Here is an 87,898-nt window from a genome sequence, read left to right as displayed (position 1 = left end):
CCATATGGTGAAGGTAGTTGTCCAGGGAGAATTGCTCTAATTCTCCCTTCCATTCTGGTCAGCTTGTCCGGCAATTTGCGGCCAATTAATGACGTCTACTGGTGGGCATTATGGGTTAGCAGTTACATTAGATTGCAAAGATATAGATAAAGAGCGTGACAGTATAGTAAACCCACACCGCCAGTTTAAAAGCTGTAGCGAAGGCGTAACCCACAAGCGAACCAAACGCAATTGAAGTGGCCTTCTGAAATTGCTGACCGTTTATCAGTTCACCCACCAAAGCTCCGGTGAAACAACCGATCAGCATACCGGGAATGTTAAAAAGCACCATTCCCCCAACCAGTCCAACAATAGTGCCGACCACTCCAAGAAAGCTGCCGCCTCTTTTTTTTACACCAACCAGGGTTGCCAGCTGGTCAATTATCAGTGTAGCTGCCGCCAGAACACTTAAAATAACCATTGATCCAGCTGCAAGGCCCAACCGGCCCAGCCACCAATAGTCAAGGGCCACCAGCAGCCAAAGCACCGGTATTCCGGGCAGTCCTGGAATAATCACTCCAACAAGTGCAAACAGCAGTGCCAACGCGGCAACAAAGGCGTTAACGACTAACTGCAGATTCAATCCCCTCTCCCCTTCTCGCTTATTGCTTAAGTGCAGCAAACGCCTCGGTCAGGGCCAAAAGCCCATGCTCGATGCCTAGACTGCCTTGGACGTAGACTATATACGGCGGACAAGCTGGACCATCAGCCGACAACTCAAGGCTGGCGCCCTGGATAAAGCTTCCTGCCGCCATCAAAACAGGTGAATTGTATCCTGGGATTAACCCCTCGGTGGGGGTGACAAATGAGTCAATGGGCGAACGGCTCTGAATCGTCGAACAAAATCTGGACATCAGATTGCGATCATTTAGAACGAGCGTCTGGACTATGTCATGTCGGGATGCTTTCCATTGCGGATAAACCTCGTAACTCAAAAGTTCGCCCATAATGGCTCCATAACGGGCCACAGTGAGCGCCTGTCCTACCCAGTGGGGAGCGAGGAAAAATCCCTGGAAGATCGAGCGCAGCATCGTGCCGGTTGCGCCCATATCAGTTAAACCCGGCGCCAGCAGTTTTTGCTCAGCATTGGCCACCAAATCAGCACGTCCTGCTATGTAGCCTCCGGTTTCGGCCAGGCCGCCACCGGGATTTTTTATCAGTGAGCCGGCGATTATATCTGCGCCGCATTGGCTTGGTTCAAGTATCTCCACAAACTCTCCATAGCAATTGTCCACCAGAACAACCGGCCGGTAAGTGCAACCATTGAGCCAGTTTGTAAATTCATCGATGGCGCCGCAGGATAATGGTGCACGCAGGGAATAGCCCCTGCTCTTTTGCACATAAATCACTGCTGTGTCCGCGTCAATCCAATCCTGGATTTTATTGTAGTCGAAATCACCGGTCTCAGTTAAATCAACAGCATCAAACTCTATCCCTATTTCCTTAAAGCTGCCTGGACCATCGGCGGCTAGCACCGACTTCATTGTCGGATAGGGTTCGCCGGTCACCGAGAGCACCTTCTGCCCGGGTTTTACATTGGCGCTCAGCGCCAGCCAAATTGCGTGGGTCCCCGAGACAATATTGGGACGCACCAAAGCCCTCTCAGTATCAAAAACCGTACAGAAAACCGCTTCCAGCTTCTCTCTGCCTAAATCATTGTACCCATAGCCTGTGCTGCCCCACAAATCATCAGCGCTGACTTTGTGGCGGCCGAAAGCTTTGAGCACTTTATCCTGATTGGCGAAGGATGTATCAGAATACTGTTGTGTGCTTAACCTTGTTGCGGCCTCTTCAATTTCTGTTCCCAGGACGGGATAATGTTGTTTAAGATACTTCGTGGGAAAAGGATGCATAGTTTTCCCCCTTTTAGATTCCTTCTGCTTGTGTGGCTTGAGACTGAAGGATATCGCATGATTCTAGTGTTTGCAGCTGATCTTTTGTAGGACTGGTCACATATTTGAGCCGTAGGGCGTGGCGACGGATTGCTAGTTCCAAAATGTTTCTGACCAGACGTGCATTGCTGAAGTCTTCAGTGCCGTACAAAAACCGCTGCTCCAAAATCTCTCTCAGCCGGGCAGTTGCCCGGGCTGTAAGTTTATATTCACGCTCAGCCAACATTAACTGAGAGATTTCCAATAGTTGTTTAATTGTATAGTCGGGAAAATTTAGTTGAATAGGAAACCGTGACTTTAAGCCGGGATTAAGACGCAGAAACTCTTCCATTGGCGCAGTGTAGCCAGCTAGGATTAAGACAAATTCATCTTTATGGTCCTCCATCGCCTTGACCATGGTGTCTACAGCTTCCTTGCCGAAATCTTTTTCGCCGCCCCGGGCCAAAGAGTATGCTTCGTCGACAAATAGAATTCCGCCCATTGCCCGCTTAATCTGTTCCCTGGTTTTCTGAGCGGTGTGCCCGATATACTCGCCAACCAAATCAGCGCGTTCAATCTCCACCAGATGCCCTTGGGGTAAAACTTGCAATTGAAGCAGGATTTGTCCTAGCAAGCGGGCAACGGTAGTCTTTCCGGTGCCGGGATTGCCTTTAAAGATCATATGCAAAACCAAGGGCTCATTTTTTAAGTTAAAGTTCTCCCGATGTTTCTTTATGTTGATATATGCTTCTAGTTCTGACACCAATTGTTTGACATTTCCGAGACCGATTAAATTCTTTAGGGTTGTCATTGGAGCAGAATCCTGACTAATCGAAACGTTCGTCAGCTGTTCTCCTCCTAATTTACCTTGGGTGAAAACCCGTTCTGCACCCGGTCCGTAACAGCTCTTGATGCCCACAGCAATCCCTCCCCTGATTAACTGTATGCATCAGTATATGCAGAATCCTTCCCTGTTGTCCGTACATACACCGACCCCGCAAGTAAATGCAGGGTCTGGCGCTGCTTACATACTGCTGTCAAGCTTGTCAGGATTCAGGCCAACTGCTTTCTGGGGAATGATGGTTGAAATGGCGTGCTTATAGATTAACTGCTGTTTTCCATCACTGTCCATAACAACTGTAAAGTTATCAAACCCGCGCACAAAACCCTTTATCTGGTAACCGTTAAGCAAGAAAATAGTAACGAGGATATTATCCTTTCTGATTTGGTTCAAAAACAAGTCCTGCAAATTAAGTTTGTTCAATTGTATCCCTCCGCGCTAATTTATCCTTATTTTTACTATTCGTGAAAGTTCCTGATTTTCCTGCTATCAGTACAGAAATAGTGTCTACAGTTTTGGCAGGATCTCTGTTATCCAGCCAGATAATATCCTGCATTGACCGAAACCAGGTGAGCTGCCGTTTAGCATAACGGCGGGTGTCCCGCTGCAGGTGTTCTAACATTTGTTGTTCAGACCAAATTCCCTTGATTAACATTCCAGCTTGTCGGTAGCCCAGGCCCAGCATCGAATTGGCGTCGGCAGCGAAGCCCATGGAAATTAACATAGAATACTCTTGTGGTAAACCTGCCGCCGCCATAGCCTGTGCTCGACGGTTTATTTTAGCGTACAGTGTTTTCCGGGGCATTGTCAACCCAATAAGTAACGGAACGAACGGTGATTTGGCCCGAGCCTCGGAATGTATCTCACTAGGAGCGCGGCCGGTGAGGCAATAAATCTCCAAAGCCCGCAGGACCCGGCGCTTGTCCCCGATATTAATGCGGCTGGCATCTTCGGGGGCAACCTGGGCAAGCCAGCTGTACATATGTTTTTCGCCCTTTTGTAACCACATTGACGCAAGTCGTTCCCGGGTTTGTGGGTCGTGGGGCAATTGATCTAAAGGATAATTCTCAATCAACGCCTTTATGTACAATCCCGTACCGCCGGCAAGGAGTGGCAGCTGTCCCCGGGCAGCTATTGCTTCAATAATGTCTCCGGCCTGTTTTTGGTACATGGCCAGACTGTAATTGACATCTGGAGTGACAATATCCAGCATGTGGTGGGGAACCCGGGCCCGGGTCTCCTTATCCACCTTGGCGGTTCCAATATCCATGAACTTGTATATCTGCATCGAATCTGCCGAGACAACTTCGCCATTAAAGCGCAAGGCAAGTTTTACAGCCACATCAGATTTGCCGGAAGCAGTGGGGCCGGCAATTACCGGCAGCAAAATCTTCTTCATAAACTCCCCCCTGGGGCGTAAATTCCATATGCTATTTTGCTCCCTTTCCCTCCGATTACCCTGTCCAGACCTAATTTTTCAAAGTCAAAAAACGAACGCTCCTTGACAACAACTACTCGCCGAGCCACCCGGGCCGCTTGTTCCAGAACAGCTTTTGTCAGCGTGTTATATTCGGCCAAGGGTCGGAGCGGCGTAAATGCTGAAGACTTCTGGACAGGAATGGCAAACATCGGGTCAAAGTAGACAATGTCATATGATTTTGCCGGTAATTGGTTGAGGAATGTCCTGTAATCAGCGTGAACCAGGTTAATTCTTTCCACAGCCGCCTGCAGACGCGACGGCGCCATTTTGGCACGGATACCTTCCCGCACAACAAGATAAATATACAGCGACGCTTCCAAGGCGGTAACCTGCCCGTGGTCGCCAACAACGAAGCTCGCGACAATACTGTCGGCGCAAAGGCCGGCGGTGCAGTCTAGGACCTGATCCCCTGGTTGCAGTTGCATAGCGGTACAGAGGAAATCCTCGGCGCCCTGACGCAGGTTTTTGATTCTAAGCGCCGAAAGATTTGGATGAAAGAACAGTTCGCCGGCAGTGGTGTGGCAGGCAAATTTTTGCTTTTCCACCAAGAGTACCTGTTCATATTCACTAATCAAAAGCTCAAGACTCAGATTGCCACGTTCTATAAACGGGATACCCGTCTCCAAACTGAGTCTATTCGCCCTTAGACGGGTGGAATTGTCTGGTTTGCGAGCGGTGGTTAAAATCGCCATTTTCATCTCCTGGCAAACATTTTCTCTAATTGCATGCGGTTAAATGCGACCTTGATGGGCCGGCCATGGGGACAAGTTGCGTTATTTTTGCAACGATTAAGTTCGTCAAGCAGCGCCCTGGCCTCATGAACACTAAGCTTTTGATTAGCTTTTAGGGCGGCCTTGCAAGCCATCAACATCAGCGCCGCGTCATTATGGGATTGCAATGAGGTCTCAACGCCGGAGTTCAATGTCTCAACAATTGTTAGTATATCCTCCGGCGACAGGACCTTTTTAAATAAAATCGGCACTTCCCTGACAATCAGGCCGGTCTCTGTAAGATTAAGTCGAAATCCCAATGCCGTTAAATCGCTCAAATGGCTGCGAACATATTGATACAGATGAGCAGGTAGTTCGGCTTCCACAGGAACTACCACCTGACTTGCTTTTTCGCCACTTGCCAGTTTTGCTATGAAATGTTCGTACATCACGCGCTCCTGGGCAGCGTGCTGATCAATCAACACCAGCTCCGTGCCGGTGGCTACCACCAAAAAAGAAGCAAAAACCTGACCGAGAATTTGCGTTTGTTCAGTAGCTGCCCCGGTTTCCCGGATCTCGATTGATAATTGAGTCGGCGCTGGAGCAGTTTGTTCTGGGGGGTGTCTGAATATCGGCGCACTTATATGTTCACTAGGCGTGGCCGGCGTACTAATTGGCGCTGTATATTCTTGCCGGCGATTGATTCCCGGCAGCGCAGAAGAACTTGCAGGTGTCAACGCTTCCAGACAGCTATTGAATAGCAACCGGAACAAGATATCTGGGCGGGCGAATTTTACCTCACGCTTTGTCGGATGCACATTCACATCCAATTGGTCGCTGGGCAGCGTGATATTAAGAAACACAACCGGATGGCGCTTGACAGGAAGCAGGGTATGGAACGCTTTTTCCACCGCTGCCGAGAGCAGTCGATTGACAATTGAGCGACCGTTAACCGTAAAGAACTGCATTTGGCGGTTGCTGCGATGCAACCGGGGGCTGCCGATGTATCCATCAACCTGGTACCCTTCCAAACAGCCGGTACAGGGCAAACAAGCTTCAGCAGTATCCAATCCGGCAATGCTTGCTATCGCCTCGGCTAATTTGCCTGCTCCCGGTGAACTGAGCAGTTGACGATTGTTATGTTGTAAACTGAAACGGATACCCGGGTGGGCGATTATTTGCTGCTGTACCGCTTCACTGATTAGCGCCAGCTCGGTGGCATCTTTCTTAAGGAACTTATTTCGTGCCGGAGTATTGGCAAACAAGTCCTCGACAGTAACAGTCGTCCCGCTGGGACAGCCCGCCGGTTTGACTGCACCGGGTTCGCCATATTCGACCCGTAGCTGGCTGCCTGTAACGTTTTCAGCCGTGCGGGTGATAATACTCAAACGTGAGACTGCTGCAATGCTGGCCAGAGCTTCTCCTCGGAATCCCAAGGTAGTCAGCGCCTCAAGGTCGCTGTCGCTTGTTATTTTGCTAGTGGCATGGGATTGGACCGCCAGTTCCAAATCGGCGGCCTCCATCCCCTCACCGTTATCGGCGACTTGAATCAGCTCTCGGCCGGCAGCTCTAACAATTATCGAAATCTGGGTACTGCCAGCATCAATAGCGTTCTCCATTAGCTCCTTGACTATCGATGCTGGACGTTCCACCACCTCGCCAGCGGCGATTCTGTTGACAATTTCCGGCGGCAGCAATCTAATCTTCATAGTTCACACCACTCCCCGGCAGCGAAGCCGCTTTTTGCTGTAACCAGGCAAGGATTTCCCAGGCCTGACGGGGCGAGATATCGTCGGGGTCTAAGGCAGATAATTGCCTGATTATCTCCTGAACACCAGGGTCAAGGGGCGCCCGGGTTGCGGCAGTTTCCCGCACAACCGGCGTCTCTGCAGAGCCTTCAGCAATCATAGTTTCTAAATACTGACCGGCAGCAGCAATTAATTGCTCCGGCAAACCGGCAAGTTTGGCAACATGGATGCCATAACTGCGATCACTGCCGCCAGCAATGATTTTATGCAAGAAGGTCACTTCTCCCATTGATTCTGCCACTTGAACCGAGCAATTTTCCACCCGTTCCAGCTCTTCCAGAGCAGTTAGTTGATGATAATGGGTGGCAAACAAAGTTTTGGCTGTTATCCCAGGAGTGTTGTGCAGATATTCGATGGTGGCCCGTGCAATGCTTAGGCCGTCGGTGGTTCCGGTGCCGCGTCCAATCTCGTCCAGCAGGATCAGGCTGTTGGCTGTGGCCCTGCGCAGTATGCGCGCCAGCTCAGACATTTCCACCATGAAGGTGCTCTGGCCTGATGCTAGGTCATCACTGGCACCAATACGGGTAAAGATGCCATCTAGGACGCCAATTCTGGCCGCTTCGGCCGGCACAAAAGAACCGACATGGGCCATGAGCGCAATCAGAGCCACCTGGCGCATGTACGTAGACTTTCCAGCCATATTCGGCCCGGTGATAATTAGAATCTGACTTTGGCCGGTATCCAGCGTGCAATCATTGGCGACAAACTGATGCTCGCCAAACTTCTCCACAACAGGATGCCGACCTTCTGTAATAACAAGACAGTCACTGCTGTTCACCTGCGGACGGCAATAGTTGTTGCTCACTGCCACTTCTGCAAGGGAGATAAAACAGTCGATGGTTGCCACCGCCCGAGAAGTGGCTTGTATCCGCGCCGAAAAAGTAGCAACATGTTCCCGCAGTTCACAAAACAATTGGTACTCCAAACTATGCTGGCGCTCATGGGCGGAAATAATCTTTTCCTCCCACTCCTTAAGTTCTGGCGTGATGAATCGCTCTGCGTTTACAAGAGTTTGTTTGCGAATAAAGAAATCGGGAATTGCGTTCAAATTGGCACGCGTCACTTCAATGTAATAACCAAAGACTTTGTTAAAACCCAACTTCAAGGACTTAATTGTTGTCTCTTCTTTTAGCTTTTGCTCATAGCGTTTTAACCACTCGCTGCCATCTGAAGCAAGCGCCCGGAGCGCGTCCAGTTCCTCTGAATATCCCGAGCGGATTATATTTCCCTCCCTGATGGTCAGCGGCGGGTCAGGTTGCAGCGCCTTGCCAATCAGGCCAGAAAGTGTTTCAAACCCTGTCAAACGGTCTCTGGCCGCTTGCAAAAGGGTCGGCAACTCCATGTCTTGAAGCAACTCAGAAAGCCCTGGCAGGGCATCCAGAGAGGTTTTAAGGGCATTAAGATCCCGGGCGTTGGCAGTATTATAACTGACCTTTGTTACGATGCGTTCCAAGTCGTACATATCCGCCAAAAGCCGTTGCAGCTTTTTACGGACTAGAAAATTGTCTGTCAGAACTTCAACAGCGTCCAGGCGCTCATTAATTCCCTGGGCATCGGCCAGGGGCGTAATCAACATCTGTCTCAACAGCCGCCCGCCCATGGCAGTGCTGGTGGCATCAAGAACTTTGAGGAGCGACGGGCCGCTGCGATCGCCGCTGAGGGCGCTAACCAGTTCCAGATTGCGCTGGCTGACTGCGTCCAGATAGAGATAGCGGTTAAAGTCCCGCCAGGAAAGTGTATTAAAATGCCTGGCCGAGAGCCGGTGCTTGTCCCCTAAATAGGCGAGAATCATTGTCGTTGCCCGGCGGGCCAGCGGATGAAGCCATACCGGGTTATCCTTCGGCGCAAAATCAGGGTCCGCCCCTGCCTCAGCTGCTGTTGTGACGAAGGGACCGCAAAACTGCCTGCTCAACTCCGGGGGCACAAGGATTTCTCCCGGCGCCAGGGCCGAAATAATGGCCTCGATTTGTTCCCGAGGCGCTTCCAGTTCCGAGCAGAAAAATTCACCGGTGGAGATATCCGCATAGGCCACTCCCCAATTACGCCCTTCCCGGCACAACGCCAACAGCCAATTGTTGCGTGTTGGGTCCAGAAAATTGTCCTCAATAATTGTTCCGGGAGTTATTACCCTGGTGACTTCACGACGCACCAGGCCCTTGGCGGCCTTGGGGTCCTCCACCTGGTCGCAAATAGCTATCTTATACCCCCGCTTCACCAGCCGACTCAAGTAGTTTTCCATGGCATGGTGGGGAACACCGGCCATGGGGATTCCGTCCTCTTTATTGCCGTCACGACTGGTCAGGGCAATATTAAGCTCCTTTGCCGCCTGCACGGCATCATCAAAAAACAACTCAAAGAAGTCGCCGACCCGAAAGAACAGCAGGCAATCGGGATACTTGTCCTTGGTGTCCCTGTATTGCTGCATCATGGGAGATAATTTAGTCATTTCCGTCCATCACCTGCCCCACTAAATTCCAGGTCTTGGCTTCTGTTATTGTAACCTGGGCCTGTTTACCCAGAAGATTGTTTGCACTGGCTGCAAAAACCAGCTTATTTCCTTCGGTGCGCCCCTTAAACATAGCTTCTGTTTTATCCTCAAAGAGGACGTTAACAGTTTGTCCGATAAGGGCCCGGTTGCGTTTGAGACTGATCTCGTTTTGCAGGGCAATGAGTTTTTGTAACCTCTCCCGCTTGACAGCGGTCTCCACCTGAGCCTCCATGCCCGCGGCGGGAGTACCTTTGCGGGGCGAGTACATAAACGTAAAGGCCGAATCAAATTCTACTTGCCGGAGTACAGCCATTGTCTCGGCAAAATCCGCCTCGGTTTCGCCAGGAAAGCCAACAATTATATCGGTAGTCAAGGCAATATCAGGAACTTTCGCCCGGATCTGCTCTACCAATAGTAAATAATGTTCCTGTGTATAACCCCGGTTCATTTCGGCAAGAATCCGGTCGCTCCCGGCCTGTATTGGCAAATGTAGATGTTTGCAGACTTTATCCAGGCCAGCGATGGCATCAATCAGTCGCGCCGAAACGTCCCGGGGGTGTGAAGTCATAAACCTAATCCGCCAAAGACCGCCGATTTGATTGACTGCTGCCAAAAGCTCAGCGAAATCAGGTTTGTCCGGGAGATCCTTGCCATAACTGTTGACATTTTGCCCAAGAAGCGTAACCTCCCGGTAACCTTCATTAACCAGGCCCTCAATTTCTGCAATAATATCTGCCTGGGAACGACTCTTCTCCCGCCCCCGGACAAATGGGACGATGCAATAGGTGCAGAAGTTATTGCAGCCCCAATTGATATTGACAAACGCCTTCAGCCCGGCGGAACGCCGGGCGGGAGCGTATAATTCTTGCTGCTGACGTTCCTCCCACACTTCAAGTATTTGTTTACGCTCCATCAGCACCTGTTCCAGGTAAGTGTCCAGCTGTTGAAGATTATGGGTGCCAATGATAATATCCATGAACGGAAACCGAGAGCGGATGCGCTTTGCCACCTGTTGTTGCTGGGGCATGCAACCGCATATTCCCAGAAGCATATCCGGGCGTTTTTCCTTTAGTTCCCTCAATTTGCCCAAAAGGCCAAAAACCTTTTGCTCCGCCTTGTCTCTCACAGTGCAGGTATTGACCATGACAATATCGGCAGTATCCATAGAATCGGCAGGTTTCATCCCCCGAGCGCTAAAGATTCCGGCAATTGTTTCACTGTCACGTTCATTCATCTGACAACCGTAGGTCCTTACAAAATATGTACGGGGTTTTATTGTCATTTCCAGTCCCTCCGCTTGGCTAATCACATATCTCTATTGTAATCAAAAATAGACAAAAAATAAAACCCCCTTAGCTGCATAATCAGCAGATCTATAAGCTGTAGTTTCCTTCCTAAAAAAATATTCCCTCGTAGTAAAACTGAGGGAACTTAATATTAGCATCATATTAAAACAAATAAATTACGGTAAAAAAGACCTTCTCCACTCATAGTTGAGATTTTTTCTTGCAAACATATCGTATAACACATAATCTAAAGTATTATTGAAGGTATAGCCAAAATTCCACTCAGGCTGCCATGGGTAATCACGATGATTTTGATGCTGCAGACCGGGATACCATAGATGTGTAGCGAAGCGCAAACTTCCACTATAACTAACCCTGTGGCGCATTCGTTGTAACGGCATCGCGCTATAGTTGTATGTGTTTGTTGAATATGTGTTCCACGACCAACCTACCTGCGGCCCAGCTCCGGATAAAGACAAATTTACTGTCTGATTGCTGCCTAGATTTGAACTAGGTGCATAATCGATTAAGTTATCGCCAGCCTGAATAACAATTGAACACTCGTCTCTATCTCGGACCCAGGGACTGCCGTGGGCTTCTCCCGCTGCAGATTCGTTTGTGAGCGTGAGGCTTACATACTGATACCACGGGTCGCTATGATTCTCTAGCAATCTCACTGTCCCATACTGAGTAAAAGAGCCAATGGTACTTAAGTAAGCTGTGAAAATTTTACTTACTATTCGGTGCGACCGGTTCTTTATAGACCAGGTTCCATCTGTAGGCATGTTTTGGACAGACTCGGAATAGTTATCTTCATCAGACAACTCATGTTCAAAGGTTGAGTCATAAAGTTTCGCTACATGGTTCATGATATTTTGGTCAAATTCAGGTGTGTCTGATAGTACATGAATCTGCGCAATGCCATAGTTGGTTTTTAAAACACCTGTTGCCAGTAAATAGTCTTCTTTGTCAAAGAGTATTTCTTCTGCATTGTCTAGTCCAATAGTTTGCTCGTACAGGACATCGTGGTGCTCAGGCTGAAGATCATTGCCAACGACATAAACTGCCTTTCCTGACTGGAAAAGTTCAACAAGGATTTCCGAATCTCTTGCGCAATTAACTAAATCATCCACATTGATTATAACTGAATTAAACCGATCGAACGAATGGTTGGGATTCGGCGCTGAAGAAAGCTACATTATCAGGAACATCTAGATCACAAAGAAAATGTCCTGATTTTGCGTGGTTGTCCGAGGATTCAAGAAGGCTTGGATTAACTGCAACAAGCAGACAAACGATTAGACCAAATACGATGGTTCTACTCATTTGAATTCTCCTCCATTTTTTTAGCCGAGGATTTCATTCCGCTGATAAATAGTTATAAATGGAACTTGTTAACAAAAGCTTGAAAAATGTTATGTTTTTATGTAACAATATAAACACATAGAGAGCTGTAAGGGGGCATAGAGATGTCAGGTTTAAGTCAATTACAACAAATATTCCTTTTAATTGTTGTTGGTTTGTTTGGTTACTGGATAATTGCTATTGCTTATGAAGTGTATCTGCGCTTCACTGAAAAGTGTGTAAACTGTATTGTAGAAGACCCCGGCCGACTGCGCTTTTTCAAACGTGTTTCATTGATTATTGCGGTGTTAATGGTCGGCGGAACGATCCTCAGCCTTGTCTACGACAGTTATCTGGTGTTTGTAACTTTTGTACTAGCCCTGTATTTCTTCCGTGTGTTCATGTTGGCCCGTAGCCGTTACACCAGTCTCGTCAATGACGAAGACGGCGAGTATGACCCGAACATGACCTTCGGCGAAGATTTGCGGGAAACAATGGGCCAGTTTAAACTATTGCTTACAAAACCCCGTCAATTCTTCAATCAGCATAAATAGTATGGACCAAAGCGGCAATTTCGGTTGCCGCTTTTTTTATTTCTCCCGAATCCACCGCGCCGATTACTTCCTTTCCAGGAAGCTGAAAATCATAAATTTTGTCATAATACTGGACAAGTACTTGCTTTACAAACTCAAAATAGTTGCCAGCATCCAAATATTGTTTTATAAGCTTATGGACATCATGGCCAAGTTTCGGTTGCAAACGTTCAAGGGCTCGGCCAAGATGTTCTTCCTCCTGATGTGTTTTTGGTGCATATTCTGCAACGATGCGTTGTATGCGGATTTCAAGTTTACAATTGACCTCAATCACGGGTGCTTTCTTCATTGCCAAATAGAAAAAATCCGGCAGATAGATATTACCGATCCGTTTGCTTTCGCCCTCCACGATTAAGAAACGGGCATGGTTATGTTCGTTTAGTGCGTTATACAATAAAGCATCAAATGTCTTCTGGGATCTTGGTTGTTGACGGCAGAAGCCGCCAAAAGCAGAACCTCTATGTTGAGCGAAACCCTCTAAATCCAGAGTAGGAATCCCCATGGACTGCAGTTCTTTGATAAGCTCAGTTTTGCCTGTACCACTCTTTCCTTTTAACACAATTAGCTGCGGTTTAAGCTGGAACTGCTCCAATGCATTGTGAATATGGCGACGGTATGCGCGGTAACCACCGGCTAGCTGCAAAGCCGGGACGCCTGCCATCCGCAGTAAATCCACAGTTGCCCGACTGCGCATTCCGCCCCGCCAACAGACAATCAGTGGTGTACGGCCACGGCTGAAACCGTGGATTCTGCGTAGGAACTTAGATAGTTTTGGCGCGAGAATGTCCAGGGCGACAAATTTTGCCGCCCTGGGGCTTCGCTTGTAAACCTTGCCGATGCGCTGCCGCTCTTCTGCGTTAAACACAGGCACATTTATGCTCCCAGGAATTGAACCATCCCAGTATTCAGCAGCAGTGCGGACATCGATCACGGTGTAATTATCGGGTTCTATGCTGTAAGTTTCAACATCAAGCAGGTTCATTGGTAACTACCATCCTTGCCATGCAAAAATTGTTTGTTTTACTGAAGTGTTTTCCGGGCAAAGCTAAAATTGTGAATGGTAGCGATAGCAGCGTTATAAATTTTCTGAGCTGAGCTGCGAGTTGCCATTCACTTATTTTTGTAGAATTTTGCCGAATAATAAGTACTTTCCTTATAAGAGGATGAAAATTATGATTACCCGGTAAATTTACTTGACCAACTCCACCAAGTCGCCATTGTTCAACATGGCTGCATTGGCCTCGTCAATATCGACATGAAACTCTAGGGCAAATTTATCGCTCACTCTCACCAGGACATTGTTGAACACCAGTGAGCGTTGACCACCACAAAAAACAGAAACCATTTGTTTGTCGGTTAAGTCGTGTTTTGTCGCTTCTTCCGGGGTGATATGAATATGCCTGTGGGCAATGATAACCCCTTCGCTTAATTCAACTTCGCCGGCAGGTCCGACAATCTTTATTGGCTCAGATTGCTTGAGGTCGCCGGAATCACGAACCGGTGGGTTTACGCCCAGCTTGATTGCATCTGTGCGGGAGACTTCAATTTGGGTTTTTGCGCGGCTGGGCCCCAAGACACGAACACCCTTAATCGTTCCTCTGGGGCCGACCAAATCCACTTTCTCCTCTGCTGCGTACTGCCCGGGTTGTTTGAGATCTTTAAAACGCTTGAGTTCATAGTCGGCTCCAAACAATGACTGCATATCCTGATCCGAAACATGCAAATGACGATTGGAAATTCCGGTGGGGATTTTTAACACTGTTAAATCCATTCCTTTCTGTATGCGTAATTTTTCTCTTTCTTATTATGGCATGAAAACTCCATCCTGACAAATAAAAAGACCCCTTCCGGGGTCTAAGATAGCAAGGACAAGAGAATTCCTGCTGCGACAGCAGAACCAATGACGCCAGCCACATTCGGTCCCATGGCATGCATCAGCAGGTAGTTTTGCGGGTTCTCTTCGCTTCCCACCATTTGAGCTACCCGGGCCGCCATGGGTACAGCCGAAACGCCAGCAGCGCCGATTAACGGGTTCACTTCTCCATTAGTCATGCGATGCATAAGCTTGCCAAACAGCACACCCACAGCTGTTCCGACCATAAATGCAAACAGACCCAGGGCAATGATTTTTAATGTGGCAACATTGAGAAACGCGCTGGAACTGGCAGTGGCGCCAACGGTTACCCCAAGAAAGATAACGACGATATTATTTAGTTCATTCTGTGCGCTCTTGGACAAGCGGTCGGTAACGCCGCATTCCTTAAGCAAATTGCCCAGCATCAACATGCCCAATAGAGGCAGGGCGGCCGGAATCAGGAGCCCGGTAAGCATGGTAACCATAATCGGGAAGATTATTCGTTCTTTTTTGCTTACTGGCCGCAACTGTTTCATCAAAACCATCCGCTCTTCTTTGGTAGTGAGCAGTTTCATGATTGGCGGCTGGATTATTGGCACCAAAGCCATATAAGAGTAAGCCGCGACGGCCACTGAACCAAGAATTTCCGGTGCTAGCAGACTGGTTAAATAAATAGCGGTGGGACCGTCTGCGCCGCCAATTATGCCAATCGGCCCTGCTTGTTCAATTGGAAACCCAAGAAAAATCGCGCCGATAAAAGTTACAAAAATTCCAATCTGAGCTGCAGCGCCCAATAACAATGTTTTCGGATTGGCAATCAAGGGTCCAAAATCTGTGAACGCGCCTACACCGAGGAAAATCAGGGGTGGATAAATCCCCAGCTTTACCCCTTCATAAAGATAGAACAGCAACCCGCCTGGTTGGCCATCTACCGGCGCAGCCATCAATGTATTGGCCGGCATATTGGCCAGCAGCATGCCAAAGCTGATGGGAACCAGTAGTAAGGGTTCATATTTTTTATAAATCGCCAGATAGAGAAGTACTAAGGCTACTGCCAGCATTACCAATTGAAGCGGTTCGTCCAACATGTTGGCGAAACCGGTGTTGGCCCAAAACTGCGCCAGTTTTTCCAGTAGCATGAGGCACCTCAGTCAATGCGCACCAGCAGCTGGCCGGTATCCACACTTTGCCCCTGACTGACGGCAATCTCACTAACTGTACCGGCGGCCGGTGCGGTTATTTTATTTTCCATCTTCATCGCTTCGAGGATCAGCAGGGGTTGACCGGCGGATACGGTATCACCTTCAGCGGCAATCACTTTCAAGACTGTCCCCGGCATTGGCGCAGTCACAGCGCCTTTCCCTGCAGCCGGTGCCACGGGGGCCTGCTTAGGGGCGGACTTAACTGCTGCCTGGGGCTGGGATGGTTTGGCGCTTGGACTTGGGGTTGGAGTCGGCTGGGCGCTTTCGAGTTCTTCAACTTCTACAACATAGGTCTTTCCGTCCACGGTTATACGATATTTTTTCATTTAATTTCCTCCTGTCAACGACGAAAATCTGTAAGACTGCTTTGCTGCCAATTGCTGTTTGGAGCTACCTTGATAGCGCGAATACGGTAACCGGGATTCTGCGCAGCTATAGCCCCAGCGATTATGGCCACATGCTCTGGGGGGATCGAATCAGCTTCAACAGAAGCTTCACTGGCGGTGAGGGGTTCATTCTTCTTCTCAGGGTCGGTTGCCAGTCTCTTAAGCACCCAGAGGGCGCAATTCAACATGAGTAAGGTCATAAATACAACGCCTACGCCGATAGCGGCAATTTGAAAGGCCAATTCCATCAGTTGCCCTCCTAAAGTGGGATATTACCGTGTTTTTTTCTGGGTTTGGAAACACGCTTGCCTTTCAACACAGTCAAAGCATTGATTAGGCTGGCGCGCGTGGCCTTTGGCGAAATCACGTCATCTACTAATCCCCGGCCAGCGGCCACATATGGATTGGCAAACCGTTCCTTATATTGTTCGGTTAACTCCGCCTTTTTGGAAACTGGATCCTCTGCTTGCTCCATTTCCTTACGATAGAGAATGTTTACCGCACCCTGGGGCCCCATAACAGCGACCTCAGCTGTAGGCCAGGCAAAAACCATGTCTGCGCCCAAAGACTTACTACCCAAGGCAACATATGCGCCACCATAGGCTTTGCGAAGAATGGTAGTCACCACAGGGACACTGGCTTCAGAATACGCGTATAAAATTTTGGCCCCGTGGCGGATGATTCCGCCGTGTTCCTGATTGCTGCCTGGCAGATAACCGGGCACATCGACAAAGGTCAGGACCGGAATATTGAAGCAGTCACAGAAGCGAATAAATCTAGAGATTTTATCTGAGGCATTGATGTCCAAGCATCCTGCCAGGTAGTTGGGTTGGTTTGCGACAATACCGACCGGGTTGCCGTCCAAACGGGCAAACCCGACTACGGCATTGGCTGCGTACAGTGCGTGAACTTCCATGAAAGAGTCACAATCAAAAATCGCTTCAATCACTGTGCGCACATCGTAAGCAGCGTTACTGGTGGGCGGAACCAACTGGTTGAAATCAACCGGCTTCGGTTCTACACTGGTGGCTGTCGGCGGCGCTTCAAGATTATTTGCCGGCAGGTAGCTGAGCAAAGCGCGCACCTGATTTAACGTGTCCTTTTCATCGGCGCCAATGAAATGGGCTACGCCGCTGGTCTGGTTATGGGTGGTGGCGCCGCCAAGATCCTCAGGGCTGATTGTTTCGCCAGTGACAGTTTTAATAACCTGGGGGCCGGTTATAAACATCTGACTGGTCTTGTCAGACATAAATACAAAATCGGTTATCGCAGGTGAATAAACTGCGCCGCCGGCACATGGGCCGAGGATGACAGAAATCTGAGGAAAAACACCGGAGTAAATAGTATTGCGATGAAAAATCTCGCCATATCCATGCAGAGAATCAATTCCTTCTTGGATACGGGCGCCCCCGGAATCATTAAGCCCTATTAACGGTGCTCCTGTTTTTGCGGCCAGGTCCATGACATTGCAAATTTTCTTGGCATGCATCTCGCCAAGACTGCCACCGATGACAGTGAAATCCTGGGCAAAAACATATACCAGACGTCCGTGGATAGTTCCATAGCCGACAACCACACCCTCGCCGGGCGCCTCCTTCTTGTCCATGCCCAAATCGGTGCAGCGATGCTTGACAAAGGTATTAAGTTCATTAAAAGAGCCCTTGTCCAGTAGTTGCTCAATTCTTTCCCGGGCAGTCAGCTTCCCTGCTTTATGCTGTTGTTCGATACGTTTGGGGCCGCCGCCGGCCTGGACTTTTTCCCGGTTGTCATCTAGTTGTTTTAATAATTCTTGCCAGTCGCTCATATTCTACTTCCTTTCACACAATTCCAGGAGCATGCCCGGGGTAGACTTGGGATGGACGAAGGCAATTTTGGCGCCGTGGGCGCCGGAACGGGGTTTTTCATCAATCATTTTCATGCCCGCTGCCTGCATTTGGGCAATTGCCGCTTCGATATCATCCACTGCCAGTGCTGTATGGTGAATGCCAGGCCCCTTTTTGGCCAGGAACTTGGCAATCGGGCTGTCATCTGTCGTTGGCTCCAAAAGTTCAATGGAGGATTCTCCCAGCGGGAAGAATGCAACCCGAACTTTTTGATCCGGCACTTCCTCAATGCCAGCGCAAGACATGGCCAGCTTTTCTTCGTAGAGCTTACAGGCCTCCTCTAAATTAGAAACTGCAATGCCAAGGTGGTCAATTTTTTTGAACAACTAAATCTCTCCAATCCGCTGTAGTAGTTGAGCGCAGGCCCGGTCTAAGTGGGCGCTGAGCTCAATTTTTCCACTGAGGAATTTATCGGTCAACTCTGGGGTTAAGGCCGACTCCAGCCGTTCGAGCAACAGCCAGGACGCCAATTCTTTAATTTCAAAGGTGGCCGCCCGGCGACGCTTGGCGGTCAATATTTCCGGGTTGTTGCCGAGAAACTGACCATGTTCCTGAATTGCAGTGATGATCTCGGTTACCCCCTCGCCCCGGTTGGCAATTGTCTGGAGCACAGGCGCTTTCCAACCCGGGTCTCGCTGGGGCAGCGCCTCGCTGATATCCCGGTCCAAAATGTTTGCTCCTGGCAGGTCCGCTTTGTTGATAATAAATATATCAGCAATCTCCATCATTCCTGCCTTACTTGCCTGAATGTCGTCTCCGAGATTGGGAACAGCAACAACCATGGTGGTGTCGGCAATTGATGCAATTTTGACTTCTGATTGTCCGGCGCCGATGGTTTCGATGAGGATATACTCGAATCCGTATTTCATTAACAAGCGGATAACGCTGACGATTGTCCTGTTGAGGCCGCCAGCGTTGCCCCGGTTACTTAGCGAACGAATAAAAACATTGGGCATGCCCGCCAGGGATTGCATGCGTATTCTGTCCCCAAGGATGCTGCCCCCGGAATACGGGCTGGCTGGATCGACCAGGATCGCTGCCACTCGGTAATTTGCGGCCAGTTTTGACACCAGATTATTACACATTGTACTTTTGCCACTGCCAGGGGGACCTGTGATGCCTATGATATGAGCGTTACCGGTCAACGGCAATTGCATCAGTTCGCTGACAATCTCACGGTCGCCATTTTCCAAGCGGCTGATAGTTCGGGCCAGCGTGCGCCAGTCAGTCATTCCTCGCTGGCACGCTTTCCCGAATGGTATTAATGATTTCTTCAAGGGGTGAACCGGGGGTAAAGACTGCAGCGACCCCTGCTGCTTTAAGACCAGGGATATCCGCTTCCGGGATGACGCCACCGCCAAAAACGACAATATCCTGAATATCTTTTTCCCGTAACAGGTTTATCACCCGGGGGAAAAGAGAATTATGGGCGCCAGATAAACAGCTGAGACCGATAACATTAACATCTTCCTGGATGGCGGCAGCGACAATCTGTTCCGGGGATTGTCGCAAGCCGGTGTAGATTACCTCCATTCCGGCATCACGCAACGCCCTGGCGACAACTTTGGCGCCGCGGTCGTGGCCATCGAGACCCGGTTTTGCTATTAACACTCTGATTGGTGCATTTTCCATAGTAATCTCTCCTTGTTAAAGGATATCTGATGCAGTGTATTCGCCGAACACCGAGCGCATCACGCCGCAAACCTCTCCCAGTGTCGCGTAGGCACGGACTGCGTCCAGCACAGGCGGGAACAGATTTTCACCTTGCTCGGCGGCCGCCTTTACAGCTTCCAGGGCCGCGGAGACAGCGTCATTGTCGCGATTTTGCTTCAAAACCCGCAGTTTGTCAATTTGTGCCTCTTGCACGCCGGGATCGACCTGCAGGAGCTCGGGCTGCACTTCCTCGCCGATGGCAAACTGATTGACGCCAACAATAATCTGCCGCTTTGCCTCTACATCCATCTGATAATGGTACGAGCTGTCTAGTATTTGCTTTTGGACAAAACCGCTGTTGATGGCTGCCACAGCTCCGCCGATCTCGTCAATTTTACTGAGCAAATCCCAAACTCTTTTTTCAATCTCGTCGGTTAGATGCTCCACGTAATAACTGCCGCCCATGGGGTCGGCCACATCCGCAGCCCCTGTTTCATGGGCAATTATCTGTTGGGTGCGCAGCGCAATGCGGACAGAATCTTCACTGGGAAGCGCCAGCGCTTCGTCTCGGGAATTGGTGTGCAAAGATTGGGTGCCGCCCAAGACTGCAGCCATCGCCTGCAAAGCTACCCGAACCACATTATTGTCGGGTTGTTGTGCGGTAAGGGTGGAGCCACCGGTTTGGGTGTGAAAACGTAGCAACATCGATTTTGGATTTTCGGCGCCAAATCTTTCCTTCATCAGCCTTGCCCACAGTCTGCGAGCGGCACGGAACTTGGCGATTTCCTCAAAGAAATTATTATGCGCATTAAAAAAGAACGATAATCTGGGTGCGAATTTATCCACTTCCAAACCTGTTTCAATTGCTTTCTCAACATAGCAAATCGCATTGGCCAGGGTGAAGGCAAGTTCTTCCACTGCGGTTGAACCGGCTTCCCTGATATGATAGCCGCTGATGCTGATTGTGTTCCAATTGGGCACATTGGCAGAGCAAAACTCAAAGATATCGGTGATAATCTTCAAGGAAGGCTCAGGTGGAAATATATAGGTTCCCCGGGCAACGTATTCTTTGAGTATGTCATTCTGGATGGTGCCTTTTAACTGGGTCCACTCTACACCCTGTTTTTCAGCAACGGCCAGGTACATTGCCAGGAGCACAATTGCCGGTGCGTTAATTGTCATTGAGGTGCTGACCTTGTCCAAAGGGATCTCGTCGAGCAGGGTCTCCATGTCTGCCAGAGAATCAATGGCAACTCCGACTTTACCCACTTCGCCGTCGGCAAGCGCGTTATCCGAGTCTAGACCAATTTGAGTGGGCAGATCAAACGCAACACTAAGCCCGGTCTGGCCCTGGGACAATAAGTATTTATAGCGGCGATTGGATTCACTGGCGCTGGCAAAACCGGCGTACTGGCGCATCGTCCATAAACGACCCCTGTACATATTGGGCTGGACGCCGCGGGTATATGGGTAATTGCCAGGCAGCTCAAAAACATCACTTTGGTCATAGTCTTCGGAGGTATAAACTGTTTTCACCGGAATACGGGAACTGGTTTCAAACTGCTCTTTTCGTTCCGGGAACCGGGCAGTGGTTTTATTTAACTTCTCCTGCCATTGTTCCAAAACTTTTTGACGATCTTCTTTCATAATTTACCACGCTCCAAAAGAATGTGTTCACCCCTCCCGAGGGAGGGGTGAGAATATAATTTATCCCAACCAGCCTCGAATTTCCATAGCGTCCGCCAATTGTTTTACCGCGACCATATAGGCAGCGGTGCGCATATCTACTGAGTACTCAACACTCATGTCATAAACTTTCGTAAACGCCGCAACCATCTTCTGTTCCAAACGCTGATTTACTTCTTCTTCTCCCCAGTAATAGTTTTGCAGGTTTTGCACCCATTCAAAATACGATACTGTGACGCCGCCGGCGCTGGCCAGGATATCCGGTATGACCAAGACATCGTTGGCATGAAGAATTTTGTCAGCTTCAGGAGTGGTTGGTCCATTGGCTGCTTCGCCGATAATCTTAGCTTTGACCTTGGTTGCATTATCTTCGGTTATCTGATTTTCCATGGCAGCGGGAATCAAGATATCGCACTCTAGGCTCAATAAATCATTATTGGAAATAGCTGTTGTGCCGGGAAACTTGCCAACGCTGCCGGTTTTCTGTTTGTATTCACAAACTTCATTAGGGTCAAACCCATTGGGCGCGTAAATACCGGTTTGGGAATCATTGACGGCGACGACCTTCGCCCCCATGTCGTACATCAACCTGGCGGCAATGCTGCCAGCGTTGCCAAAGCCTTGCACAGCAACCCGGGCAGACTTTATATTAATCCCTAACTTCTCTGCCGCCTCCCGGATAACAAAGGAACACCCCCGGGCGGTTGCTTCATTTCGACCGATGGATCCGCCAATGATCAAAGGTTTGCCGGTAATAACTCCAAAGGAATTATGGCCACGGATTTTGCTGAATTCATCCATCATCCAGGCCATGACCTGGGAGTTGGTATAGACATCCGGCGCCGGAATATCTTTGTCGGGGCCAATAATCGGCTCTATCGCCCGGATGAATCCCCTACTCAGCCTTTCCTTCTCCCCTTGGGACAACTCCTTGGGATCAACGGCTACGCCACCTTTGCCACCGCCATAAGGGAGCCCCACTACAGCACTTTTAAATGACATCCACATCGATAGTGCCTTTGCTTCGTCTAGGGTGACACTGGGATGAAACCTAAGTCCGCCCTTGGCCGGACCCAGGGCGTCATTGTGTTGCGAGCGATAGCCCTTAAAAACACGGATTGAACCGTCATCCATTTTCACAGGAATCGCAACTTCCAGTACCCGCAGCGGCTGCTTGAGTATCTCAAATACCGCTGGTTTTAGGCGCAGCCGGTCACATGCATCCTTAATCTGTTGTTGGGCAATTTCAAACACATTGAGGTTTTCGGACATCCAATACCCCTCCCAAAAAATAAAGTGATGGCCGACAGACAACAGAATTTAGGATTACTCTACCTACCCCTCCTTCCCGGCTGTAAGGTTATATCCGCTGTGTACAGCCCTTAGGTTCAAATCAATTGTCGGTTTAGGCACTCTGGCAGCGATGGCTGTTTCCAGGTGCTTCACATCCACAATTTTAGTCAAACCATTGAGTGCGCCCAGGGTCACAATATTTGCCACCAAGGGGCGCCCGATGGTCTGTACAGCATCGAAGATGGGAACCTTACATACGGAATGCCGGCTCTCATACTGACTTGTCTCTATATCTGTATCAGTAAGAATAACTCCATCCTTTTCCAGCAACGTAACGTATTTATCCAAGGCTTGCTGCGTCAAAGCCACCAACAAATTACAGGATTGTACTTTGGGAAAGGATAATTCCTGCTCGGAAATCAGAACCTCGGAACGACTGGCGCCGCCACGGGCTTCAGGGCCGTAGCTCTGGGTTTGAATAACATTTTTACCGTCTGCCAGGGCAGCAGAAGCGAGAATTATGCCCGCAAGAATTACCCCTTGGCCGCCGGAACCGCTGATGATAATTTGCCATTCTTTGCTCATCCTTATCCCTCCGTTTCCAATGACTGAGCCCGCTGGAAATACGTTTGGCTGAATTCCGGTCTTTCTTGATGGACAAAAACTCCCAACGGGATTTTACCGGGTTCCTCCCGGGTGGATGTGGATTGTTTTTGGTATTTTAACATATCCACTGCCGACCCCAGTTTGTTTTTGCGGCCATAATACGTGGGACACTGGGAGATAGCTTCGATGACACTGAAGCCCTTATGATCGAGCCCTTTGCCAATGATTGTTTCCAGTTGTTTTGGACCGGCAGCGGCACCTCTGGCGACAAAGGTGGCGCCGGCGCCTTCAGCCAGTGTCCGCAGATCAAAGGGATAATCATTGTTGCCATAGGGAGCAGTTGTTGCCAGATGGTCGTGGGGTGTTAGCGGTGAATATTGTCCGCTGGTCATTCCATAAATATTGTTATTAAACACGATTACCGTTAAATCCAGGTTACGCCTGGCGGCGTGAATGAAATGATTGCCACCAATAGCTGTGCAATCACCATCTCCGGTTAATACAATTACTTTCATATCCGGCCGGGCTAACTTCATACCGGTGGCAAATGCAATTGCCCGACCATGGGTTGTGTGCAGGGTGTTAAAATCCGCATACCCGGCAGCCCGTGAAGAACAACCAATGCCGGACACTACAGCAACGTTGTCTTTATCTACTTCCCGCTTCGCCATAGCCCGCAGAAATGCCGACAGAACAATACCGTGACCGCACCCGGGGCACCAGATATGCGGCAGTTTGTCTTTGCGCAAAAGCTCTTTGTAATCCACCTACAATACCCCCTTAAGTGCAGCTTCCAGTTCCTGTGGAGTTATTAATGCACCATCAACCCGCTGCACTGGAATTATCCGCTCCCGGTCAACAGACTTCTCCAGTTCGCCGGCCAGTTGACCAAGACTTAACTCTGGGACAACAAAACGGGCATTGGTCTCGCCGGCAATTTCCCGGAGTTTGTCATGGGGAAACGGCCACAGTGTTGTCAACTGAATCAGACCAACTTTTTTACCCTGGGCCTGAAGCTTATTTTTGACAAACCGGGCGGAACGAACCGGGGAACCGTATGCGAGAAAAATCACATCGGCGTCATTTGTATCCTCACAAGAAATATGAATGATATCATCGAGGTTATCGGTTAACTTAGCATGCATACGTTCGAGGGATGACTTTATAAGTTCATTATTATTTGTGGGAAAACCGGTTTCATCGTGATATAGGCCGGTAATGTGATATCGGTAACCGGTGCCATAGGGCGCCAAACGGGGTATGTTATCGGCACCCACTTGGTACGGACGATAAGTTTCCGGAGTTGCCGTAGGCCGCTGACGGGTTATAACCTCTTTTGGTGTCCGAAGCTCAATCCCTTCTCGCATATGGGCAACTACTTCATCCATCATTATTAACACCGGTGTCATGTATCTTTCTGCCATGTTCACGGCGGTAATTGTCAAATCATAAGCTTCCTGAACGCTGCTGGGCGCCAGCGCTATAATCGGATGGTCGCCATGGGTGCCCCATCGTGCCTGCATAAAATCTCCCTGACTGGGCATTGTGGGCGTTCCCGTACTGGGGCCTCCCCTCATCACGTTCACAACCACAACCGGAATTTCCGTCATGGCGGCAAAGCCAATATTCTCCTGCATTAATGAAAACCCAGGCCCGCTGGTCGCTGTCATTGATTTCGCGCCACCGATGGAGGCGCCAATAATTGCCGCCATACTGGCTATTTCATCTTCCATTTGAATGAATACGCCCTTAGTTTGGGGCAATTTCTCGGCCATCTTTTCTGCAATTTCTGTCGAAGGGGTAATTGGGTAGCCAGCAAAGAAACTAACTCCGGCCTGCAAAGCCCCTTCTACACACGCTTCGTTTCCTTGCAACAGAATCTTACTCATTTGTGGCTGCCTCCTTAACTGTAATGGCGAAATCAGGGCAATGCCATTCACATAAATTGCAACCGATACACTGTTCAGGAACGGCAACGGTTGCTTTTGCTTGAGCAGTCATCACCAATACATCCCGGGGACAGACTTCAACGCAAATTTCACAACCTTTACAAAGCCGACTGACTAACTCCACTGCATACTTGGCCATCGTCTCACTCCCACTTCTTCAGGTTTTTCTGTTTTAGCTCCAACACTGTTGACTTCAATAAGTCAATTGACGCTTGATCAGGAGAATAGATAAATTCTATAACCTCCCCCTTGCCCAATGCGCGGGCTGGTCCGGCAAGTTCTGTCTTACGGCTGGGTGAAGTGATTACATAGTCGACAGAAGCAACCTGCTCCTCGAGTTCTGAGGGATTCTCTGCTCCCAGGAACCGTTCAAACCGGAGGTGCGTGATGCCGGCATTGCGTAAAGAGGCAATCATTTTGTCTGCGAACAGATATGATGTGCAAAAAATCCCCACATTGCTTCCGTTGGGCAAACGGGCAATGCGGACTATAGAGTCCAGCAATGGACTGAGGGCCAGAGCGATAATCTCGGTATCGATTTTGCCGACGATTTCACGCACTGGCTGAAGGTGAAACAGTGTAGTAATTATAATATCAGCCTTTTGTAAAATCGACTGGAACTTATCCGGTTGTCGCTGCAATTCATTCAGAATGATTGGCTGAACAATCACGCCCACACTGTGCGCCAGTTCCCGTGCAAAATATTCGACCTGTTCCCTGTTACACTCAATCAGGACAATATTCACATTGGAGAGGATCTCCTGCTTTTCCCGGGCACGGACGTGGGTGATGGCCAGAAATTCATCGAGATTGAATCCAAGTGTTGTCGCTTCCTCCATTGCGATATCAATAATTTTCAGCAACCGTTCCTTACGGCTCTCACGGCGGACAGCTTCGTCGGATTCGGCGATAAACGTCCCCCGTCCCTGTTGGCATACCAGTATTCCCTCGGCTTCCAGTTCCCGAAACGCCATGCTTACAGTGTTGCGACTGATGTTCAATTCCTGGGCAAGACTGCGCTCTGTGGGAATTTTGCTGCCGGGAGTCCAGATACCCTGTTCGATATTTTCTTTAATCTGGTTTTTGACCTGAATATACAGGGGGACACCTGTCTCCCGTTTTAACTCGAACCTCATTCAACAACCCCCTTATGGGTCCACTTTTAAACAAAAAAGGTCCAATTTAAGCCATCACTAATCTATATTCGGTTAAAAAAAAATATTTCCTGCCCTAAACAGGAAATATTTCGTCGAAAACTAGTGATTGGCTTAGACCATTAGTCCTTTAATGCCCAGGGCCTAATCCAGTCCAGATCTACTTTTACAGAACCCAAAAGTCCGCTGCCGTGGCAGTCAGAACCCCCTGAGACCCAGAGCTTCGTTTGCTGGGCAAACCTGACGAACTCCGTCTCCTGCTCGACGCCATGCTCCGAATGGAATGCCTCTATTCCCTGCAAACCATGTTCTTGCAATTGGGCCGCAGTATTCAGGCCATTTTGCAACAGTCCGGGATGGGCCAGAAAAGGAACCCCGCCGGCATCTCTGATTAAGCTAATTGCAGTCGGAGCAGGTAATTTATACCTCTCGACAAATCCAGGCCGCCCTTGATTTAGGAGCTCGTCAAAACATTCGGCCACCGAAGTCATGTAGCCTTTTGCAACAAGCGCTCTGGCCACATGGGGACGACCTACACTGCTGCTCTCCCGAGCAAAGGCTTTTATCTCTTCAACCGTAATTGAATAGCCCAGATTGGTTAATTTATCGACGATGCACTCAATCCTTTGTGAACGGGCATTGCGCAAACGAATTAGTTCCTGGTTTAGCTTACGATCTCGATGGTCAAGCTTGTATCCGAGAATATGCACCTCCTCATCCTGCCAGATTGTGCTCAGTTCAATTCCCGGAATGAATTTCAGATTGTATTTTACCGCTGCTTCGCAGGCGGCATCAATGCCGCTGAAGGTGTCATGATCTGTTATTGCAAACACGGAAATTCCTTGTCTGGCGACATTCCTGACCATTTGCCAGGGAGTCATTTGCCCATCTGAGGCGGTGGTATGAAGATGCAGATCGGCGTAACTCATTATTTCACCCCAAATATGTCTTAATGAAGCGGCAAAGGTTTCGGTAACAGATAGCCTCTATCTCCCGCTTGTCAAACCCAGCTTGCTCCATTAAGTCAGGAAGCAATTGGACGCTAGACACATCGTCGGCGCCATTGGGAAGCGCTGGAATCCCATCGAGATCCAATCCCAAACAGACTGTCTCAACACCAGCGATTTCTGAAAGTACAACCATATGTTGAACCAGATGCTCCAAGTCCTGCCTGTTTTCAGTGTCTGCGATAAACGGCCTTGACATATTGACACCGATTAAACCTTTGTTTTGACCGATCTCCCTGATCTGAGCATCGGATAAATTTCGGGGGTGTGCGCAAAGCCGCTGGCTGTTGGAGTGGGAAGCGACAATCGGCCGGGTGCTATATTTGCAGACATCCCAGAACCCCTTTTCAGCAAGGTGGGAGACATCGACAATTATGTTCAGATTCTGCATGCGCTGAATTGCCGCCCTCCCCAACTGGGTTAATCCACCTGCGGTAGCGCGGACTCCGACTCCATCGGCCAATGTGTTGCGATGGTTCCATGTCAGGGTTATCAGACGGACTCCGAGGTTGTGGACCAAATCAATTAAAAACAAATCATCCCCGATAAAATCTGCACCTTCGATGGTAAGGATGCCACTGAGACCGTTATCTTCTAGTTGCTCGCCAGCGGTGACCAGATTCACTTCCTGGAATACCTGTTCCCGGGCTAAATTTAGCATCCGCAGGGTATTACGCAAAACCGATTCCTGCCCCCAGAGGGGATCACAAAAAATTGCAAAGCTCTGCAGGATAAAGTCATTTTGCTTAAGTCGCTTTAAGTCCAAATGTGTTTGTTTGTCGGTATCTGCAAACTGCAGTTGGTGATTATATAGCTTCAGTACAGTATCACAGTGAAAATCGGCAAATCGCATTATGTTTCCTCCCCCAATAGTTTAAACAAAAGAAAACCTGTTTATCTGCATAAACAGGTTAATGGATAAATATTATGAGTGCGGTTTAACGCGGCTCAACAATCAACTTAATCGCTGTCCGCTCTTCACCATCGATTTGAATGTCTGTAAATGCGGGGATGCAAATGAGATCGACACCACTGGGAGCTACGAATCCACGTGCGATGGCCACGGCCTTGACGGCCTGGTTCAGAGCACCGGCTCCGATTGCTTGCATTTCAGCGCCGCCCCGCTCACGGAGAACACCAGCCAGGGCGCCAGCAACAGAATTTGGATTGGACTTTGCTGATACTTTCAATATTTCCACGTAAAAAAGACCCCCTCTACCAGAATTGAGTACCTATAGTATGATATATTCGTCAGAGAGAAAAAAATTCCTTTTTTTACAGCAGTTTTTCTTATGGTCGCTGCAGCCTGATAATACGCTGAGCATCCAAATCAAGCCAGACAGCGTTGACCATTCCAGGACCGGAAGCTGCCTTGAAACGACGGGGCAGTTTTGTTGTAAAACGTTCCACCACCGGTGTTACTTCCATGCCCAATACAGAAATAAGCGCTCCCGTCATGCCTACATCGGTTATGTAGACTGTGCCATTGGGCAAAACACGTTCATCGGCGGTTTGGATATGGGTATGGGTGCCTAGAACAGCTCCCACCCGACCATCCAGGTAATAAGCCAGGGCCAGCTTTTCCGATGTGGCTTCGGCATGCATATCCACCAGATAATAGTCGCATACATCCATTTCCGCCAGCACTCGGTCCATCGCCGTAAATGGACAGTCCAGGGGATTCATGAACACCTGACCGGCCACATTGATTACACCTACCCGTTTACCGGAAACCTCTTTGACGATCCAACCTTGGCCGGGAGTGCCAACAGGGTAATTGCAGGGACGAATCAACCAGGGAGCGGAATCAATGAAACTAAAAATCTCCTTATTATCCCACGTGTGATTACCCATCGTCATTATATCAATCCCCAGATCCAAGAGATCATGGGCAACCGACTCGGTTAATCCTTTGCCGCCAGCAGCGTTTTCGCCATTGGCGATACACAGGTCCCAGTGATGATCTTTTCTCAGCTCAGGGAGGTAGCTGGCAAGTGCATCCCGTCCGCTTTTTCCGACGATATCACCAATAAACAATATCTTCATGGTTTGTTCCTCCTAATAAAAACCAGGTAAACCCCGGAGGGTTACCTGGCGTATTCCACTGCTCTTGTCTCGCGAATTACTGTAACTTTTATCTGACCAGGATAGTCTAACTCGCCTTCTATGCGCTTGACAATGTCTCTGGCCATTTGGGTGGCGAGCACATCATCAATTCGATCGGGCTTGACGAGTATTCGGATTTCACGTCCTGCCTGAATTGCGTAAGACTTATCGACACCATCGAAAGACTCGGCAATAGTTTCCAGCTTTTCAAGACGCTTAATATAAGATTCAAGCGTTTCTCTACGGGCGCCAGGCCGGGCAGCGGAGATGGCGTCGGCAGCTTGCACTAGCACTGCCTCAATAGTTTGGGCTTCTTCATCGCCATGGTGGGCAGCGATTCCATGAATAACTTCCGGGGTTTCCCTGTATTTGCGGGCCAGTTCTGCGCCAATCGCAACATGGGGGCCTTCCATTTCATGGTCTACTGCTTTACCAATGTCGTGAAGCAATCCGGCACGTTTAGCCAGCTTTATGTCCGCACCAAGTTCTGCTGCCATGATACCGGCTAAATGACAAACTTCCAAGGAATGTTTGAGCACATTTTGTCCATAACTTGTACGGAACTTAAGCCGTCCCAGCAACTTAACCAGTTCGGGATGAAGGCCGTGAACACCACTGTCGAAGGTGGCCTGTTCCCCTTCTTCACGAATTTGATTTTCCACTTCTTTCTGTGCGCGGTTGACCATCTCTTCAATCCTACCAGGATGAATCCTGCCATCGGAAATCAGTTTTTCCAGGGCAATCCGCGCAACTTCCCTCCGGACAGGATCAAATCCAGATACAATAACCGCCTCGGGTGTGTCATCGATGATCAGGTCAATCCCGGTCAGGGTTTCAAGTGCACGGATATTCCGACCCTCGCGACCGATAATCCTGCCCTTCATTTCGTCGTTGGGGAGATTAACCACCGACACAGTGGTCTCTGCCACGTGGTCAGCAGCGCAACGCTGAACAGCCTGGGACACAATTTCTCGGGCACGTTTTTCCGACTCGGTCTTGGCTTGAGTCTCAATGTCTTTAATCAATTGGGCAGTTTCATGCCGAATTTCTTTTTCGACGTTCTGCAGCAACAGTTCCCGAGCTTCTCCCGATGACAACCCGGAGAGACGTTCTAATTCCTGCACTTGCTGCTGATGGAGATTCTGTACCTTTTGCTCTAGACTCTTGATCTCGTTCTCTTTTTTCTGAATAAACTCTTCTTTGCGCTCGATGTTCTCAATCTTACGATCCAGTGATTCTTCTTTTTGGGTCAGGCGCTTGTCAATTCTCTGCTGTTCCTGACGCCGTTCTTTGATTTCATTGTCAAATTCTGTCCGTAACTTATGAACTTCCTCTTTCGCTTCGAGTATTACTTCGCGTTTTTTGGCATCGGCTTCCTTGATTGAATCATTGATGATATTTTTTGCCGCTTCTTCCGCAGAGGCAATTTTCGCTTCTGCAATATATTTGCGTATAAAATACCCAATGAAAATCGCCAGGGCCGAACTTGCCAAAACCAACATAATCCATGTTGGTGTATCCAAATCCATCACCTCCCAGCGGGAATAAAAATAAGCCAAGTGCCCCTGGCTTATAAAATATAAAAGGAATATCCAATTTATCCAATATATTTTATATAGTAAAAGCCTTAGGGGCTGAAAAGAAAAACAAAAATGGTTTTTGTAAAATTAGCCATCTATAATTTTAAACTTTTCTACCCCTTATGTCAAGTTTAATCATTTCTAGCAAATTCGTCCCGCCAGATTTTGGCAGCTTGTTCATAAGAAAAACCCCGATAGAGCAAGTACCTGGTTAATTTTTGCTGGGAAGTGAAATTCTTGTTTGCAATCGCTTGGCGGGCCAGTGCAAGCTCTTTTTCACCGTCAAACTCCGCCAACACTTCTTCAATGATTGCTTGAGTCACTCCCCGACTCTGCAATTCCCGCTTAAGCCGGAACCGCCCCATTGGTTTGGAACGCTCGCGGTATGCGACAAACTCCCGGGCAGTTCGGTGATCATCAAGATACTGATAGTGCTTTAGCTTTTCGATACATTGATTGATTTCAGCCTCATGATGGCCTTTATCCTTAAGGTAGGTTCTTATTTCTTGCTCAGTTCGGGAACGGCGGGCAAGATAATTTAATGCCCTGGAAACAGCATTCACAATTATTCTCCGGTATCTGGCGCCGGCTCACTGACAAGGCCGTAATGACTGCGGACCCGTTCTTCGATTTGCTGGGTAATTTCCGGATTTTCCACCAAAAACTGTTTGGCGTTTTCCCTTCCCTGCCCCAGTCTCTCTGCATCCAGCGAATACCAAGCGCCGCTCTTGCTGACAATGTCCAAATCAGCCGCTAAATCTAAAATTGAACCTTCACGGGAAATGCCCTCGCCGTACATAATGTCAAACTCAGCCAAACGAAACGGTGGCGCCACTTTATTCTTGACAACCTTTACTCGAGTTCTGTTGCCGACAACATCATTACCGCGCTTCAATGATTCGATACGTCGCACATCCAGGCGCACGGAAGCATAAAACTTTAAGGCCCGTCCCCCAGGGGTCACTTCCGGATTACCAAACATTACGCCAACTTTCTCCCGAATTTGGTTGATAAAGATAGCCGTGGTTTTTGATTTGCTGATGGCGCCAGACAGTTTTCGCAGTGCCTGAGACATTAGACGTGCCTGCAGTCCCACGTGGGAATCGCCCATTTCTCCTTCAATTTCCGCTTTGGGAACAAGTGCTGCAACCGAGTCCACCACCACCACGTCCACAGCGCCGCTGCGCACCAGGGCTTCTGCTATTTCCAGAGCCTGTTCGCCGGTATCTGGTTGTGAAACATAGAGGTCGTCCAAATTAACTCCCAGCTTACGGGCATAGGCGGGATCTAATGCATGTTCAGCATCGACAAATGCCGCGGTGCCCCCCATGCGTTGTGCTTCTGCAACCACATGCAGCGCAACTGTTGTTTTGCCCGATGACTCGGGTCCGAAAATTTCCACTACCCTGCCTCGGGGAAAACCGCCTGTTCCCAGGGCAATATCCAGAGCTAGACAACCACTGGAAATCACAGAAACATTGAGGGCGGCATTTTCGCCCAATTTCATAATTGACCCTTTGCCAAACTGTCGCTCTATTTGTTGAACGGCCATATCCAACGCCTTTTGCTTGTCCATAATTACCCCCTGTAATTTTGGTACATTATAGAACATCTATTCGCTTTTGGCAATACCTGCAAGCGCATAATCTTCCAGAACAGTGTATCGTGCTCCCGTCGGGGTCAGTTCACTGGCATAAAGGACGAACCGGTCAACAGTAAATTCCGCTAGCAGCGTCGCTTGCCGGGACAGTTCAACGGTGGCGGATTCCCCGGACCTGGCAACAGTCAGGTGGGGAGTGAGCTGTTCTTGTTGCTTACCACCGCCTACCTGAAGCAGTCGTGATAAGGTGATAATTTCCTCACGACCCTTGTGAATATCCGCATATAGCACTCTTGGCCGCCTTGAATTTGGGAAACAACCCCATCCCCCTACAACACAGGTAAAGGCGGGCACTTTGGTTGCCACTGCTGTCGCATGGGCTTTCAGTTTCTCTGCTTCTGCCGGGGTCGTATCGTCAATAAAATGCAAGGTCAGATGATAATTTTCCGCTGGCACCCAGCGGGGCATGGCATTTAGTTTGATATCTTTCCTGGCGGCAGCTATCCTCCGCTGGCAGGTCTCAGGAATGGAAATCGCAAAAAATATGCGCATCTCACTCCTCCTCATCGCCTAGTTCTACATCCGGTTGTTCCGGCGTCTCCTCTTGTTCTTCCTGAAGGATTTCCGGAAGTATGGGCCGCAGCAGGTGGCGTTCAAGGGTGAAGCCGGCATTTAGGTTGTTAACCCGGACGATATCGCCAGCAACCGGACGCCAACGTTCATTATACCTGTTCATGTGAAGCAGGACCATGCTGTATGGCATTTCCTCCCGGGTCATCAAACCACGGATTCCGGCACCACCTGTGGAACCAGCATCGATAAGGAATGTCTCTCCCGCAACCTCGATATCTGAGCGATGGCTGTGACCATGGAGCAGCAGTGAGGGCAAGTCGGTAAACTCATTTACTATCCAAGCATGATGAGCGGCAATAATATCCGGCGGCCGCTCCGCCTCTTCAACTAATTCCCGCAACCGTTCTGCCGCATGCAAGTACTCCTCATGAGGACGCACCGCCATTGCCGTGTCAGCTGCTGACGGATCGGCAATCCCAGCAATCAACAAATCAAGCTCCTCTAGATACAGCAAGTCTTCATTGAGGACATATACATTTTCCAGACGCCCAAAGCTGGATATCACCGCCGGGGAATCGTGGTTGCCGGGCACAAATACATAGGGAATCCCTACATTGTTAATCGCCCTTAACAATTCTGCTTCCAACGGAGTGCCATAATCGGTTATATCGCCGGTATCAATAATCAAGTCGACATCAAACGAAACCAGCATTTGTTCAATCAGGGCAACACTGATTAGATTGTTATGGATATCTGAGACATGTAGAATTTTTAAGTCTCCGTCAATAGTGCCCAGGGGCCGCAGAAAGTTCAAGGACTCAAAGAGCATGTAAAGATTGGAGGTGATTACCTGCATAGTAACATCGATGTCTTCCACCGCTGCCAACGCTTCTTCTGCAACACCCAGCAACCAGGGAGCGGCCTCAATCACCCCCTCGAACTCCGGTGCGATGAAGGCATTTTCATCATATGTGTACAGGGCCGAGCCAATTAGAACTGTGAACAAAAGCAGCCCAATTAATCCTGCCTGGGCAGATTTTTTTAGATTGCGAGAATACACATACCCGGCGCCAAAGCCACCAATAAAAGCGATTGCCAGCACCCGCAGCAAAAACTGCATAACTTGAGTGCGCAATGTTTCTTGGACCTGGTCAAACAAAATCTCCGGATGTTGACCGGCCACCATCTCCTCAAGCCGCTGCATATTAATATTACTCAAACTCAATCTGAACATTAATGGAAGCTGATGCGTCTGCGCGCGAACAGTCCCCAAAGGCGGCAAGTCGACAACAGTATAGCCCTTATCGAAAATCTGGATGCTGAGCACAAAATCAAAAGCATATACAGTTGCATCCTGCCGAGAAAGCACCGATACAAGCAGTAAGGCACCGAGAATTCCCACCAGGGCAATTTTAATAATCGGTGTCAATTTTGCCATTGAGTCCACCTCACAGAAAATGTAAATAAAAAGTTCAACGCTGCCCGAGCTGCCAGTTGTTTTATGGTTTCCCTGTTACCGGTGAAATTAAACCTGCGGCAGACTTGATGCTCATTACTACTGAGGGCAATATAAACCAGACCTGGGTTCAAGCCGGGCGCCGGACTCTGAGGACCCAGAACGCCAGTTGTTGCTAATCCCAAACTGGTCCGCGACCGCTGACGGACTCGGACCGCCATGTTAATAGTCAGGTCTTGTGATACTGCTCCGGCTGGAATATCCGCAGGGTTTAGCCGGAGATATTCCACCTTGGCCGCGGCGGAGTAGGTGCATAACCCGGCACTAAAAATCGCGCTGGCGCCCGGCACATCGGTAATTAAACTTGCTATCAGCCCGCCGGTGCATGACTCGACTGTAGCCAGACTTAGTTTATGTTTCAGCAGATAGCGGACAAGCGTGAAATTGTCCGCGTCCCCCATCTGCCAGTGGGGATAGAGCGTCCGCCACCAGGAACGAAGCTGATTTTTATCGTTAGGCAATTTTAACCTGACACCCGCAGGATCAACAATAACCTCCGCCTCCGGTAGCAACTTGCTAATTGTTTGCGGTGTTATCCCATAGAGCAAGGGCATTATTATCACTTCCCTGTTTCTATTGTACTGTACGCATTTCCAGAAATAAAGAAAAACCACTGATAAAAATCAGTGGCGCATCAGAGTCCTGAATTCTTCTCCAGTTAATCGCTCGCGTTCTGTTAAGTCAGCGGCAATTATATTCAATTGGTCACGGTTATCCAACAGCAGCTTGCGAACCCTGGCAGTACACCTTTCGATGATTTCTGTGCAGGCCGCCTGCAATTTAGACCGATCCAGTTTTTTTACGTCCACAACTCCAAGCTCCGACAAGCCGCAACCAATCATGTTTTCGCTGATTGATAGGGCACGTTGGAAGTCGTTGGCTGCGCCAGTACTTCGCTCGCCAAAGGTAATTTCTTCGGCAACGGCGCCGGCAAGCAATACAGAAATTTGTTTTTCCAGCCATGACTGGGTTTGCAGAGTCGGTTGTTTATCATCCTTTTGTCGGATAAACCCCAGTGTCTTTGCCCGTGGAACAATTGTTACCGCCGAGACAGAGCCCGGGAAGAACCATTCACTAATCAAGGCGTGACCGGTTTCATGAATCGCCACCCGTTTCTTTTCATCGGCAGCGAGAAGCCCCTCTTTGGTTTCACCCAGCTGAACCTTGTCAATGGATTCAAGAAAATCTGCCGCGGTAATTTCGGTGGCTTTTTTGCGCATTGCCTTAATCGCTGCTTCGTTGACCAGATTTGCCAAGTGGGCGCCGGAAAAGCCGTAGGTCTGCTGAGCTATTTCTTGCAGATCAACATCAACGGCCAAAGGCTTGTCCTGGGCATGAATTTTGAGTATCTCCAGGCGTCCGGCGCTGTCAGGCATGCCGATTTCGACAATGCGGTCAAAGCGACCGGGACGCATTAGGGCATCATCCAGGAGATCTGCTCTGTTGGTAGCACCCAACACAAATATTTTAATCTCCTGATTGTCTTCGATCCCATCCAGTTCAACCAGCAATTGGTTCAGTGTCTGATCATATTCCAGATGGCTTTCAACCTTCCCCCGCTTGCCACCGACTACATCAAGCTCATCAATAAAAATAACCGCCGATTGCTTTTTTTGCTGTTTGGCCTGTTTTCGGGCATCGGCAAACAATTGCCGAACCCGTTTTGCTCCAACACCGGCGTACATTTCAATAAATTCACTGCCGGCAGCTGAAACAAATACCGAATCGGTGTAGCTTGCAGCTGCCCTAGCCATCAAGGTTTTGCCCGTTCCCGGCGGACCTTCTAGCAGAATTCCGCCCAAAGGGCGCACACCCAGCTTATTGGCATGGGAGGCAACAAGCAACTCTAAGGCCTCGATAACTTCCCGCTTGGCAGAGTTTTGTCCGCCAATGCTGTCGAAAGAGGGTTGACTTGTGTTAACCGGTTTATTGGTCACACTGACCCCGCCCTGAATTCTGTCCATTAAGTCGAAGCGTTTAACAAAAATAAATCCAACCACCGACAGCAAAACCCAGGGCATGATGTTGACACCATTAACTGCAAGCAAAGTCAGCGCTGCTACAGCCATAGCGGCCAAAACTTCAATCAATTGCAGCACCTCCCTTGTTTAATTGCACCCTGCCGTAATATGCTCCGGAATCAGAATTTAACTCCATAAACAGCCAATTGCCCCATAGAAGGGTCTCAGCTGTCAAATCATATTCAACAGCAAGCTCTTCGAGAAGCAGACTGGCAGTATAATACTCTTTAGTTGCCTGAGCCTGCGCAGCTATCAAATCCACCTGACGGGTTATTTTCACAGGCAGCAGATGTTCAGACTTGGGTTCCATTCTTATATCCCTGACCCGGGACCAAACAGCGCTGTCAGCGTTCGCCTCCAACACTGAAATCACATCAGACACACGGTATCCTTCCGCCACAGTTATGGACATGACATCATGCTCCATTGTCACCTGCTGAATTGACTCACCGGTGAGCGCTGTAGCGTAAGCGCGGTCTGTATAGTTCATCCAGAAGTGATTGCCTGCCAGGGCGAAAACAGTCAACGCCAGGGCCAGGGGAATAAAAATTTTCCAACGCATTTTATCCCCTCCCTTAGTTTACATAATCAATTATAACATGGCTTGTCTTTGTTTTCGCTAACAAAAAAAGGATAGTTTGACAACTACCCCAAGTGAATCACATGCTTATTTTTTACAAAATAATCGACTCCCGATACAATTGTCATAATTATTGCCAAGTAAAGACTGATCATGGCAATTTCTAAGACGGGAAGAAATCCTAAAGCTGTGTGCAACCATGACAAAGACTTGTCCATGCCTGCATTAATTGTTAGCGCCGTGATGGCGATGATTTGCGTCAGGGTCTTGAATTTGCCCAATTTGCTGGCACTGATTACATGGCCTTCTGAGGCGGCAATAACACGCAGCCCGGTAACTGCAAATTCCCGACTGAGAATAACAAAGACCGGCAAGGGATGAATTTGCTGCATCCAAGCCAAGGTAATCAAAGCGGATGTGACAAGAAGTTTGTCAGCCAGCGGATCGAGGAATTTGCCAAAGTTCGTTACCATTTTGTGTTTGCGGGCGATATAGCCGTCTAAGCCATCGGTGCTGGCAGCAATCACAAAAACCAACGCCGCAATAAACTCTCCATAAGGCACCTTCACCAAAATCGGAATCATAAATAGCGGTGCCAAAAAAATACGAAAAATAGTTATTTTGTTTGCCAGGTTGTTCATCCAATCACCCCTCGTAGATTATAGCCATTGACCCCATTAACTCGCACATCGACGAAAGTGCCGGCTTTCAGGGAACTGGCTTCGATTACAATATTGTTGTCAATTTCCGGAGCCTGCCAGTAGCCGCGTCCCTGGGCAATCTGACGCCGGGAATCTACATAGTCAATTAAAACTCTGTGTACCGAATCAACCATACTCTGATTATTGGCCTGCACTAACCGCTGCTGCATCTGCATTAAGAAATTATAGCGGCGTTGCTTTTCTTCGTTTGGCACCTGGTCTGGCAAACGCGCTGCCCGGGTACCACGCTCCCGGGAATAGACAAACGCACCCAATTGCGCAAATTTCATGCGTTTTGCAAAATCGTAGAGATGTTGATAATGCGTTTCGGTCTCTCCGGGATAACCAACGATGAATGTTGTTCGCAGGGCAATGCCGGTAATCCGCTCCCGCAACTTGCCTACCAATTGTTCAACATCTGTATTGCGGTTACTGCGTCCCATGCTGGCCAAAATCTCCGGATGACTGTGTTGCAAAGGAATGTCAAGATAGCGCACGACTTTCTCAGACTGGGATAGAAAGTCTATCAAATCATCATTGATATGATCAGGATAACAGTATAACACGCGAACACGAAATTCCCCCGGCAAAGTTTCCAGAGCTTGCAAAACCGATACCAGCTGGCTGCGCCCGCTAGTGTCTAAACCATAGGCAGAACAATCCTGGGCAATCAGGACAATTTCTCTAATCCCGGCCTCCAACATCCGCTTGGCTTCATTGACAATCTGCTCCAAATTTTTGCTGCGCAGACGTCCACGTAAGCGGGGGATTACACAGTACGAACACCTGTTATTGCAGCCCTCGGCAATTTTTAGATAGCCGTAGGGCCATGTGGAAAACATTCTGTCGGTCTCAGCAACCCCAGCATAGTGCGAAGGGCGCCCAAGGCGGCTGGCATTGGACTCAACAACATCCAATATGTCTTCGATACTGCCGGTGCCAAGATAGGCATCAACCTCGGGCAAAAGCTCCGGCAATTGCTTCTGGTAGCGTTGGGATAAACAACCTGATACAATCAGCTGTCGGCAGCAACCATGTTTCTTGTGTTCCGCGACTTCTAAGATTTTATTAATCGATTCTTCTTTTGCCTGCTCAATGAATCCACAGGTGTTGACGATTATAACCTCTGCCTCCTCTAACCGGGTTGTAATTTCGTATCCGGCCCTGGCCATCAGGCCAAGCATTGTCTCAGCATCAATCTGGTTTTTAGGGCAACCCAGATTGACCACTACCACTGTTTTCATTATTCCTCCCCCTGATCTTCCTCTGGCTGCAAATTAATTTGGAGATTAAACGGAGTATCCGACTCTGGGACTTCAACTTCAATTCCGTTCACTATAACTTGCACGTTTTGCGGTGCTCCCAAGCGGATGAAGAATGTTTCCTCAGCACTCCACTCTTCCTCGTCGCCGCTGACGAAGGTCTCTTCAACATTACCTTCTCCATCGATATTTCTTCGGGTCCAGCAGGCGCCAGTGAATTCTATCTCTACCACTAAGGCTTCTGCGTTGAAGAGCGAGTAAACGGCACTGTTGTCATCGTCTTCAATTAACTCCAATTCCGAATCGGGATCTTCCGGCTCCGGATCTTCTACAATCGGATCTTCATCTTCCTCATCATCCGGTTCCTCGGTATCAATCGGCGGCAGGTCCGGCACTTGTGGGTCGGGCTGCATCCAGGTCAGCATCGCATCGCGGACTAAAAATACCACCAACGCTGCCACAGCAATGACAAATAAAAGCCTCAGCAGAGGAGCGAAGCTGAATTCCCGACGCCTGCGCGCCGGACGTCGCCGAGGCGATACCGGAGGCGCTTGCACTTCCTCATGAAATAATGTGTCGGGGTCCAGCCCAACCTCCTGTGCATAACGGCGAATAAACCCCCGAATATATACAGCGGGCCCGATTTGCTCCCATTCGCCATTTTCTAGGGCCTGTAATTGACGCAGGGAAATTTTTGTCCGCTGCTGAAGATCTTCCAGGCTCAGATTTGCCCGTTTGCGAGCTTCAATCAGTTGTTGAATAATTTGCTCCATTATAATCGCTCCTCAACTAATATCAAATGAAGAAAAGGATTGACTCACCAGCTCGTAGTTTATTTCCTCATCGGCATGACGCCTTAGTTCGACAGTGTAATCAAAAAATTCCGGTTCAAGATCCAGCTCACGCATAAAGATATCAGGGTGTTCGATTATCTTGGGAGCAGGTAGTTGTAGAACCTCCTGAACCAACGCTTTATGCCGGGCGGAACCGCGGATGCTGGAGACAATGCCATCGATTATATAGATGCAATCGTCGGTTCTCTCATCATCCAAGAGTGTGCTGCGCATAATTTGACGCATTAAAGTGGATGAAACCAGCACCCATTTCTTGTTGGCATGGACACAGGCTGCAATTGCTGCTTCGGATTTACCCACCCGGGGCATGCCACGCATCCCGACAACTGGGCGTTGCCTGCCCAAAAGCTCCCCCAGAAAATCCACAAGCATTCCCAATTCATCTCGGGTGAACATAAATGTATTATGCTTCTCGGGATCCTGGCGAAGAATCTTGCCGTGTTGAAGCGTAACTCTGTCGATAAAAGTTGGACGCCGAAAAGCGGTGAGTTCAATATTGGAGGCCTGGGTTAAAGTATTTTTCATCGTGACAATCCGCGCCGGATCGCTGCAGCGAAGCATCAAACCGCGTTTATGGCTGGCAATGCCATTAATCATCGTGATATTTACACCCATCAGCCCCAAAAATGTAGCCAAATCGCCCAATAACCCGGGACGGTCATTATGGATGATGTATTCCATATACCATTCCATTATTTCACCCCAAATTTCATTATAGCAAAGTCACTTACTCTTTGCACTGTTTTTGCCCATTACAAGTATTATAAATTAGATTGGGCAAAAGGAGCGAAAAAAATGAAGACATATCAATATTTTGCCGGTGCAAATACTGCCAGCGGTTTCTATTCATTTTATAACTTTCTGTCGCCAGACACCACCAACCGGGTGTTTATCCTCAAGGGCGGTCCCGGTGTCGGCAAATCGACGATGCTGAAGTCGCTTGCCAAAGAGTTAGGCAGGTTTCACCCAGTGGACTTGTATCACTGTTCCGCAGATGTTGGTTCCCTAGACGGGATTTTTATTCATGATGCTGAGGTTTCCGTGCTTGACGGCACTGCTCCCCATACAATTGACCCCCGTTTGCCGGGTGCCGTGCAAGAAATTGTAGATCTAGGGATTGCCTGGAATCGAGAAAACTTAATTACAAAACGTTCAGAAATCTTGAATCTGGCAGATTCAATTAGCAATTCCTACAGCGAGGCATACCGTTGGCTGTCCCTAGCTGCCCACTGGTTAAACACTGCGCGCCCCATTGTGGCATCGCCGGCATCTGAGCAAGCCGCCGCCAGCACTGCCCGGGAGATTATAGCTTCCCTGCCAAGCTTGCCAAAGGGGCGCAGCCAAAAGGCATTCGCAACTGCGATTACCAGTGCCGGGACGGTAAGTTACCTGGCCGAACTTGCTAAAGAGACTAATGATTTATATATTTTATCAGGCACTGACCGATTTTTTAAGACACAAGTTTTAGAAACAGTCGCCGCTCACCTATCTTCACAGGGGGCAGCTGTCCGCTACCTGTATTGCGGACTGCAGCCCGGCAATATTGAACACATCTATATTCCCGGGGTTCTTGGCATATTCTCCAGTCACCCGCCCCATCAACTTGCCCTGCCGGGCGCCAGAGAATTTAGTGCCGGCGCAATCAGTGATTCAATGCCGAAACCAGTTTCGGATACAATCGCAAAGGCGGTCAACTATCTGGTGCGGGCAAAAGATCTCCACGCCAAAATGGAGAAAATCTATGTCCCTAACACTGATTTTACTGTGGTAAATGCGAAGCAGGCGGAAATTCTAGAGTTTATAAATTCCCTCAACATTTGACAAGACCCAAAAAGAAAACCCGAAATGGGTTTTGAAATGGGTTTTCTTTTATTGATTGGTCTCATAAGGTATTCCAGATGCAGCAGGTGGCGTGCTGCGGCCGATAAAGCCCGCTAGAGCTAACATGGTAATGATATATGGCAGCATCGTATAGAATTGAGAAGGTACTGACTGAAGGAAAGGCACGTTTCGGAAAAGCACGCTGGCGCTGACTTCAAAGGAAGTCGACAGGCCAAATAACAGACACGCCCCCATGGCGCCAAAGGGAGTCCACTTACCGAAAATCATTGCCGCCAGAGCGATAAAACCACGCCCGGCAATCATGCCGACCACAAACCCGGACATCCCGGGGCTAATGGAGAGAATTGATCCGGCAAACCCAGCAAGCACACCGCTTATCAGCACACCCAGATAGCGCATACGGGGCACATTTACCCCCAAAGTATCAGCAGCACGGGGGTGTTCACCGACAGCCCGCAAACGTAATCCCAAAGGCGTCTTAAACAGAACGATATGGCCGACTATCACCGCAACAAAAGCAAGATAAACACCGGGAGCATGTTCGCCAAAAGCCCTGGTCATAAAAGGCGTATTCATAAAGTCGCCAAGAATAGGAACCGGCGCCAGGAGGTTTGAAAGCGACCAGCGGGGCAAGCTTGGTGAAGTTCCCAACAACAACTGTCCGCCGCTGCCATAAACAGCACGCATCATAAATGATGCGACCCCGACAGCCAATAGATTGATGGCAGTTCCGCTTACGACCTGATTGGCCTTAAATTTGATACTGACAACAGCATGCAGCCAGGATAGGATTGCTCCGGCAATTACTGCCGCCAGCACCCCGATCCAGGGATTGCCACTGGTCATGGCGAAAGCAGCGCCAAAAAACGCGCCGATGACCATTATTCCTTCCAGGGCAATATTGATTACGCCGCTGCGCTCGGTGAAGGTGCCGCCAATTGCCGCGAAAATCAAAGGCGCAGCGTTAAAGAGTGTGTAGTAAATTATCGTTGCAATTGCCATCGACTCAATCATTTACCACAACCTCCTTTTTGCGCCGTATAAACAACCAGTGGAAAATTTGTTCGGCAGCGACAAAGAAGATTACTGAAGCCTGAATGATTGCTACCACCTGCCTGGGAACATCTGCCTGAATTTGTATTGCAGCATCGGCGCGTAACAAAACTCCAAATAACAACGCTCCAAAGATAACACCTAGGGGATGATTTTTGCCAATCAAGGCGACAGCAATTCCATTGAATCCCAGGTTCGGAAAAGCAGACATCTGCAGCACTCTGCCCCGCACGCCCAAAGTCTGGATGCCACCGGCCAAACCTGCAAACAGTCCACTGATTAACATCGCCAGCAGGATATTTTTTGCGACACTGATACCGGCGTATTCAGCCGCATGCGGGTTGAGGCCGGTCGCCCTGACTTCAAAACCGGTGGTTGTTCGCCACAGTAAAAACCAACAAATGAATGCAGCCGCCAGGGCGATAAAAATACCTGTGTGCCCATCGGCAGCCGAAGTGCCAAAAATATCGCTGAGCCGAGTCAAGCGAATGTTAGCCGGAACCGCATCTGTCCCCTGCACGCCGCTCGCCTTGTAAGGCCCGGAAACCAACCAGTTCACCAGATAAAAGGCAATATGGTTCATCATGATTGTATTTACGACTTCGTGTACGCCAAGTTTTGCCTTTAAAAGACCCGGGATTCCTGCCCAAATAGCTCCGGCAACGGCGCCGCCCAAGATAGCACTGGGAAGCAAGATTATCGTCGGCAAGTCCGGCCAGGTAAAGCCAATGAACCCGGAAACAAACATCCCGACAATCACCTGTCCTTCGGCCCCGATATTGAACAACCCACAGCGGAAAGCAAAAGCGATTGCCAGTCCTGTCAGTATCAAGGGCGCCACATAGGCCATGGTCTCAAAGAACCCCTGGAGGCTGCCAAAAGAACTGGAATATACTGCCCGAAACACATCTACTGGGCTCCTGCCAATAGTGAGTACGATGATAGCGCCTACGAGCAGCCCAAACAGTACCGCGAAGATGGAGATCTTGGTCTCATTCCATAGCCGGGACAGGCCAGAAAATATGACACGCAGTGCTTTGGCCACGGGGGTAGGCAGTTTAGTGGCCATGTTTTGAATAAAGCTGTGAATCTTATTTTTCAAGTTAGCTAACTTCCCGGCCATCCTCTTCCCCCCTCTCCTGCTTCTTGGCGCCGGCCATCAACAGGCCAAGCTCTTGTTCACTTGCCTGAGCGCCGGTCAGCTCTCCAACAATTTCACCTTCATAAATAACCAGAATCCGATCAGCCAGCGCGAGGATTTCATCCAACTCCAACGAAACCAAGAGCACAGCTTTACCCTGGTCCCGTTGCTGAATCAATCGCTTATGCACAAATTCAATCGCGCCGACATCTAATCCTCGGGTAGGTTGAGCGGCAATCAATAAATCGGGATCCCGCTCCACTTCCCGGGCGATAATAAGTTTTTGTTGGTTGCCCCCAGATAAATTGTCGCCCTTTACATGGGGGCCTGGAGTCCTGACATCGAAATTTTTTATCAGTCTGCGGGCATAGGTGTCCATTTCCTGGCGCTGAAGGATTTTTGATTTTGCCAGAGGTGGCTTGTAATACAGCTGAAGAGCTGCGTTTTCCCGCAAATCAAAGTCCAGTACCAACCCTCGTTTATGACGGTCTTCCGGGATATGACCGACTCCCGTTTCGGTGACCTTGCGCGGAGATTTGTTGGTAATATCGCTGCCATTTAATTGGATTGAGCCTGACTGGGACTTCCTGAGCCCGGTGATTGCTTCCACCAATTCAGTCTGCCCGTTGCCGTCGACCCCGGCCAAACCGACAATCTCGCCGGCCCGGACCTGCATATCAATGCCCCGGACAACTTCGGTGTTCCGATAATCCCGTACATGCAGATTGCGGATATCCAGGATTACACGTTCCGGTTTTGCCGGGGGCTTGTCCACCGTCAATTTTACATCCCGGCCGACCATCAGTTTTGCCAATTGATCAATATTTGTGTCTGTTGTGTCCAGGGTTTCGATGGTCCGGCCCCTGCGAATGACAGTAACCCGGTGGCTGGCGGCCATAACTTCTTTTAGCTTATGGGTGATAAAAATTATCGTCTTCCCTTCCCGGACCAATGCCTCCATTATCTGGATCAGCTCGGTGGTTTCTTGGGGAGTGAGGACAGCAGTTGGCTCGTCCATAATCAGTATTTCCGCGCCACGATATAGCGCTTTCAGGATTTCCACCCGTTGCTGCATACCAACAGATATATCCCGCACCTTTGCCTGTGGGTCAACGGCCAAGCCGTATTGCTTTGACAAGTCACGGACAATCTTCTCTGCGTGCCCTTGATCGGTGAACCCAAACCTCTGCGGTTCGCTCCCTAAAATCAAATTTTCCGCCACGGTAAACGGCTCCACCAGCATAAAGTGCTGGTGCACCATGCCGATTCCCAGCTTAATTGCCTTCCGGGGTTCGTTAATCGTAACCTGTCTACCGCGAACGTTAATTTCTCCGCCATCGGGTTGATACAAGCCATATAATATATTCATCAACGTGGACTTGCCGGCGCCGTTTTCACCCAAAAGGGCATGAATCTCACCCTGGCGGACGCTTAAATTAACCTTATCATTGGCAATTACCCCAGGAAAAATTTTGGTAACGTTACACATTTCTATTATTGGCGGTTGACCAGTCATAACATCACCTCCCACTATAGAAAAGGGCCAGGCAGATACCTGGCCCTCGCTGGTTAGTTATTAGCTTTAAATTCGTCTACAGCGTCGCGAGTGAAAGGAACTTCCAACTCACCATTAATAATTTTTTGCTTTAAATCCTCAACCTGATCAATGACCTCGCTGGGGATGTGTTCAGACTGGACATAGCCAACGCCTTCTTCAGCAAGACCCAGGTCGCGAACGGTGCCACCAGGGAAGTTGCCCTCGGCAAGTTGTTTGCTGATTTCATAAGTGGCGGTGTCTACCCGCTTAATCATACTGGTCAAGGTGTACTCAGTAAGGTGGCTCTGATCCATGTCAACGCCGATAAACCATACTTCGTTATCGTCGCAGGCTTCGGCTACACCGATGCCAACGCCGCCAGCAGCGTGGTAGATAACATCGGCGCCCTGGCCAATCATATTGGTGGCAATCTGGTTGCCCCGGGCGGTGTCGCCCCAGGAATCAGCGTATTGAACCAACACTTCGGCGTCGGGATTAACAGCGTGAACACCGGCACGAAAACCGGATTCAAACTTGATAATCAAATCGCCTTCCATACCGCCAATGAAGCCGATGGTGTCCGATTCGGTCATCAAACCGGCAATCATGCCCACCAGGAACGAGCCTTCATGCTCTTTAAACACAACATAAGCGACATTGTCCAACAATTCTTCAGATGCGGAATCGATAATCGCAAAATTGCCATCGGGATTATCGGCGGCGACCGCATCAAGCTGCTCTGCCATCATGTAGCCGATGGCCCAGACCAACTCGGCGTCGGCACTGACTGCAGCCCGCAGGTTGGGAGTGTAGTCGTCCTCCTGATGGGATTCGATAACATCCGCTGTCCACCCGTCAATTTCATTTTTGAAACGGGTAAGACCTTCCCAGGCCGACTGGTTAAAGGACTCATCGTCCACACCGCCCATGTCGGTAACCATGTAAACTAGTTTGTCATCTTCCGGCGGCTGAACATCATTGCCGTTGTCTCCATTGTCGTCGGCAGGTTCTTCACCGCCGCCACAAGCAGCCAAGGCGAAAACCATGACTACAGCCATAAGTAAAGCAAAAAACTTTTTCAAAACAAAAACCTCCCCCAAGTTTTGTATTTCAAATGAATAATATCATCACGCAGGCAGGCAGTCAACATTTGTCCGCACTTTACGTGAACTTATTCAGAATCACCCAAGCCGTCGAACATACCCGCCAGTTGGCCGGGAGTTACTAGAATCTTTCGTGCCTTGCTCCCTTCAAATCCACCAACAATTCCCATTTGCTCCATATCGTCAATCAGCCGCGCTGCCCGGGTATAACCGATGCGCAGCCGTCGTTGTAGCATCGAAATAGACGCTTGTCCACTTTCCACAATCAATCTGGCAGCCTCGGGCAGCAGTTCATCAGTTTCTAGACTTGTGTCCTGTTCAACGCCGGTGGTGTCCAGGAAATCCTCCTGGGGTACAGGGGCAGCCTGAGCCAGGATATGGGTAATTATCTTCTCCACTTCTTCTTCCGAGATATAAGCGCTTTGAATCCGGTGGGGCTTAGCGGCGCCCACAGGCAGAAATAACATATCGCCCTTACCCAGAAGCTTCTCTGCTCCACTCATGTCAAGGATTGTCCGAGAATCTGCCTGACTGGAAACAGCAAAGGCGATTCTGGTTGTGATATTGGCTTTGATAACACCGGTGATAACATCAACCGAAGGTCGTTGGGTAGCCACCACCAAGTGAATGCCGGCAGCCCTGGATTTTTGCGCAATCCGGCAAATCACGTCTTCAATCTCGGTAGGAGCTGTCATCATCAAATCAGCCAGCTCATCGATTATAACAATGATATAGGGCAAACGTTGTTCCCCGCGGGAATCTGCCATTTCATTGAACCGATTTATGTCTCGGGCGGCGTTTGCTGCAAAGAGCTGGTAACGGCGCTCCATTTCCTTGATAACATTTTTCAGGGCCTGGGCGGCTTGTCGCGGATCGGTAACCACCGGGCATAAGAGATGGGGCAGACCGTTGTAGATGTTTAGCTCGACAACTTTAGGGTCAATAAGCAGCAATTTCAACTCATCCGGCTTCACCTTGAACAACAGACTGGCAATAAAGGTGTTGAGATAAACGCTTTTTCCGGCGCCGGTGGCGCCGGCAATCAGCAAATGGGGTATGTCCATAAGATCGGCAACAACCGGCTCGCCGGCAATGCCTTTCCCAAGAACCACGGTCAATTTGGAATCACTGCCAGCAAAGGCGTCTGATTCCAAGACTTCGCGAAAATAGACAGTTGCCTTGGCTTTATTGGCAACCTCAAGTCCAACGGCAGATTTGCCGGGTATTGGCGCTTCAATTCGGACACTGGTTGCCGCAAGACTTAATGCAAGGTCATCGGCCAAATTGACAATTTTACTGACCTTGACGCCGGCTGCCGGCTGAATTTCAAACCTTGTTATTGTGGGACCGCGATGAACATTGATAACTTTAGCCTCAATCCCAAAGCTGGCCAGGGTTTGCTCCAAAACATCGGCCTGAGATACAAGCTCTCTTCGACCCTGGGGATCTTTGAGTCGAATTGTTTTTTGAAGCAGATTCAGAGGTGGCAACTGGTAATCTGCGGTATATTTTTGCTCATAATCGTCTTGTTCCTGGGCTAAGTCAGGCACCGTCGGTGATGGTGCGGTTGGCTTTGCCGTTGGAACCGGCAACGGCCTTACCGGCTCCGGAGGTTCCGCTTCCGATTCCGGTTCCGAGTCGAACGGGGGTTGGCCGGTAGGAGCGGCCTCTTCACCGGGCGCCTGGTAGTCGTGAATAATTACGGTCGCCTCCCGCTGGCGTGTGCGCTTGTTTTGAGCAATCAAGGTTTTCAAGCGACGGCCGATATTGGTCAGATTGCTGACAATTCCCTTCAAAATCCCTGCAAACGCATTGCCAGCCATCGCCACAGCCTGTTTCAGCGATATATCCACCATGGTCAGGAAGGCAATTGTAAATGTTGAGACCAAAACTACCACGGAGCCCACCAGGCCAAAAGCCCGTAGTAAACCAATCGCCGCCAATGCGCCAAGAATTCCGCCACCTTGCTCTTGTCCAACCATATCCAATAATAATCTAGGCTCGTCCAATGTTGGCGCAGCATAGATATGGACGCTGGCCAACAAGCATAGAATGATGACCAATGTAGCGAATGCCTTGCGGCCAAAATTAACTGAGTTGGGGAAAAATAGCGCCCGTATGCCCCAAATCAACAAGGCAAATGGGAAAAACAGGGCATATCGGCCGGCGATATTTATCTGTAACTCGTTGAGGAAACGACCTGTAACACCGGTATGTTCCGTAAACAGCAGGCTTGCCGCGGCCAAGAGCGCCAAAGCGATTATAATCAGTCCGAATAGCTCGCTGTGCTGAGGATTTTGTTGTTTACGTTTACGACGTTTGCGTCTGGCCATACTTTCACCTCCGATCTTCTATAATATGAAGATTGCCACCAAAGCCATGGCCCAACAATAGAGCCCGAACCAGCGCAGCCGGTTTTTCACCAAGACACTGAGGAACACCCGGATTGCAAAAATTCCGGACAATGCCGCCACGAGAACGCCCGTTGCAAAAAACAACCAATTGCCGGCAAATGTTCCGTCTCTTAGTACTGTGATTAGCTCTAATACTGTTGCACCGCCAATCGCCGGCACCGACAGCAAAAAAGAATATTCTGCAGCGGTGCGTTTGTCTAGCCGGCGAAACAGGGCGCCACTGATAGTAGAACCTGAGCGGGAAATCCCAGGCAGCACTGCCAGCCCTTGAAACACACCAATGAGCAATACATCACTAACTCTGGTTTTGTTTATGTCCTTATTGCCCCCAGGGAGCACATCAGCCACCCATAGCAATGCGCCAGTGACAATCAAAGAATACCCCACCATGCGGGTGCTGGCAAATGCCTCCTCCACCATATCCCGAGCAAAAAGCGCAATAAGAGCCGTTGGTATACTGCCGACAATCAGCAGAAATAAAAACCGACGGTTTTCGCTGGTTTGGAAGCGGTCCCATTGTCGCGGTGAAAGCAGAGAGACTACACTCATAAAAATGGCAGCAATTCGCTCTCGAAACACCCAAAACACAGAAATAAGCGTGCCAAAATGTAAAAAGATCTCAAACGTAAGACCAGGCATTTCTACACCCAGTAAACGCTGAGCGATTACCAAATGCCCGGAACTGCTGACGGGCAGAAACTCGGTGAGCCCTTGAATTATGCCAATTATTATTGCGTTTAACAAGTCCATTTCCATCCCTCCTGCTACTGATGATAGCATAGCCCAGAAAAAAATGACAGAATAAAAGCCGGTCAGGGCATTTTTAGCACCTGGCCCGGCTGGTATTCGTTGAGTAGATAGGCGTTACAATTACCGCTGAGCACCCGCTCTATGCGCAAGCCGCCCTCCACCGGTTCTACCAATAAGGAAACACCATTGGCCAATGTCAGTTCTTTAAACGGCTGGCGCTCTTTGTCGAGATTCTCCAAAACCCTTTCGGCGTCAACCGGTGTATAGAGCAACATTTTACCCCTCCTGCACCGAACCGTCAGTTCCGATACTTTCTTTCAATTTGCTAATGGCTGCCCCTAATCCGCCTACCTCATCAATTAGGCGGGCTTTGACAGCGTCCGCGCCCACAAGCACAGTGCCAATGTCCCGGGCCAACTCACCGGTTCTGAACATAAGTTCCCGAAAGTACTCCCTGCTGATATCAGCATTGCGACAAACAAATTCTACCACCCTGTCTTGCATCTTATCCAAATACTCGTAAGTTTGAGGCACCCCAATAACGAGACCGGTGAGTCTGATTGGATGGATTGTCATTGTTGCTGTTTCCGCAATAACCGAATAATCGGTGGAAACAGCAATCGGCACTCCAATGCTGTGTCCGCCCCCCAAGACCAAAGAAACGCTGGGTTTGCTCAGGGTTTTAATCATTTCCGCGATGGCCAGCCCCGCTTCCACATCGCCGCCAACAGTGTTGAGAATAACCAACAATCCTTTAATCGCATCATTTTGTTCCACTGCCGCCAATTGGGGAATCACATGTTCATATTTGGTCGTTTTGTTTTGGGGCGGCAGCACCATATGTCCTTCCACTTGGCCGATAATACTCAACACATGGATATTGCTGGGACCGGGCGCCGGTAAATTATTTTGCCCCATTTGCTGTACGGTGTCCAGTTGCGCTTTGCCGCTCATAATCTGCTCCTTTGTCCTGTTCTCGTTCTAGCTTGCCCTAATATATCTACAAAATGTAAAACAGCGCCGGGGGCGCTGTTATACTTCCATTATAATCGGAATAATCATCGGGCTGCGACGGGTCTTTTCAAACAAGAATTTTCCCAAAGAGTCTCGAATCCCTGACTTCAGGACAGACCAATCCTGAGATCCGGTTTTGTCAAGGTATTTGCGAACAACCACCTTGGCATCATCCATCAGTTGTTCTGACTCACGAACGTAGACAAATCCTCTGGAGATAATATCAGGGCCGGCAAGTACGGCACCCTTGCCTTTATCAAGGGTGAGCACCACTACCAGAATTCCATCCAGGGACAACTGTTTGCGGTCGCGCAGAACAATATTTCCGACATCACCTATGCCGAGACCGTCCACCAATACTTGGCCGGCAGACACCGAACCAACATTGTCCACACTATTCTTGGATAACTCCCAAATCTCCCCGATTTTGATGATTGGGACATTTCCGGTGGCAATACCAAGACTAGCACAAAGCTTCTGGAAGCGGACACACATCCTGTATTCACCGTGAATAGGTATTGCATACCGGGGCTTTAGCAAGTTGAGAAATAATTTTAGTTCTTCCTGACTGGCGTGTCCGGAGACATGAGTACCGGACACCGACTCGTAAATCACGTCTGCCCCGCGGCGGAACAAATTGTCAATTGTTCGGGATACGAGTTTTTCGTTGCCGGGAATCGGCGTTGCAGAAAAAATAACTGTGTCCCCGGGGATAATTTCCACCCGCCTATGTTCGTTGTTGGCCATTCGTGTCAAGGCGCTCATCGGCTCACCCTGGCTTCCCGTGGTCAAAAGAACAACCTGATTCGGTTTCAACCGATTGGCCTCTTCCAAATCTATCATGGTTTTGGCCGGCACCTTGAGATAGCCCAATTCCATCGCCACATTAACCACATTTACCATGCTGCGTCCGTTAACCGCAACTTTGCGTTTATAGTGGGCAGCGGCATTTAAAACCTGCTGAATTCGGTGTACATTCGAGGCAAAAGTGGCAAGGATTATTCTGTCTTTAGCCTGGCGAAACACTTCCATAATCGTTTCGCCGACCTGGGACTCAGAATAAGTGTATCCTGGTCGTTCGGCATTGGTTGAATCGACCAAAGTCAGGAGAACACCTTCCTGGCCGAACTGGGCCAGGCGATGGAAATCAGTCGGTTTTCCATCAACAGGGGTTTGATCCAGTTTGAAGTCACCGGAATGAACAATCAGGCCGGCCGGGGTCCTGAGAGCGATTCCAACCGAGTCCGGTATGCTGTGATTGACTTTAAAAAACTCGGCCTCCATGTTGGGACTTAATCGCAAACGCATGCCGGGACGAATCTCTTTTAGCTCACAATCGGCCAGCATACCCTTTTCTTTAAGCTTTCCTTCCAGCAGACCAAGGGTGAGTTTGGTTCCGTACACAGGTTTATTAATTTGTTTCAAGATGTAAGGGAGTCCGCCTATATGGTCTTCATGGCCATGGGTCAGGAGAATTGCGGAAATTTTGTCCTGATTTTCCACCAGGTAACTGATGTCGGGAATGACGATATCAATCCCTAACATATCCTCCTCAGGGAATTTAAGGCCACCATCAATAACCACCATTTCCTGCTCATACTCAAAGATGAACATGTTCTTTCCGATTTCCCCTACGCCGCCCAGGGAAATCACACGCACCTTTTCAGCATTGGCAGGGGCGGATTTACGGTTTCTTTTTCTGTTGTTTGACAAATAATGCACCTCCTAAGTTATGAATGCCGACCACAGACACAGTTAAAAAAATTATAACCTAGTAGAGACAAATAAACAAGTAAAGGGAAGGATTTCTCCTTCCCTTTACTTGTTTATTTGGGTAAATTGCCTAGAACCTGAACCAGTTTCTGTTTTGTCCCCTCGTTAGCCTCCGCCAATGGCAGGCGCGGAGCTCCCACAGCCCAGCCGCTCAATTCAAGAGCTGCTTTTACCGGTACTGGATTCGTTTCCGCAAACAACGCGCGAAACAGCGGCAACAATTGCTGGTGTACGAGCCGTGCCTGACTGAAATCCTTAGTGACTTTGCCGACCAGTTTGCTCATCAGGCCTGGGACTATATTACCGGCCACACTTACCACACCCTGAAACCCTACCGCCATTTGCGGCAAAACTAAGTTATCATTGCCACTCAACAGCGTAATCTGCTCACCGAATTTTTCTACCAGTGTTGAAGCCTTGTCAAGGTCCGGGCTAGCCTCTTTTATGGCAGTTATCTGTGGACAGTTGGCGAACATTTGCTCATACAACGTAACGGGGATATCCTGCCCAGTTCTCGATGGGACATTATAAACCATTACCGGCCTGTCGGCAACAGCGTCGATAGCGCGATAATGAGCAAGCAAACCACTGGGATTAGGTTTATTATAATAAGGGCTCACTGCCATATAGCCATCAACTCCGGTGGCAGCTGCTGCCTCCAGCAACTCCAGTGTTGATTTGGTGTCATTGCCGCCAATCCCGGCTATTACCTGGCCGGAATCACCGATGGCATCTTTGACGAAGGCAAATAACTTCACTTTCTCCTTGCTGGTTAAAGTTGGGGACTCACCGGTTGTTCCTGCCACCACAACTCCGTCACACCCTTGGGCAATTAAATGCGAGCAAAACCGGGCTGCCATCAAATAGTTGACTTCTCCTTCCGCGTTAAAGGGCGTGACAACAGCAACCAATGTTTTACCCCAGGAAAACTCAGTCATTCCGCTCCCCTTCCTCAAATAAAACTTTATGCAAGCTGTTGACAGCTTCGCGTTCATGGTCTTGAGGGATTAATAACGCAATCTGGGTATATGAATCGGAGGACTGCAGCACAGGTATTTGCTTGTCGGACAAAGTCCTGAATACTTTGGTCATTATCCCTGCCAGCCCTCTGACCCCGGTGCCGATCAACGAAATTTTTGAACATCTGTCTACACGTGTGTATGCTAGTTTTTGGGTGTTCAACATCCGGCTGATTTTTTCCCCAGCAGTTTGTTTGACAGTAAAACTTTGTTGATTTTCCGACAAACTAATTAAGTCCATAGTTATTCCCTGCGTCGCTGCTTGATCCAACAACTCGGCAACCCGTTCCGGAGTCAGTTCGATTATAAATCGGGTCAAATCGCTGATATGAGTTATCGCCCTAATCCTCGGTTCGCCATTGAGTACACTGGCCCTTGGACCAATCTCTGTCTTGTGATTGCTGGTTTCAATCAAGGATGTTATAATAATTTTTAATTCCTTCGCCATGGCCATTTCCACGGCTCGCGGGTGAATTACCCGTGCTCCCTCAACTGCCATCTCCAAGACTTCCTGATAATTTAGGCTGTAGATAGGCAATGCTTTCGCTACAAGTTTGGGGTCGGCAGTACGCACAGCGGAGACATCGGTATAAATTGTAACTGTATCTGTCTCCAGCGCGGATGCAACCGCAACAGCTGAAATATCGCTGCCGCCCCGCCCCAGTGTAGTGATCTCGCCGTTCGCATTTACACCCTGATAACCGCAGATGACAGGCACTATTCGTTGCTTTGTTAATTCGGTTATCCGCGAAACATCTATTTTTATTATTTCAGCTGTGCCAAACTGGCTGTTGGTGCGTATACCGGCTTGGAAACCATTGAGGGCAACGGCGGGACAGTCCAATTTTTGCAAAGTCAGGGCAAGCAAAACAGATGCAATTACTTCGCCACAGGCCGCAAGCATATCTAATTCCCGTTGCGCCGGTTTGTCGTTCACCGAAAAAGCCTGATCCAGCAAGGTATCAGTGGCATAGGGATTGCCACGCCTGCCCATGGCCGACACAATTACCACGGGATCCCAGCCCTGCTGGCGAGTTTTCACAATGTTTTGGGCGCAGGTTAGCATTGCCACCCGATCCGCCAGTGAAGTTCCTCCATACTTTTGCACTGCCATTCCTTTTGTCATTTTACACCACACCAAGTCTCTACAATACTGAGCGCATTATGAGCGGCGCCTTTTCGCAGATTATCCGCAGATACCCAAATAGAAAACGATTTGTCTTGATGGTATTTATTTGCCCTGATTCGGCCAACGGAAACTGTGTTCCGTCCGCTGCACATGCCAGGATATAATTGGACAGGGTCATCGGTCACAACTATATTTTCGGCCTCTGCAAGCACAGTAGACAATCGCTCGACTGTACAATCCTTCTCGGTTACAAAAGTCACTGCCTGACAATGACTGCGGGGGACTCCTACCCTGGCTGTGGTCACTGCAATTGGCAACTCAGGCTGCTCTAAAATTTTGCGAGTTTCTTGAATTATTTTTAGCTCTTCTTGGCAGATTCCCTCTTGGTCACAGCCACCAATCAGCGGGCGCACGTTGAAAAAGTATTCATATTCAACATCAGCCTCCGCATCAGAAAAAGATTGCGCTTCAGCATACAATTGCTTCAGAGCTTCAAATCCTGCTCCGGAAACAGATTGATACGTACTAACAAAGACATTTTTTAACCCAAAGGCCTGATGAATAGGATTTAATGCTACAGTGAGCTGGGCGGTAGAGCAATTGGGATTGGCAATCAGCTGCGGCCGTGTTTCAAGAATCCGGCCATTCACTTCCGGAATCACAATCGGTACAGCTGCATTCATTCTATAAGCGCTGCTATTATCAACACATACCACGTTTTTGGCCAAAGCCCTGGGAATCCAATTTTGGCTGACCTGGGGCTCAACACAAAAGAAACAAAAATCCAGTTGGGAGAAAAACCTTTCAGATACCGATTCTACCTCCAGCCGACCCCAAGCGCTGTCAAGTTTTGCGCCTGCCGACTTGCTGGATGCGGCCAATTTTGGTGGTTTATCCGCAAATTTACTGTCGGAAATAAGCGCCAACAATTCCTGTCCGACGATTCCAGTTGCCCCGACTATTCCTAAACGCGGCATCACAAATTTTACCTTAGCAGAGGTTGGATTTGCTGTTCCGCCAGAGCGGCTTCCATGGCTTTCAACAACAAATCAAAATGGGCAACTACTGAAGTTGGCTTTCCAACAGGATCATCCTGGCCAAAGGGAACGAAGTAAACATGCTTTTTATCCATCAACAGACCAATATTCTTAGCATTTGCCGCCAGACCATCATTTGTTGCAATTGCCAGTAGAACCGGACGACGATTACGCAGTTGAGCTTTTGCCGCCATTGTAACAGCTGTATCAGTTATCCCTAAAGCCAGCTTGGCAATTGTATTCCCTGTGCAAGGGGCCAATACCATAATATCCAGATTCAATTTTGGCCCCACGGGTTCCGCAGTTACAATGTTTTCGATTACCGGACGTTGACAGATGGACTCAATCTGCTCCAACCAATGGCGCGCAGTGCCGAAACGGGTATCGCAATCACGAACACTGGGCGAAACAATCGGCCAAACCTCATTGCCGTCATCGATTAGTTTCTGCATCGGTCCAATAATCTTTTCTAATGTGCAATGGGAACCGGTGATACCAAAACCGATTCGTTTGTCTTTCATTGTGTCTACCTCCCCGAAACTCCATGTTCTTTCAACAGACGGGGGTAAACCTGTGTCAGTATCTTTCCGGCAGTAACCGGAGCAACTTTGCCCGGCAGTCCCGGGGCCAGAATCGCTTGCAGACCGAGTTCCCTGGCCGCTTCAAAATCAGTGCCGCCGCGACCGGAAGCAATGTCAACAATAACCTGGCAGTTCGTCGCCGCTTGCAGCAATTCTGCATCCAGCACCAGTTTTGGCACAGTGTTGAATATTAACTCTTGATTGCTGATAATCTGAGACAGATCACTGTAATGACAGTAGTTTAAGCCAGCTTCATAGGCTCGCGCCAGGTCGGCTGCCTTGCGGGCAACCACAGTCGTTTCAGCGCCAATCCCTTTCAACATACGAGCCAATGAAAAACCACAGCGGCCCATACCAAAAACCAGCGCCTGGCTGCCATGAACCGTAATCGCAGTATTTTCCATCGCAATGGCAATCGCCCCTTCAGCCGTGGGAATCGAATTGAGAATTGCCAACTCATCATCTTCGGCGATTTCAATCAGTTTACAGTTGGCGCGGGCGGCATCTTCACGCATCTCATCCCTGGCCCAGCCGACAAATACCGGCGCCTGCGCCGGAACACTGGCAAAGAACTCATGGTTAAGCTTAGGCGGACAAGCGCTGAACTTGGCTTTGGGTTCTAAAGCTTCTGTAGTTCCCGCCAATGGCAGGATTACCGCATCCACATCCGTCAATGCCAGTCTATAGTCTTCGATATTGCTTACAGGTGGTTCTGGAAACTGGTCAAAGCCGCAGAGGTTTATAAGATGTCCCTGGGATAAAAAATGACCAGCCAAATAAAGTTCCCGCAAATCACCGCCGACAATTGCAAGTTTATAACGTGACACAGGTATCCTCCTCTATCCTTTCTCTATCACTCTATGCAAAAGAATCAGGCAGCGGTCCTGTTTTCCGCTGCCTGGTGTAATTTAGTGAATTTCAGTTTCCCTTCCGCCGGTCTGATCCATGATCTCCCTGGCTTCCCGGGCCTTATCTTCATCAGTTTTTATAATCGCCAGCACCTTACCCTGGTGCAGTTTTTCTTCATATTGGCGACTCTTTTCTTCCGGAATGCCGTAATCAATCAAACCACCGGCCACTCCACCGGTCAGAGCACCGGTCAAAACCCCGGCCAACGGTCCCGCAGCAATAATCGGGCCAAAGCCGGGAATTAAAAGCGCACCTGCGCCCATGGCCAGCCCCGCTAAACCACCCAATGCACCACCGGTTATGGTTCCGTCTGCCAGGTTTTGGTCTTCATAACCCATCTCTGTACGTTCTCTTTCCTGGCTTTGCTCCTCGTCCTTGGCCAGAATCGAAATCTCATTGTCGCCGAAACCGCGCTCACGGAGGGACCGTACGCTGCGTTCAGCCTCATCTCTGTTTTCGTAATATGCCACAACTGTTCTTTCCACTGGGCAACCTCCTTATCTAAGCTATAACTAGTATACCCAGTGGTTTATTGAATATTATCAGCCAATCAGCCAGAGTTGCCGAGGGTAACGATAATTGTATCCACTCCGATACGAATCACCGATTCCCAGGGAATCACATGCGCGGGACCGCTACTCAGAAACAAGCTCACCCAACCGCTGCGACCTGTTAAAATTATCTCCAAAATTTTACCTGTTTTCGGGTCAATTCTTATATCACAATCGGCAAAAATCCCCATGCACTTTCCATTATCCACATTAATTACTTCCTTGTTAGCCAGTTCGGAAAATCGCATCAACTCCATAGTCAATGCCCTGTCCAGAGTATGCTGTACTTGGCCGGCCAATAGGTCGGATCCAATATTTGACCAACTGTGACCAGTTCTAAATCCTTCTGCTTGATGCCGGCGATAATTCGCCGGAGTGCGCCAGGAGTTTGTTCGGTAGGATGCATCAGAACAATCGCTCCATGATGCATATTGTCAAGAATTCTGCTTACAATTTGATCTTCTCCAGGCAGTGTCCAGTCAATTGTATCCAGCGACCATAAGACAGTATGCATATCCATGTCGGCAGCAGTTGCGAAAATTTTTGATTCTTTTTCGCCATAGGGCGGACTGAACCACTGCGGTATCCCACCAGTCATTTCAGTAATTATTTCGTTGGTCCGGCGGATTTCTTCCTGAATTGCCTCAGTAGACAGATCTTTCATATGTGGGTCAGAATAGCCATGGTTACCCAGTTCATGTCCCGCCTCAACGAGCATTGTCACCAGGTCGGGATTTTCCTCAGCCCAGCGACCGACCAGGAAAAAACTGGCGTTAACCGCTTCTTCTGCAAAAATATCTAACATTTCCAGCAAGTATTCGTTCCCCCAGGACACATTTACAACCAGCGCGACCTGGTTCCGAATCGGATTACCTGCATAAATCGGCAGCTCGGCAAAATCTCCGATTCGCTGTTCGGGAGCCGTTTCGCGCCAGACCGGAGTAACAGTACTCCCTTTCCGCGCTGACTTTATCCGCTCAACCGTTTCGTCCAATACTATCTCAAACCCGTTTATTTCCGGAATTACCGCTTCATTGACCTCATCATAGGCAGCAGACAGCGGCGGTTGGTCGAGACCGGCTGTCAACTCCCGCACCAGTTCCTCCAAGCCAGGTTCTTTTGGGTCAATGCTATGTCCCATGAAATAGACATTATTTCTTCCCCAGGGAAAAACTGTCTGGGCGGCTGTGTTCCACGAGTATAAAATCAAGAGCAACATAAAGGCCGCCATCAAGCCAAATAACAGGGTTTTAGCCCTGAGCACCCAAAACACCCGCATACTTCACACCTCCCCATATTATATGTACAGTTAGCTAATTAAACTTATGTCTTTTTTTCTCAAAATAAAAAAGCAGCCTGAGTGCTGCTTTTATTTATGGTCTTTCTTGTTTTGGCCGTCCTCGTTTTCTTCTGGAGGCAGCAAAACTTTATGGGAAAGATTGATTCTGCCTTTGTCGTCAATATCGGTGACCTTGACCTCGATAAAATCACCAACCTTGACAACGTCTTCGGTTTTTGCAACCCGTTTGCGTGCCAGTTGTGAAATGTGAACCAATCCCTCTTTGCCAGGAAGAACTTCGACAAAGGCACCGTACCGCTCCACTCGCGTTACCTTGCCCATGTAAACCTCGCCTGGTTCAACTTCCTTCACCAGTTCTTCGATGATCTCCTTAGCGCGGGCGCCAGCAGCTTGATCGACAGAGGCAATGTAAATGGTGCCGTCGTTTTCAATATCAATCTTGACGCCGGTCTCTTCAATGATCTTATTTACTGTTTTGCCACCAGGTCCGATTACCTCGCGTATCTTGTCGGCAGAAATCTTCAAGATAATAATTCTGGGAGCATACGGCGAAAGTTCTGCCCGGGGTTCGGAAATCACTGCGGTTATTTTGTCCAGTATTGAATTATAAGCTGCGACTGCCTGGCCAAGTGCCCGGGATAGGATCTCCCTGTTCAGACCGTGAACTTTGATATCCATTTGCAGGGCGGTGATGCCTTTACGGGTCCCAGCGACTTTGAAGTCCATATCACCCATAAAGTCTTCCATCCCCTGAATATCGGTGAGGATTTCATAGTCGTCATTCTCTTTAATCAACCCCATGGCGATACCTGCCACAGGTGCTTTCAGTGGAACGCCGGCGTCCATCATTGCCAATGTCCCGGCACATACGCTGGCCATTGATGTCGAGCCGTTGGATTCCAAAACCTCGGATACCAGTCGAATTGTGTAAGGGAAATCTTCTTCACTGGGAATCATCGGCTCCAAAGCTCGTTCCGCCAATGCGCCGTGTCCGATTTCCCGGCGGCCGGGACCACGCATAAAGCCGGCTTCACCGACGCTAAACGGCGGGAAATTATAGTGATGGATAAACCGTTTGGATTCTTCCAATCCCAAGCCGTCTAGAATCTGCACATCGCCCATCACACCTAAAGTGCATGCATTCAGTACCTGTGTCTGGCCGCGGGTGAATAGTCCCGAGCCATGGGTGCGGGGCAGAACAGCCACCTCGCTGGATATGGGACGAATTTCCTCAGGTCCACGACCATCGGGTCGCAGTTGCTGGGTGAGGATTCGTTTGCGCATTACAGACTTCAGGAAATTGTAAAACGCAGATTTGGCTAATGGGGCAACCTCAGGATCTTCTTCATACTGAGCCAGAAAATCAGCCTGGATTTCGTCGATCCTATTCTCCCGCGCTAACTTATCGTTGATGGTCAGCGCCTGATGCAACTCATCATGAGCGAACTCCTCAACAGCCTTGCTAATTTCTTCGGGAATCGCTTTCAATGTCACTTCCATTTTTGGCTTGCCGAATTCCGCAACCAGTTTGTTTTGAAACTCAACCAGTTTCTGAATTTCTTGATGAGCCAGCAGAAGCGCGTCAACGACAATTTCCTGACTGACCTCGTGGGCACCTGCTTCCACCATCATAATCGCATCGGCTGTACCGGCCACAATCAGGTTCAACTTGCTGGCTTCCCGCTGCTCTTGAGTAGGATTGACCACCAATTTGTCATCAACATAGCCAATCATCACTGCGCCAACCGGTCCGGCAAAGGGGATATCCGAAATGGAAAGGGCAATTGAAGCTCCATTAATCGCAGCAATTTCTGGTGGATTATCCTGGTCCACACTCATCACTGTGGCTACGATATGAACGGCATTCCTAAAGCCGTCAGGAAATAGCGGACGCAATGGCCTGTCAGTCAAGCGGGCTGCTAGAATCGCCTTCTCGGTAGGCCGGCCCTCCCTTTTGATAAACCCGCCGGGAATCTTACCCACCGAGTACATCCTTTCTTCGTAATCCACCGTTAAAGGAAAAAAGTCAATACCTTCCCGGGGCTGTTTTGAAGCTGTGGCGGTGACCACGGTGGTCGTCTCTCCATATCGGACCATGACAGCGCCATTGGCCTGTTTGGCATACTTATCGAGCTCGACAACTAAAGTCCGACCGGAAAAATCAAATTCTCTTCTCAAGCAATTTCCTCCTTTCAGGTTAATTCAAATAAAAGCGGGTCTCCCCGCTTTTATTTACGCAGATTAAGTTTGTCAAGAATTTCCCGATAACGATTTACATCAACTTTTTTCAGATAGTTGAGCAAAGAGCGCCTGCGCCCGACCATTTTCAACAGTCCGCGCCGGGAGTGGTGGTCTTTCTTGTGCTCTTTAAGGTGACCGGTTAAATGATTAATCCGTTCGGTAAGAAGGGCAATTTGCACTTCTGGAGAACCGGTATCACCGTCATGAGCTTTGAAAGAACCGATGATTTCCTGCTTGCGTTCGGTATTCAGCGACAAAATAAATTCACCTCCATTGTTTTGGAAACGCCAAAGGCCCAGAAACCGTCGAGGTCAGCGAATTTCAGAGCCAAAGGTTAATCCGTTGTCATTTTAGCATATTGTCATTTTTAAGTAAAGCTTTCGCAGTTTCTATGTCGGCAGCAATCTGCTGAATCAATTCTCGGGAATCAGAGAAAGAACGTTCTTCACGAATTTGCTTATAAAATTCCACGGTTAGCTTCTTGCCATAAAGATTACCGTCAAAGTTAAACAGATACGCTTCCAAGGATGTATTATCACCGGAAAAAGTAGGACGATGCCCGATATTTGCCACTCCCCAGTGGGGGGCAGTGGTTGCCCCGCTTATCCGGACCAAATAGACACCAAAGGCCGGCAAAGCTGAAAACTTTTTTGGATATATATTGGCTGTGGGGAAGCCCAGCCGTGTTCCCCGGCCGGCGCCAAACTCTACTTTACCCTCTAAAAAGTACGGTCTCCCCATATACCTGGCCACAATCTCCAACTCCCCGGCGGCCAAATATTTGCGGATTGCAGTGCTACTGATGATTTCATCATCGTATTTTATCGCGCTGACAACATCTGTAGCATAACCATACTTGCTGCCCTGTGCCGAAAACAACCGGTGATTGCCGCTACCCGACTTACCAAAACAATAGTCATACCCCACAATAACATGGCGAGTCTGGAGGTGGTCAACAAGCACGGTTTTGATAAAATCTTCCGGCGATAAAGCAGAAAATTGTTTTGTGAAGGGCTGCACCAACATAACATCTATCCCTGTCTGCTTAAACAGACGAATCTTGGACTCCAGAGGCGTAAGTAGCGAAAGATCTCCGGAGAATAATTGCCTGGGGTGGGGATGAAAAGTCATCGCCAAAGAACGTGTTTCATTTTTAAGCGCTGTTTCCACAGTGCGCTCTACGATTTCCTGATGCCCTTTGTGAAAGCCATCGAAGTTTCCCAGGGTAACAGTGCTGTCAGTTGCAGGAACCTGTCTGTAATCAAAATATATCTCCACCGCTACCACTCCTAAACCAAAACTTTAACCGGCCTTACCAAATAATTTTCTATATCACCGATTCCAATCAGCTGCTGATTACAGAACAAAGCAACCGGTCCGGCCTTGATAGATTCGTTTTTAAACTTCAGACCATGGGCGATACGTTGCCCGGTAGTTTCACCTACTTTCAATCGAGGAAGGTTTGTAACCGCCACAGCCATATCCAGCATGTTAGCCTGAATCGTCTCCCGGTCCAAATCGTCAAGTTCTACCGCCTGTGCCAATGAAATGCTACCAATTTTGGTACGCAAAAGACCGGCGAGATGAGCGGGACATTTGACGGCGTCCCCCAAATCATTAGCCAGCGAGCGAATATATGTGCCTTTGGAACACTCAATATCTAGAACAAGCTGAGGCGACTCAGGTTTAATCAATTTGGGAGCGCTGACAACTTGCAAATCATAGATTGTCACCTTCCGAGGGGGTAAATCAGGAGTCTGGCCGGAGCGAAATAGTTCGTATGCCCGCTTGCCCTGCACTTTTAGAGCAGAAGCGGCAGGTGGTTTCTGCATTATTTCCCCTTGAAACATTGAGAGTGCGGCGTTTATTTGAGCCCGCGAGAGCAGAAAATCGCTGACACTGCGTTGAACATTGCCCTCCCGGTCATAAGTATCTGTCGCCGAGCCAAAATGAACAACCGCCCGGTAGGCCTTTGTGCTATCAAGGAAATACTCACTGAGCCGTGTAGCCTTGCCAATGGCAACAAGTAGAAGGCCACCGGCGGCGGGGTCTAAAGTACCAGTATGCCCGACTTTTTTGACTCCGCAAAGCCGACGTATTCTGCCCACTGCCTGGTGGGAACTAATTCCTTCCGGTTTGTTTAGCGCCAAAAACCCATTCATCGCCCGTTGAGCTCCTTCAGCAAACAACTCTCCAACTGTTTTAGGGCACTGTCCATTGGCGGTTTCAAGCTGGCTCCGGCAGCATTGACATGACCGCCGCCACCAAAAACACCTGCGATTTTGGACACGTCAAAATCACCTTTGGATCGCAAGGACACCCGAATCCGATCGTCCTCTTCCCTGGCAACGACCGCTATCTCCACACCTTGAAGGCTGCGGGGATAGTCAATCAAATCATCATACTCCCAAGGCTGCAGTTGAAATTGGTGGATTAAGGTCTGAGGCAGTACCAAAATTGCCAGTCTTCCGTCAGACTGCAGACTAATCTTGTCCAAAACCACAGCCAAAAACTTATAATAACCGATACTTCTTGTTTCATAAACAGCCCGGTAAACAGAACTAGGATTGGCCCCTAAAGCAACCAGGCGGGCAGCGGCCGACAGCGCGCGGCTGTCGGTATTGGCATAACTAAAACGCCCGGTATCGGTGTAGAGAGCAGTGAACAACGCCGTTGCAATCGGCACGTCAAACATATTGAAATCAGCGAAGAGTTCAAAAACCAACAGACCGGTGGCAGCTGCTGTTGTGTCAATCAAGTTAAGATTGCCGAATTGCTGATTGTTTTGATGGTGATCGATATTAATCACAAAGTCAGTACCGGATAGCGACTAGCCGTGTTCAGCCAGTCGTGCGCAGTCACTGCTGTCAAGAACCACGACTTCTTTGCCAGTCACGTCAAGGGGACCTGGCAGCCAATGCAGTCCTGACAAAAGAAATAGAAATTTTTCAGGGACCGGCTGGGGAATAACCGGTATTGCCTCCACTCCGGCAGCCAATAACAAACGGCACAGGCCGACAGTGGAACCGATGCTGTCGCCATCAGGGTTAGGGTGACTTAAGACGTATACCTGACGACACCGCAGCAGGCGTTCCCTGATTGCCTGCATCTCCTCAATCCGAACGGTCATTTTCTGCTCCACTGTGCAACTTTTGCAGAAGTTCATTGATTTTTTCCTGGTGAGAAGCCGACTGGTCCAGAACAAACTTAATTTCCGGAACATGGCGCACCCGAATTCTGGCGCCAAGTTCACTGCGTATAAAACCAGTGGCCTTTTCCAGAGCCTTGAAAGAATTGGTCCTTTCAGTTTCTGAACCCAGGACGCTGACATAGAGCTTACAATACCGCAGGTCATTGGTTACATCAACACTGGTGATGGTTACAAACCCCAAATGCGGATCTTTCAGCTTTCCAGCGATAATTTCACTAACTTCTTCTTTGACGATTTCAGCCATTTTTTTGGCCCTGGTTCTATTCATCTTGAGCCCTCCGGTTATTTTTGTTTCATTACATAACCTTCAATGATGTCGCCTTCTTTAATATCCTGGAAATTTTCCAGGGTTATCCCGCACTCATAACCAGAGTTTACCTCTTTGACATCATCTTTGAATCGTTTCAGTGAAGACAATTTGCCTTCATAGATTACAACTCCGTCCCGAATCAGACGCACCAACGCCGAACTAACTAATTTGCCATCGGTAACGTAGCTGCCGGCAATGGTACCCAGTTTGGAAAACTTAAACAGGTTCCTGACCTCAGCCCTGCCGATTACAGATTCCTCAAATTCGGGGTCAAGTAATCCTTTGAGCGCAGCTTTGACATCTTCGATAACCTCATAGATAATTCGATATAGTCGAATTTCAATCTTTTCTTCTTCAGCCAGACGGGAGGCGGCCGCGTCCGGACGAACATTAAACCCGATGATAATGGCGTTGGATGCCGATGCCAACATAATATCAGATGAGTTTATGGCGCCGACGCCGTCATGAATAATGTTTACTTTAATATCTTCTTCCTGAATTTTGGACAGCGCCTGTTTCAGGGCTTCGGTTGTACCCTGAACATCACTTTTTATCAAAAGGTTCAGTTCTCGAACTTCTCCCTGCTCCATTTGTTTAAATACATCGTCGAGGGACATCGCAGATTTGGGAGCTAATTCTGCGTCCCGGGCCTGGGAACTTTGTTTTTCAGCGCATTGACGCGCGGTTTTTTCATCGGGAGCACACTCCAGCAAAGCGCCTGCTTCGGGCACGTCGGAAAGGCCCCAGATTTCAACCGGCATTGCAGGGCCGGCACTGATGACTCGTTGACCTTTGTCGTCAAACATCGCCCGAATCTTACCATATGCCGAGCCGCTGAAAACCGGGTCGCCTACCCGCAGCGTGCCGTGTTGCAAAAGCACTGTTGCAACCGGACCCCGACCTTTATCCAACTTAGCTTCGATGATAGTGCCCCTAGCTCTACATTCGCTGACCGCCTGGAGTTCAGACATTTCGGCCACCAGCAGGATCATTTCCAGGAGCTGATCAATTCCGTCGCCGGTCTGGGCCGAAACCTCAACATAAATTGTGTCGCCACCCCAGTCCTCAGGCGCCAAGTCATATTGTGACAGCTGCTGCTTGACCCGGTCAGGGTTTGCCCCTGGTTTATCCATTTTATTCAGAGCGACGATTACAGGAACGCCTGCGGCTTTTGCATGATTCAGAGCTTCGATTGTTTGGGGCTTAACCCCTTCATCTGCCGCGACAACCAATATCGCAATGTCGGTGACCTTAGCACCACGGGCCCGCATTGAAGTAAATGCCTCATGCCCGGGCGTATCAAGGAAGACAATTTTTTTGTCCTCATGCTCGACTTGATAGGCGCCAATATGCTGAGTGATTCCACCCGCCTCACTGGCTGTGACATTGGCGTGTCGCATCGCATCCAGCAAGCTTGTTTTTCCATGGTCGACATGGCCAAGCACTGTAACCACCGGTGGGCGCGTTTCCAGGTCGCCGGTTATTTCTTCAATAGAATCGTCGCTTTCAGTCTTTGGCTCTGGGATTATTTCATATTCGACACTCAACTGCGCCAAAAGAATCTCGACAGTTTCAGAATCCAGCGATTGGTTGACATTGGCCATCACACCTAAACCAATCAGGGCCTTTATCATCCTGGTGCTAGGAATGTTTACCAGTTTCTCGAGTTCTGCCACCGTATAAGGCCTGGCATAAAGTTGGATCGGTTTAGCCTGGGCGACCTCCTTTTTGCCGCTTTGGGCAGGCGGCTTTTGAGTCGGCTTACTCTTTGACGCTTTTGGAGCTTGCTCATTGGAGTCCCCTTTGGCGTTAAGTTTTTGCTTGATTACTTCCACCTGTTGGGGTTCAAGATTGCTCATATGGTTTTTGACGTCCATGCCTAGCTCAGTTGCCAGACCGACTATTTTTTTGCTGTCGAGATTCAGGTCCCGGGCCAATTCATAAATTCTTATCTTACTCAAAAGGCAACACCTCAACTTCCTTTAATAACTCTGTGATTCGTGCAGCAAATCCGGGGTCATCCACATAGACATAGCCACGCCTGTTTTTACCTATCGCTTGACCAAGGGCATCCATTTCCAACGGAACACGGAAAACCGGAACACCGCGAGCCCGACATTTGTCAATCAAGGCCTGGCCTGTTGGCGTCAAAGCATTGTCAGCGACCAAAACCAACCCCTTTGGTTTGGGACGACTGATTGCCTGCAAAACCAAATTGTTACCGGCAACTATTTTCCCGGCACGCTGGGCGAATCCCAGCATGGCTTTAATCTTCTGGACACTCATTGGCAACGGTCAATAAACTGGCTGTGGTTTCGGCATCAGGGGCTATCTCTAGATGCTTCTTTATTAGATTACGTTTAAGGGCCTTCTCCAGACAGGTGCTGCCCGGGCACAGATAGGCGCCTCTGCCTGCCATTTTTCCCTTTGTATCTAGAGCTAGAGTATTTGCAGGTGTCCGGACTATCCTAATTAGTTCTTGCTTGGGTCTTTGAGTGCGGCAGCTAATACACTGCCGCATGGGAATCCGCTTATTCCTCGGCAATTGCCTCAACTCCCATGGCTTCCATTTGTGACTCGCTTTTTATATCAATTTTCCAGCCTGTTAATTTGGCCGCTAGGCGGGCGTTCTGACCTTCTTTGCCTATCGCCAGCGACAATTGATTGTCGGGGACTATAATTTGCGCCACCTTCTGCTCCTCATCAATATTCACGTCTGAAACCTTGGCCGGACTAAGGGCGTTGGACACATATACCCGAGGATCTTCGCTCCAACGAACGATGTCAATCTTTTCCCCCTGGAGATCACCTACCACCGCCTGCACCCTTTGCCCCCTTTGGCCGACACAGGCTCCAACGGGGTCAACATTGGGGTCAGCAGACCAAACAGCAATTTTGGAACGATGCCCGGCCTCTCGAGAAACAGATTTGATTTCAACGGTGCCATCTTGTATTTCAGCAACTTCCAGCTCAAAAAGACGCTTAATCAAACCGGGATGAGTCCGGGAAACAAAAACCTGGGGACCTTTGGAAGTATTCTTTACTTCCAGCACGTAGACCTTAACCCGGGTTTCGCCGGGCTTGTACGTCTCTCCAGGCAGGTGTTCGGTGGGTGGCAGGATTGCCTCGGTCCGCCCCAGGTTAATATATACGTTACCTAATTCAATACTCTGAACTGTTCCGTATACTACTTCCGACTCTCGATTGGCAAATTCTTCATAGATAGTGTCCCGCTCTGCCTCGCGAATTTTTTGAATTACAACCTGCTTGGCGGCTTGTGCAGCAATGCGACCAAAATTTTTCGGGGTAACCTCGACTTCTGCGATATCACCAGCATTGTATAGCGGGTTAATTTTTCTTGCATCCGCAACAGAGATTTCTTCCTGAGGGTTCTCTAGGTTCTCAACAACTTCTTTCTGCGCAAAAACAAGGATCTTCCCGCTCTCGCGATTTAGTTCAACACGGACATTCTGTGACTGCCCAAAATTTTTTTTGTATGCCGAGACCAGTGCCGCTTCCACAGCGTCAAACAGAACTTCCTTGGGTATCTTGCGGTCTGAATGTAACTGCTCTAGAGCTTCAACAAACTCAGAAACATCCATCAAAGCTACCTCCTTTAGAACTCAAAAACCAGACGGGCGTTTTTGATATTATTGTAGTCAAATTTGATAATCTCTCCCTTACACTCAAGTTCAACCTGGTTATCGTCGGCGGCGCGAATGATACCTTCAACATGTTTCGCGGGCTTGATGAGCTTGACTTTAACTTTCTTGCCTTGAAAACGGACAAAATGTTCCGGACGAGTCAGCGGCCGTTCCAGTCCGGCTGAAGCTACTTCCAGAATGTAGGGGTCGGGAATAAGGTCCAATTCTTCCAAACGGGCGCCAAGGCGTTGATTGACCTTAGTTAAATCGTCGAAAGAAATACCCCCTTCGTTATCCAGCAAGACTTCTATATGGAGTTTAGGGCCTCGATTGAATTTCAGTTCAACCAGCTCCATGTCCTCGGGTAGGAGATCACAGATTAACTCCGTGATTTTCTTATCCATGATAAAACCTCTCTTTATGTTAAGTATAAAGAGTGGGCTGCCCCACTCCTTCAAGATATTATACCATAGCCTTTTTCTGGGAGCAAGGAATTAAAAATCAGTTCTCCTCGAACTTGATGGTGAATACGCCTTCAATCTCAGTCAAACGATTAATCATATCTTGAATATTCAGGGGGGCGGGAATTTTGATGCCAATGTCAAGCTGAGCCCTTTCCTCAGCTTTCTGCGCAATCTGAATTGACTTTATCGAAACACCCATCTCCCCCAGGGCGGCACTCACCCTCGCCAGCTGCCCCGGCTCATCGGATATAACAAGCGAAAGATAAAAATACTGACGCTGCAACAAGCGCAGCTCGAGATTATTGAACAACCACAGTACTACCACAATCAGGGCTGCGGTCAGCAGAGCAGCGATATATTGACCACTGCCCACGGCCATGCCCACACCGGCCACAGCCCAGAGACTGGCCGCGGTGGTCAGTCCGCGAATAGATGTTCCTTCACGCATAATTGTTCCAGCACCCAGGAAGCCGATGCCGCTGACAATCTGCGCCGCGACCCGGGCAGAGTCTGAATTATCGAAGGCAGTAATGGAGAGCAGCGTAAACAAGGATGCCCCTACACAGACAAGAACGTGGGTGCGGAAACCAGCGGGATGATTATTAATCTCCCGTTCCAGACCAATTACACTGCCCAACATAACGGAAAAGAGCAGTCGAATAACAATCGTTGCCAGCACTTACATCACCTCTGGCTTAGTTTTTCAAGAGGTAAGCTAAAATCTCCCAGTACATTTTTAAACGGGCGCGAAACCCTTTCCAAAAACCCAGCTTTTCTTCTTTCATTACATGACTCAAGTCATCAAGCTCAACAACCTCATAGCGAATTTCATGCTCTTCAACATAGCGGGTCAACGCCAACTCCACACCGAAACGGGCAATATCAATATCTGGCATTGACTTTAATAAACGTGAACAAATCACTCGCTGACCGCTTAAGTAAGGGGCAACTTTTTGAGCGAGATCGGTTGTCCGTCGGCCTTTCTTAAAAACCCCCAGAGACATATCGTTATTACCTTCGATAACAGGCGCAAGTAATTCCTCGATATGGCGCTTCTGCAACCCGATTAAATCAGCATCTAAAAACATTATGTAATCCGCGTCAGTCTGTTTGATGCCGGCCATCATTGCCCCGCCTTTGCCGACGTTTTCCGGCAGATTAACCACCAACGCCCCCAACCGGGAGGCAATGGTTGCGGTATTGTCAGTTGAGCCGTCACTGACAACAATAGTCTGGTCAATCAGGGTTGAAGCCAACAAAACTTTGACAACTGCAGCAATCGTATTTTCTTCATTATATGCAGGAACGATGGCAGCAACTTTCATTTCAGTCCCTCCTCTCCTGATCGCCCTTACAAACATGCTCGATTCTGGTCAGCAATTCTTTGACCAGTTTGGAGTTGGGCATTGTCTTTACAACCTCTCCTTTTGCAAACAGCACTCCCTTGTGCGGGCCGAAAGCAATCCCCAAATCGGCTTCTTTGGCCTCACCGGGGCCATTTACCGCGCATCCCATGACTGCGACCTTCAACTGGCAGTTGTTCTTATTCAGGCGCTCCTCCACTTGCTGGGCCGCCTCCGCCAAAGGAAAACTGCAGCGCCCGCAGGTGGGGCAACTTACCAGCTCCGATCCCGGACGTAAATTAAGCGACCGTAGAATGCCACGGGCAATCGGAATTTCTTCCAGCGGAGAACCGGTGACAGAAACCCGAATTGTATCGCCGATGCCGTCCACCAGGAGCGTACCGATGCCAATGGACGATTTAATTACGCTGCCGGATAATGTTCCGGCCTCCGTTACCCCCAGGTGCAATGGATAGTCTGAGCTGGCGGCAAATAGTCGCGTGGCCAGCACTGTCTGTTCCACCGAGGACGACTTAAGCGATACGACTAAGTTATGACAGCCAAAGGACTCCAACTGTTGGCAGTAATATTCAGCACTTTTGGCCAGTGCCTCATGCATGGGCAAATTTGCATAGCCACGATGTATGGAGCCGGAGTTTACACCTACTCGAATCGAGACATCTTGGTCAACTGCAGCTCTAGCAACTTCCCGCAAAAGGCGAGAATTTCCCAATGTGCCGGGATTAATACGCAGCTTATCGAAACCGGCCGCCAACGCGTCGAGAGCCAATGAAAGGTCAAAATGAATGTCTGCAATTAAAGGTACTGTGGCGGCAGCTTTTATTCGGGTAAGGCCACCAACGACACGTTTATCTGGCACAGCAATGCGCACCGCTTCGCAGCCGGCCTCTGTCAGTGCCCGAATTTGATCTATAGTTGCATTAATATCACCTGTATCCGTATTGGTCATTGATTGGATCAAGACCGGCTCTGTGGAGCCAATATACAAACTACCAATCCGGACACGGCGTGTTTTTCTACGCTTAAGCAAGTCCCTCACCTACATATTTAATATCCGGAGAATATCTTGATACATAACAAAAATCATCAGTGAGATTAATAGGGCAAATCCGACCAAATGGACCAGGTTTTCCTTATGGGGGTCCAGCGGCTTGCGCCGCACAAGCTCTACCCCAAGGATGACCAATTTGCTGCCATCCAAGGCGGGGATTGGCAGAAGATTGAAAATACCAAGATTGACGCTGATTAGAGCGGCCAGGGAGAGCACGTTAATGATACCAGCGCGTGCTGCCTGACCAATAAAGTGGACTATTCCAATCGGACCGGCAATATCTTCTGCAGGAATTTGCCTGGTAAAAATCATAACTATACTTTCAAAAATTGCCAGGGTCAGGTAGTAAGTCTCCTGAAACCCTCTTTTTATACTTTCCAAGACCGGTAAGCGACGACTTGACATCCCAATGCCAATTTCGTAAAATTCGCCGGCATCCCGGGGAACGACAGTTAGCTCAACCATCTGTGCATCCCTTTGAACAGTCATGTTTATTGGTTGACCATCACTACCATGAATATATTGCTGCAGATCAGTCCAGGTTTCCGGTTCTGTGCCATTCATGCTCAGTATTCTGTCACCCGGTTGCAAGCCACTTTCGGCGGCCGGCAGGCCCGGAGTAACGCTGCCTATCAGCGGTTCATTGACGTAAATGCCAAAGGCGCCGAAAATAACCATAAACAGCACCAGCGCTAAGACAAAATTCATTACCGGACCGGCGGCGATAACAAACATCCTCTGGAGCGGAGTTTTGTTTTGATAGCTGCCAGGGTTTTCGGTATATAAATCTTCTTCTTCACCCAGCATGCGCACGTAGCCCCCCAGGGGGAGCAACCGTACAGAGTATTGAGTTGCCCCGGGCTTAAAGCCGAACAACTTCGGCCCAAAACCGATTGCAAATTCCTCGACATCAATGCCAACTCGCCGGGCGGCCAAAAAATGCCCCAACTCATGTACTAAAATGATGACACCGAAAACAATCATTGCCACCAAAACAGTCATAAAAAATCACCTCATATTATTAATAACTCCGGGCACAATCTCCTTTGTCGCCGCAACCGAAGTCAGTATTTCATCTAATTCCAACGCTTCCCGATGGGGAACCGACGCCAGTGCCATTTCGATAACTTGTGGAATCATTAAAAATTCCAACCTGGTTTCCAAGAATGCCTCCACACAGATGTCATTGGCAACGCTCAGCACAGTTGGCGCATTACCACCGGCTCTTAAGGCCTGATATGCTAGATTCAGACAGGGAAATGTTTCGTTGTCCGGCGCCTCAAAAGTCAAGGATGGCAGATTTAGCCAGTCAACAAAATACTCATCCGGACTTGACCAACGCTCAGGCCAAGACAACGCCAACTGAATTGGCAATTCCATAGAAGGAACACCCAATTGCGCCAGCACCGACCCGTCTTTAAACTCAACCATCGAGTGAACTATGCTTTGCGGGTGAACCAATACTTTAATTTGGTCCACATGCACGCCAAACAACCAATGAGCTTCAATCACTTCCAAACCCTTATTCATTAGCGTTGCCGAATCAACGGAAATTTTTGCGCCCATCGACCAGTTGGGATGGGCCACCGCTTCAGCGGGCGTTACTGCTTTCAGTTCTCTGACTGTCCGCCCCCGGAAGGGGCCGCCGGATGCGGTTAGTACAATCCGCTTAAGGTCCTGATGCTGGGTTCCGGACAAACACTGAAAAATAGCAGAGTGTTCGCTGTCCAAGGGCAGAATCCGGACATTGTGTTTACGACGTAACCGATTAATTAATGCCCCCGCCATTACCAAAACTTCTTTGTTAGCCAGGGCAATATCAATTCCATACTCGATCGCCTTGACAACCGGCAACAACCCGGAGCTGCCAACCATAGCTGCCACCAAGAGATCAGGGCGTACGTGTTCTAGCACTTGAATAACCGCCTGAACTCCCGATAGAATCTCAACATTATCGAGGTGGGAAATTCTGTTCTTTAATGCATGTGCCGCCGCAGGTTCGGTTAACACGACCCAACGGGGAGAAAATTCTTTGATTTGCTGTTCGATAACATCTACGCTTTGCCGGGCAACCAGAATCTCCACTCGATATTTATCGGGATATCGCGATAGGACAGCACATGTCTGTTTGCCCACCGATCCAGTTGAACCAAGAATTGCAATCCGCTTCATATATCTATATACCCACCGTAAAGAAGATATAACTGATTGCCGATGTAAACAACAAACTGTCGATCCGGTCATAAAATCCACCATGCCCAGGCAGCAAGTTGCCTGAATCTTTAATGCCTGCGAACCGCTTAATTGCCGATTCACAAAGGTCACCCAGTTGGCCAGCGGTCGACACAACAAAGCCCCAGGCAATTATACCATAAAGATTGGCATCTGTTAGTATTCCAAATACAAAGGCAATAATCACAGCGGCGCCGAGACCACCAATTGCGCCTGCCCAGGACTTATTGGGAGAAATCATTGGCGCAAGCTTTGCTTTGCCAAAGGCTTTACCGATAAAGTATGCCCCTGTATCGGTTCCCCAAGTGAGAAAGAGCACCGCAAACACCAAGGCAAGCCCGTTGTTCAACTGACGAATCAACACTAAAGTCGATAGCAACATCGGGATATAGAGGCCGCCGAAAATAAGCGCCAGTCCCTGGGGAATTTTCAGTGTCTTGTTGAGTAGAACCAGCACCACTATTGGAACAACTGTCAGATAAAGCAGCAGATAGACGTCCGCAGAAATCAGTCCATCGACGGCAAGATTCAAATACCAGGGTAACGTCAGAGCAAGGCTCCAAAGCCATGCCTTTTTCACATAAAACAGCGTAGAAAATTCATACAGAGCCAACACAGTCACTATACCAATTGCAATAAAAAAATACCAAGTTCCCAGATACACCGCTGCCAATACCAGTGGCAACCCAAGTGCAGCTGTTATAATTCTTGCTCGCATATGTCCTCCTTAGACCCCGCCGAAGCGACGATTGCGGCGCTGGAACGTTTCAACGGCCCGCAGCAGATGCTCCTCGTCAAAATCTGGCCAAAAACAGTCAACAAAACATAATTCTGAGTAAGCAATCTGCCAAAGCATAAAATTACTGATTCGGACTTCACCGCTTGTCCGTATCACCAAATCAGGATCGGGAATACCTCTGGTGTAAAGGGCTGCAGACAGTGATTCTTTGTCTATCAGGTCGGGGCTCAGTTCACCGGCAGCGACCTGGCGGGCGATTATCTGAGCCGCCCTGACCAAGTCATCCCTCCCCCCGTAATTAAGCGCAAAGTTTAAAAAAAGTCCATCATTGTCTCTGGTCTTTTCTATTCCATGACAAATAGCTTCCCGGGTATGTTGTGGTAGACCATCTAAATCGCCAATAACTCCAAGGCGAATGTTGTTTTTAGTTAGTGTGTCCAACTCTTGTCCAATAAACTGTTTGGGTAAATCCATCAGGAAATCCACTTCGGTCCGGGGGCGTCGCCAATTCTCAGTGGAGAAGGCATAGAGGGTTAAATACCTTACATCCAATGAGCGCATTCCCTCGAGACAACGTTGAATTGCATCCATGCCCGCTTTATGGCCCGCTACCCGGGGCAGCCCCCGGCGCCGTGCCCAGCGGCCGTTACCATCCATTATTATCGCGATATGGCGTGGAATTTTATCCTTCCGCAGCTTGTGTCTGCGCTTTGCCAAAAACCATTTGCCAAACATCAGCTTCCCCCCTCAGTGAAGAACGCCCCAAAGGGGGCGTTTATACCTCCATGATTTCGGCTTCTTTTTTTGCCAGGAGGTCATCGACCTGATTGATAAAGTCGTCGGTAATCTTTTGGATCTGTTCCTGACCCTTTCTCTCCTCGTCTTCAGTAATTTCCCCTTCTTTACCAAGGTCTTTAATCATATCATTGGCGTCGCGGCGAATGTTACGCACTGATACACGTCCATCTTCAGCTTTCTTACGGACAACGCGTACCAATTCACTCCGTCGCTCTTCAGTTAATTGGGGGATTGCTAGACGAATGATGCTGCCGTCATTGTTGGGAGTGAGACCAAGGTCAGACTTTTGAATCGCCTTTTCGATATCAGGCAGTGATGTCTTGTCCCAGGGCTGTATCACCAAGAGCCGGGGTTCCGGAGCCGAAACATTGGCCATTTGTTTTATTGGCGTCGGCACTCCATAATATTCAACCACCAACCGATCTAACAACGCTGGATTCGCCCTACCGGCCCGGACGCTGTTAAAATCATTTTTTAGCGCGATAATTGCCTTGGCCATTCTAGATTCAGTTTCGCTGTAAATCTCAGTTAACACCTTTCTACCCCCTTATTATTGTACCTATTTTATCACCGCAAACAGCTTTGACAATATTGCCGTCTTCAGCCATCGAAAATACGATAATCGGGATTTTATTATCCATGCAAAGTGAAGCGGCAGTAGCATCCATAACGCCAAGTCCTAGCTTTAAAACTTCGATATAGGTCAGTTCCGGGAAGAACTTGGCGTCTGGTTCTTTCAGGGGATCTTTATCATAGACTCCGTCGACATTACCCTTGGCCATAAGGATTGCATCGGCTTCAATTTCGGCCGCTCTTAAAGCAGCTGTGGTGTCCGTAGAAAAATAGGGATTACCAGTTCCTGCGGCAAAAATCACAACCCGGCCCCGCTCCAGATGTCGGATAGCGCGGCGACGTATGTATGGCTCAGCCACTTGGCGCATCTCAATTGCAGTCTGTGTCCGTGTGATGACTCCACAATTTTCAAGAGCATCTTGCAGAGCGAGTCCATTGATAACCGTAGCCAGCATACCCATATAATCGGCTGTAGCCCGGTCCATTCCTTCATGACGTGCTGTTGCACCGCGCCAGATATTCCCTCCACCAACAACACAGGCAACCTCAACGCCCATGTCTGTCAGCTGTTTAATCTGTTTGCTGGTCTCCCGGATAACATTTCCGTCGATTCCAAACCCCTTGGCCCCGGAAAGAGCTTCGCCGCTGAGTTTCAAGACAACTCGCTTATATATAACCCCCACTTACTTTCCCTCCAATTTTAATTTCGACGTTTTTGTTGCAATCCCTTCTTTTCAGAAAAAAGAGCACTTACGTGCTCCTAATTACTGTTTTTGCATCTTCGCCACTTCGGCAGCAAAATCGTCTTCCCGCTTTTCTAGTCCTTCACCCATGGCGAAGCGTGCAAACCGGCGAATGGTGATATTCTCGCCAAATTGAGCTACCTTTTGCTTAATTAAATCTTGAACGCTGATATCCGGATCCTTGACAAAAGGTTGCTCCAATAGACATATTTCCTTGTAAAATTTGGCCATGCGGCCGGCAACGATTTTTTCTGCAATCTCCGGTTTTTTGCCTTCGTTAATTGTCTGATTCAACAGCACAGAACGCTCCCGCTCAGTGACTTCGGCAGGAACCAAATCACTGCTGACGTACTGGGGATCAGAAGCAGCAATATGCATGGCAATGTCATGAACAAAGCTCTTGAAATCATCTGTTTTAGCCACAAAATCTGTCTCGCAGTTGACTTCAACCAATACGCCGATACGCCCGTTACCATGTATGTAGGAATCAACAATCCCTTCTGCGGTAACCCGGTCTGCCTTTTTGGCGGCAGCAGCCAGCCCTTTTTCCCGAAGTATGTCGACAGCTTTATCCATATCCCCGTCAGTTTCTACTAGCACTTTTTTGCAATCGAGGAAACCCGCTCCGGTAATACTACGGAGTTCTTTGATCTTATCACTGCTAACCATGTTCATTCCTCCTAGCTCTGTTGCTGATTTAAAAAAGGTAAGAGTAAACAAGCAATTTACTCTCACCCTCCACTTTTATTCTGCTATCTGCTCACCCTGTTTACCTGCCAAGACTGCATCGGCCATGCATCCGGAAATCAAATTAACAGCCCTGATAGCATCGTCGTTGCCAGGGATAATGATATCAACTTCGTCTGGGTCACAGTTGGTATCAACAATGGCAATAATCGGGATATTGAGCTTTCTGGCTTCGGCCACAGCAATTTTCTCTTTACGGGGATCTACCACAAACAGGGCATCGGGGAGTTTATGCATTTCCTTGATGCCGCGAAGAAATTTATCCAGCTTATCCCGTTCATGTCTAAGCTTAATAACTTCTTTTTTGGGCAGGACGTCAAAAGTACCATCCTCTTCCATCTGTTCAAGATCCTTCAACCGCTGTACCCGCTTGCTGATTGTGTCAAAATTGGTCAACATTCCGCCCAACCAACGCTGATTGACATAGAACATACCACACCGGGTAGCTTCCTTTTCAATCGCTTCCTGAGCTTGTTTTTTGGTACCCACAAACATCAGGGAGCCACCGTCAGTTATCAAGTTTTTGACATAAGCAAATGCCTCGTCCAACTTTTGTACAGTTTTTTGCAAATCAATGACATAGATACCGTTACGCTCGGTAAAAATGTATGGCGCCATCTTAGGATTCCAGCGTCTGGTTTGATGACCAAAATGAACACCGGCCTCCAACAATTGCTTCATGGTAACAACAGACATACCTACACCTCCTCTCTGGTTTTTCCTCCACCTGCTTCAACTGTTGACCCAACCCTGACGGGCACCAGGGCAAACATCCACAGGTGTGTGTGCTCACCAAAGAAGTATACCAAATTGTTACTTGCTTGACAACCACGTTTTTTAACGCTGCAGCCAAATACCTTTCTTTTTACCTGGCTTTAAACCGCGGTTGTTGACACCAACTTCTAAGTGTCAAAAAGCCCTTACTTTGGACTTGGTGTTTGAATACGCTTAAATACCATTGGGCGCAAAAATCAATTTCACATCATCCTCGCCGGGAATATCGATGAGCTCAATTTGCACCGGTAACGTGATTAATCCCCAGAGGAACTCGAATTCAAATATTTTATGATTGAATTCGCTGTACAGGGAATTGATAACTGCTCCAGAAATTTCCTCGCCCAGTTCATCGCTGAGCGCCTCTACAGGCATCGTATCCAGAAGCTCATTGAGTGACTGAACTAAACTTTCCTGATAATTAGTTTCCAATTGGTAAACAAATTCCTGAGGCAGAGAGAATGAAACGCCTCCCATGGTTAGTTGCGCATCATCAAACTGTTGTTCCACACGGGAACCAATTACGTCCGGAACATTGCCTTTGACATCATCCAAGTAAATTGGAATCGAGCTTTCCACCAAATACTGTGCAGAACCCTCGAGAGTGTCGGCTAGAAGATTGGTATTAATCCGCACCACGACAGCTTGTTTGCTGCCCAGGTATACCAAACCTGTCATTATTACCAGTGAAATCAATATTCCGGCTAGAACACCACCGAAAAAAGCAGTAAGACGTTTTTTTGCTGCCATTTGATACACCCCCTAAGGTAGTATATCTATTTTAGCTGCGGATATTACGCACTTACTGCTAAATTATGGTTTTATTCGTGATAGTTTTTATTGTTAGGTCACCGGTGGCGCAGTCGAATTCCAAGGAACGGCCACTATTCCCGCCCACGTCCTCCGCCACAATGGGAATCCCAAGTTCAGCCAGGCATTCCCTGCCTGCCTGAATATTTTTTTTGCCAATTACCAGCACATCTCTGTCTGCGTCAGGAAACATTTGAGCGCCGCCGGCCAACTTAGCAATCAGATTCTCCTTTTTGCAGCCCCTGTCTTTCATTTCGGCCAGAATTACCTCGATTGCCGTGTCAACATATTTGGCCTTATTGCCCTGTCGACCCTGACGGTAATAAGGCAGCATTGCGTGAGCCATTGCACCGGTGGCAGTGAAAGGGTCATAGATTATTACACCAAGGCAGGACCCCAACCCGGAACTGCGGATCAGCATAGGAGCCCGCTCAACTGTCAGCTGCGCCATACCGATTTGCTGAACGCTATCAGTCATATTCCCGGACTCCAAAAATCCTCAACAATTTTTCGGTAGAGTCAGGTTGTGGAATAAAAACCACACAACCGTTGCTGGTTTGGTTTTCAAAGAAGGCAGCCTGGATAAGCAGGGCATAATCGGCACTCCGGCCAAGTTTGCTCATGGGCACACTAAGGACAGCGGCAGCCATATCAACTGCCAGGTTGGGGACGGAGGAAATCATTTTATGACCAGTAAAATCGGCCAGGGCAGATAAGTACGAACCAGAAAGAATGTTGCCGATTTCTTTAAGAGCTGACTGTTCCATTTCGTTCATCTCGAGAAGGTTCACTTCGGCGCCAAACATTATCTGTTTGAGTAAACCCTCAGCTGCCGCTTTTTCAAAAAGTATCAGCACTGTCCCTGGAAGACTACCGTGAACATCCAAATAGACGCAACCCAGTATCTTATCAGGTCCGCCAACAAAATCGGTCACTCGGGCAAAAGGCAGAATTTCCACAGTCGGCACTGTAATGGTGATTTTAGTCCCAATCAATTCAGCCATAGCCGTTGCTGCATTGCCAGTGCCAATGGTACCTAACTCCTTCAACAAATCTTGCTGGATAAAAGATAAACGCTTGATTCCGTCCATCAGTTAATTTGCTCCAAATCACTGATTTCCTGGACTGACAAGATTTTGTTCAAGTCGAGCAAAACCAAAAGTCGGTTGTTTATTTTTGCAACTCCACGGATGAATTCCGAATCGATTCCGGAAACCAATGCCGGAGAAGGCTCTATCATATCGGGATTGATATTAACTACATCATTAGCGTTGTCGATAACCATACCGACAGTATATTTATCGACATTAACTATTAAAACGCGGGTGTTTTTAGTTTCTGTCCCCGCAGACAGTCCAAGACGACGACGCAGGTCGATGACGGGAATAACACTGCCACGCAAATTACATACTCCTTGGACAAACTCCGGGGCATTGGGGACCCGGGTTAGAGACATCGGTTTCTCAATGCCCCGAACCTGGTGTATGTCCACTCCGTAAAACTCATCTGCTAATTCAAATATTACGTATTGATTCGCCAACCTTACCATCCTCCTTGTCTTTAAACGGAACCAGCAGCGTATTAACATCAATGATAAGCACTACACTGCCATCCCCCAGAATTGTAGCGCCCAGGAATGTTTTAAAATATACATCGCCCCAGTTAATTGTCTTAATAACGATTTCCTGCTGTCCCAGCAAGTCGTCGACTATCAAACCCAGTTCACGATTGCCCTGGCGAACAATTACCAGGTTCAGCTCTTCCCCGGGAACCGCGTCTGGGACCTGCATTAAATCACATAAATTAACAACCGGTAAAACTTTACCACGAAGCATGACAATATCCTGGCTCCCCACTTTTTGGATATCTTCCCGGTATATTATTTCTGTCTCACGCACGAAGCTCAGGGGCACGACGTATATTTCCGGCCCGCTCTGAACCAACAACCCCTGGATAATTGCCAGAGTTAGCGGCAGCCGGATGGTGAAATTTGTACCAAGACCGTGTTCGCTGGCCACTTGAATAGTGCCTCCCATGGCCTCGATTGATTTCTTGGCCACATCCAGCCCCACTCCCCGGCCAGAGATATCAGTGACTGCGGAGGAAGTGCTGAAGCCTGGCATAAAGATGGAATTCATTAACTCCCATTCGCCAATATCTGCGGGGAGAGCGAGGTTTTGCTCTCTGAGCTTTTGGCGTATTCGTTCCAAATCGAGTCCGCGGCCATCATCGGATACTTCAATAATTACCTGGTTACCAGTTTGAAAGGCCCGAAGGACGATTGTCCCCTGGGGAGTTTTACCCGCAGCCTTCCGCTCTTCTTCGGATTCAATGCCGTGATCTATCGCATTACGAATCAGATGCACCAGTGGGTCAGCGATGTCTTCGATAATGGTCCGGTCAAGTTCAGTTTCTCCCCCGAAGATTTGCAACTGCACCGACTTAGCCAGCGAACGGGAGCAGTCCCTGACCATCCGGGGAAAACGATTAAAAACTGTTTCAATCGGGATCATCCGCATCTTCATTACAATTGCCTGCAGATCACTGGTCAGGCGATGTAAATGTTCTACATTATCGGTCATCTCCGGCGCCTGGGCGGCAGCTTGCTGTATAGAAGTCTTGTTAATGACCAATTCGCTGACAAGATTTAACAAGTGATCCATCTTATCGGTATCAATGCGAATTGTATGATGGGACTTAGCCCGTGTAAGCGTGTCGGGAGCCGGCTCAGGGTTCTCCTGTTCAACGGGCTTTAATGGCACAATCGAGTAATCCTGTAAATCCATACAGTTATCCAGAACTGCTTCTAGCTGCTCCTGACTGGCATTTGTGTCTAGAATACATGTAAAATACTTGTCTGCCCGGGAAGCAACTAGGTCTTCATACCCGGGTTCGGAAGTGACTATATTCCCAATTCCATCCAGCCGGTTGTAGACTGTAAGTAGGCGGGCTGCTTTTAAGGCACAGTCATCGCTAAGCTCCAGACGGATTTCGATTTTATTATTTGCACCGGTATCATCCGGTTCGGGTTGGCAATGCTCCTTGAGCAATGTGGCAATAGAATTGATTAACGTATGATTGGTCCCCTTGCAGGTGCCGTTTTCCTCTAGACTGCGAATATTAGCCTCAATCTCATCTACGATTTCAAAGAAAGCATTGATTACAGACGATGATAAAGTAACCTCATCGTTGCGGACCATGTCAAGATAATTTTCCATCTCATGGGCCAGAAGGCTGATCCCTTCGTAACCCATGGTGGCAGACATGCCTTTAATTGTGTGTGTTGCCCGAAATAGTTCATCCAGGGCGTCACGATTGGCAGGGTTTTCTTCCAAAGTCAAAAGATTTTCCGAAATCAACTGAATGTTTTCCCTTGTTTCATCTAAAAAAATTGGCAAATAAGCCTTGTTGTCCATTGAAATCACCACCCTAATTCAGGGCTTTGCGCAGAGTATCGACTACTTTTTGGGGGTGAAAGGGCTTGTTGATAAAATCCCGGGCGCCATTTTGAATTGCTTCGACCACCATTGCCTGCTGTCCCATGGCGGAGCACATTACCACCCTGGCGTTGGGGTCATGTTCCCGGATTTTTTTGAGCACCGAAACTCCATCCATTCCGGGCATAGTTATATCCAGGGTAACTAAATCCGGCTGCAGCTCAGTATACTTGCTCAACGCCTCATCGCCATTAGCTGCCTCGCCAACCACTTCAAAATCATTTTTGGTCAGTATATCGCGAATCATCATGCGCATAAATGCAGCGTCATCGACAATTAAGATCCTTTTTTTTCTGTTCAATGTACCATTGCCCCCTCGATTGCTTATTTAACTTTCTTTTCGACATTTTACAAGCAATTCCTGCCAAAAAAACAAGCACTCTTGCGAGTGCTTACTTTTTTCTTAGCTTTTCTAGTTCGGGCAACAACTGGTCGTTAAGAATCTTAATAAAGGTTCCCTTCATACCCAGGGAGCGGGACTCAATCACTCCGGCGCTTTCAAACTTGCGCAACGCATTGACAATAACTGAGCGGGTGATACCGACCCGGTCTGCTATTTTGCTTGCAACCAGCAGACCTTCGCTGCCATTGAGTTCGGCGAAAATATGTTCTACGGCTTCCAGCTCAGAGTAAGACAAAGTATCCAGCGCCATTTGCACCACAGCGCGATTGCGGTTTTCTTCTTCCGCTTCTGAAGACCTGGCCCGCAGGATTTCCATACCAACAACAGTGGCGCCATACTCAGCTAGTATAATGTCATTATCGTTGAACCCATCGCCGACACGGGTCACTATCAGTGTTCCCTGCCGCTCGCCGCCACCCACAATCGGTACAATCGTGGTCGTATTTTGTTTAAACAGACAGTCATCGATCTCTGCGCTCGCACCCTTTAAGGCCCCGGACTCAACATTTACCAAGGTTTCAGTGACCTTTAACAACTCGTCATTTAATTCGCCAGGGAACTCCCTGTTGGGGATTATAGTTTCCGTGAATTGAGAACAGTTGATTCCGTTTACAGTGGAATGACCCAGCAATTTACCTTTTCTGCTAAGCACAAACACATTTGCATCAATTACCTCATCCAATACTTCCGCCAGTTCTGTAAAGTTCACAGGTTTTCCCGCTGCAGTCTGTAAAATTTTATTCAGCCTGCGGGTTTTTTGTAATAAATCCAGCACCGATAATTACCTCCTGATGATTAAATTTTTTGTGTTATGCCCTGGGGTGATGGTTTAAATAAACCGCCTTTAGGCGTTCCCGGGTGACGTGGGTATAGATTTGCGTGGAAGAAAGATTGGCATGCCCCAGTAACTCCTGCACTGTCCGCAAGTCAGCGCCGTTCTCCAGCAAATGGGTGGCAAAAGAATGCCGGATGGTATGGGGAGAAAGCTTCTTGGCTTCAGCAAGCAGTTTACAATATTTATCCAAAATCCAGCGGACACCACGTTGAGTGAGGGGATATCCGTCTTTATTCAGCCAAATTTGCTGGCTGTCTGATGCCAAAAGCAGTGGACGACCATCCTCTAAGTACGTTTCCAAGGCGACTACAGCATGCTGATAAAGTGGCAGCAGCCTTTGCTTATTTCCCTTGCCTGTGATTTTTAACTGCTGAGACCCCGGGCGATAATCGGAAACACACAGTGCTACCAGCTCGCCAACCCTGATGCCGGTGGCGTAAAGCACCTCCAGCAGGGCCCTATCCCTGACTCCCAAAGGCGTATCATTAGCCGGTAACGCCAGGAGCTCATTAATTGCATCTGGGTAGAGAAATTTTGGCAACGAGCGCGGAAATTTCGGAGTTCGCACCGCCTCCACAGGGTTATGGGACAAGACTTCCATCAGCTGCAGGTACCTGAAAAAAGTGCGCAATGCAGCTAATTTACGGGCCACTGTCCGTTGAGCGCATCCGCGTTTTTGAACAAAAGCCATATAGGCGCGGATGTCATTTTTGTCAATCGTGACAAAGCTCTTATCTGTGTGGTCGATAAATTCTTGGAGATCCTGCCGGTACGCCTTTATCGTTTCGGGTGAAAAACTGTTGGTTTGTAACCAGTCGATAAACCCAGTTAATCCGTCCACCACAAATCACCCTTCCCCTATAATAACAGAGCATAACAATAAAGACAAGATTAGTTGTTCAAATTTTTAGCAAACAGAAATATATTTTCCCGCGCCCGGTGGGCAGCAGCTTTTCTGCGTTCGCGTTTTCCACCCCGTTTATCGACGGGCGGCAGGAGACCAAAATTTGCGTTCATGGGCTGAAAATTTTTATTGACAGTGGTGATGAACTGCGTCAAACTGCCAACCAGAGTTTCCGGCGGCAAGTTGATTTCACTGCGGCCATTAATTTTAGCGGCCAAGTCTAAAGCTGCCACCAGGCCGGAACTAACTGATTCCACATATCCTTCAACTCCGGAGAGCTGCCCCGCTATGTATAGACCGGGATGCCTTCTCAATTCATAATTTTTTGCTAACACCTTTGGGGCGTTGACATAGCTATTTCGATGCATTACCCCCAAACGGGCAAATTCGGCTTCTCTGAGGGCAGGAATCATGCGGAACACCCGTTTTTGCTCAGGCCAGAGCAGATTAGTCTGAAAGCCGACCATGTTCAGGAGCTGACCATGTACGTCTTCTTTACGTAATTGAACTACTGCATAGGGCTTTTCGCCGGAGGCAGGATCCGTTAACCCAACCGGCTTTAATGGACCAAAGGTCAGGGTCTGATAACCCCTCCGTGCCATTTCTTCCACCGGCAGACAATGTTCGAAAAAGCGTCGCTCAAAATCATGCAACTCCACTTGGCGTGCGTTCACAAGTTGTTCATAAAAAGCTTGATACTGGTCCTCTGTAAGCGGACAGTTCAGATAGTCGTCACCGCCCTTACCGTAACGGGCGCCCCAGAAAGCTTTAGAAAAATCAACACTTTCCGCATAAACTATCGGCGCTGCAGCGTCATAAAAGGCAAGCATCTCAGTGCCCAGCAATTGGGTGAGTTGTTGGGCAAATCTATCGTCTGTTAACGGTCCGGTGGCTATTATCGCAGGCGGTTTGGGAACTTCCGTGACAACCTCAGAGACGACGGTAATATTGGGATGATTCTCTATGCGCTCTGAGACAAGCCGACTGAATTGACTTCTGTCCACCGCCAGAGCGCCGCCGGCAGGAACCATTGCTGCTTCAGCGCATTGCAAAATCAGCGATCCCAGTTGCTGCAACTCAAATTTTAGCAAACCGGAAGCTGTGTCGATATTGCTGGCTCCCAGTGAATTGCTGCAAACCAGCTCAGCCATTGCAGCTGTTTTGTGGGCAGGGGTCATTGTCCCCGGCCGCATCTCATAAAGCTCGACTTTGCAGCCCCGCTCTGCCAGTTGCCAAGCAGCTTCACAACCAGCCAGACCTGCACCAATCACTTTAATTGTTTCCAAATTCATTCCGTCCTTTTTTGTGTATAATCACATTCCTGGCTGCTGCAGCCCAGGAGGTCTTTTTTCTCTACCTGCAATAAAGAGCCACACTGAGGACATTTCTCAGCCACCGGTTGCTTCCAGGAACGATAGTCGCAATCAGGGTAATTTTTACAGCCGTAAAAAGTTCTGCCTCTCCTGGTTCTCAATTGAACGATATCAGCCCCGCACTGAGGACATGGCACATCTATGGGGCGAAAGAAGGGCTTGGTGTTCTTGCATTCAGGATAACCGGGGCAAGCAAGGAATTTCCCAAACCGTCCCGCCTTGACAACCATGTTACGGCCACAGTGTTCACATACTTCGGTGCTGACCTCGTCCTTAACCTCCAGGTGCTCCATCTCTTCTTCTGCCTTGGCCACTGAGTCTTTGAATCCCTGATAAAAATCGCTGACCACATCCCGCCAAGCCAAATTGCCTTCTGCAATTTCGTCCAGTTGCGCCTCCAAACGTGCTGTGAACTCAACGCTCAGGATATCAGGAAAAAATTGTGTTAGCTGTTCATTGACCATATGGCCCAATTCAGTGGCAAACAGCCTTCCATCCTTACGCTCGGCATATCCCCGCTGAAGCAGGGTTTCGATGATTGGCGCATAGGTAGAAGGACGCCCGATGCCGTTATTTTCAAGACTCCTGACCAGTAACGATTCGTTATAACGTGGGGGCGGCTGGGTGAAATGTTGTTGAGGGAGAATCTCCTTAACCTTCGCCTTCTGGCCCTGGGCAATTTCAGCCAGATTATTGGAACTGTCATTCCCAGCGTGCTCCATTACCGCGAGAAATCCCGGGAAAACCAATTCCTGGGCCGAGGCCTTCAATTCGCATTCATTGCCGGAAATAGTGACCGTATGCTGGCGGAAGCGTGCCGATGTCATCTGACTGGCCATATAACGCTGCCAAATCAGACGGTATAACACCAATTGTTCGCGATTCAAGTAATCCTCGGCTATTTCCGGTGTTATTTCGATATCTGTTGGCCGCACTGCCTCATGGGCTTCCTGGGCCCCTTTCTTGGTAGCGTGTTGTCTGGGCTTGTCGGGTGCATATTCGCTGCCAAATTGTTGCTGTATCCAGTTAAGTGTTTGGCTCTGAAACTCCTCAGATACCCGTACAGAGTCTGTACGCATATATGTTATTAAACCTGTGGCGCCGCGTTTACCCATTGAAATACCTTCATAGAGCTGCTGGGCCACCGTCATGGTTTTGCGGGCGCTGAACCCAAGTTTTTTCCCGGCCTCTTGTTGCAATGTGGATGTTGTAAACGGAGGCGCAGGATGTTTTTGGCGAATACGGGAATCTACCGCCTGAACGCTGAACTCGCCAGCGTTCAACAATGCGTTCACTTTCTGGACATCAGCCTCTGAGCCCAGCTCCGGTTTTTGCCTCCGAACCTTGCTCAGTTTCGCTGTGACTGATGTGGACCCGAGAACAAATTCAACCTCAATCGACCAATATTCCCGGGGAACAAACTTGTCTATCTCCTGTTCCCGCTCACAAATCATACTCAGGGCAACTGATTGGACCCGCCCGGCACTCAATCCCTTTTTTACCTTGTGCCAGAGGATTGGACTAATTTTATACCCCACAAGTCGATCCAGAACTCGCCGTGCCTGTTGGGCATCGACCAACTGATAATTTAGCTTACGCGGGCTTTCAAAGGCTTTCTTAACCGCAGTCCGGGTAATTTCATTAAACACCACCCGACAGGGCATATCCTCATCCATATTAAAATCTCGTAGTAAATGCCAGGAAATCGCTTCCCCTTCCCGATCGGGGTCAGTTGCAAGATATACGTGGTCTGCTTTTTTGGCCAGCTTTCTGAGCTCGGCTAAAATCTTGCCTTTGCCACGGATAGTTATGTATTTAACCTGAAAATCTGTCTCAGGCTCAACACCCAGCTGACTCTTTGGTAAGTCGATTAAATGCCCCATCGAAGAGGCAACCTTATAACCTTTTCCCAGAAACCTGTTAATCGTTTTTGCTTTGGTCGGTGATTCAACTATTACCAGCTTCAACACTACACCTCCCTCGTATAATATGTTTAGAAAGCATATTTCTCTAAATTCCCAGTAATTTTCTTCCACTTTCCCCCTTGCTTTCCGAGGGGGAAATCTTATTAAGGGGTTGGATTTTTCGGGATGTTCCCAGACAAT

General features: G+C 48.8%; 94 protein-coding genes. 2 read left to right on the top strand and 92 right to left on the bottom strand.

Going from position 1 to position 87,898, the window contains the following annotated elements:
* Positions 1 to 127: 127 nt before the first annotated feature.
* The 10 genes from FH749_03475 to FH749_03430 form a co-directional block, all read right to left on the bottom strand.
* The gene (locus tag FH749_03475; GenBank protein ID MTI94537.1) at positions 128 to 661 is read right to left on the bottom strand and encodes a DUF456 domain-containing protein; all 534 of its coding nucleotides are present in this window, start codon (positions 659 to 661) and stop codon (positions 128 to 130) included.
* Positions 642 to 1,892, bottom strand: a complete 1,251-nt coding sequence (locus FH749_03470; protein MTI94536.1) for a hypothetical protein — start codon at positions 1,890 to 1,892, stop codon at positions 642 to 644. Before FH749_03470 ends, FH749_03475 begins: the two co-directional genes overlap by 20 nt.
* A gap of 13 nt (positions 1,893 to 1,905) precedes the next feature.
* On the bottom strand, positions 1,906 to 2,721 hold the full coding sequence (locus tag FH749_03465; GenBank protein MTI94535.1) for an AAA family ATPase: 816 nt from the start codon (positions 2,719 to 2,721) through the stop codon (positions 1,906 to 1,908).
* Between the two features lie 213 nt (positions 2,722 to 2,934).
* The gene (gene hfq / locus FH749_03460) at positions 2,935 to 3,180 is read right to left on the bottom strand and encodes an RNA chaperone Hfq (GenBank protein ID MTI94534.1); all 246 of its coding nucleotides are present in this window, start codon (positions 3,178 to 3,180) and stop codon (positions 2,935 to 2,937) included.
* Positions 3,161 to 4,150: a tRNA (adenosine(37)-N6)-dimethylallyltransferase MiaA gene (gene miaA, locus FH749_03455; GenBank protein ID MTI94533.1), complete on the bottom strand. Its 990-nt coding sequence runs from the start codon at positions 4,148 to 4,150 to the stop codon at positions 3,161 to 3,163. The genes hfq and miaA overlap by 20 nt, the downstream gene beginning before the upstream one ends.
* Positions 4,147 to 4,929: a hypothetical protein gene (locus FH749_03450; GenBank protein MTI94532.1), complete on the bottom strand. Its 783-nt coding sequence runs from the start codon at positions 4,927 to 4,929 to the stop codon at positions 4,147 to 4,149. The genes miaA and FH749_03450 overlap by 4 nt, the downstream gene beginning before the upstream one ends.
* Positions 4,926 to 6,650: a DNA mismatch repair endonuclease MutL gene (gene mutL, locus FH749_03445; protein MTI94531.1), complete on the bottom strand. Its 1,725-nt coding sequence runs from the start codon at positions 6,648 to 6,650 to the stop codon at positions 4,926 to 4,928. The genes FH749_03450 and mutL overlap by 4 nt, the downstream gene beginning before the upstream one ends.
* The gene (gene mutS, locus FH749_03440) at positions 6,640 to 9,195 is read right to left on the bottom strand and encodes a DNA mismatch repair protein MutS (protein MTI94530.1); all 2,556 of its coding nucleotides are present in this window, start codon (positions 9,193 to 9,195) and stop codon (positions 6,640 to 6,642) included. The genes mutL and mutS overlap by 11 nt, the downstream gene beginning before the upstream one ends.
* Entirely contained in the window at positions 9,188 to 10,519 is a 1,332-nt protein-coding gene (gene miaB, locus FH749_03435) for a tRNA (N6-isopentenyl adenosine(37)-C2)-methylthiotransferase MiaB (GenBank protein MTI94529.1), read from the bottom strand. Before miaB ends, mutS begins: the two co-directional genes overlap by 8 nt.
* 180 nt (positions 10,520 to 10,699) lie before the next feature.
* Positions 10,700 to 11,656, bottom strand: a complete 957-nt coding sequence (locus tag FH749_03430) for a hypothetical protein (protein MTI94528.1) — start codon at positions 11,654 to 11,656, stop codon at positions 10,700 to 10,702.
* A gap of 336 nt (positions 11,657 to 11,992) precedes the next feature.
* On the opposite strand from FH749_03430, the gene FH749_03425 reads away from it, so the two are divergent.
* On the top strand, positions 11,993 to 12,421 hold the full coding sequence (locus FH749_03425; protein ID MTI94527.1) for a hypothetical protein: 429 nt from the start codon (positions 11,993 to 11,995) through the stop codon (positions 12,419 to 12,421).
* On the opposite strand, the gene mnmH is transcribed toward FH749_03425, so the two are convergent.
* The 32 genes from mnmH to FH749_03265 form a co-directional block, all read right to left on the bottom strand.
* Positions 12,405 to 13,442, bottom strand: coding sequence for a tRNA 2-selenouridine(34) synthase MnmH (mnmH, locus tag FH749_03420; protein MTI94526.1), 1,038 nt, complete (start codon positions 13,440 to 13,442; stop codon positions 12,405 to 12,407). The genes FH749_03425 and mnmH overlap by 17 nt on opposite strands.
* A 207-nt stretch (positions 13,443 to 13,649) precedes the next feature.
* Entirely contained in the window at positions 13,650 to 14,231 is a 582-nt protein-coding gene (locus tag FH749_03415; GenBank protein ID MTI94525.1) for a phosphate propanoyltransferase, read from the bottom strand.
* Positions 14,232 to 14,314: 83 nt separating this feature from the next.
* The gene (locus tag FH749_03410) at positions 14,315 to 15,454 is read right to left on the bottom strand and encodes a sodium ion-translocating decarboxylase subunit beta (protein MTI94524.1); all 1,140 of its coding nucleotides are present in this window, start codon (positions 15,452 to 15,454) and stop codon (positions 14,315 to 14,317) included.
* Positions 15,455 to 15,462: 8 nt separating this feature from the next.
* Positions 15,463 to 15,843, bottom strand: coding sequence for a biotin/lipoyl-binding protein (locus tag FH749_03405; protein MTI94523.1), 381 nt, complete (start codon positions 15,841 to 15,843; stop codon positions 15,463 to 15,465).
* 14 nt (positions 15,844 to 15,857) lie between these two features.
* On the bottom strand, positions 15,858 to 16,151 hold the full coding sequence (locus FH749_03400; protein MTI94522.1) for a hypothetical protein: 294 nt from the start codon (positions 16,149 to 16,151) through the stop codon (positions 15,858 to 15,860).
* A gap of 11 nt (positions 16,152 to 16,162) precedes the next feature.
* Positions 16,163 to 17,707, bottom strand: coding sequence for a methylmalonyl-CoA carboxyltransferase (locus FH749_03395; protein ID MTI94521.1), 1,545 nt, complete (start codon positions 17,705 to 17,707; stop codon positions 16,163 to 16,165).
* Positions 17,708 to 17,710: 3 nt separating this feature from the next.
* On the bottom strand, positions 17,711 to 18,112 hold the full coding sequence (gene mce / locus FH749_03390; GenBank protein MTI94520.1) for a methylmalonyl-CoA epimerase: 402 nt from the start codon (positions 18,110 to 18,112) through the stop codon (positions 17,711 to 17,713).
* A complete protein-coding gene (gene meaB / locus FH749_03385) occupies positions 18,113 to 19,018 on the bottom strand; it encodes a methylmalonyl Co-A mutase-associated GTPase MeaB (protein MTI94519.1) in 906 nt (301 codons plus the stop codon). It lies immediately after the preceding gene.
* Positions 19,011 to 19,418: a cobalamin B12-binding domain-containing protein gene (locus FH749_03380; GenBank protein MTI94518.1), complete on the bottom strand. Its 408-nt coding sequence runs from the start codon at positions 19,416 to 19,418 to the stop codon at positions 19,011 to 19,013. Before FH749_03380 ends, meaB begins: the two co-directional genes overlap by 8 nt.
* A 15-nt stretch (positions 19,419 to 19,433) precedes the next feature.
* Positions 19,434 to 21,086, bottom strand: a complete 1,653-nt coding sequence (locus tag FH749_03375) for a methylmalonyl-CoA mutase (GenBank protein ID MTI94517.1) — start codon at positions 21,084 to 21,086, stop codon at positions 19,434 to 19,436.
* Positions 21,087 to 21,146: 60 nt separating this feature from the next.
* Positions 21,147 to 22,397 (bottom strand): Glu/Leu/Phe/Val dehydrogenase, encoded by a 1,251-nt coding sequence (locus FH749_03370; protein MTI94516.1) that lies wholly within the window; start codon positions 22,395 to 22,397, stop codon positions 21,147 to 21,149.
* A 63-nt stretch (positions 22,398 to 22,460) separates the two neighbouring features.
* Positions 22,461 to 23,003 carry a 2-oxoacid:ferredoxin oxidoreductase subunit gamma gene (locus FH749_03365; protein ID MTI94515.1) on the bottom strand — a complete coding sequence of 181 codons (543 nt, stop codon included), beginning with the start codon at positions 23,001 to 23,003 and terminating at the stop codon, positions 22,461 to 22,463.
* A gap of 2 nt (positions 23,004 to 23,005) precedes the next feature.
* Positions 23,006 to 23,695, bottom strand: coding sequence for a 2-oxoacid:ferredoxin oxidoreductase subunit beta (locus FH749_03360; GenBank protein MTI94514.1), 690 nt, complete (start codon positions 23,693 to 23,695; stop codon positions 23,006 to 23,008).
* Positions 23,696 to 23,791: 96 nt separating this feature from the next.
* Entirely contained in the window at positions 23,792 to 24,913 is a 1,122-nt protein-coding gene (locus FH749_03355; protein MTI94513.1) for a 2-oxoacid:acceptor oxidoreductase subunit alpha, read from the bottom strand.
* Positions 24,906 to 25,112: a 4Fe-4S dicluster domain-containing protein gene (locus FH749_03350; GenBank protein ID MTI94512.1), complete on the bottom strand. Its 207-nt coding sequence runs from the start codon at positions 25,110 to 25,112 to the stop codon at positions 24,906 to 24,908. The genes FH749_03355 and FH749_03350 overlap by 8 nt, the downstream gene beginning before the upstream one ends.
* 4 nt (positions 25,113 to 25,116) lie before the next feature.
* On the bottom strand, positions 25,117 to 26,109 hold the full coding sequence (locus FH749_03345; protein MTI94511.1) for a GntR family transcriptional regulator: 993 nt from the start codon (positions 26,107 to 26,109) through the stop codon (positions 25,117 to 25,119).
* A 140-nt stretch (positions 26,110 to 26,249) separates the two neighbouring features.
* Positions 26,250 to 27,056 (bottom strand): PHP domain-containing protein, encoded by an 807-nt coding sequence (locus FH749_03340; protein ID MTI94510.1) that lies wholly within the window; start codon positions 27,054 to 27,056, stop codon positions 26,250 to 26,252.
* 4 nt (positions 27,057 to 27,060) lie between these two features.
* On the bottom strand, positions 27,061 to 27,987 hold the full coding sequence (locus FH749_03335) for a hypothetical protein (GenBank protein ID MTI94509.1): 927 nt from the start codon (positions 27,985 to 27,987) through the stop codon (positions 27,061 to 27,063).
* Between the two features lie 85 nt (positions 27,988 to 28,072).
* Complete coding sequence (gene spoVS, locus FH749_03330) at positions 28,073 to 28,333, bottom strand: stage V sporulation protein SpoVS (GenBank protein MTI94508.1); 261 nt, start codon at positions 28,331 to 28,333, stop codon at positions 28,073 to 28,075.
* Positions 28,334 to 28,424: 91 nt separating this feature from the next.
* Positions 28,425 to 29,180 (bottom strand): TIGR00282 family metallophosphoesterase, encoded by a 756-nt coding sequence (locus tag FH749_03325; GenBank protein ID MTI94507.1) that lies wholly within the window; start codon positions 29,178 to 29,180, stop codon positions 28,425 to 28,427.
* Between the two features lie 41 nt (positions 29,181 to 29,221).
* Complete coding sequence (gene rny / locus FH749_03320) at positions 29,222 to 30,769, bottom strand: ribonuclease Y (protein ID MTI94506.1); 1,548 nt, start codon at positions 30,767 to 30,769, stop codon at positions 29,222 to 29,224.
* A gap of 182 nt (positions 30,770 to 30,951) precedes the next feature.
* The gene (locus FH749_03315; GenBank protein MTI94505.1) at positions 30,952 to 31,389 is read right to left on the bottom strand and encodes a regulatory protein RecX; all 438 of its coding nucleotides are present in this window, start codon (positions 31,387 to 31,389) and stop codon (positions 30,952 to 30,954) included.
* Positions 31,386 to 32,399 (bottom strand): recombinase RecA, encoded by a 1,014-nt coding sequence (gene recA / locus FH749_03310; protein ID MTI94504.1) that lies wholly within the window; start codon positions 32,397 to 32,399, stop codon positions 31,386 to 31,388. The genes FH749_03315 and recA overlap by 4 nt, the downstream gene beginning before the upstream one ends.
* A 33-nt stretch (positions 32,400 to 32,432) precedes the next feature.
* Positions 32,433 to 32,987, bottom strand: coding sequence for an RNA 2',3'-cyclic phosphodiesterase (gene thpR, locus FH749_03305; GenBank protein ID MTI94503.1), 555 nt, complete (start codon positions 32,985 to 32,987; stop codon positions 32,433 to 32,435).
* A complete protein-coding gene (locus FH749_03300) occupies positions 32,974 to 34,431 on the bottom strand; it encodes a metallophosphoesterase (GenBank protein ID MTI94502.1) in 1,458 nt (485 codons plus the stop codon). The genes thpR and FH749_03300 overlap by 14 nt, the downstream gene beginning before the upstream one ends.
* A complete protein-coding gene (locus FH749_03295) occupies positions 34,419 to 35,063 on the bottom strand; it encodes a CinA family protein (GenBank protein ID MTI94501.1) in 645 nt (214 codons plus the stop codon). Before FH749_03295 ends, FH749_03300 begins: the two co-directional genes overlap by 13 nt.
* A 69-nt stretch (positions 35,064 to 35,132) precedes the next feature.
* Entirely contained in the window at positions 35,133 to 36,578 is a 1,446-nt protein-coding gene (locus FH749_03290) for an AAA family ATPase (protein ID MTI94500.1), read from the bottom strand.
* Positions 36,579 to 36,591: 13 nt separating this feature from the next.
* Positions 36,592 to 37,092 carry a hypothetical protein gene (locus tag FH749_03285; GenBank protein MTI94499.1) on the bottom strand — a complete coding sequence of 167 codons (501 nt, stop codon included), beginning with the start codon at positions 37,090 to 37,092 and terminating at the stop codon, positions 36,592 to 36,594.
* Positions 37,093 to 37,175: 83 nt separating this feature from the next.
* Positions 37,176 to 37,751, bottom strand: a complete 576-nt coding sequence (gene pgsA, locus FH749_03280) for a CDP-diacylglycerol--glycerol-3-phosphate 3-phosphatidyltransferase (GenBank protein MTI94498.1) — start codon at positions 37,749 to 37,751, stop codon at positions 37,176 to 37,178.
* Positions 37,748 to 39,055, bottom strand: a complete 1,308-nt coding sequence (rimO, locus tag FH749_03275; protein ID MTI94497.1) for a 30S ribosomal protein S12 methylthiotransferase RimO — start codon at positions 39,053 to 39,055, stop codon at positions 37,748 to 37,750. The genes pgsA and rimO overlap by 4 nt, the downstream gene beginning before the upstream one ends.
* A complete protein-coding gene (locus FH749_03270; protein MTI94496.1) occupies positions 39,055 to 39,846 on the bottom strand; it encodes a helix-turn-helix domain-containing protein in 792 nt (263 codons plus the stop codon). Before FH749_03270 ends, rimO begins: the two co-directional genes overlap by 1 nt.
* A gap of 12 nt (positions 39,847 to 39,858) precedes the next feature.
* Entirely contained in the window at positions 39,859 to 40,620 is a 762-nt protein-coding gene (locus tag FH749_03265; GenBank protein MTI94495.1) for a DUF3388 domain-containing protein, read from the bottom strand.
* Positions 40,621 to 40,722: 102 nt separating this feature from the next.
* On the opposite strand from FH749_03265, the gene FH749_03260 reads away from it, so the two are divergent.
* Positions 40,723 to 41,748, top strand: coding sequence for a hypothetical protein (locus FH749_03260; protein ID MTI94494.1), 1,026 nt, complete (start codon positions 40,723 to 40,725; stop codon positions 41,746 to 41,748).
* Positions 41,749 to 41,796: 48 nt separating this feature from the next.
* Here FH749_03260 and FH749_03255 read toward each other — a convergent pair whose 3' ends face one another.
* The 50 genes from FH749_03255 to topA form a co-directional block, all read right to left on the bottom strand.
* Positions 41,797 to 42,783 (bottom strand): ABC transporter permease, encoded by a 987-nt coding sequence (locus tag FH749_03255; GenBank protein ID MTI94493.1) that lies wholly within the window; start codon positions 42,781 to 42,783, stop codon positions 41,797 to 41,799.
* A complete protein-coding gene (locus FH749_03250; GenBank protein ID MTI94492.1) occupies positions 42,776 to 43,891 on the bottom strand; it encodes an ABC transporter permease in 1,116 nt (371 codons plus the stop codon). The genes FH749_03255 and FH749_03250 overlap by 8 nt, the downstream gene beginning before the upstream one ends.
* A gap of 34 nt (positions 43,892 to 43,925) precedes the next feature.
* Positions 43,926 to 45,479 carry an ABC transporter ATP-binding protein gene (locus FH749_03245; protein MTI94491.1) on the bottom strand — a complete coding sequence of 518 codons (1,554 nt, stop codon included), beginning with the start codon at positions 45,477 to 45,479 and terminating at the stop codon, positions 43,926 to 43,928.
* A 53-nt stretch (positions 45,480 to 45,532) separates the two neighbouring features.
* Complete coding sequence (locus tag FH749_03240) at positions 45,533 to 46,558, bottom strand: BMP family ABC transporter substrate-binding protein (protein MTI94490.1); 1,026 nt, start codon at positions 46,556 to 46,558, stop codon at positions 45,533 to 45,535.
* 113 nt (positions 46,559 to 46,671) lie between these two features.
* Complete coding sequence (locus FH749_03235) at positions 46,672 to 48,936, bottom strand: DNA translocase FtsK (GenBank protein ID MTI94489.1); 2,265 nt, start codon at positions 48,934 to 48,936, stop codon at positions 46,672 to 46,674.
* 18 nt (positions 48,937 to 48,954) lie between these two features.
* Complete coding sequence (locus tag FH749_03230; GenBank protein MTI94488.1) at positions 48,955 to 49,797, bottom strand: undecaprenyl-diphosphate phosphatase; 843 nt, start codon at positions 49,795 to 49,797, stop codon at positions 48,955 to 48,957.
* 32 nt (positions 49,798 to 49,829) lie between these two features.
* Positions 49,830 to 50,042: a hypothetical protein gene (locus FH749_03225; protein ID MTI94487.1), complete on the bottom strand. Its 213-nt coding sequence runs from the start codon at positions 50,040 to 50,042 to the stop codon at positions 49,830 to 49,832.
* A gap of 1 nt (position 50,043) precedes the next feature.
* Positions 50,044 to 50,721: a translocation-enhancing protein TepA gene (locus tag FH749_03220; protein MTI94486.1), complete on the bottom strand. Its 678-nt coding sequence runs from the start codon at positions 50,719 to 50,721 to the stop codon at positions 50,044 to 50,046.
* A 78-nt stretch (positions 50,722 to 50,799) separates the two neighbouring features.
* Complete coding sequence (locus FH749_03215) at positions 50,800 to 52,395, bottom strand: ribonuclease J (GenBank protein MTI94485.1); 1,596 nt, start codon at positions 52,393 to 52,395, stop codon at positions 50,800 to 50,802.
* A gap of 212 nt (positions 52,396 to 52,607) precedes the next feature.
* A complete protein-coding gene (locus tag FH749_03210) occupies positions 52,608 to 53,549 on the bottom strand; it encodes a 4-hydroxy-tetrahydrodipicolinate synthase (protein MTI94484.1) in 942 nt (313 codons plus the stop codon).
* Positions 53,485 to 54,699, bottom strand: coding sequence for an aspartate kinase (locus FH749_03205; protein ID MTI94483.1), 1,215 nt, complete (start codon positions 54,697 to 54,699; stop codon positions 53,485 to 53,487). Before FH749_03205 ends, FH749_03210 begins: the two co-directional genes overlap by 65 nt.
* Entirely contained in the window at positions 54,696 to 55,679 is a 984-nt protein-coding gene (locus tag FH749_03200) for an aspartate-semialdehyde dehydrogenase (GenBank protein MTI94482.1), read from the bottom strand. The genes FH749_03205 and FH749_03200 overlap by 4 nt, the downstream gene beginning before the upstream one ends.
* A gap of 8 nt (positions 55,680 to 55,687) precedes the next feature.
* Entirely contained in the window at positions 55,688 to 56,260 is a 573-nt protein-coding gene (locus FH749_03195; GenBank protein ID MTI94481.1) for a dipicolinate synthase subunit B, read from the bottom strand.
* Positions 56,261 to 56,265: 5 nt separating this feature from the next.
* On the bottom strand, positions 56,266 to 57,153 hold the full coding sequence (dpsA, locus tag FH749_03190; protein MTI94480.1) for a dipicolinate synthase subunit DpsA: 888 nt from the start codon (positions 57,151 to 57,153) through the stop codon (positions 56,266 to 56,268).
* A 75-nt stretch (positions 57,154 to 57,228) separates the two neighbouring features.
* Complete coding sequence (locus FH749_03185; protein MTI94479.1) at positions 57,229 to 57,714, bottom strand: DUF1269 domain-containing protein; 486 nt, start codon at positions 57,712 to 57,714, stop codon at positions 57,229 to 57,231.
* Between the two features lie 65 nt (positions 57,715 to 57,779).
* Positions 57,780 to 58,037 (bottom strand): YlmC/YmxH family sporulation protein, encoded by a 258-nt coding sequence (locus FH749_03180; protein ID MTI94478.1) that lies wholly within the window; start codon positions 58,035 to 58,037, stop codon positions 57,780 to 57,782.
* A gap of 2 nt (positions 58,038 to 58,039) precedes the next feature.
* The gene (locus tag FH749_03175) at positions 58,040 to 59,059 is read right to left on the bottom strand and encodes a hypothetical protein (GenBank protein MTI94477.1); all 1,020 of its coding nucleotides are present in this window, start codon (positions 59,057 to 59,059) and stop codon (positions 58,040 to 58,042) included.
* 90 nt (positions 59,060 to 59,149) lie between these two features.
* Positions 59,150 to 61,258 carry a polyribonucleotide nucleotidyltransferase gene (locus FH749_03170; GenBank protein ID MTI94476.1) on the bottom strand — a complete coding sequence of 703 codons (2,109 nt, stop codon included), beginning with the start codon at positions 61,256 to 61,258 and terminating at the stop codon, positions 59,150 to 59,152.
* A gap of 50 nt (positions 61,259 to 61,308) precedes the next feature.
* Positions 61,309 to 61,572 carry a 30S ribosomal protein S15 gene (gene rpsO, locus FH749_03165; protein ID MTI94475.1) on the bottom strand — a complete coding sequence of 88 codons (264 nt, stop codon included), beginning with the start codon at positions 61,570 to 61,572 and terminating at the stop codon, positions 61,309 to 61,311.
* Positions 61,573 to 61,666: 94 nt separating this feature from the next.
* Positions 61,667 to 62,608, bottom strand: a complete 942-nt coding sequence (locus FH749_03160) for a bifunctional riboflavin kinase/FAD synthetase (protein ID MTI94474.1) — start codon at positions 62,606 to 62,608, stop codon at positions 61,667 to 61,669.
* Positions 62,609 to 62,610: 2 nt separating this feature from the next.
* Positions 62,611 to 63,483: a tRNA pseudouridine(55) synthase TruB gene (gene truB / locus FH749_03155; protein MTI94473.1), complete on the bottom strand. Its 873-nt coding sequence runs from the start codon at positions 63,481 to 63,483 to the stop codon at positions 62,611 to 62,613.
* On the bottom strand, positions 63,480 to 64,130 hold the full coding sequence (locus tag FH749_03150) for a hypothetical protein (GenBank protein ID MTI94472.1): 651 nt from the start codon (positions 64,128 to 64,130) through the stop codon (positions 63,480 to 63,482). Before FH749_03150 ends, truB begins: the two co-directional genes overlap by 4 nt.
* A gap of 21 nt (positions 64,131 to 64,151) precedes the next feature.
* Positions 64,152 to 64,451: a hypothetical protein gene (locus FH749_03145; GenBank protein ID MTI94471.1), complete on the bottom strand. Its 300-nt coding sequence runs from the start codon at positions 64,449 to 64,451 to the stop codon at positions 64,152 to 64,154.
* Positions 64,435 to 64,800: a 30S ribosome-binding factor RbfA gene (rbfA, locus tag FH749_03140; GenBank protein MTI94470.1), complete on the bottom strand. Its 366-nt coding sequence runs from the start codon at positions 64,798 to 64,800 to the stop codon at positions 64,435 to 64,437. The genes FH749_03145 and rbfA overlap by 17 nt, the downstream gene beginning before the upstream one ends.
* A gap of 14 nt (positions 64,801 to 64,814) precedes the next feature.
* A complete protein-coding gene (gene infB, locus FH749_03135; GenBank protein ID MTI94469.1) occupies positions 64,815 to 66,803 on the bottom strand; it encodes a translation initiation factor IF-2 in 1,989 nt (662 codons plus the stop codon).
* Complete coding sequence (locus tag FH749_03130) at positions 66,796 to 67,128, bottom strand: hypothetical protein (GenBank protein ID MTI94468.1); 333 nt, start codon at positions 67,126 to 67,128, stop codon at positions 66,796 to 66,798. Before FH749_03130 ends, infB begins: the two co-directional genes overlap by 8 nt.
* A complete protein-coding gene (locus tag FH749_03125; protein MTI94467.1) occupies positions 67,109 to 67,363 on the bottom strand; it encodes a YlxR family protein in 255 nt (84 codons plus the stop codon). The genes FH749_03130 and FH749_03125 overlap by 20 nt, the downstream gene beginning before the upstream one ends.
* A gap of 10 nt (positions 67,364 to 67,373) precedes the next feature.
* Positions 67,374 to 68,444 (bottom strand): transcription termination/antitermination protein NusA, encoded by a 1,071-nt coding sequence (gene nusA / locus FH749_03120; GenBank protein ID MTI94466.1) that lies wholly within the window; start codon positions 68,442 to 68,444, stop codon positions 67,374 to 67,376.
* Between the two features lie 14 nt (positions 68,445 to 68,458).
* Positions 68,459 to 68,890, bottom strand: coding sequence for a ribosome maturation factor RimP (locus tag FH749_03115; GenBank protein MTI94465.1), 432 nt, complete (start codon positions 68,888 to 68,890; stop codon positions 68,459 to 68,461).
* A gap of 97 nt (positions 68,891 to 68,987) precedes the next feature.
* A complete protein-coding gene (locus tag FH749_03110; protein MTI94464.1) occupies positions 68,988 to 69,629 on the bottom strand; it encodes an MgtC/SapB family protein in 642 nt (213 codons plus the stop codon).
* A 16-nt stretch (positions 69,630 to 69,645) separates the two neighbouring features.
* Positions 69,646 to 70,275, bottom strand: a complete 630-nt coding sequence (locus FH749_03105; protein ID MTI94463.1) for a glycosyltransferase family 2 protein — start codon at positions 70,273 to 70,275, stop codon at positions 69,646 to 69,648.
* 1 nt (position 70,276) lies between these two features.
* Entirely contained in the window at positions 70,277 to 71,344 is a 1,068-nt protein-coding gene (gene ispG / locus FH749_03100) for a flavodoxin-dependent (E)-4-hydroxy-3-methylbut-2-enyl-diphosphate synthase (protein ID MTI94462.1), read from the bottom strand.
* 9 nt (positions 71,345 to 71,353) lie between these two features.
* The gene (gene rseP, locus FH749_03095) at positions 71,354 to 72,367 is read right to left on the bottom strand and encodes an RIP metalloprotease RseP (GenBank protein MTI94461.1); all 1,014 of its coding nucleotides are present in this window, start codon (positions 72,365 to 72,367) and stop codon (positions 71,354 to 71,356) included.
* 6 nt (positions 72,368 to 72,373) lie between these two features.
* Complete coding sequence (locus FH749_03090) at positions 72,374 to 73,537, bottom strand: 1-deoxy-D-xylulose-5-phosphate reductoisomerase (GenBank protein ID MTI94460.1); 1,164 nt, start codon at positions 73,535 to 73,537, stop codon at positions 72,374 to 72,376.
* A gap of 4 nt (positions 73,538 to 73,541) precedes the next feature.
* A complete protein-coding gene (locus FH749_03085) occupies positions 73,542 to 74,315 on the bottom strand; it encodes a phosphatidate cytidylyltransferase (protein MTI94459.1) in 774 nt (257 codons plus the stop codon).
* Between the two features lie 9 nt (positions 74,316 to 74,324).
* Positions 74,325 to 75,071, bottom strand: a complete 747-nt coding sequence (locus FH749_03080) for an isoprenyl transferase (protein ID MTI94458.1) — start codon at positions 75,069 to 75,071, stop codon at positions 74,325 to 74,327.
* 40 nt (positions 75,072 to 75,111) lie between these two features.
* Positions 75,112 to 75,669 carry a ribosome recycling factor gene (locus FH749_03075; GenBank protein ID MTI94457.1) on the bottom strand — a complete coding sequence of 186 codons (558 nt, stop codon included), beginning with the start codon at positions 75,667 to 75,669 and terminating at the stop codon, positions 75,112 to 75,114.
* A gap of 4 nt (positions 75,670 to 75,673) precedes the next feature.
* On the bottom strand, positions 75,674 to 76,390 hold the full coding sequence (locus tag FH749_03070) for a UMP kinase (protein ID MTI94456.1): 717 nt from the start codon (positions 76,388 to 76,390) through the stop codon (positions 75,674 to 75,676).
* Positions 76,391 to 76,471: 81 nt separating this feature from the next.
* Positions 76,472 to 77,119, bottom strand: a complete 648-nt coding sequence (tsf, locus tag FH749_03065) for a translation elongation factor Ts (protein ID MTI94455.1) — start codon at positions 77,117 to 77,119, stop codon at positions 76,472 to 76,474.
* Positions 77,120 to 77,194: 75 nt separating this feature from the next.
* Positions 77,195 to 77,893 (bottom strand): 30S ribosomal protein S2, encoded by a 699-nt coding sequence (gene rpsB / locus FH749_03060; GenBank protein MTI94454.1) that lies wholly within the window; start codon positions 77,891 to 77,893, stop codon positions 77,195 to 77,197.
* A 252-nt stretch (positions 77,894 to 78,145) separates the two neighbouring features.
* On the bottom strand, positions 78,146 to 78,721 hold the full coding sequence (locus FH749_03055) for a hypothetical protein (GenBank protein ID MTI94453.1): 576 nt from the start codon (positions 78,719 to 78,721) through the stop codon (positions 78,146 to 78,148).
* Positions 78,722 to 78,779: 58 nt separating this feature from the next.
* Complete coding sequence (locus tag FH749_03050; GenBank protein MTI94452.1) at positions 78,780 to 79,259, bottom strand: chemotaxis protein CheD; 480 nt, start codon at positions 79,257 to 79,259, stop codon at positions 78,780 to 78,782.
* Entirely contained in the window at positions 79,252 to 79,872 is a 621-nt protein-coding gene (locus tag FH749_03045) for a CheY-P-specific phosphatase CheC (protein MTI94451.1), read from the bottom strand. Before FH749_03045 ends, FH749_03050 begins: the two co-directional genes overlap by 8 nt.
* The gene (locus FH749_03040) at positions 79,872 to 80,330 is read right to left on the bottom strand and encodes a chemotaxis protein CheW (protein ID MTI94450.1); all 459 of its coding nucleotides are present in this window, start codon (positions 80,328 to 80,330) and stop codon (positions 79,872 to 79,874) included. The genes FH749_03045 and FH749_03040 overlap by 1 nt, the downstream gene beginning before the upstream one ends.
* Positions 80,296 to 82,197 (bottom strand): chemotaxis protein CheA, encoded by a 1,902-nt coding sequence (locus tag FH749_03035; GenBank protein ID MTI94449.1) that lies wholly within the window; start codon positions 82,195 to 82,197, stop codon positions 80,296 to 80,298. Before FH749_03035 ends, FH749_03040 begins: the two co-directional genes overlap by 35 nt.
* 13 nt (positions 82,198 to 82,210) lie before the next feature.
* Complete coding sequence (locus FH749_03030; protein ID MTI94448.1) at positions 82,211 to 82,534, bottom strand: response regulator; 324 nt, start codon at positions 82,532 to 82,534, stop codon at positions 82,211 to 82,213.
* 136 nt (positions 82,535 to 82,670) lie between these two features.
* On the bottom strand, positions 82,671 to 83,453 hold the full coding sequence (gene codY, locus FH749_03025) for a GTP-sensing pleiotropic transcriptional regulator CodY (protein MTI94447.1): 783 nt from the start codon (positions 83,451 to 83,453) through the stop codon (positions 82,671 to 82,673).
* A gap of 37 nt (positions 83,454 to 83,490) precedes the next feature.
* Positions 83,491 to 84,360: a tyrosine recombinase gene (locus FH749_03020; protein ID MTI94446.1), complete on the bottom strand. Its 870-nt coding sequence runs from the start codon at positions 84,358 to 84,360 to the stop codon at positions 83,491 to 83,493.
* A gap of 47 nt (positions 84,361 to 84,407) precedes the next feature.
* Positions 84,408 to 85,712, bottom strand: coding sequence for a methylenetetrahydrofolate--tRNA-(uracil(54)-C(5))-methyltransferase (FADH(2)-oxidizing) TrmFO (locus FH749_03015; GenBank protein ID MTI94445.1), 1,305 nt, complete (start codon positions 85,710 to 85,712; stop codon positions 84,408 to 84,410).
* Entirely contained in the window at positions 85,709 to 87,784 is a 2,076-nt protein-coding gene (gene topA / locus FH749_03010; protein ID MTI94444.1) for a type I DNA topoisomerase, read from the bottom strand. Before topA ends, FH749_03015 begins: the two co-directional genes overlap by 4 nt.
* Positions 87,785 to 87,898 lie beyond the last annotated feature (114 nt).

The organism is Bacillota bacterium, assembly GCA_009711825.1.
Classification (GTDB): domain Bacteria; phylum Bacillota; class Proteinivoracia; order UBA4975; family VEMY01; genus VEMY01.
This window is presented reverse-complemented; position numbering and strand designations above follow the sequence as displayed.

What these genes read in the sequence shown, in the direction of transcription:
- FH749_03470 (MTI94536.1), bottom strand. Translation starts at nt 1,892, where the DNA reads ATGCATCCTTTTCCCACGAAGTATCTTAAACAACATTATCCCGTCCTG.
- FH749_03465 (MTI94535.1), bottom strand. Translation starts at nt 2,721, where the DNA reads ATGACAACCCTAAAGAATTTAATCGGTCTCGGAAATGTCAAACAATTG.
- miaA (MTI94533.1), bottom strand. Translation starts at nt 4,150, where the DNA reads ATGAAGAAGATTTTGCTGCCGGTAATTGCCGGCCCCACTGCTTCCGGC.
- FH749_03450 (MTI94532.1), bottom strand. Translation starts at nt 4,929, where the DNA reads ATGAAAATGGCGATTTTAACCACCGCTCGCAAACCAGACAATTCCACC.
- mutL (MTI94531.1), bottom strand. Translation starts at nt 6,650, where the DNA reads ATGAAGATTAGATTGCTGCCGCCGGAAATTGTCAACAGAATCGCCGCT.
- mutS (MTI94530.1), bottom strand. Translation starts at nt 9,195, where the DNA reads ATGACTAAATTATCTCCCATGATGCAGCAATACAGGGACACCAAGGAC.
- miaB (MTI94529.1), bottom strand. Translation starts at nt 10,519, where the DNA reads ATGACAATAAAACCCCGTACATATTTTGTAAGGACCTACGGTTGTCAG.
- FH749_03425 (MTI94527.1), top strand. Translation starts at nt 11,993, where the DNA reads ATGTCAGGTTTAAGTCAATTACAACAAATATTCCTTTTAATTGTTGTT.
- mnmH (MTI94526.1), bottom strand. Translation starts at nt 13,442, where the DNA reads ATGAACCTGCTTGATGTTGAAACTTACAGCATAGAACCCGATAATTAC.
- FH749_03415 (MTI94525.1), bottom strand. Translation starts at nt 14,231, where the DNA reads ATGGATTTAACAGTGTTAAAAATCCCCACCGGAATTTCCAATCGTCAT.
- FH749_03410 (MTI94524.1), bottom strand. Translation starts at nt 15,454, where the DNA reads ATGCTACTGGAAAAACTGGCGCAGTTTTGGGCCAACACCGGTTTCGCC.
- FH749_03405 (MTI94523.1), bottom strand. Translation starts at nt 15,843, where the DNA reads ATGAAAAAATATCGTATAACCGTGGACGGAAAGACCTATGTTGTAGAA.
- FH749_03400 (MTI94522.1), bottom strand. Translation starts at nt 16,151, where the DNA reads ATGGAATTGGCCTTTCAAATTGCCGCTATCGGCGTAGGCGTTGTATTT.
- FH749_03395 (MTI94521.1), bottom strand. Translation starts at nt 17,707, where the DNA reads ATGAGCGACTGGCAAGAATTATTAAAACAACTAGATGACAACCGGGAA.
- meaB (MTI94519.1), bottom strand. Translation starts at nt 19,018, where the DNA reads ATGACTGACTGGCGCACGCTGGCCCGAACTATCAGCCGCTTGGAAAAT.
- FH749_03380 (MTI94518.1), bottom strand. Translation starts at nt 19,418, where the DNA reads ATGGAAAATGCACCAATCAGAGTGTTAATAGCAAAACCGGGTCTCGAT.
- FH749_03375 (MTI94517.1), bottom strand. Translation starts at nt 21,086, where the DNA reads ATGAAAGAAGATCGTCAAAAAGTTTTGGAACAATGGCAGGAGAAGTTA.
- FH749_03370 (MTI94516.1), bottom strand. Translation starts at nt 22,397, where the DNA reads ATGTCCGAAAACCTCAATGTGTTTGAAATTGCCCAACAACAGATTAAG.
- FH749_03365 (MTI94515.1), bottom strand. Translation starts at nt 23,003, where the DNA reads ATGAGCAAAGAATGGCAAATTATCATCAGCGGTTCCGGCGGCCAAGGG.
- FH749_03360 (MTI94514.1), bottom strand. Translation starts at nt 23,695, where the DNA reads ATGGCGAAGCGGGAAGTAGATAAAGACAACGTTGCTGTAGTGTCCGGC.
- FH749_03355 (MTI94513.1), bottom strand. Translation starts at nt 24,913, where the DNA reads ATGAGTAAGATTCTGTTGCAAGGAAACGAAGCGTGTGTAGAAGGGGCT.
- FH749_03350 (MTI94512.1), bottom strand. Translation starts at nt 25,112, where the DNA reads ATGGCCAAGTATGCAGTGGAGTTAGTCAGTCGGCTTTGTAAAGGTTGT.
- FH749_03345 (MTI94511.1), bottom strand. Translation starts at nt 26,109, where the DNA reads ATGAGGTTCGAGTTAAAACGGGAGACAGGTGTCCCCCTGTATATTCAG.
- FH749_03340 (MTI94510.1), bottom strand. Translation starts at nt 27,056, where the DNA reads ATGAGTTACGCCGATCTGCATCTTCATACCACCGCCTCAGATGGGCAA.
- FH749_03335 (MTI94509.1), bottom strand. Translation starts at nt 27,987, where the DNA reads ATGCGATTTGCCGATTTTCACTGTGATACTGTACTGAAGCTATATAAT.
- FH749_03325 (MTI94507.1), bottom strand. Translation starts at nt 29,180, where the DNA reads ATGAAGATATTGTTTATTGGTGATATCGTCGGAAAAAGCGGACGGGAT.
- rny (MTI94506.1), bottom strand. Translation starts at nt 30,769, where the DNA reads ATGGATTTGGATACACCAACATGGATTATGTTGGTTTTGGCAAGTTCG.
- thpR (MTI94503.1), bottom strand. Translation starts at nt 32,987, where the DNA reads ATGAGGAGGAGTGAGATGCGCATATTTTTTGCGATTTCCATTCCTGAG.
- FH749_03300 (MTI94502.1), bottom strand. Translation starts at nt 34,431, where the DNA reads ATGGCAAAATTGACACCGATTATTAAAATTGCCCTGGTGGGAATTCTC.
- FH749_03295 (MTI94501.1), bottom strand. Translation starts at nt 35,063, where the DNA reads ATGCCCTTGCTCTATGGGATAACACCGCAAACAATTAGCAAGTTGCTA.
- FH749_03290 (MTI94500.1), bottom strand. Translation starts at nt 36,578, where the DNA reads ATGGCTGTAGCAGCGCTGACTTTGCTTGCAGTTAATGGTGTCAACATC.
- FH749_03285 (MTI94499.1), bottom strand. Translation starts at nt 37,092, where the DNA reads ATGCGTTGGAAAATTTTTATTCCCCTGGCCCTGGCGTTGACTGTTTTC.
- pgsA (MTI94498.1), bottom strand. Translation starts at nt 37,751, where the DNA reads ATGAACAACCTGGCAAACAAAATAACTATTTTTCGTATTTTTTTGGCA.
- rimO (MTI94497.1), bottom strand. Translation starts at nt 39,055, where the DNA reads ATGAAAACAGTGGTAGTGGTCAATCTGGGTTGCCCTAAAAACCAGATT.
- FH749_03270 (MTI94496.1), bottom strand. Translation starts at nt 39,846, where the DNA reads ATGGAGCAAATTATTCAACAACTGATTGAAGCTCGCAAACGGGCAAAT.
- FH749_03265 (MTI94495.1), bottom strand. Translation starts at nt 40,620, where the DNA reads ATGGAATGGTATATGGAATACATCATCCATAATGACCGTCCCGGGTTA.
- FH749_03260 (MTI94494.1), top strand. Translation starts at nt 40,723, where the DNA reads ATGAAGACATATCAATATTTTGCCGGTGCAAATACTGCCAGCGGTTTC.
- FH749_03255 (MTI94493.1), bottom strand. Translation starts at nt 42,783, where the DNA reads ATGATTGAGTCGATGGCAATTGCAACGATAATTTACTACACACTCTTT.
- FH749_03250 (MTI94492.1), bottom strand. Translation starts at nt 43,891, where the DNA reads ATGGCCACTAAACTGCCTACCCCCGTGGCCAAAGCACTGCGTGTCATA.
- FH749_03245 (MTI94491.1), bottom strand. Translation starts at nt 45,479, where the DNA reads ATGACTGGTCAACCGCCAATAATAGAAATGTGTAACGTTACCAAAATT.
- FH749_03240 (MTI94490.1), bottom strand. Translation starts at nt 46,558, where the DNA reads ATGGCTGTAGTCATGGTTTTCGCCTTGGCTGCTTGTGGCGGCGGTGAA.
- FH749_03235 (MTI94489.1), bottom strand. Translation starts at nt 48,936, where the DNA reads ATGGCCAGACGCAAACGTCGTAAACGTAAACAACAAAATCCTCAGCAC.
- FH749_03230 (MTI94488.1), bottom strand. Translation starts at nt 49,797, where the DNA reads ATGCTATCATCAGTAGCAGGAGGGATGGAAATGGACTTGTTAAACGCA.
- FH749_03225 (MTI94487.1), bottom strand. Translation starts at nt 50,042, where the DNA reads ATGTTGCTCTATACACCGGTTGACGCCGAAAGGGTTTTGGAGAATCTC.
- FH749_03220 (MTI94486.1), bottom strand. Translation starts at nt 50,721, where the DNA reads ATGAGCGGCAAAGCGCAACTGGACACCGTACAGCAAATGGGGCAAAAT.
- FH749_03215 (MTI94485.1), bottom strand. Translation starts at nt 52,395, where the DNA reads ATGTTCATCTTTGAGTATGAGCAGGAAATGGTGGTTATTGATGGTGGC.
- FH749_03210 (MTI94484.1), bottom strand. Translation starts at nt 53,549, where the DNA reads ATGAACGCGAAGCTGTCAACAGCTTGCATAAAGTTTTATTTGAGGAAG.
- FH749_03205 (MTI94483.1), bottom strand. Translation starts at nt 54,699, where the DNA reads ATGACAAAAGGAATGGCAGTGCAAAAGTATGGAGGAACTTCACTGGCG.
- FH749_03200 (MTI94482.1), bottom strand. Translation starts at nt 55,679, where the DNA reads ATGCCGCGTTTAGGAATAGTCGGGGCAACTGGAATCGTCGGACAGGAA.
- FH749_03195 (MTI94481.1), bottom strand. Translation starts at nt 56,260, where the DNA reads ATGAAAGACAAACGAATCGGTTTTGGTATCACCGGTTCCCATTGCACA.
- FH749_03180 (MTI94478.1), bottom strand. Translation starts at nt 58,037, where the DNA reads ATGGAGTTGATGCGATTTTCCGAACTGGCTAACAAGGAAGTAATTAAT.
- FH749_03175 (MTI94477.1), bottom strand. Translation starts at nt 59,059, where the DNA reads ATGCGGGTGTTTTGGGTGCTCAGGGCTAAAACCCTGTTATTTGGCTTG.
- truB (MTI94473.1), bottom strand. Translation starts at nt 63,483, where the DNA reads ATGAATGGGTTTTTGGCGCTAAACAAACCGGAAGGAATTAGTTCCCAC.
- FH749_03145 (MTI94471.1), bottom strand. Translation starts at nt 64,451, where the DNA reads ATGACCGTTCGGATTGAGGAGATGCAGGCAATCAGGGAACGCCTGCTG.
- rbfA (MTI94470.1), bottom strand. Translation starts at nt 64,800, where the DNA reads ATGAATAGAACCAGGGCCAAAAAAATGGCTGAAATCGTCAAAGAAGAA.
- FH749_03130 (MTI94468.1), bottom strand. Translation starts at nt 67,128, where the DNA reads ATGAGTGTCCAGAAGATTAAAGCCATGCTGGGATTCGCCCAGCGTGCC.
- FH749_03125 (MTI94467.1), bottom strand. Translation starts at nt 67,363, where the DNA reads ATGCGGCAGTGTATTAGCTGCCGCACTCAAAGACCCAAGCAAGAACTA.
- nusA (MTI94466.1), bottom strand. Translation starts at nt 68,444, where the DNA reads ATGGATGTTTCTGAGTTTGTTGAAGCTCTAGAGCAGTTACATTCAGAC.
- FH749_03115 (MTI94465.1), bottom strand. Translation starts at nt 68,890, where the DNA reads ATGGATAAGAAAATCACGGAGTTAATCTGTGATCTCCTACCCGAGGAC.
- FH749_03105 (MTI94463.1), bottom strand. Translation starts at nt 70,275, where the DNA reads ATGAAAGTTGCTGCCATCGTTCCTGCATATAATGAAGAAAATACGATT.
- rseP (MTI94461.1), bottom strand. Translation starts at nt 72,367, where the DNA reads ATGACTGTTTTGGTGGCAATGATTGTTTTCGGTGTCATCATTTTAGTA.
- FH749_03090 (MTI94460.1), bottom strand. Translation starts at nt 73,537, where the DNA reads ATGAAGCGGATTGCAATTCTTGGTTCAACTGGATCGGTGGGCAAACAG.
- FH749_03085 (MTI94459.1), bottom strand. Translation starts at nt 74,315, where the DNA reads ATGCGAGCAAGAATTATAACAGCTGCACTTGGGTTGCCACTGGTATTG.
- FH749_03080 (MTI94458.1), bottom strand. Translation starts at nt 75,071, where the DNA reads ATGTTTGGCAAATGGTTTTTGGCAAAGCGCAGACACAAGCTGCGGAAG.
- tsf (MTI94455.1), bottom strand. Translation starts at nt 77,119, where the DNA reads ATGGTTAGCAGTGATAAGATCAAAGAACTCCGTAGTATTACCGGAGCG.
- rpsB (MTI94454.1), bottom strand. Translation starts at nt 77,893, where the DNA reads ATGTCTGTTGTTACCATGAAGCAATTGTTGGAGGCCGGTGTTCATTTT.
- FH749_03055 (MTI94453.1), bottom strand. Translation starts at nt 78,721, where the DNA reads ATGGCAGCAAAAAAACGTCTTACTGCTTTTTTCGGTGGTGTTCTAGCC.
- FH749_03050 (MTI94452.1), bottom strand. Translation starts at nt 79,259, where the DNA reads ATGACTGATAGCGTTCAGCAAATCGGTATGGCGCAGCTGACAGTTGAG.
- FH749_03045 (MTI94451.1), bottom strand. Translation starts at nt 79,872, where the DNA reads ATGGACGGAATCAAGCGTTTATCTTTTATCCAGCAAGATTTGTTGAAG.
- FH749_03040 (MTI94450.1), bottom strand. Translation starts at nt 80,330, where the DNA reads ATGGTAAGGTTGGCGAATCAATACGTAATATTTGAATTAGCAGATGAG.
- FH749_03035 (MTI94449.1), bottom strand. Translation starts at nt 82,197, where the DNA reads ATGGACAACAAGGCTTATTTGCCAATTTTTTTAGATGAAACAAGGGAA.
- FH749_03030 (MTI94448.1), bottom strand. Translation starts at nt 82,534, where the DNA reads ATGCGCATGATGATTCGCGATATACTGACCAAAAATGATTTTGAAGTG.
- FH749_03015 (MTI94445.1), bottom strand. Translation starts at nt 85,712, where the DNA reads ATGAATTTGGAAACAATTAAAGTGATTGGTGCAGGTCTGGCTGGTTGT.